Annotated in this window: 91 protein-coding genes and 1 pseudogene (1 of these 92 running past the window's edge); 58 read left to right on the top strand and 34 right to left on the bottom strand. The window is 60.1% G+C overall.

Features of this window, described 5'->3' with window-relative positions; translation table 11 throughout:
• A protein-coding gene (locus QRN50_RS04780) for an RHS repeat-associated core domain-containing protein (RefSeq protein ID WP_096127389.1) crosses the window boundary here: on the bottom strand, positions 1-1,928 show its beginning. 3,121 nt of this gene lie to the left of the window's left edge; 1,928 of the gene's 5,049 nt are visible here — the first part of the coding sequence; the start codon lies at positions 1,926-1,928; its stop codon lies beyond the left edge, outside the window.
• 282 nt (positions 1,929-2,210) lie between these two features.
• Here QRN50_RS04780 and QRN50_RS04775 point away from each other — a divergent pair, with 282 nt between their 5' ends.
• The 4 genes from QRN50_RS04775 (at position 2,211) to QRN50_RS04760 (ending at position 17,146) form a co-directional block, all read left to right on the top strand.
• Positions 2,211-6,503: a hypothetical protein gene (locus tag QRN50_RS04775; protein WP_080266991.1), complete on the top strand. Its 4,293-nt coding sequence runs from the start codon at positions 2,211-2,213 to the stop codon at positions 6,501-6,503.
• A 50-nt stretch (positions 6,504-6,553) separates the two neighbouring features.
• Positions 6,554-11,743, top strand: coding sequence for an imidazole glycerol phosphate synthase (locus tag QRN50_RS04770; protein ID WP_096127388.1), 5,190 nt, complete (start codon positions 6,554-6,556; stop codon positions 11,741-11,743).
• A 36-nt stretch (positions 11,744-11,779) separates the two neighbouring features.
• On the top strand, positions 11,780-12,265 hold the full coding sequence (locus QRN50_RS04765; RefSeq protein WP_024651635.1) for a hypothetical protein: 486 nt from the start codon (positions 11,780-11,782) through the stop codon (positions 12,263-12,265).
• A gap of 93 nt (positions 12,266-12,358) precedes the next feature.
• Positions 12,359-17,146: an RHS repeat domain-containing protein gene (locus QRN50_RS04760; protein ID WP_096127387.1), complete on the top strand. Its 4,788-nt coding sequence runs from the start codon at positions 12,359-12,361 to the stop codon at positions 17,144-17,146.
• A gap of 80 nt (positions 17,147-17,226) precedes the next feature.
• On the opposite strand, the gene QRN50_RS04755 is transcribed toward QRN50_RS04760, so the two are convergent.
• Positions 17,227-17,490 carry a LuxR family transcriptional regulator gene (locus QRN50_RS04755; RefSeq protein WP_003406091.1) on the bottom strand — a complete coding sequence of 88 codons (264 nt, stop codon included), beginning with the start codon at positions 17,488-17,490 and terminating at the stop codon, positions 17,227-17,229.
• Between the two features lie 242 nt (positions 17,491-17,732).
• Between QRN50_RS04755 and kdpF the strand changes: the two genes are divergently transcribed.
• From kdpF to QRN50_RS04695, 12 genes are all read left to right on the top strand, one after another.
• On the top strand, positions 17,733-17,828 hold the full coding sequence (gene kdpF / locus QRN50_RS04750) for a K(+)-transporting ATPase subunit F (protein ID WP_003406089.1): 96 nt from the start codon (positions 17,733-17,735) through the stop codon (positions 17,826-17,828).
• 2 nt (positions 17,829-17,830) lie between these two features.
• A complete protein-coding gene (kdpA, locus tag QRN50_RS04745; RefSeq protein WP_057457112.1) occupies positions 17,831-19,525 on the top strand; it encodes a potassium-transporting ATPase subunit KdpA in 1,695 nt (564 codons plus the stop codon).
• A gap of 10 nt (positions 19,526-19,535) precedes the next feature.
• Positions 19,536-21,614 (top strand): potassium-transporting ATPase subunit KdpB, encoded by a 2,079-nt coding sequence (gene kdpB / locus QRN50_RS04740; protein ID WP_060406141.1) that lies wholly within the window; start codon positions 19,536-19,538, stop codon positions 21,612-21,614.
• 54 nt (positions 21,615-21,668) lie between these two features.
• Positions 21,669-22,241: a potassium-transporting ATPase subunit KdpC gene (gene kdpC / locus QRN50_RS04735; RefSeq protein ID WP_024651632.1), complete on the top strand. Its 573-nt coding sequence runs from the start codon at positions 21,669-21,671 to the stop codon at positions 22,239-22,241.
• Positions 22,242-22,308: 67 nt separating this feature from the next.
• A complete protein-coding gene (locus tag QRN50_RS04730) occupies positions 22,309-24,972 on the top strand; it encodes a DUF4118 domain-containing protein (protein ID WP_024660644.1) in 2,664 nt (887 codons plus the stop codon).
• Entirely contained in the window at positions 24,969-25,661 is a 693-nt protein-coding gene (locus tag QRN50_RS04725) for a response regulator (protein WP_024642333.1), read from the top strand. Before QRN50_RS04730 ends, QRN50_RS04725 begins: the two co-directional genes overlap by 4 nt.
• A gap of 96 nt (positions 25,662-25,757) precedes the next feature.
• Entirely contained in the window at positions 25,758-26,036 is a 279-nt protein-coding gene (locus tag QRN50_RS04720) for a lipoprotein (protein ID WP_003316607.1), read from the top strand.
• A 1,374-nt stretch (positions 26,037-27,410) separates the two neighbouring features.
• The gene (locus QRN50_RS04715) at positions 27,411-28,328 is read left to right on the top strand and encodes an AAA family ATPase (RefSeq protein ID WP_011267404.1); all 918 of its coding nucleotides are present in this window, start codon (positions 27,411-27,413) and stop codon (positions 28,326-28,328) included.
• Complete coding sequence (locus tag QRN50_RS04710; RefSeq protein ID WP_096126576.1) at positions 28,298-29,281, top strand: DUF58 domain-containing protein; 984 nt, start codon at positions 28,298-28,300, stop codon at positions 29,279-29,281. Before QRN50_RS04715 ends, QRN50_RS04710 begins: the two co-directional genes overlap by 31 nt.
• On the top strand, positions 29,278-31,287 hold the full coding sequence (locus QRN50_RS04705) for a transglutaminase TgpA family protein (protein ID WP_060406142.1): 2,010 nt from the start codon (positions 29,278-29,280) through the stop codon (positions 31,285-31,287). Before QRN50_RS04710 ends, QRN50_RS04705 begins: the two co-directional genes overlap by 4 nt.
• A gap of 24 nt (positions 31,288-31,311) precedes the next feature.
• A complete protein-coding gene (locus tag QRN50_RS04700; RefSeq protein WP_011267407.1) occupies positions 31,312-32,073 on the top strand; it encodes a CHAD domain-containing protein in 762 nt (253 codons plus the stop codon).
• A gap of 119 nt (positions 32,074-32,192) precedes the next feature.
• Entirely contained in the window at positions 32,193-32,990 is a 798-nt protein-coding gene (locus QRN50_RS04695; protein ID WP_024652795.1) for an acyl-CoA thioesterase, read from the top strand.
• 12 nt (positions 32,991-33,002) lie between these two features.
• Here the strand turns inward: QRN50_RS04695 and QRN50_RS04690 are convergent, their stop codons facing one another.
• From QRN50_RS04690 to QRN50_RS04680, 3 genes are all read right to left on the bottom strand, one after another.
• On the bottom strand, positions 33,003-33,245 hold the full coding sequence (locus tag QRN50_RS04690) for a hypothetical protein (protein ID WP_011267409.1): 243 nt from the start codon (positions 33,243-33,245) through the stop codon (positions 33,003-33,005).
• 107 nt (positions 33,246-33,352) lie between these two features.
• Positions 33,353-34,828 (bottom strand): methyl-accepting chemotaxis protein, encoded by a 1,476-nt coding sequence (locus tag QRN50_RS04685; protein WP_096126575.1) that lies wholly within the window; start codon positions 34,826-34,828, stop codon positions 33,353-33,355.
• 84 nt (positions 34,829-34,912) lie between these two features.
• A complete protein-coding gene (locus QRN50_RS04680) occupies positions 34,913-35,752 on the bottom strand; it encodes a TatD family hydrolase (protein WP_024661141.1) in 840 nt (279 codons plus the stop codon).
• 180 nt (positions 35,753-35,932) lie between these two features.
• On the opposite strand from QRN50_RS04680, the gene QRN50_RS04675 reads away from it, so the two are divergent.
• The 5 genes from QRN50_RS04675 to greB all read left to right on the top strand — a co-directional run bounded on the left by QRN50_RS04675 (position 35,933) and on the right by greB (position 39,409).
• Complete coding sequence (locus tag QRN50_RS04675; protein WP_058399429.1) at positions 35,933-37,354, top strand: MltF family protein; 1,422 nt, start codon at positions 35,933-35,935, stop codon at positions 37,352-37,354.
• Between the two features lie 112 nt (positions 37,355-37,466).
• Complete coding sequence (locus QRN50_RS04670) at positions 37,467-37,901, top strand: DoxX family protein (RefSeq protein WP_003406787.1); 435 nt, start codon at positions 37,467-37,469, stop codon at positions 37,899-37,901.
• A gap of 244 nt (positions 37,902-38,145) precedes the next feature.
• Complete coding sequence (locus QRN50_RS04665; RefSeq protein ID WP_003406785.1) at positions 38,146-38,454, top strand: hypothetical protein; 309 nt, start codon at positions 38,146-38,148, stop codon at positions 38,452-38,454.
• Positions 38,455-38,558: 104 nt separating this feature from the next.
• Positions 38,559-38,888, top strand: coding sequence for a hypothetical protein (locus QRN50_RS04660; RefSeq protein ID WP_003316621.1), 330 nt, complete (start codon positions 38,559-38,561; stop codon positions 38,886-38,888).
• 47 nt (positions 38,889-38,935) lie between these two features.
• On the top strand, positions 38,936-39,409 hold the full coding sequence (greB, locus tag QRN50_RS04655; protein WP_057457677.1) for a transcription elongation factor GreB: 474 nt from the start codon (positions 38,936-38,938) through the stop codon (positions 39,407-39,409).
• Positions 39,410-39,501: 92 nt separating this feature from the next.
• Here the strand turns inward: greB and QRN50_RS04650 are convergent, their stop codons facing one another.
• Positions 39,502-42,018 carry an ABC transporter permease gene (locus tag QRN50_RS04650; protein ID WP_096126574.1) on the bottom strand — a complete coding sequence of 839 codons (2,517 nt, stop codon included), beginning with the start codon at positions 42,016-42,018 and terminating at the stop codon, positions 39,502-39,504.
• On the bottom strand, positions 42,018-42,701 hold the full coding sequence (locus QRN50_RS04645; protein ID WP_003406778.1) for an ABC transporter ATP-binding protein: 684 nt from the start codon (positions 42,699-42,701) through the stop codon (positions 42,018-42,020). The genes QRN50_RS04650 and QRN50_RS04645 overlap by 1 nt, the downstream gene beginning before the upstream one ends.
• Positions 42,702-42,711: 10 nt before the next feature.
• Between QRN50_RS04645 and QRN50_RS04640 the strand changes: the two genes are divergently transcribed.
• The 3 genes from QRN50_RS04640 (at position 42,712) to QRN50_RS04630 (ending at position 44,733) form a co-directional block, all read left to right on the top strand.
• Complete coding sequence (locus tag QRN50_RS04640) at positions 42,712-43,317, top strand: arylesterase (RefSeq protein WP_003406776.1); 606 nt, start codon at positions 42,712-42,714, stop codon at positions 43,315-43,317.
• 56 nt (positions 43,318-43,373) lie between these two features.
• Positions 43,374-43,655: a hypothetical protein gene (locus QRN50_RS04635; RefSeq protein ID WP_003315714.1), complete on the top strand. Its 282-nt coding sequence runs from the start codon at positions 43,374-43,376 to the stop codon at positions 43,653-43,655.
• A gap of 112 nt (positions 43,656-43,767) precedes the next feature.
• Positions 43,768-44,733 carry a L,D-transpeptidase family protein gene (locus tag QRN50_RS04630; protein ID WP_003423665.1) on the top strand — a complete coding sequence of 322 codons (966 nt, stop codon included), beginning with the start codon at positions 43,768-43,770 and terminating at the stop codon, positions 44,731-44,733.
• A gap of 543 nt (positions 44,734-45,276) precedes the next feature.
• On the opposite strand, the gene QRN50_RS04625 is transcribed toward QRN50_RS04630, so the two are convergent.
• Entirely contained in the window at positions 45,277-45,528 is a 252-nt protein-coding gene (locus QRN50_RS04625; protein WP_003347084.1) for an Lpp/OprI family alanine-zipper lipoprotein, read from the bottom strand.
• 461 nt (positions 45,529-45,989) lie between these two features.
• Here QRN50_RS04625 and QRN50_RS04620 point away from each other — a divergent pair, with 461 nt between their 5' ends.
• Positions 45,990-46,277, top strand: a complete 288-nt coding sequence (locus QRN50_RS04620; protein ID WP_003315710.1) for a GNAT family N-acetyltransferase — start codon at positions 45,990-45,992, stop codon at positions 46,275-46,277.
• Between the two features lie 85 nt (positions 46,278-46,362).
• On the opposite strand, the gene QRN50_RS04615 is transcribed toward QRN50_RS04620, so the two are convergent.
• Positions 46,363-47,439, bottom strand: a complete 1,077-nt coding sequence (locus QRN50_RS04615; protein WP_003406774.1) for a 3-deoxy-7-phosphoheptulonate synthase — start codon at positions 47,437-47,439, stop codon at positions 46,363-46,365.
• A 233-nt stretch (positions 47,440-47,672) separates the two neighbouring features.
• Here QRN50_RS04615 and QRN50_RS04610 point away from each other — a divergent pair, with 233 nt between their 5' ends.
• The 4 genes from QRN50_RS04610 to cysB all read left to right on the top strand — a co-directional run bounded on the left by QRN50_RS04610 (position 47,673) and on the right by cysB (position 51,263).
• Positions 47,673-48,644: a putative 2-dehydropantoate 2-reductase gene (locus QRN50_RS04610; RefSeq protein ID WP_024641857.1), complete on the top strand. Its 972-nt coding sequence runs from the start codon at positions 47,673-47,675 to the stop codon at positions 48,642-48,644.
• A gap of 3 nt (positions 48,645-48,647) precedes the next feature.
• On the top strand, positions 48,648-49,568 hold the full coding sequence (locus tag QRN50_RS04605; protein ID WP_003406772.1) for a 5'-nucleotidase: 921 nt from the start codon (positions 48,648-48,650) through the stop codon (positions 49,566-49,568).
• 76 nt (positions 49,569-49,644) lie between these two features.
• Entirely contained in the window at positions 49,645-50,139 is a 495-nt protein-coding gene (locus QRN50_RS04600; RefSeq protein WP_003406771.1) for a universal stress protein, read from the top strand.
• A gap of 149 nt (positions 50,140-50,288) precedes the next feature.
• Positions 50,289-51,263, top strand: coding sequence for an HTH-type transcriptional regulator CysB (gene cysB / locus QRN50_RS04595; RefSeq protein WP_003406770.1), 975 nt, complete (start codon positions 50,289-50,291; stop codon positions 51,261-51,263).
• Between the two features lie 120 nt (positions 51,264-51,383).
• Here cysB and QRN50_RS04590 read toward each other — a convergent pair whose 3' ends face one another.
• Positions 51,384-52,118: a phosphoadenylyl-sulfate reductase gene (locus QRN50_RS04590; protein ID WP_024641859.1), complete on the bottom strand. Its 735-nt coding sequence runs from the start codon at positions 52,116-52,118 to the stop codon at positions 51,384-51,386.
• Positions 52,119-52,257: 139 nt separating this feature from the next.
• Here QRN50_RS04590 and thrH point away from each other — a divergent pair, with 139 nt between their 5' ends.
• A complete protein-coding gene (gene thrH / locus QRN50_RS04585; RefSeq protein ID WP_024641860.1) occupies positions 52,258-52,875 on the top strand; it encodes a bifunctional phosphoserine phosphatase/homoserine phosphotransferase ThrH in 618 nt (205 codons plus the stop codon).
• A gap of 134 nt (positions 52,876-53,009) precedes the next feature.
• Here thrH and pabB read toward each other — a convergent pair whose 3' ends face one another.
• The 4 genes from pabB to rloA all read right to left on the bottom strand — a co-directional run bounded on the left by pabB (position 53,010) and on the right by rloA (position 57,482).
• The gene (pabB, locus tag QRN50_RS04580) at positions 53,010-54,353 is read right to left on the bottom strand and encodes an aminodeoxychorismate synthase component I (RefSeq protein WP_060400732.1); all 1,344 of its coding nucleotides are present in this window, start codon (positions 54,351-54,353) and stop codon (positions 53,010-53,012) included.
• 75 nt (positions 54,354-54,428) lie between these two features.
• Positions 54,429-55,406, bottom strand: coding sequence for an alpha-L-glutamate ligase-like protein (locus tag QRN50_RS04575; RefSeq protein ID WP_161633389.1), 978 nt, complete (start codon positions 55,404-55,406; stop codon positions 54,429-54,431).
• Positions 55,406-56,941 (bottom strand): osmotic stress tolerance membrane protein RloB, encoded by a 1,536-nt coding sequence (gene rloB, locus QRN50_RS04570; protein WP_011267423.1) that lies wholly within the window; start codon positions 56,939-56,941, stop codon positions 55,406-55,408. Before rloB ends, QRN50_RS04575 begins: the two co-directional genes overlap by 1 nt.
• 4 nt (positions 56,942-56,945) lie before the next feature.
• The gene (gene rloA / locus QRN50_RS04565) at positions 56,946-57,482 is read right to left on the bottom strand and encodes a retropepsin-like aspartic peptidase RloA (protein ID WP_003315699.1); all 537 of its coding nucleotides are present in this window, start codon (positions 57,480-57,482) and stop codon (positions 56,946-56,948) included.
• Between the two features lie 297 nt (positions 57,483-57,779).
• On the opposite strand from rloA, the gene QRN50_RS04560 reads away from it, so the two are divergent.
• The 5 genes from QRN50_RS04560 to prpF all read left to right on the top strand — a co-directional run bounded on the left by QRN50_RS04560 (position 57,780) and on the right by prpF (position 64,661).
• On the top strand, positions 57,780-58,499 hold the full coding sequence (locus QRN50_RS04560; protein ID WP_003392922.1) for a GntR family transcriptional regulator: 720 nt from the start codon (positions 57,780-57,782) through the stop codon (positions 58,497-58,499).
• A complete protein-coding gene (prpB, locus tag QRN50_RS04555; protein WP_024640701.1) occupies positions 58,496-59,389 on the top strand; it encodes a methylisocitrate lyase in 894 nt (297 codons plus the stop codon). Before QRN50_RS04560 ends, prpB begins: the two co-directional genes overlap by 4 nt.
• A gap of 161 nt (positions 59,390-59,550) precedes the next feature.
• Entirely contained in the window at positions 59,551-60,678 is a 1,128-nt protein-coding gene (gene prpC / locus QRN50_RS04550; RefSeq protein WP_003406752.1) for a bifunctional 2-methylcitrate synthase/citrate synthase, read from the top strand.
• Positions 60,679-60,746: 68 nt separating this feature from the next.
• Entirely contained in the window at positions 60,747-63,335 is a 2,589-nt protein-coding gene (gene acnD, locus QRN50_RS04545) for a Fe/S-dependent 2-methylisocitrate dehydratase AcnD (protein WP_024641274.1), read from the top strand.
• 135 nt (positions 63,336-63,470) lie between these two features.
• Positions 63,471-64,661, top strand: a complete 1,191-nt coding sequence (gene prpF, locus QRN50_RS04540; protein WP_024641275.1) for a 2-methylaconitate cis-trans isomerase PrpF — start codon at positions 63,471-63,473, stop codon at positions 64,659-64,661.
• A gap of 30 nt (positions 64,662-64,691) precedes the next feature.
• Here the strand turns inward: prpF and ppsR are convergent, their stop codons facing one another.
• On the bottom strand, positions 64,692-65,510 hold the full coding sequence (ppsR, locus tag QRN50_RS04535) for a posphoenolpyruvate synthetase regulatory kinase/phosphorylase PpsR (RefSeq protein ID WP_003347114.1): 819 nt from the start codon (positions 65,508-65,510) through the stop codon (positions 64,692-64,694).
• Between the two features lie 75 nt (positions 65,511-65,585).
• The gene (locus QRN50_RS25800) at positions 65,586-65,786 is read right to left on the bottom strand and encodes a hypothetical protein (RefSeq protein ID WP_370661139.1); all 201 of its coding nucleotides are present in this window, start codon (positions 65,784-65,786) and stop codon (positions 65,586-65,588) included.
• On the opposite strand from QRN50_RS25800, the gene ppsA reads away from it, so the two are divergent.
• The 8 genes from ppsA to QRN50_RS04495 all read left to right on the top strand — a co-directional run bounded on the left by ppsA (position 65,733) and on the right by QRN50_RS04495 (position 73,859).
• On the top strand, positions 65,733-68,108 hold the full coding sequence (gene ppsA / locus QRN50_RS04530) for a phosphoenolpyruvate synthase (RefSeq protein ID WP_096126577.1): 2,376 nt from the start codon (positions 65,733-65,735) through the stop codon (positions 68,106-68,108). The two genes, QRN50_RS25800 and ppsA, sit on opposite strands and share 54 nt — an antisense overlap.
• A gap of 192 nt (positions 68,109-68,300) precedes the next feature.
• Positions 68,301-69,290 (top strand): alpha/beta fold hydrolase, encoded by a 990-nt coding sequence (locus QRN50_RS04525; RefSeq protein ID WP_058822252.1) that lies wholly within the window; start codon positions 68,301-68,303, stop codon positions 69,288-69,290.
• Between the two features lie 99 nt (positions 69,291-69,389).
• Positions 69,390-69,878 carry a ribonuclease E activity regulator RraA gene (gene rraA, locus QRN50_RS04520; RefSeq protein ID WP_003366849.1) on the top strand — a complete coding sequence of 163 codons (489 nt, stop codon included), beginning with the start codon at positions 69,390-69,392 and terminating at the stop codon, positions 69,876-69,878.
• An 11-nt stretch (positions 69,879-69,889) separates the two neighbouring features.
• Positions 69,890-70,885, top strand: a complete 996-nt coding sequence (cmaX, locus tag QRN50_RS04515) for a divalent cation transporter CmaX (protein WP_003406746.1) — start codon at positions 69,890-69,892, stop codon at positions 70,883-70,885.
• An 85-nt stretch (positions 70,886-70,970) separates the two neighbouring features.
• Positions 70,971-71,219 carry a crfX protein gene (locus QRN50_RS04510; protein ID WP_003406745.1) on the top strand — a complete coding sequence of 83 codons (249 nt, stop codon included), beginning with the start codon at positions 70,971-70,973 and terminating at the stop codon, positions 71,217-71,219.
• Between the two features lie 2 nt (positions 71,220-71,221).
• On the top strand, positions 71,222-72,046 hold the full coding sequence (locus QRN50_RS04505) for a mechanosensitive ion channel family protein (RefSeq protein WP_096126578.1): 825 nt from the start codon (positions 71,222-71,224) through the stop codon (positions 72,044-72,046).
• A gap of 82 nt (positions 72,047-72,128) precedes the next feature.
• Complete coding sequence (gene sigX / locus QRN50_RS04500; RefSeq protein ID WP_003406744.1) at positions 72,129-72,719, top strand: RNA polymerase sigma factor SigX; 591 nt, start codon at positions 72,129-72,131, stop codon at positions 72,717-72,719.
• A gap of 105 nt (positions 72,720-72,824) precedes the next feature.
• Positions 72,825-73,859 carry an OmpA family protein gene (locus tag QRN50_RS04495; protein ID WP_003406743.1) on the top strand — a complete coding sequence of 345 codons (1,035 nt, stop codon included), beginning with the start codon at positions 72,825-72,827 and terminating at the stop codon, positions 73,857-73,859.
• An 87-nt stretch (positions 73,860-73,946) separates the two neighbouring features.
• Here the strand turns inward: QRN50_RS04495 and cobA are convergent, their stop codons facing one another.
• From cobA to QRN50_RS04465, 6 genes and pseudogenes are all read right to left on the bottom strand, one after another.
• Positions 73,947-74,708 carry a uroporphyrinogen-III C-methyltransferase gene (gene cobA, locus QRN50_RS04490; protein ID WP_024650848.1) on the bottom strand — a complete coding sequence of 254 codons (762 nt, stop codon included), beginning with the start codon at positions 74,706-74,708 and terminating at the stop codon, positions 73,947-73,949.
• Between the two features lie 10 nt (positions 74,709-74,718).
• A complete protein-coding gene (locus QRN50_RS04485; RefSeq protein WP_096126579.1) occupies positions 74,719-77,439 on the bottom strand; it encodes a nitrate reductase in 2,721 nt (906 codons plus the stop codon).
• A 19-nt stretch (positions 77,440-77,458) separates the two neighbouring features.
• Positions 77,459-78,665: pseudogene (locus QRN50_RS04480) on the bottom strand (NAD(P)/FAD-dependent oxidoreductase); the annotation flags it as partial.
• Positions 78,666-78,941: 276 nt separating this feature from the next.
• Positions 78,942-80,603, bottom strand: coding sequence for a bifunctional protein-serine/threonine kinase/phosphatase (locus QRN50_RS04475; RefSeq protein WP_096126581.1), 1,662 nt, complete (start codon positions 80,601-80,603; stop codon positions 78,942-78,944).
• 7 nt (positions 80,604-80,610) lie between these two features.
• On the bottom strand, positions 80,611-81,822 hold the full coding sequence (locus QRN50_RS04470; protein WP_011267436.1) for a nitrate/nitrite transporter: 1,212 nt from the start codon (positions 81,820-81,822) through the stop codon (positions 80,611-80,613).
• Between the two features lie 223 nt (positions 81,823-82,045).
• On the bottom strand, positions 82,046-82,213 hold the full coding sequence (locus QRN50_RS04465) for a hypothetical protein (protein WP_003406736.1): 168 nt from the start codon (positions 82,211-82,213) through the stop codon (positions 82,046-82,048).
• 516 nt (positions 82,214-82,729) lie between these two features.
• Here QRN50_RS04465 and QRN50_RS04460 point away from each other — a divergent pair.
• Positions 82,730-83,977 carry a glycoside hydrolase family 68 protein gene (locus QRN50_RS04460; RefSeq protein ID WP_096126582.1) on the top strand — a complete coding sequence of 416 codons (1,248 nt, stop codon included), beginning with the start codon at positions 82,730-82,732 and terminating at the stop codon, positions 83,975-83,977.
• A 59-nt stretch (positions 83,978-84,036) separates the two neighbouring features.
• Here QRN50_RS04460 and QRN50_RS04455 read toward each other — a convergent pair whose 3' ends face one another.
• Together QRN50_RS04455 and QRN50_RS04450 are read right to left on the bottom strand one after the other, a co-directional pair.
• Complete coding sequence (locus QRN50_RS04455) at positions 84,037-84,612, bottom strand: ANTAR domain-containing response regulator (protein WP_003406734.1); 576 nt, start codon at positions 84,610-84,612, stop codon at positions 84,037-84,039.
• Between the two features lie 14 nt (positions 84,613-84,626).
• Entirely contained in the window at positions 84,627-85,838 is a 1,212-nt protein-coding gene (locus tag QRN50_RS04450) for a CmpA/NrtA family ABC transporter substrate-binding protein (RefSeq protein ID WP_096126583.1), read from the bottom strand.
• Between the two features lie 463 nt (positions 85,839-86,301).
• Between QRN50_RS04450 and QRN50_RS04445 the strand changes: the two genes are divergently transcribed.
• Positions 86,302-87,333 (top strand): quinone-dependent dihydroorotate dehydrogenase, encoded by a 1,032-nt coding sequence (locus QRN50_RS04445; RefSeq protein ID WP_003406732.1) that lies wholly within the window; start codon positions 86,302-86,304, stop codon positions 87,331-87,333.
• Positions 87,334-87,474: 141 nt separating this feature from the next.
• On the opposite strand, the gene rmf is transcribed toward QRN50_RS04445, so the two are convergent.
• Positions 87,475-87,690: a ribosome modulation factor gene (rmf, locus tag QRN50_RS04440; RefSeq protein WP_002553055.1), complete on the bottom strand. Its 216-nt coding sequence runs from the start codon at positions 87,688-87,690 to the stop codon at positions 87,475-87,477.
• A gap of 588 nt (positions 87,691-88,278) precedes the next feature.
• Between rmf and rlmKL the strand changes: the two genes are divergently transcribed.
• The 3 genes from rlmKL to QRN50_RS04425 all read left to right on the top strand — a co-directional run bounded on the left by rlmKL (position 88,279) and on the right by QRN50_RS04425 (position 95,221).
• Positions 88,279-90,531, top strand: a complete 2,253-nt coding sequence (gene rlmKL, locus QRN50_RS04435; RefSeq protein ID WP_058822249.1) for a bifunctional 23S rRNA (guanine(2069)-N(7))-methyltransferase RlmK/23S rRNA (guanine(2445)-N(2))-methyltransferase RlmL — start codon at positions 88,279-88,281, stop codon at positions 90,529-90,531.
• A gap of 514 nt (positions 90,532-91,045) precedes the next feature.
• Positions 91,046-92,665, top strand: coding sequence for a methyl-accepting chemotaxis protein (locus QRN50_RS04430; RefSeq protein ID WP_096126584.1), 1,620 nt, complete (start codon positions 91,046-91,048; stop codon positions 92,663-92,665).
• Between the two features lie 165 nt (positions 92,666-92,830).
• Positions 92,831-95,221: a sensor domain-containing diguanylate cyclase gene (locus tag QRN50_RS04425; protein ID WP_096104400.1), complete on the top strand. Its 2,391-nt coding sequence runs from the start codon at positions 92,831-92,833 to the stop codon at positions 95,219-95,221.
• A gap of 52 nt (positions 95,222-95,273) precedes the next feature.
• Here QRN50_RS04425 and dacB read toward each other — a convergent pair whose 3' ends face one another.
• Positions 95,274-96,740: a D-alanyl-D-alanine carboxypeptidase/D-alanyl-D-alanine endopeptidase gene (gene dacB, locus QRN50_RS04420; protein WP_004408519.1), complete on the bottom strand. Its 1,467-nt coding sequence runs from the start codon at positions 96,738-96,740 to the stop codon at positions 95,274-95,276.
• Between the two features lie 338 nt (positions 96,741-97,078).
• Between dacB and QRN50_RS04415 the strand changes: the two genes are divergently transcribed.
• Positions 97,079-97,423, top strand: coding sequence for a YggL family protein (locus QRN50_RS04415; protein WP_003346101.1), 345 nt, complete (start codon positions 97,079-97,081; stop codon positions 97,421-97,423).
• An 87-nt stretch (positions 97,424-97,510) separates the two neighbouring features.
• Here QRN50_RS04415 and QRN50_RS04410 read toward each other — a convergent pair whose 3' ends face one another.
• From QRN50_RS04410 to QRN50_RS04380, 7 genes are all read right to left on the bottom strand, one after another.
• A complete protein-coding gene (locus QRN50_RS04410; RefSeq protein ID WP_011267442.1) occupies positions 97,511-101,131 on the bottom strand; it encodes a transporter substrate-binding domain-containing protein in 3,621 nt (1,206 codons plus the stop codon).
• Positions 101,132-101,139: 8 nt separating this feature from the next.
• Complete coding sequence (locus tag QRN50_RS04405) at positions 101,140-101,766, bottom strand: response regulator transcription factor (RefSeq protein ID WP_004408514.1); 627 nt, start codon at positions 101,764-101,766, stop codon at positions 101,140-101,142.
• A 357-nt stretch (positions 101,767-102,123) separates the two neighbouring features.
• The gene (locus QRN50_RS04400) at positions 102,124-102,516 is read right to left on the bottom strand and encodes a response regulator (RefSeq protein ID WP_004408512.1); all 393 of its coding nucleotides are present in this window, start codon (positions 102,514-102,516) and stop codon (positions 102,124-102,126) included.
• A gap of 249 nt (positions 102,517-102,765) precedes the next feature.
• The gene (locus QRN50_RS04395) at positions 102,766-104,097 is read right to left on the bottom strand and encodes a deoxyguanosinetriphosphate triphosphohydrolase (protein WP_004408510.1); all 1,332 of its coding nucleotides are present in this window, start codon (positions 104,095-104,097) and stop codon (positions 102,766-102,768) included.
• A gap of 179 nt (positions 104,098-104,276) precedes the next feature.
• Positions 104,277-104,633, bottom strand: a complete 357-nt coding sequence (locus QRN50_RS04390) for a hypothetical protein (protein WP_004408508.1) — start codon at positions 104,631-104,633, stop codon at positions 104,277-104,279.
• Positions 104,630-105,022 (bottom strand): phage holin family protein, encoded by a 393-nt coding sequence (locus QRN50_RS04385; protein WP_002553117.1) that lies wholly within the window; start codon positions 105,020-105,022, stop codon positions 104,630-104,632. Before QRN50_RS04385 ends, QRN50_RS04390 begins: the two co-directional genes overlap by 4 nt.
• A 4-nt stretch (positions 105,023-105,026) precedes the next feature.
• On the bottom strand, positions 105,027-105,341 hold the full coding sequence (locus QRN50_RS04380) for an ElaB/YgaM/YqjD family protein (RefSeq protein WP_003315618.1): 315 nt from the start codon (positions 105,339-105,341) through the stop codon (positions 105,027-105,029).
• Between the two features lie 247 nt (positions 105,342-105,588).
• Here QRN50_RS04380 and QRN50_RS04375 point away from each other — a divergent pair, with 247 nt between their 5' ends.
• From QRN50_RS04375 to pcaC, 8 genes are all read left to right on the top strand, one after another.
• Positions 105,589-106,659 carry an acyltransferase family protein gene (locus QRN50_RS04375; protein WP_096126585.1) on the top strand — a complete coding sequence of 357 codons (1,071 nt, stop codon included), beginning with the start codon at positions 105,589-105,591 and terminating at the stop codon, positions 106,657-106,659.
• A 57-nt stretch (positions 106,660-106,716) separates the two neighbouring features.
• Entirely contained in the window at positions 106,717-106,959 is a 243-nt protein-coding gene (locus QRN50_RS04370; protein ID WP_003315616.1) for a glutaredoxin family protein, read from the top strand.
• A gap of 52 nt (positions 106,960-107,011) precedes the next feature.
• Positions 107,012-107,932 carry a pca operon transcription factor PcaQ gene (gene pcaQ / locus QRN50_RS04365; RefSeq protein ID WP_032653928.1) on the top strand — a complete coding sequence of 307 codons (921 nt, stop codon included), beginning with the start codon at positions 107,012-107,014 and terminating at the stop codon, positions 107,930-107,932.
• 140 nt (positions 107,933-108,072) lie between these two features.
• On the top strand, positions 108,073-108,792 hold the full coding sequence (pcaH, locus tag QRN50_RS04360) for a protocatechuate 3,4-dioxygenase subunit beta (protein WP_003366939.1): 720 nt from the start codon (positions 108,073-108,075) through the stop codon (positions 108,790-108,792).
• Positions 108,793-108,803: 11 nt separating this feature from the next.
• Entirely contained in the window at positions 108,804-109,406 is a 603-nt protein-coding gene (pcaG, locus tag QRN50_RS04355; protein WP_011267445.1) for a protocatechuate 3,4-dioxygenase subunit alpha, read from the top strand.
• 87 nt (positions 109,407-109,493) lie between these two features.
• The gene (gene pcaK / locus QRN50_RS04350; protein WP_011267446.1) at positions 109,494-110,843 is read left to right on the top strand and encodes a 4-hydroxybenzoate transporter PcaK; all 1,350 of its coding nucleotides are present in this window, start codon (positions 109,494-109,496) and stop codon (positions 110,841-110,843) included.
• Positions 110,844-110,867: 24 nt separating this feature from the next.
• Entirely contained in the window at positions 110,868-112,229 is a 1,362-nt protein-coding gene (locus QRN50_RS04345) for a 3-carboxy-cis,cis-muconate cycloisomerase (RefSeq protein WP_024642884.1), read from the top strand.
• Positions 112,226-112,624, top strand: a complete 399-nt coding sequence (gene pcaC, locus QRN50_RS04340) for a 4-carboxymuconolactone decarboxylase (protein WP_096126586.1) — start codon at positions 112,226-112,228, stop codon at positions 112,622-112,624. Before QRN50_RS04345 ends, pcaC begins: the two co-directional genes overlap by 4 nt.
• Before the next feature lie 58 nt (positions 112,625-112,682).
• Here the strand turns inward: pcaC and QRN50_RS04335 are convergent, their stop codons facing one another.
• Positions 112,683-113,939: an OprD family porin gene (locus tag QRN50_RS04335; RefSeq protein ID WP_096126587.1), complete on the bottom strand. Its 1,257-nt coding sequence runs from the start codon at positions 113,937-113,939 to the stop codon at positions 112,683-112,685.
• A 236-nt stretch (positions 113,940-114,175) separates the two neighbouring features.
• On the opposite strand from QRN50_RS04335, the gene QRN50_RS04330 reads away from it, so the two are divergent.
• Complete coding sequence (locus QRN50_RS04330; RefSeq protein ID WP_011267449.1) at positions 114,176-115,063, top strand: DMT family transporter; 888 nt, start codon at positions 114,176-114,178, stop codon at positions 115,061-115,063.
• The last annotated feature ends 280 nt before the right edge of the window (positions 115,064-115,343 follow it).

Below are 115,343 nucleotides of genomic sequence, written 5' to 3'. Positions count from 1 at the left end.
AGGGTGTACAGATACTCGCGACTGGCTTCATCACTTGAGTCCGGTGCGATCGTTTCTTTGGTCAGCCGGTTCAGCACGTCATAGACATAGCGGATCTCCACGCCTTCTTCCAGGGTCAGCAGCACCTGACCGGTCAACAACGACTGTTGTTGCTGCTTGCTTATGCGGGCGTTGTCGAAGCCGATCGTGGTGATGTCTATGAGTTGTACCGGGACCTCCAGTTGCCTGCTCTTGCTCTTGCTGTACTCGTAGACGGTAACGGTGTCGTTTCCATTCAGGGACTCGATATTTTTCCCGGTTCGACCATGCAGGAATGGCGCATCCGGCTGGTTGATGTACTCCAGCAGGACCTTCTGCAACTCTACACAGGTTCCATCGCTTTCAAGCTGCAGCAGCGTTTCGCTTTCCGGCACGATCCAGTCGGGTAACTCGCTGTCGGCCAGTGCAGGCAATGTCTGGTAGCGATAACGTGTGGCCAGGGTCGGGGCCCCGAGCTGCGACGATGGAGCGGGCTTGACCACTTTTTCTTTCAGTCGGGAGACAAACCCTTCCGCATCGGCCGGGCAACCGTCGCCACCGGCGGCCGGGTACCAGCTGCTGACTTCTTCGATCCCGTCGGCGCGGGTATGCACCAGCAGGTTGCCGTAACTGTCATAGGTATCGGTGACGGTCTCTGTGCGGGTCCGCTCAGGCGCGTCCAGCCGTTGCCAGCGGGTGGTGATTTCGCTGGGTAGCTGACAATCGTTGGGCTGTCTGGAGTAATGCTCGCCCTGCAGGATGTTGTAGGCGGTCGTGACCGTCAGCTGGTTTTTGTTCTGGGTGGTGACTTCAAGGGTCTGCAAGTGGAAGCGGTTGAAGGTCCGCTCTATGCTGCGCACGGCCTTGTTGTCGACCCACAGGCTTTCGGTACAGACATAGTTGTAGTCCTGCAAATATTTATAGAGATTGTCCAGGCCGTTGTCCTCCCAGGCGATGGGCAACCCTGCACCGAGAAAGTTTCGTGAGCGTTGCTGGCCGTCCTTGTAGGTATATCGCACATCGATCTTTGCCTGATTCAGGCCGGGATCGATGACGTGTTTTGTCACCCTGGGCACGGGCATGCGACCGGCGCTGGATGGAAACGCATGGCCCTCGTCCTGGTAGTAAACGTTTTCGCTGCTTCCAGCAGGTGTCTCCACATGCCTGACGCATAATTGATTGCCGTTCTCCAGGCCATATTCGAAGCGCCACGACGCTTTGTTTTCGGTGGGCAGGGTGATGCGCGATACGCGTTTGTCGCTGCCTGCGAGGGTCATTAGAAAGCGCGCCAGCGGAGTATCGCCGGTGCCTTCGTCCGGATGCAGATCCAGCTCGACGGAGGTGGTGCTGCGGGCAATTTTCAGCAGCGTCTGACCCAGGTCATCAGTGATTGAAGCAAGCCTGTAGGTGCTGCTGTTGAACACCGTGTGCTTGAGCGCAATGCTGTGCCCCGACGGCGCGATGATTTTCACCGGCCAGGCCATTCTCTTATTGCCGCTGCTGTGCAGCTCGAGGATTTCCACCAGACCTGATTTGTGCGCCACCCGGTAAGACTCATCGTCCAGTTTGTAGAAGTGGAAGGTGTCGAGCTTCTTTTCCGTCATCGTCAGTTGGCCGTTGCTGCTGGTGCCGTCGACCCGGAAGGTCTCGCCTGTGCTGAGGGACAGGATCTGAGTGGCAGGGTCGTACTGCGACAACTGCATGTTCCAGCCCAGGCCATAGCCGCTGTCCAGCGTATTGAGCTGGCTGTAGGACAGGTCGAGTCGGAACCCTGGCCCGCGCAGGTCATTGCTTTGCAGATCGGGCAAGCTGATCGATATGTTGTATAGCCCGGTGCGTGGGTCAACGCCGCTTTTCAGACAACTCATGAAATTGAGCGCGTTGGAGTGCACGGAAGTAGAAGCAGCCATGGAGCGGACCTCGCTGATTGATGCGTGACAAGCGCAGCGGTGCCTGACGATTGTGCAGTCCTTGCGCTCTGGTCATTGACGACCCCCAAGCCTGAACGCCCGAAGACGTTCGTGTGGCTGGAGGTCTTGCCTAACCCTAACAGTCCGTACCCGGGCAACAACCTAGCAGTAGTGCTAGTGGGCAACTGATGTGCATCGGCGTAAAAAAATCCTATCCGCATTCTCAGGGGCAACCCTTGCGATATACCCATTTCAGGCGGAAACGAGAAAGGAGTCTCACTCATGGCGCTGGATCTTCCCGCCCCCAAGGTGCCCGACCTGCAGCAGCCCGGGAACTACCTCGATCTTGATCAGTTGGGCGGTGCCGACCTGACCACCTGGATCGACTATCCAGGTATCAAGAACGGCGATCGGTTCATGCCCAACTGGCGAGGTTGCGGTGCCCTGGGCGCAGTGGAGGACTATGTCGGCGATGTTATCGAGGTCGTCGGGTTGCAGCCCGAAGGCATGCCCCTGTTGATCAATAATCCGTTGCTGATGAGGCTTGATAAGGGGTGGGTGTTTTACTCGTACATCGTCGAAGGTCGCCCTGATGAATCCCTGCGCCTGTTCTTCTATGTCGGTAAGCCACCGTCAACGGCCGCCGGGCTGGGGGTGCTGCAATGCAAGGAGTCTCACGATCTGAAGCTTGATCCTGACCTGCTGTGGCAAATCAGTGAAGTGTTGTTCGTGGCGCCGCCGTATCAGGCGATGCGCGTGGGCGACAGGGTGACCCTCACACTGGATCTTTATTTCGATGAAAGCACTTTCTGGTACTCGTTGGTCCGGTCCCGGGAATTGACGGTGAAAGAGGTGGGCCAGCCTCTGCGGTGGCCGATAGGGTCCAACGAACTTGCGCCAATCAGAGATGGCTTCGCTCTGATGAGCTACCGCATCGAGTATGCCGATTCCACATTGACAACGGTTTCGGCCACTCAGTCGCTGGCTTTCGTCGCACCGTCAACGGCGTTATTGCCCGCCTTGACCATCAAGGATTTCAACGGTGGCTCACTGGATCCGGAAGCCTTTCCTGACGGCGTCACCCTGCTGGTCGATCCTTTCGGCATGCAGATCGATGACGATGTCGTGGTTTATGTCTCCAGCGGCAATCGGCTGGTGCAGACCCTGCGGGCCGACCTCTCCAATCTCGACAGTGGCGTACTGCAGTTCTCGCTGGCTCAGGCCTGGCTTTCTGCCAATAACGGCAAGGAAATCGAGCTGGTGTATCAGTACGCGCGACCGGGCAACGCAGCCAGCTCGTTACCGCGCAAGGTCATTCTGAGTCGACCGCTCGATCTACCTGCGCCCGTTATCGGAGACGCCATCATTGACGGCTCCGGTGAAGGGACCGTCACGGGCTATATCTTTGCCTCGCAGCTGCAGAGCGGGGTGACGATTCGCATACCGAAAGAAGCGTTTATCGGCGACGATTACACGGTACAGATGCATTGGGAGGGGTACACAAGCACGGGCAGCTTTATCGCTGATCCGTCGCCAGGCGATCCGCGCCTGTTCGTCATCCCGCCCACAGCGGTCCCGGCCAATATGGGCAAGTGGGTCGCCGTGTACTACAAGGTCGTCTCAGCGTCGCAATCAGGCACTTCGCAAGTATTCAATCTGGAAGTCAGAGCCCTGGGCTCCGTCTGGCCGTACATCCAGATCATGCGACCACGCGTTACCGATGCCCTGCTTGACCTCGCCAGGGTCCCGCCAGAAGGTGCAGGTCTGGACCTGGAATCCTGGGCCTACATGGCTCCCAGGCAACGGGTACGCATCAAGGCCACTGGCTTGCTGCCGTCGGGCCTGGAGCAAACGGTCGGGCTACGTACCGGCGCTGCAGAACCGGTCAGCGAGGCGGAACACCAGGCCAGGCAGCTGTCGGTAATCATCCCGAGGGGGTTTCTGGAAAGTCTGCAAAGAAACAGACCGACCAACACCGTGACGGTTGAAGTCAGCTTTGATGAAGGGGCGAATTACACACAGTTTCCGTCTATCGATTTCACGGTGCTGGACGATGTTTTTTCACGGGCCGGCGGGCTGGCGCAGGACGCAACGGTCACCGGCATGACCCCACACTTACACGGACGTAATCCTATGGCTACTAACACGCTGAACAACCTGACCGAGTGGATGAAAGACCCCGCCAATAATGTGATGTGGGGCTGGGATTCCATCGCGGCAATGGCCCGAGGCAAGGTGAATAACCTGTTGCTTCAGGAGTACATCGCGCGTTTTTCGTCGAACGCCTATCTGCAGCCTGTGAGCGGAGAGGTGGCACTGAGCGACGGGTTTAAAGAAAATATTCACAATTTCATTCTGGATGCGCCCAGGCTGGCGTTCACGAACGATAACCTCGGTCAGTCGCATGCGACATTGACCTGTTCGGTTCTGGGCGGAACCCAATTGACGATGAAGAATAACGTCGACAATTGGGAAGCCTACAGAATTATCCATATCGATGCGCTGCAAGGTCCGAAACTGACACTGGATCTCGCGCTGGAAAGGGTCCCGGGTGATGTCCAGAGCGATGGCCGGGTGCGGCTCGACCTCAAGGACAGTGATAATTTCATTCTGACCTTCGCGGTTGACAGGGCTGACCGGGCACTTGGCGGGGATTTCTTCAAAGCCCTGTTCAGTGCGTTGCCGGACGAACAGCGCGTATGGACGCTGGGCGTGATCAAGCATGGCAGCAATAATCTGATGCACCCCCAGTCGTTCAAACTGCGCACCCAGACCAATCCTGCCGCGCCTCTCGACCCGCAGGCCGCCAACTACGGCGACGGGGCCGTGCTGGTGTTCATTCGCCTGGCGGGCAGTCAGGAAGGTGGCGACATCCCGGTAGAGTACCAATACCTGATACCGGATGATGCCGGGAAAGATTATTCGGCCACGGTGTTGTTCAGTGCGGAGCGTACGTTCAAGGCGGCACTGTTCATTGGCGAAGTGACCAAGACCATTGCTTCGATTATTGAAAACGGGGTGTTCAACAGTGTTCATGACGGCTCCGGCCGCTTGATCAAGGCGACGGCCACGTCGGGCAGGCTGACGACGTCCGAAGCGAGCAGCCAGGACGTCAAGGTTGACATCAATGGCGTGGCGGTCTTCGCAAATGTCTACAAAGCCGGGACCTGGCTTGATGTGTCAGGGAGCACGCCTTTGTCTGTGGAGCTCATTGGCGATGGCACGGTGGCACTGACCTGGAAGTCCAAAGCCACCCCCAGCGTTGTGCTTACGTTGCCAGGCCATGGGACGCTACTGGTCATGAGCAAGGTCGTCACGGTCGATGTACGGTGCATTTATACCTTTGCCGAAGAAAACAACGACCTCGTTCTGATCCCCGGTCTCACGATAAACACCACCATCGATGACCTGACTTCCGTGGAGAACCCTCCACCCGCAAACAGCTTTTCATTACTGTTGTTAATAACGTCGGTAAAAAGCAATTTCGAGAAGCTGAACAAGGATCCGTTCGAGTCCGACATCAAAGCCGTACTGGCACGCAAACTCGCTACTCGTGTGCCGATCAGCGCGTTCATCCGGGACAGTATCGATCTCAATTTCAACGAAGCCATTGTGCCTGACGTACTTCGTGCACCCAGAGATATAGCCGCCTTCGGCCGCATCAACAGTTCCGGGGCAGACTTTGTCGTCAGCCCGGCGGAGCACCTGATGGTCGTCGACAGTTCCACCACCTTCTCCATTCAACCGCCGGGTGCGAATGTGACGTGGAGTGTCGAACGTCTGCAAGGTGATGCGCAGAACTTCGGTGCCGTCAACGGCACCGGCCGGTATTACGCGCCGGAATCCTCTTTGACCGAGCTTGCGTTCACGCGTGTTCGGGTAACAGCCACTGACCTGAAATCGAACGATCGAAGTTCGGCCCTGGTCACGATCGTCACCAACCCGATCACCCTCAATCCATTGATTCAGGTGTGTGACGCCGGGCAGACCGTGGAACTGCAGGCAGGTTCGCTAGGCACCGAAGAAATGGACTGGTCGCTCAAGGATCCGGTGGCTGGCGAAAGCGGTGTTCTGGAGCCCAGCGCACTGGCCGATGGTGATCATCGTTACGTCGCGGCGCCAAAGGTGACCGGTAAAACCTATGTTCTGGATCAGATCGTCGTGACCAGCCAGCAGGCGAGTGTTTCGTCGTGGGTACTGGTAAAGCACCAAGTCCCACTGTTAACCGTAAAAGTCGTAAAAACCGTGGAGGTTTCTGAAGTTCTGGACGTTGAGAAAGTCGGGGAGCACGTGGACGTTGTGAACATTCGTGCCGATCAGGTTCAACTGCAAGCGTTTGCCAATGGCCTTACGCCGCCCGGCGTCAAATGGAGAGTGGGCGCCGGGCGCGGGCGCATCGACGACGGCCTGTACACCCCCGACGTAGCGTCAACTGACCGGTTTGTGCTGATTTTTGCCGAGGCCCCGAATGCAATCCTTGGCGTCATAGAAGGGCATATCGTCTTGCCACTACCACTGGACCGGTTTGCTACGGATCTGGAATTGATGAAAGGCAAAAAAGCACAGGCGTTCTAAGCGGACGTGCGCGACGTCTTATCTATATCAACATCACAGGAGGTGATGTCATGGCTGGTTATTCAGCGGAAAGTCTGCTGGCATGGATGAAAAATACCACGCGTCTCAGAGGCTGGGACGCGATCATTGCTCTGGATGGCGACAAGGTCAACGAGCTGCTTGAACATATTTACCAGCAGGGTGTGGCGCAGGGGCTGTCGCGTCCGGTGCCGGACGGAAGTATCACGATTCCCGATACGCATGATGCTCATTTTTTCTCGGGTTGTGTGCTCGGGGCGCCGACCTTGTCGTTCAAGGACAGTGTTCTGGGACATTCCCTGCTGGCCTGGCGCATGCCAGTTATCGCCGGCATGCATACCGTGGTAGAGAGCGCTCAGGGACAGCACAATGTTCACAGAATCGCTGCCTACGATCCGCTGAACGCGCCGGACCTGGATTTCGATCTGGAACTGAATAGTCAAAGCGCGGATCTGGTGGTAGAGCTTGGCCTGGCTAAAAACCTTTCGCTGGATTTTCCGGGCGGTTCTACTGAACGCAGCAAGATCGGCGAGTTTTTTCAAGGTTGGTTGAGCAACCCTGAAAATCAGGAGCAGAGGTTAAGGCTGGGTATTTTCAATGAGCAGAGCAACGAATTGCTCAACGTGCGCAGAATTGATGTGCGGTCACAGCTGGAAAGCCCCGATGCTGTATCGGTCCATAAAAAAGGCGCCTTGTTGCTGTTCACGACCCTGGAGTACGGGGTGACGGGCGGGATTCCGGATGGCGATTCTGACTTTCGTTACCTGATTCCCAACGATGCTCAGCATTCGTACTCGGCGACCGCCGTGTTTTCCTCCCACGCGCTGCATCGCGCTGCCTTTGGCGGTGCGGTGATACAAATGCTGCAAGCGCCCGACTTCAGCTTCATCGTTCCGGAGGATAAACCGCTGCAGCGAATGGTCGCTCAGGCCGGTACTTTTGCAGTACCGGCCGGAGACTACCGGAGCGCAGAATTTGTCTTCGAATCCGAACCTTTCAGTGTCCAGGCCTTCAACGCCCAGCATCCCCTGACCATTGATTTCGAGTACGCCCAGACTACGCAGACCTGGGAATTCCCCTGCACGCTGGGTTTTCGCTACAGGGCGCTGGACAGCGATCAATGGCAATCGCACAACGCCACCTTCAACATCAGCCTCAAGCACGAGTTTCATCTGATTGAAAGTGAGTCAGATGATCAGGCAGTGGAAGGGCATCTTTATGCACCTTACCTCTTCGACCATGAAGTCAGCGCCGCTCCAGGAACGCTGGACAACCTGAGTGCCAGAGAACTTGAGCAGATCAACGGCTTCGTGGCCTATACCGTCAAACACGCCTTGCTTCAAGGGTTGAGCAAAACCCTGGATGCCACCGGCGCCGAGCGCTTTCTGGCCGGCTGGTCATTGCCTGACGAGCAAGTGCTGCAACCCGTACTCAAACGTCTGCCTTATGACCTCGCGTTGTTCGGTCGTATCGATCCCGCTGCGTCCACGTTCAGTATCGTCGAGCAACAGGCACTGATCAGTACAGGCGAAACGCTGCAATTGACCACCCGGCCTGCGCGCCCGGGCATCGTCTGGTCGCTGGCAAATCCATTGGATGGCGGTACTGACGGTCTGGGGGAAATTGATGCGCAGGGTCGGTATGTGGCTCCCGCAGCACTGCCCGTGAGGCAGGGTTTTCAGCGTGTACTGATCAAGGCGATGGACCCCGTGTCGGGGCATGGCAGTACCGCAGTGTTGACGGTGCTCACCAGCAGCGTCAGCGTCAGCCCGTTGATTCAGGTGTGTAATTACGGTCAACGGATAGCGCTTTCAGCACGCAGTTCGCGCGTAGGCAACCTGAAATGGACGGTGGTCGATCCGGTGCCCGGACAAAGCGGGACGCTTGAGGATGGCGTCGATGCGCCGCATGAAAAATTTTACGTCGCCGGTGCAGGGGGGGCAGGGAATACCTATGTCCTTGACACAATAACGGTCAGCGATGACCAGCACACCGAATCAATCCAGGTACTGGTTCTTCGCCACTCACCGATGCTGCCCATCACGCTTGCCAGCGTCAATGACCAGCGTGCCGAGCTGACAGTCGTCGTCAATGGCCACAAGCTTCCAGTCACCTGGCGTCTGAGCGGGCCGGGCTCCATAGACGCCGCGGGTGTGTACAGCAGCGATTCCAACGCACCCGAACGCTTCGTTGTCGTGTTCGCAGAAATTATGGACGAGTACCTTGGCACGATGGCCGGACACCTGATTCTGCCGCTGCCATTGAGTGGCTCCTCCGGTGTATTGCAGGCACTGACCGGCCCCGCGCTGGGCACGGCGGGTAATACAATGCCCCGTTCACTGAGCGCTATTGTGCAGCAAGCCGGTGCAGGTACCTTGACCCAGGGCTGGGGAGCCGTCGCGGCGGTCAGTCGCAGCGATCTCAACCGGCATATCGAGCAGCAATACATCGAGCGCTATCGGGAGCTGGCCTTCTTGCCGTTGTTCACCGGTGAAATTGTGGTGGATGAGCGACAAGGCGACACTGTTCGTCTGAAGCAGGTCGTACTGGGTGTGCCGGTTCTGTCGTTTGTGGCTGACTCGGCGGGCTCCAGCAGTGTTCTTGTCACGATGAACATCGTGTCGGGCCGTTACAGCGGCTTGCATCAGCCGCAGGGCAGCGCAACCACCGTGTCCGGCAGCTTCATCATCAGCGAGCCCATGGGCTTCAGGCTGGCGATGACGGTCGATCTCTTCGTGGGAGAGGAGGGGCATGTGCTGCTCGATCTGGCTGACGGGGCTGGCGTTGCCTGTAATCTGGGCGGCGTCGATGATGCGATCAATCAGGCACTGGCAGATTTCTTTGCCCGGGAGTTCAAGCAGATTGCGCTTCATTGCCGGGTTTTCTCAGTCCTGCAGGCACAGCTCAATCGTTATCATGTTCAGACGCCAACCCGCTTGCGGCTCCTTACCCGCGCCGCGCCGCGTTCAAGCGACGCGCGCATGGACAACGCGGGTGATGGCGCGCTTATGCTGTTCATGCAAGCGCAGGATAGCGAAGCTGAAGGCTTGTTTCCGTCGGCAGATAATTTCGTTTATCCGATACCTGATGATCGCGGGGCAGACAGTCAGCCAGCATACGGCACGGTGTTGATGCTCTCGCAAGAGACTCAGTCGATGATCGAGCGTGAACGCTTGCAGGTGCTGGACAGCCTGAAGTTCAGCGGTGGACGAGTATTTGAACCGCTTGAGCGACACTGCCCGCACGACCTGTTGTTGTTTGGCAGCCTTCGTTCAACACAGGCCAGCATTACACCGCTGTTCTCGACTGTAACGGCCGGGCAGACCCAGCGCTTTGTCCTGCACAACCCGCAAGGCGAAGAAATACCGGCCACCAGCTGGAGTGCATTAAGCATTCAAAGCCACGTGGCTGCCGGAAGCGGCAGCATCTCTTCCAGCGGCGTTTACACGGCGGCGGGCCTTGAGGCTATCGGCCATGACGCGCTGCGCGTCGTGATCACTGCCGTCTATCAAGAGTCAGGCGCTGTCGTCAAGGTCTCGGCGCTGGTGAGTGTGGTATCGCGGAGCCTGGAGTTGGCGCCACGTGTAACGGTGGTGCCAGGGGGGACTGCGCTGCAACCGGTCTCGCTGGCGGCTTCGACGCATGACGGCAGCCCGGTGAGCTGGGCGCTGCTGGGGGCGGAGCTTGGCAGGTTGAGTGAGGTCGGCAAGGGCGCGCTCTTCAGTCCGGATGCCAGGTCCGGTAAAAGAGCGCTGGCCGTGCAACAGATAGAGGCGTCGGGCAATGACCTTGGCATCGCTACGGTGCTTGTCGCCAACGGGCAGCAAATGCTGCACATCGAGCCGGCTTTTGTACCCAGAGCACGACCAAAGGTAGCGGTGCAGTTACAGGATGACCGCTCACTGCTGCCCGGGCTTGAGCGACGCTGGAAGGTGGTGGGTGGGGCCGGCACTGTTGATCGGCAGGGGCTTTTCATGCCGCCCGACCAGGCGCTTGTCGCCAGTAGCGTGGTGAGCTGTGAAGTGGTGAACAACGGGGTGGTTCTGGCGTGTGGCTATAGCGTCATCGAATTGTCCGAAGTCATCGATGAAGGTACTTGGACCGAACTGTCGATGTTTACCATCACGGTCCCCGGCTCGCCATCGACTGAAAATAATACGGGTATTCTGTACCCCAATGGCTATCAGCAACTCAGGCTGCAGATCAAGACCCAGGTGATGCCGGTCGACGGTGTCGATTACGAGCTGAGCCCCGCCGAAAGGCTCACCATGCGCCTGGTAGACGATGGCACCCAGCAAGAAATCGAGACAGTAGCCCTCCATCTCGATGGCATGTCTGAAGATGATGAGCAGACGTGGCGCGTGCGTAGTCAACATAACCGCTTCGAGTTGTCCGGGGCCGGCGTTTTCGCTGCTGAGCCGGGCCTGGATGCGTCACGGCCAGTCGTGCAGGACTTCTATCTGCACAGTCGACAGGAATCGGGTTCAGTCAGCGTCTTCTACGCGAGATTTCAGGATGCCAACGACAATTGGTGGAACTCTGTGCGGTATGAAGAAGTGAACAGCACGGTCGAAATCACCCCGCGACGCTTGCCCTCGTTCGATAACCAGAATTACAACTTCATTCCGCAGCGTGCCGAGGGGTTAGGCGGAAATCCTCCGGCCGAGCCGCCTGCGGAAGGGGCTCAGGATGACCCTTTCGACTTCAATCTCAACACCATCGATTACTGGAAGCTGAGTGTCGTCAACCCCGATACCCAGCAATGGGTAGGTTTCGAGAGGCTGAAGTTTATGCCCTCCAAGCCTGGCAGTGACGTGATCAATACCTCGATCATTCTCTGGGAGAGCGAACAGGTAGAAGAAAAAATGTTCAGTTGGACGGGTTTTATCTTCGACGACCCGGAAGTTATCGGCGATGTGAGCAAGGTGCACTTTGACGAAGCGCTGAAAGACGTGATGGGGGCCGATCACTCGTTGGACATCGACGTCAATATGGATCTATTCGAGACCGGCAAACTGATCATCAGCCTGCACCGCCTCCGGGGTCTTAAATTCATCCCGAAAGGTCATCCTGCACGCGACAAGTTGACGGGAACATTAGCCGTCCTGTTGATCGATAAGCAGGGCAATGCCCATAAACGGCGAATCAGTTTTCTGGCCGAGGGCCCCGGCAGGCGCAACCGTCTCATGCATACCTTCTATTCGGCAACTCGGTCCGAATGAGGCATTGATGCAACAAACTGACAGGGAGTCATTATCATGAATGCGCTAAGTAAAACCTTTGCCTGCATGGCGCTTGCAGGTTTGACAGGCTGTACGTTCGCCCCGTTCCAAAGGGCGGAGGCTGCGCCCCCGGCACAGGCGATCCGACTCATCATGCTCGCACAAAATGACGATGGCGGAGGCAAGAACTGCACCTTTACCGCCCAGGACGACGTGGTTTATCTCAACAGGGGCGATCATGCGTGCACGAACGATCAGATGAGTTATTTCAAGCTGGATAACGTGCGCTCCGCAGTAAAAATCCGCCTGGAGTCCAGAGATTGTGATGAAGAGGGAGGCTGGGTATTTGAACTCGAGACCTACATTGACCCCATTACAACACCCTGGATCTCCATCGACCAGCTCAGAGGCAAACCGATCGACACCATCATCAGTCGCGGCATTATTGTGACCCAGGCATATAGCGGTGATGAAAACATAAAAGGCAAGTTGTCCTGCGTCCGTGTCGATGTATCGGATTAGTCCTCGGTAACACTGGACCTGTCAAGCCTGCTTGACCGTCACCCGCACGGGGTGACGGTTATCCCACTCTATAAAGTTCGAGGTTCATGGATCATGACAGCATCGACTTCCGTACACTCCAACGCGTTCAACTTCCTGAGTTATGTACAGAGCGGCGTTGACCCCCGTACCGGGCAATACACGGTGGCGATCACCCTGCCCGATGTCAAGACCAACGGATTGCGTGGCCCGGGCATGCCACTGGCACTTAACTACAACCCTCTCAACCGCCAGGACAGCGGCTTTGGTCTGGGCTGGAACCTGCAGTTGTCGCAGTACGATCCGGGTAACCAGATCGTGTCGCTGAGCAGCGGCGAGACATTCAAGGTCGATGGCACCAGCGACGACCAGATGCTGATGTCGGAAAAGAAAATCGACAGTTTTCACTTGTACAAGGAGGACGAGACCCATTTCAGGGTGATGCACAAGTCCGGTCTGGTGGAGCTGCTCGAACTGCGTGGCAGCGGGGCCAACAGGGTCGCACTGCCGGTGCGCGTATTCGCCCCGGAAGGTCACAGTGTCACGCTGGATTACGCCTCTTTCGGCGGGTATCAGATGCTCAGCGAAGTAACGGATGACTCGGGTCAGCTTCTGCTCGGCATCAGCCGCGAAGACACGGCGGTGACGCTGCGCATGACCACTGGCGAAGGCCCGGATGCGACATTCAAGATGGTGCTGGGCGGATCGGATCACCGTGTCAACCGTATCGAGCTGCCGACCGACAATGCTGCCTCGTGGCGTTTTGTATACAGCCTGATCCGTGAGCATCTATGCATGACGTCGGTAGAAACACCCGTTGGCGGTCGGGAAGAGATCTTTTATACCGACGGCGGCCATCAGTTTCCTGCCAGGGCGGCACGTCCCCCTCTGCCCAGAGTCACGCGCCATCGCACGACGCCGGGCTTGGGGCAGGCGCAAATGGACGTTTTTTACAGTTACCAGGACAGCGCCGGGCGCGAGCGCAACTTCCTGGGCGCGGGGCTGGATATCGCCTGGGAAGACAATGGTCTGGACAATCTGTATCGCTATCTCGGGGCGGAGCTGTACGAATATTCGTCGACCGAGACATTGCGTGTCCAGGTCGCGGGCAAGCCTGATGCCGAGCGCAGTATCGAACGGACCTTCAACCAGTTTCACCTGCTCACTCGGGAAACCACGCGCAAGAACCTTACCGTCATGCAGGTGGACACTCGGTACTACATCGTGCCGGGACAACCCTTTTTTACTCAGCCTGCCTACTGTCAATTACCCAAGGAGGTCCAGACCACCTGGCGGCTGTCGTCAGACGGCAGTGTGCCGCGCAGTGAAATGGTCAGCAGCACCTATGACAAAGACGGCAATCTGCTCACTCAGACTCAGGCCAACGGTATGGTCGAGGTCAGTGAGTGGTATCCGGCCGCCGGCGAGGATGGCTGCCCGCCAGACCCTGAAGGCTTCGTCCGCTGGATGAAAAGCAGCAAGATCATCCCGGCGGCGTCCGACTACGGTAATGCCCCGGTCCTGATCACCCGCTATCGCTACACGGCGTTGCCTGCTGTGGATGGCGGTCAGCTGCAGCAATGGCTTGCACCGCAAAGCGAAACGTTACTGATGCAGGCCCCTGAAGATGAGTACGAGCAGCGCCTCACGACCTATGAATATTTCGATGAGCCGAACAACGCACTTCTGCACGGTCGGCTCAAACTGCAACGGGTGATCATGGGCGAGAATGCAACCAGCACAGAGTATGCCTACAGCACCCCTGACAGCGAGATTTATGGCAAGACTGTGCTGCAAACCGTACAGACCGTGACCGGCTTCGATGGCGCGAAGAAGGTCATTACCCTGGAGGATTCTCTGCTCAACGGCGAACCCTTGCTCAATCGCGACGACAACAACGTGGAAATCCGTTATGTCTACGACAGCCTGCGGCGTGTACTGAGTGAAACGGTGGCGCCCAATGATGATATCTACCAGGCGACCAGAAGTTATGAGTATCAGCTCTGTGCCAAGGCCACCGATCAGGCCACGCAGACGCTCATCGACGTCAAGGGGGTCAAAACCTGCAGTCACTTTGATGGCCTCAACCGAGTCATCCATGAGGAGCGGGATGACGCAGATAAACCTGCGCGCGTCGACAAACCTCGACAGACCTACGCTGCCGTTTACGACGCATGGGGGCTCATGGTCAACGAGACCGAGTTTGACTGGCTTGGTCAGCAGGATCTGGCGCTGAAGAGCGTCTACGAATATGACGATTGGGGCGAACAGCGCTGCGTCACCGGCCCGGATAATATCAAGACGTTCGAAGAGACCGACCCCATTGGTACGGCGCAATCGCAAGGCCCTGTTCAGCGTAGCTGGATCGAAGGCACCGATGGCAAAGGGAAAAGCGAGTTCACCGAGACCTGGATGAACCTGTTCGAACAGCCGACCCGTAGCGAGCGACAGGATAAGGCCGGCACCTCGGTCAGTCTGAGCCAGTACCATTACGATGGCCTTGGCCGCCGTGTCGAGGAAATTGTCGGGGTGGTAAACAGAAGGCGGCGCACTACCTATGTCTACGACGTCTTTGATCGGGTGATCGAGTCCACATTGCCAAGCGAGGCCATCGTGCGTCGCAGCTATGCAAGCCACAGCAGCGAAGACTTGCCCATCAGTATCGGCATCGAGCACAACGGCAAAAGCATTGTGTTGGGAGAGCAGTCGTTCGACGGGCTGGATCGTCTGGTCAGTTCTGTCACCGGCGGGCGTAAACGTACGCTTGTTTACGACGTCGGTCTGCTGCAACCCAGAACGGTAACCCTGCCCAGCAAGCGGAAAATCGATTACGAATACAAGCCCCAGGTAGGCGACGAGCCGTGGCGCCGGGTGCAGTCCGAAGCTGAGCCCGAACCTGACACCACCCGCGAAGTTGATCCGCTGAAAGAATCCGGGCCTGGGGCAGCGCCTGCCCGGACCGCGGAGCCGGGTGTGGCTGCCGATTACACGTACGATAAGCAGAATGCTCGTCTGATTCATTCCGAGGAGCAGGGTGAGATACTGGATCGCGAGTATTACAGTACCGGCTCGCTGAAAAGCGAGAAGCGCACCTCAGCAGGCAAAACCTACGACATGTTCTACAGCTACAGCCGACAGGGCCTGCTGCTGTCTTACACCGATGTACTGGGACAGGAACAGGTCAATCGCTATGACACCTGCGGTCGTCTCGAGGAAACCCGGCTGGGTGAGGTTTATTCAACGTTTGCCTATGACGTTGTGTTTGGTCGTCTCGCGAAAATCACCACCACCGACCAAACCGACAGCAGCCGCGAAAGAACCGTCGCGATCAGCCTTGAATATGATGATCTGGGGCGAGAAGTAAAGCGTACGTTTGACCTCGATGGTGTCGAGCAGCAGATGGTTCAGGTCTATGACGATGTGGATGACATGGTCCAGCGCACCCTTAGCGAAGGCACGGAAATACTCCGTGACGAACACTACAACTACGATACGTCCGGTCGCCTGACTCAATACCAGTGCACAGGGACTCAACGGCCGGTGGACCCTTATGGCAGGACCCTCCTCGGGCAGAACTTCATTTTCGATGGCGCTAACAACCTGACGTTCGTCACCACCCGCTTCGATGGCGGCAGCAACAATGCCAGGTATTTTTACGAGGGTGACGATCCCGTGCAGTTGAGCCGGGTAACGAACACCAACCACGCGTACTACCCGCCTGAAATCAACCTCCGCTATGACCCGGACGGCAATCTGGACATCGACGAGGCCGGGCGCACGCTCAAATACGATCCCCTCGGCCGCCTGATCGAAGTAGGCACGCCCTCAGCCGGCATTCATTACCAGTACGACCCCCAGGACCAACTGACCGGGGAGACCCGTGGCGGCGACAGGGACCTGCGCTTCTATCGCGACGGAGAGCTGGCCAATCAACTCGGCAGCCAGGGCCAGAGCACCTTCATGCGTGGCGACGACTACCTGCTGGCCGAGCAGCAGGGTGACCGGACGCTGCTGCTTGCCACCAGCGCCAGCGATAGCGTGCTGGGCGAGGTGGCTGCCGACGGGGTCAACCGGAGGTGGTATACGGCCTACGGCCACGCCAGCGGTGAAGATCCACCGCACGGCAGACTGGGGTTCAACGGCGAACTGAGCGAGGCGGATACCGGCTGGCAAATGCTGGGCAATGGCTATCGGGCCTACAGCCCGGTGTTGATGCGCTTCAACAGTCCTGATAGCTGGAGTCCGTTTGGCGAGGGCGGGGTGAATGGGTATGCGTATGTCGAGGGGGATCCGGTGAATATGCGGGATCCAACGGGGCATAGTCCTTGGGGGGCATTGATCAGATTTCTTAGCGCTCCTCTCAATATAGCAGCAGACGCATCCATCCCGAAGACGCTGCTTATTAACAGCAAGAGGACACCTGTTCGCTTGAGGAAGATGAAGCCCTCTACCGTAAACAACTTCGAGAAAAGAGTCATCCGCAATGAGAGATACTTCAAGAGCGCAGAGTTTGAGCTAAAAGCACAAGAACAACAACTTTCGTTCTATACGGTCAATGGTAAACGTCCGCCGTCGAAGCTTGTGGCTGCCCATAGCTCTGCTGAAGAGAACTTTGGTATGTACGACTTCATGTACAAAGAGGCACAAAAGGATTACAACTATGCGAAGGAACATGCCGGAAAGCGGATTATTACCAAGGAAGCCAGGTCCAAATTAAAAAGCGTAACAAAAGAAGATGATATTAATCAGGCTATCAATGCTCAACAACAAAGGATAGAGCTGGGTAACAAACGGGCGAAGCCCAGTGACATAAGACTCCCCAAGGGTGAAAGACATTACTTGGGTTCGAATCCTGATTACTAACCTGGTGCTTTAGCATAACCGGTCAACGACCTACCTCCCGTTGCCCGGTTTAAACCAGACGCTTGAAGTACGTTTGTATATCACTCCACCAAAATAACCCCCTGCCTGATCGCCATCACCAGCGCCGCCTTCAATGACGTCACCCCGAACTTGCGGCGGATATTGCTGGTATGAAAGTGCACGGTCGCTTCCGAGCACCCTTGTATTCGGGATATCTCCCAGGCGGATTTGCCGAGCGCCACCCATTCCAGGACTTGTCGTTCCTTGGCAGTCAGCTGGACAGTGGCGGGTGTGGTCTGGGAGGGCGGCGTGGTGCCGGGCGGTTTTCCATTGTCGCGAAGCATGGTGAAGTCCTTTCCCTGAAGATCGCCGCACCACGATACCCCTGCATCCCCTAACGCGAACCTGACATAAATGACAGCGCGGCAGGACCGTGAAGGCCTTGCGCCGTCAAGGCTGTAGCGCTTTTTTACAGCTTCTTTACGCCCCGGCCAGCCTGTCGATCTCGCGCCTTTACACCCTGCCTGCGGACAATCACCCCACGCGGCCTTCGCCGTACCGGTGTTGCCTGATGGGGGAAATTTCAATGAGCGTTATGGATGGTATCTCTCTGTTGATGGGAGTCGGGCTGTTCATCTATCTGCTGGTGGCGCTGTTGCGCGCCGACCAGAGCCAGGAGTGATCATGCACAGTTACGATTATCTGTTGATCCTGGCCTTTCTGGTCCTGCTGCTGGCGCCCGCGCCGTGGCTGGGACGTTTCTATTACCGGGTCATGGAAGGCGAGCGCACCTGGCTGAGCCCGGTGCTGGGGCCGGTCGAGCGCGCCTGCTACCGGATCTCCGGCGTCGACCCGAAAACCGAGCAATCCTGGCAGCAATACGCCTGGGCCTTGCTGGCGTTCAACCTGGCGGGCTTTGTCGTGCTGTTCGCCATCCTCATGCTGCAAGGCATGCTGCCGCTCAACCCGCAGCAACTGCCGGGCATGGAATGGTCGCTGGCCTTCAACACCACCATGAGCTTTGTCGCCAACACCAACTGGCAGGCCTACAGCGGCGAAGCGTCGCTCAGCTACCTGAGCCAGATGGTCGGCCTGACCGTGCAGAACTTCGTCAGCGCCGCGACCGGCCTGGCAGTACTGGTGGCACTGTGTCGCGGCATCAGTCGTCGCTCATCGCAGAGCCTGGGTAACTTCTGGGCCGACATGACCCGCGCCACGCTCTACGGCCTGTTGCCGATCAGTATCGTGCTGGCGGTGTTTCTGGTCTGGCAGGGCGTGCCACAGAACTTCGGCCACTACATCGACGCGCTGACCCTGCAGGGTGCTGATCAAAGCCTGCCCATGGGCCCTGCGGCCAGTCAGATATCGATCAAGCAACTGGGCACCAACGGTGGCGGCTTCTTCGGCGTCAACTCGGCGCATCCATTCGAGAACCCGACCGCCTGGAGCAACCTGTTCGAACTGGTGTCGATCCTGCTGATCCCGGCTGCACTGGTGTTCACCTTCGGCCATTACGTCAAGGACATGCGCCAGAGCCGCGCGATCCTCGGCTGCATGCTGGCATTGCTGCTGATCGGCGGTGCGGTCTCGCTGTGGGCCGAGTACCAGCCTAACCCGGCGCTGAACATCGCCGGTGTCGAGCAGACCGCACCGCTGGAAGGCAAGGAAACCCGCTTCGGCACCACCGGCACGGTGCTCTGGTCAGTCGCTACCACGGCCGCCTCGAACGGCTCGGTCAACGGCATGCATGACAGCCTCAACCCGCTGACCGGCATGGTCGCGCTGGTCAACATGATGGTCGGCGAAGTGATCTTCGGCGGCGTCGGTGTCGGCCTCAACGGCATGCTGCTCAACGTGCTTATCGCTGTGTTCCTCGCGGGTCTGATGATTGGCCGCACCCCGGAATACCTGGGCAAGAAGCTGCAGGCGCAGGAAGTCCGGCTGCTGGTCGCGACCTTGCTGGTGATGCCGGTCGGCGTGCTGGTGCTGGGCGCGATTGCCGCGAGCCTGCCCGGCCCGGCCGGTGCCGTCAGCAACCCCGGCCCGCATGGCTTCAGTCAGTTGCTGTACGCCTACACCTCGGCCACGGCCAACAACGGTTCGGCGTTCGGCGGTTTCAGTGCCAACACCGTGTTCCACAACCTGATGCTCAGCCTGGCGATTTTCATCGGCCGCTTCGGCTACATCCTGCCGGTGCTGGCCCTGGCCGGTAGCCTGGCCGTGAAGAAGGCTGCGCCGCAGGGCCAGAACAGCTTCCCGACCCATGGCCTGCTGTTCGTCACCCTGCTGACCGTCACGATTCTGCTGGTGGGTGGCTTGACCTTCCTGCCGACCCTGGCACTGGGGCCGATTGCCGAACACCTGAGCCTGGGTTTCTGAGGAACCGATCATGAACTTACCTATTAATCCTGCAAAAAATGCTGCTGCGAAATCTACTGAATCGCAGGCCACCGAGTCGGCAAAAACCGGCATCGCCGCCCTGTGGCGTCCGGCGCTGGTGCAGGCGTTCGTCAAGCTCGACCCGCGTCAGCTCAAGCGTTCGCCGGTCATGCTGGTGGTGGAACTGACCGCCATTCTGACCACCGTGTTGTGCGTGATCCCCAACCCGCAGGTGCCGACTTCGGTTTGCGTGCAGATCGCCCTGTGGCTGTGGTTCACCGTGCTGTTCGCCAACTTCGCCGAAGCGCTGGCCGAGGGCCGTGGCAAGGCCCGCGCCGACAGCCTCAAGGCGGGCAGCGAAGGGCTCAAGGCACGTATCAGGGACGACAACGGCAACCTGCGCATCATCAATGCCAGCGAGTTGCGCAAGGGTGATGTGGTGCGCGTCGAGATCGGCGAAATGATTCCCGGTGATGGCGAAGTCATCGAGGGCATCGCGGCGGTCAACGAGGCTGCGATTACCGGCGAATCCGCGCCAGTGATCCGCGAATCCGGTGGTGACCGCTCGGCCGTGACCGGTAACACCCGGCTGGTCTCCGACTGGCTGCTGATCCGCATCAGCGCCAACCCCGGCGAGTCGACACTGGACCGCATGATCGCGCTGGTCGAAGGCGCCAAGCGGCAAAAGACCCCCAATGAGGTCGCGCTGGATATTCTGCTGATCGGCCTGACCCTGATCTTTCTGCTGGTGGTCATCACCTTGCAGCCGTTCGCCCACTTTGCCGGTGGCAGCCTGCCGCTGGTGTTTCTGGTGGCGTTGCTGGTCACGCTGATCCCGACCACCATTGGCGGTCTGCTGTCGGCCATCGGCATTGCCGGCATGGACCGCCTGGTGCGCCTCAATGTGATTGCCAAGTCCGGTCGCGCCGTGGAAGCCGCGGGCGATGTGCATGTGCTGCTGCTGGACAAGACCGGCACCATCACCTTCGGCAACCGTCGCTGCGCCGCGGTCTACGCTGCACCGGGCGTGACCGCCAAGGAACTGGGTGAGGGTGCCTTGCTGGCCTCGCTGGCCGACGACACGGCAGAAGGCAAATCCATCGTCGAGTTCCTGCGCAACCTGCACCCGATGAACGAGCCGACCCTGAGCTCGGTGACGGCTGTGCCGTTCAGCGCTGATACGCGTCTGTCCGGCGTTGATTATCAGGGCCACGTGTACCGCAAGGGTGCAGTGGATTCGCTGTTGGCCTTCATCGACATGCAGCGCAGCGAGCTGCCGCCTGTACTGGCCCGTGAAGTCGACAAGATTGCCAAGACCGGCGGCACGCCGCTGCTGGTCTGCGCCAACGGTCGGTTGCTGGGCGCGATCCATCTCAAGGACGTGGTCAAGCCGGGTATTCGCGAACGCTTCGAAGAGCTGCGCAAACTGGGTATCCGTACCGTGATGGTCACCGGCGATAACCCGTTGACTGCCGCAGCGATTGCCGCCGAGGCCGGTGTCGACGACGTTCTGGCTGAAGCCACACCGGAGAAAAAACTGGAGCGGATTCGCCAGGAGCAGGGAGAAGGGCGGCTGGTGGCGATGTGCGGCGACGGTGCCAACGATGCGCCCGCACTGGCCCAGGCCGATGTCGGCATGGCGATGAACGACGGCACTCAGGCGGCACGCGAAGCGGCGAACATGGTTGACCTCGACAGCGACCCGACCAAGTTGCTGGACGTGGTGCAGATCGGCAAGGAGTTGCTGGTCACCCGCGGTGCGCTGACCACCTTTTCGATTGCCAACGATGTGGCCAAGTACTTCGCGGTACTGCCTGCGCTGTTTGCCTCGATCTACCCGCAACTGGGTGTGCTCAACGTCATGAAGCTGGCCAGCCCGCAGAGCGCGATTGTCTCGGCGATCGTCTTCAACGCGCTGATCATCGTCGTGCTGATCCCGCTGGCCCTGCGCGGCGTGCGTGTACAGGCGGCCAGCGCGGCTCACTTGTTGCGTCGCAACCTGCTGATCTACGGCCTGGGCGGCATCGTTGTGCCGTTTATCGGCATCAAGCTGATCGACATGCTGCTGGTCGCACTCGGCCGTGTTTGAAGCCTGTGCTGCATGCCGGTCGGCGTGCAGCCTCACCTGATTGAGGATGTGCAGATGTCCAATGTATTGCGTCCGGCCTTGAGCCTGATCGTGTTGATGAGCCTGATTACCGGTGTGGCGTATCCGCTGGTGGTCACCGGAGTGGCACAAGTGGCGTTTCCGGCCCAGGCCAATGGCAGCCTGGTGTATGACACGTCGGGCAAGGTGCGCGGCTCGGCGCTGATCGCCCAGTCATTCACCGGCGATGAGTGGTTTCAGTCGCGTCCTTCGGCTGGCGCATTCGCGACCGTGGCCAGTGGCGCAAGCAACTTCGCACCGAGCAACCCGGCGCTGGCGACACGCGTGAAAGAGGATGCCGCGAAACTGGCCAACGCCTCGCAGGAACCGATACCAATGGCCTTGCTGACCACCTCCGGCAGCGGCCTTGACCCGCACCTCTCGCCTGAAGCGGTGGCCTGGCAGGCCGGTCGCGTTGCCGCGGCCCGGCAGTTGCCGCTGGACAAAGTGCAGGCGCTGATCGACGCCAATACCCAGCGTCCGCTGATCGGCCCACCCGTGGTTAACGTATTGGCCTTGAATATGAGCCTGAATCAGTTACCGTCTGCACCGCGCAATGCGCAGCTGTAACAAAGTGCGCCGTGTACGCAGCAGATTCACTAAGCTGTAGCTGATCAGAAAGAGGGTGGTAACCAACGTGAGTGATTCCGGTCGAGCTGACGCACTGCTGGCCCAGCTGCCCCGAGAGGGGCGCGGGCGGCTGAAGGTTTTTCTCGGGGCTGCGCCAGGCGTTGGCAAGACCTATGCCATGCTCCAGGCGGCTCACGCGCAGCTGCGCCAAGGCGTGAAGGTGCTGGCGGGCGTGGTCGAAACCCATGGCCGCGCAGAAACCGAGGCGCTGCTCAGCGGCCTGCCGCAACAGCCCTTGCTGCGCACTGATTATCGCGGCATGACCCTCGAAGAAATGGACCTCGACGCGCTGCTCAAGGCTGCGCCAAGCCTGGTGCTGGTCGACGAACTGGCGCACACCAACGCGCCCGGCAGTCGCCACACCAAGCGCTGGCAGGACATTCAGGAACTGCTCGCCGCCGGTATCGACGTCTACACCACGGTCAACGTCCAGCATCTTGAAAGCCTTAATGACCATGTCCGCGGCATCACCGGCGTGCAGGTGCGTGAAACCCTGCCGGACTGGGTGCTGCAGGAAGCCTTTGAACTGGTGCTGATCGACCTGCCGCCCCGCGAACTGCTGGAGCGCCTGCGCGACGGCAAGGTCTACGTGCCGGAGCAGGCGCGCGCGGCCATCGATGCCTTTTTTACCCAGACCAACCTCACCGCGTTGCGCGAAATGGCCATGCAGACAGCGGCGGCGCAGGTCGATAACGATCTGGCGCAGGGCTACCGGCAATTGGGCCAGTCGGCCCCGGCGGTTCGCGGGCGGATGCTGGTGGGCATCGATGGCGATATCCATGCCGAGCGCCTGGTGCGTCATGCCAGTCGGGTTGCCCAGCGTCGCCATCTGCCATGGAGCGCCGTGCATGTGGACGATGGGCAAACCCTCGACGAGCAGTCCCGCGCGCGCCTGCAAAGCGCTCAACAACTGGCCGAGCGGCTCGGCGGTGAAGCGGTTTCACTGCGCGCCGGTGAGGTTGCCAGAACGCTGGTTCAGCATGCCATCGAACGACGTGCCAGCGTGGTGCTGGTCGGCCAGTCGCGTCGGCATTGGCGTCGCCGCGTGTTTGGTGGCGGCGTCGCGGCGCGCTTGTTGCGTGAAGGGCATGGGCTGGAAATCTCGGTGCTCGACGACAGCGAGGAACTGCCCGATCAGCCGCCGCGTGCGCGCCCGGCCCGCGAAGTCGTGTGGTTCGATTACGGTCTGGCGTTCGTCGCCACGTTGATCGCCAGTCTGGTCGCCTGGGGCGTTGCAGGCGTGCTGGCGCTGCCGAACATTTCCCTGATCTTTCTCGCTGCGGTATTGCTGGTCGCCGTGCGCAGCAGCATGGGCCCGGCGCTGGCCTGTGCCGGGTTATCGTTCCTGGCCTATGATTTTCTGTTCATTCCGCCGAGCTTTTCCCTGAACATCCAGCGCGAAGAAGACGTGCTGACGCTGTTGTTCTTCCTGCTGATGTCGGCCCTGACCGGCAAGCTCGCAGCACGCCAGCGCAGGCAGTTGCAGGCATTGCGCGATACCCAGGAACAGACCAGCGAACTGCTCGACCTGTCGCGCAAGATGACCGCCGCCACCGACCGCAAGGCGGTATTCAGCGCCGCCGAGCAGCATTTTTCCGGCTGGAAGGAACTGCACTTGTGCCTGGTCGGCCGCGACGGAGAGGGCGGCAGGGTGGTCGAAACCGGTGGGCCGCTGACCTTCTCGGAAGCCGAGCGTGCTGCCGCCGACTGGGCCTGGAAGCACGATCAACCTGCGGGCAGTGGCACTGGCACCTTGCCGTCCGGACGCTGGTGGTGGTGGCCGATCACCGCAGAAGAAGGGCCGCTGGCTCTACTTGGGGTCTGCGCGCGGGAAGGCCAGTCGTTCACCGCGCAGCATCGACGTCTGCTGGCGGCACTGACCCAGCCACTGGCGCAGGCGCTGGCCCGTGCGCAACTGGCGCAAGAGCTTGAGGCGGCGCGCCTGCACGGTGAAACCGAGCAACTGCGCAGTGCCTTGCTGGCCTCGGTGTCCCACGACCTGCGTACCCCGCTGACCTCGATGCGCGGCAGCATCGACAGCCTGCTGGCCCTGGGTGAAGCCATTCCACTGGAGGATCGCCGCGAGCTGCTGGAAGGCACCCGCGATGAAGCCGAGCGCCTGGACCGCTATATCCAGAACCTGCTGGACATGACGCGTCTGGGGCACGGTGCGCTGAAGCTGGCCCGCGACTGGGTGTCGCCCGCCGATATCGTCGGTAGCGCGCTCAACCGGCTGCGTGCCGTACTGGCGCCATTGCAGGTCAGCACCCAGGTGACTGGCGAGCTGCCGCTGCTGTACGTGCACGCAGCGCTGATCGAGCAGGCGCTGGTCAATGTGCTTGAGAACGCTGCGCGCTTTTCACCCGTCGATGGACGCCTGCAGGTGGCGGCCGGTGTGGTCGACAGTGAACTGTTTTTCTCGGTCAGTGACGAAGGCCCCGGCATTCCCGAAGACGAACGAGCGAAGATTTTCGACATGTTCTACACCGCCGCCCGCGGCGATCGTGGCGGGCAGGGCACCGGGCTGGGGCTGGCGATCTGTCAGGGCATGATCGGCGCGCATGGCGGACGGCTTTCGGTCGAGGAGGGTATTGATGGGCTGGGTACGCGCATCACGCTGTTTCTGCCGCTGCAGGCGCAGCCGGATGTGGAACTGGAGGAGTCCGCTTGAGCCAGGCGACCACCATTCTGGTCATCGACGACGAGCCGCAGATTCGCAAGTTTCTGCGCATCAGTCTGGTCTCGCAGGGCTACAAGGTGCTGGAAGCCGCCACGGGCGCCGAGGGTCTGGCTCAGGCTGCCTTGAACAAACCCGATTTGCTGGTGCTTGACCTTGGGCTGCCGGACATGGACGGTCAGCAGGTGTTGAGCGAGTTTCGCGAGTGGTCGGCGGTGCCGGTGCTGGTGCTTTCGGTACGCGCCAGTGAGGCACAGAAAGTCCAGGCGCTGGACGCCGGCGCCAACGACTACGTGACCAAGCCGTTTGGCATTCAGGAGTTTCTGGCCCGGGTCAGGGCGCTGCTCAGGCAGGCGTCGGGCAGCGATAAGCCCGAATCTGCGCTTGAGTTCGGACCGCTCACCGTCGACCTGGCCTATCGGCGCGTGCTGCTCGACGGTCTCGAAGTGGCGCTGACCCGCAAGGAATACGCGGTGCTGGCGCAGTTGGCGCGGCATCCTGGGCGGGTCATTACCCAGCAGCAATTGCTCAAGGATATCTGGGGGCCTACGCACACCGAAGACAGTCACTATCTGCGTATCGTGGTGGGGCATTTGCGGCAGAAGCTGGCGGACGATCCGACCGCTCCGCGGTTCATCCTCACCGAGCCTGGAATAGGGTATCGTCTGCTCGCTGATCACTAGATGAAAAAAGCGAGCAGAGCCCCGTGCTGCGGCACTTTTACTGCCGCGCACCGTCAAAGCCGCACACTCCCTGTTCTCTCTTGAGGTAACACCCGCATGAAAGCCCTTATCTGTCTGCCATTGCTTGTTTTGGTTCTTGCAGGTTGTGCTGGCAAGACCGGATATCGCGACAGCTGCGCCACTCAGCTCGACGCGGCCTGGCATGAGCTGGATCTGGCCAAGGCTGAAGGCTTCGCCGGAACGGTCAGTTACTCGAAGGCCTTGTCGCTGTTGACGGGTGCCAAGACTCAGCAGCAGTTCGAGGCGTTTGAAGGCTGCACCGAGAAGTCCGAAAAGGCCCGCTTCTACATCCGTGAGTCCCGCGCTGGCCGTTGATAGCTGACGATACACAGGTCTGCTCCTGATTCTGGCCGAAGGCCGTGGCAGCGAGCTTGCTCGCGAAGAGGCCAGTAAAGCCCCTGAAAATGGGGCGTCTGGACAATGACTATCGTGCTAATGCGTTGGCATGCAGTTCGTGACGCTCTGCGTCACACGGCTGTTCTGCGATGTCAGCTGGATTGACGTTCGGCTCAGTTCACCTTTTCGCCCCTCGGCGACCTACTTTGATGGGGCCAAAGTAGGCAAACCCCCTTGCTCCTGTTTCCGGCCCGACTTCGTCGGGTTCCTTCGTCCTGACACTGATCCGGGCCTCAGCCGTCACTTACGTCGCACTCTGCGTCGTCAGTACCATCGTGTTCGAAAAGCACTTTAGAGTAGTCGGGCTAGAGGCACGGCCCGGAACCTGATGACTATCGTTCCTCACGCTCCGCGTGGGAATGCAGTTCGTGACGCTCTGCGTCACACAGCTGTTCTGTGATGCCAGGTAGATTGAGGTTCGACTCAGGTCACCTTTTCGCCCCTCGGCGAGTCACTTTGAAGGGGCCAAAGTGACCAAAGCCCCTGGCTCCGTTTCCGGCCCGACTTCGTCGGGTTCCTTCGCCCTGACACTGATCCAGGGGTCGCCGCAACGGACCATCCATGGTCCGGTGCGGCTAGCCTGGCGTCCTGCCAGGCTACCCCCGGATCAGCGCCAGGCCTCAGCCGTCACTTACGTCGCACTCTGCGTCGTCAGTGCCATCGCGGTTGAAAAGCGCTTCAGAGCAATTTGGCTAAAGGCACGGCCCGGAAACTGATGACTATCGTTCCTCACGCTCCAGCGTGGGAATGCAGTTCGTGACGCTCTGCGTCACACGGCGGTTCTGCGATATCAGTGATGTTTGTTTCTGGCTCAAGTCACCTTTTCGCCCCTCGGCGACCTACTTTGATGGGGCCAAAGTAGGCAAACCCCCTCGCTCCGGTTTCCGGCCCGACTTCGTCGGGTTCCTTCGCCCTGTCACTGATCCGGGGGTCGCCGCAACGGACCATCCATGGTCCGGTGCGGCTAGCCTGGCGTCCTGCCAGGCTACCCCCGGATCAGCGCCAGGCCTCAGCCGTCACTTACGTCGCACTCTGCGTCGTCAGTACCATCGTGGTTGAAAAGAACTTTTGCGGCAGTGGCTGCGGGTAAGGCATGAGATTGTTTTGGCTATCGTGCCGACGCTCCGCGTCGGCATGCCGTTCGTGACGCTCTGCGTCACAAATCTTTCAGTCTGGCGAGACGGTAGGCCTAACCAACTCTGGCGAAACGGCCTACGCTCACTTTAAAGTGTTCGGACATTAGCATCGCTTGCAGTCCCACAGTCATGAAGCAGTTGCCGGAAGGGGCTTTCGATGGGTAGAAAACTCGATGCGTGCCTGAGCGCGATCAATGAGGTGGTGCTGGGCAAGGAGGCGCAGGTACGCCTGGCGATGACGTGTCTGGTCGGCGGCGGGCATTTGCTGATCGAGGACTTGCCGGGGATGGGCAAGACTACCCTCAGTCATGCGCTGGCGAAAATTCTTGGTCTGAGTTATCAGCGCATTCAGTTCACCTCTGACTTGCTGCCAGGTGACATCCTGGGGACCTCGGTATTTGATCGGGACAGTGGGCAGTTCACCTTTCATCCGGGCCCGATTTTCGCTGAGCTGGTGCTCGCCGACGAGATCAACCGCGCCACGCCCAAGAGCCAGAGCGCGTTGCTGGAAGCGATGGAAGAAGGGCAGGTGTCGATCGAAGGCGCAACGCGTCTGTTGCCCGATCCATTCTTTGTGATCGCGACTCAAAACCCGTTCAGTTCCGGCGGTACTTTTGCCTTGCCCGAGTCGCAACTGGACAGGTTCATGATGCGCATTTCCATGGGCTACCCGGCTAGAGCAGCAGAGAAAGCCCTGCTGCTGGGCGAGTCGCGCCGCGAGCTGTTGCCGCGTCTGCAACCGATTCTGGATCACGCCCTGCTTGGCCAGCTTCAGGCGCAGGCGCGGCAGGTGCGTGCCAGTGACGCGCTGGTTGATTATGTCCTGCGACTGGTCGAGGCGACGCGCAGTCAGCCGCAGTTCGCCTACGGACTTTCACCCAGGGCGAGCCTGGCGGTTCTGGCCGCTGCACGGGCCTGGGCGATGTTGCTGGGGCGTGAGTATGTGATTCCCGAGGACGTGCAGGCGGTGCTGCCATCGGTGATCGGCCACCGGCTGCGTGAACGCAGCGATCCGACCGGACACGGCGGCGGTGCGCTGGTGCAGTGGCTGTTGCGCGAGGTGCCCGTGCTTTGATCGAACCGCTCAAACCGCTCTGGCAACGCTGGCTGTCGAGGCGAATTCCTCCAGCGTCACGCATCACCCTCGACCACCGGCGCATTTTCATCATGCCGACACGCACCGGCATGATTTACGCGTTAGTGCTGGTGCTCATGCTGCTGGTGGCGATCAATTACCAGAACAGTCTGGCCTACGGGTTGACCTTTCTATTGCTGTCGATAGGCGTGCTGGCCATCCTGCACACCTACCGCAACATCAGCGGTCTGGTTCTGAGTGCGGGCGTGGCGCGTTCGGTATTCGTCGGCGAACCGGTGCAATTGCGCCTGCGCCTGGAAAGTGCCGGTCAGGCTCACCATGCACTGGGGTTCGGCTGGAGCGCGACAGCGTTGCAGTCAGGCGACGTGCTGCCCCGTGGGCTGACCGACCTGGAGCTGACGCTACCCGCCGAAAAGCGTGGCTGGCTGCATGCACCAAGGCTGCGCATCGAGAGCGTGTTTCCGCTGGGCATCTTTCGTGCCTGGAGCTGGCTCGACCTGGAGCAGAGCGCCTTGATCTATCCTCGACCCTTGTCCGGGACCCTGCCGTTGCTCAAGGGCGTGCAGCCGCATGCCGAGGACGATGGCCATGCTACCCAGGGTGCCGGTGTCGATGATTATCAGGGCCTGCGCAGCTACCAGCCGGGTGACAATCGCAGTCGCCTGCACTGGAAGGCGTATTCACGCGGGCAGGGGCTGTTGATCAAGGACTTCACCGACCTCAGTGGCCATGACCTGTGCCTGGACTTCATGGCACTGGGCGGGGATATCGAGGAGCGCCTGTCGCGCCTGTGTTATTGGGTGCTGGAGCTGTCGCAGCGGCACCAGCCGTTTGCCCTGCGGTTACCGGGCTTTCTGTCAGCGGTGGACAGCGGTGATGCACACCGCGAAGTCTGCCTGCGCGCCCTTGCGCTGTACGGCCATCGCTCATGAACGACAAGGTCAAGGCAGTTCCCGCCGCGCCCATTCCGCGTGTCAGCCTGACCTGGCTGCTGGTGGCGCAGGCACTGGTGGTGCTGCCGTTCGCGCTGCATGTCCCGGTGTCGATCATGATCCTCTGGCTGGGCTGCACGGTGTGGCGCGTTCAAGCGTTCCGCATGCGCGTGCGATTGCCTGGCACCTGGGTCAAGTCGGGGCTGCTGGTGGGCACCGCCGGTGGCGTTTATCTGGCGCGCGGCAGCCTGGTCGGGCTGGATGCCGGGGCTGCGTTACTGGTGGCGGCATTCGTTCTGAAAATGCTGGAAATGAACAATCGCCGTGACGCGCGGGTGCTGATTTTCCTTGGCTTCTTTTGCGTGGCGGTCGGCTATCTGTTCGAAGACAACCTGCTGTGGGCGCTCTTCAGTCTGCTGCCGGTCAGCGCGCTGCTGGCTGCGTTGATCGGCCTGCAACACACGGACCTGGCCGGCAGGTCGGCCGACACGCTCAAGCTGGCATTCAAACTGATGGCGCAGGCACTGCCGTTGATGCTCCTGCTGTTTCTGTTCTTCCCGCGTCTGGACCCGCTCTGGTCGCTGCCGCAGCCGAGCAACAAAGGCGTCACCGGTCTGTCGGACAACATGGCACCCGGCGACATGGCGGAGCTGAGCAAATCGCCCGCGCTGGTGTTCCGCGCCAGTTTCGAAGGGCCGATCCCGGCGCGCAATCAGCTGTATTGGCGCGGTCTGACCCTTGAGCAGTTCGATGGGCGTCGCTGGTCGCAGTCGGCCCGCGCCCAGACCGTACAGATTGCGCAGTGGGAGAAACGCGGTGAGCCGCTGGCCTACAGCGTTGTCATGGAAGCCAGCGGCCGGCCCTGGCTGCCCAGCCTCGATGTGGCAGAAACCACGTTGCCGGACGTGCGGCAGATGAGCGACTTCCGCCTGCAGCGCAGACGCTCCGTCGAGCAGTCGCTGCTCTACGCCGTCAACTCATGGCCACAGAGCGTCCGTGATCCGCTGTCCAGCGAGCAGATCCAGCGTCAGGACCTGCAGTTGCCTGCCAAGGGCAATGATCAGGCGCGGCAATGGGCCGATGAACTGCGCCGCCGCTACACCACACCGGACGCCATGGTCGCGGCGCTGCTCGGTTACTTCAGCGATCAGCCGTTTCACTACACCCTCAAGCCGGTGCCATTGGGCAATGACAGCATCGATGAATTCCTGTTTGCCAGTCGTCAGGGGTTTTGCGCCCACTATGCCGGTGCCATGACCTTTGTCCTGCGCGCGGCAGGCATTCCGGCGCGCGTGGTGGCCGGGTATCAGGGCGGCGAACTGAACCCCGACGGGCAGTACCTGACTGTTCGCCAGTTCGACGCGCATGCCTGGGTGGAATACTGGCAGCCGGGCGTGGGCTGGCGCAGCGTCGACCCGACTGCAGCCGTGGCACCGCAACGTATCGAGCAAGGTCTGGAGCAGGCGCTGGCGGCGGACGAAGCGTTTCTGCAGGACTCGCCCTATTCAGCGTTACGCTACCGCAACGTGCCTTGGGTCAACGCCCTGCGCCTCAGTTGGGATAACCTCAATTACGGCTGGCAGCGCTGGGTGCTGGGCTATCAGGGACAACAGCAGTTACAAATTCTCGGTCGCTGGTTTTCAGGCTTCCAGGCGCCGGTTTTTGTCCTGGGAAGCCTGTTTTCACTGGGCCTGGTCGCGTTATGGCTGTTCAAACCCTGGCAACGCGAAAGCGACTCGCAACTGCGCGTGTTCAACGCATTTGAACGCTTGCTCGCCCGCCATGGTCTGCGTCGTATGCCGGGTGAAGGCGCTGACGCATTCTGCCGCAGGGCGGTGCTCTACTTTCCGCAGCATGCCGAGGCCATTGAAGGTTTCATCCGCGAATTTCAAGCGCAGCGCTACGCTGGGCGGCTGGCTTCGGCAAGCCGCTTGAGGCAGGCACTGAGCACGCTGCGCCGTGGTTTGCCATGGAGGCTGTCAGCCGTCAGGGACAGGCATTCATGAATCAGTTTGTCGAAGGGGAATTGCATGTCTTCAATGGTGGATCATCTGGTCGCCGAAGTGCTGGCGCTGGATGTCAAATTGCTCGCGTGTCAGGCACGTCTCGCCGTTTCGACTGACAGCGAAGCGCTGCACGATTTACGTACCACGGTGCGCCGTCTGCGCAGCGTACTGCGGCCCCTGCGGGAAAACCCGAGTGCGGCAGAGCTGGAAGAGGCGGCCAGGGCGGTCGGCCAACTGACCACGCCGTTGCGTGACATGCAGGTGCTCGCCGGGTTTCTTGAAGAGCAGGGTTTGAACGAGGCTGCATTCACACGCAACCGTTACCTGGAAAGCGCCTGCCCAAAGGTCGCCAGCTCGCCCGAGTTGACCCGCCTGCTCAAGCTGATTGACCGGTTCCCGGAAATGCTGCGCCTGCAACAGCGCCAGGGCATGTTGCGTGGCTTGCGCAAGACCATCGAAAAGCGCATGGACAAGCAATGGCACAAGTTGCGTGTGGCCATCGCCGAGCCCGGTCATGACCGTCATGACCTGCGCCTGCTGATCAAGCGCGTACGTTACGCTGCCGAAGCCTATCCGCAACTCAGCCACCAGCCGAAAAACATGCAGGCGCGGCTCAAGTCCGCACAAGGCGAACTGGGCGACTGGCACGATCATCTGCAATGGCTGGCGCAGGCGGCAGAGCAACCGGATCTGGCTCCCTGCGTGCCGGGCTGGCAGATCGGCATAGTAGGCGCCGAGCGCAAGGCCGAAGCATCGCTCAAACGCTTGGCCAAAGCCTGTTTCTGATCCTGTGATTTGTCGAGAGGCAGGTCATTCAGGCCGCAAAAATGGCTATTATGCGGCCTGTCGTTAACTAAGAGGATGGTTATCATCCATTCACTTGTGTGTTGACGTGTGGAGTGAGCATGACCTTTTCTGAACTGATCGATGCGCTGCGTCGCGATCCGCGCTCTGTCACGATCCCTGCCGAATGGTCTCAAGGGCGTGCCTGCTTCGGCGGGCTGATGGCTGCGCTGACCTACGAAGCGATGCGTGCAGAGGTGCCGGAAGGGCGGCCGGTTCGTTCGTTGGCGATCACCTTTGTCGGGCCGGCCGCGCCCGGTGTGCCGATTGCTTTCGAGGTCGACACCCTGCGCCATGGCAAGGCAGTCAGTCAGGTGCTGGGACGCGCCATGCAGAACGGTCAGGTCATGACCCTGATACAAGGCAGCTTCGGTGCCCCTCGGGAATCGATGATCACCGTTGCCGCAGAGGCCGCGCCGGTCCTTAAACCGGTTGATCAATGTCCGGAGCTGCCGTTCGCCAGCGGCGTGATGCCTGATTACCTGCGCTTCATGGACATTCGCTGGGCGTTGGGCGGCATGCCATTCAGTAATACCCGATCACCGGCGATTGGCGGCTACGTGCGCTTTCGCGATACGCCGCACGCCACGCCCATGAGCGAAGCGCACATTCTGGCGCTGGTGGACACCTGGCCGCCTGCGGTACTGCCGCACCTGGACAAACCGGCCCCCGGCAGCTCACTGACCTGGACCATTGAGTTCGTCCAGCCCCAGCCGTCGCTCGATACCCTGCAGTGGTGCAGCTACCGCGCAGTCATCGAGCATGCCCGCGATGGCTATGGCCATACCGCCGCGGCATTGTGGAGCCCCGACGGCGAGCTGATCGCAATCAGCCGCCAGACGGTTACCGTATTTGGCTGACCGGCAACCGGATCAAGGTTTGCGAGCGGCCCGGGCGGCGTCCTGGCGCTGAAACCCCAGCGCCGCCACCAGGCCGATCACGCCGATGGCAACCGATGAAAGGCTTTCGGAAAACAGGCCGTTGAGGATCAGCAGGGCCGCCAGAATGAACAGCGGCACGGCGATCAGGTACAGAGCCAGACTGGCCGAGTGCTCCTGACTGTCGTTGCTGTCACGCCATTGATTCAACTGCAGATCGGAAAGTGGCTTGTTCATGATGCGGTCCTCTTCAGGTAACGCGTAAAGCGTCGTTCAATGCCTGAAGGATAGGCCCGCGCGCCGATCGCTGACGAGTCAAGCCTGTCTATCGCGGCGATAGCCTGTTACAGCTTGAGCTGGCCAATGGCGGCATTCAGTTCGCCTGCCAGCGTGGCCAGTTCGTCACTGGTGCTGGCCGAGTCAACCGTCTGGCTCACCGTGCGTTCGGTGACATCGCGGATACTCACCACCGCACGGTTCATCTCCTCGGCGACCTGACTTTGCTGCTGGGCGGCGACGGCGATCTGCGTGTTGCTTTCGCGCATCTGTGCCACGGCACCGGCAATTGCCGCCAGCGCATCACCCGCTTCCCGGGCCTGCTGCACGCATTCGTCAGCCTTGGACGAGCTTTCCTGCATGAAGTCCACGGCATCGCGGGTGCCGCTTTGCAGGGTCGAGACCATCGTGGTGATTTCATCGGTGGAGGTCTGCACCCGTTTCGCCAGATTACGTACCTCGTCGGCGACCACGGCAAACCCCCGACCCATTTCCCCGGCGCGTGCGGCCTCGATGGCTGCGTTGAGGGCGAGCAGGTTGGTCTGTTCGGCAATGCTGTGGATCACGTTGACCACACCGTTGATCTTCTGGCTGTCTTCGGCCAGACGCTGGATCATTTCCGCCGTTTGCTGCACGCCGCTGGAAAGCCCGGCGATGGACACTTGCACGCGGTCGACCACCACCTTGCCACTGCCCGCCAGTGCGTCGGCGGTCTGCGACTGATCACGGGTGGCCGTGGCGTGCTGGGCAATGTGATGGACCGTGGCAGTCATCTCGTTGATGGCCGTGGCCACTTGGTCGGTTTCGCTTTGCTGGCCGAGCATGCCCTGGCGCACCTCCTTCATGCCTGCCGCCAGATGCGCGGCGCCCTGATCGAGGCGCCCGGCAGTTTGCGAAACGGTGTTGACCACCCGCTGGTAACCGGCCTGCATGGCATTGAAGGCCTTGGCCATCTGTCCGACCTCATCGTCACTGCGGTTGGGAACACGGGCCGCCAGGTCGCCGCTTTTTTCGACGTGCAGCATCACATCCTTGAGCGCGTTGAGCTGGCTGAGCAGAAAGCGGATCAGCAGCTGCGAGGCACAGAGCATCAACAGCATCAGCACGAAAACCGCGACCGCGTAATGCGTGAAGCGATCCAGCAGGATGTGCATGAAGGTCGGGGTGAATGCCAGTAGCGCAATCCGTTGCTCGGCGCCGCGGGTGATGATCTGCGCACCGCTCAGCCATCGATCGCCGACGGGTTTGTCCAGCGCCACCCAGTCGCGGGCGTCAGCCAGTTCCGGCAGCGCCAAGCCATCGACAACCGGTGTCTGACCCTGGCGGTAAGTCAGTATTGTATCGCTGGAGGGCAGTGCTGCGTCGACGGGCCAGGCGGCCAGCAGGCGCGCCTGCGCTTGTGCTGCCTGACGCGACACATCGGTCCGCGCTTGTTGCTCTGTCTGCATGGCGTACAGCACCAGCAACAGGGTGGTGACGAAAGCGACCGCGTTGACGGCCCAGAACTTGTATTTCAGTGACAGGTTGCCAAGCCATGAGGCCATGAGGGGTCTTCTTCGGTGATCGGTTGAGATAGCAGCAAGATGCCATCACTGTGCCTCAGCCAACGAAGAGAGCCTTGATGCGGGTCAACAAAGCTGCAGATTTTCATCCTCTGAGGTGTTCTTCAGCACTGGCAAGGCAAAAAACTGCCGTGCGCAATCTGTGCTGTGGCGTGCGAGGTCTTCCTGCGTTTCGCCCCGGTGCAAGGCTACTTCGCGCAAGACTTCCGGCAGGTAAGCCGGCTCGTTGCGACCGTTTTTCGGCTTGGGACGCAGGCTGCGTGGCAGCAGGTAGGGCGCATCGCTTTCCAGCATCAGCCGGCCGCGAGGGATGTTGCCCACCAGTGCGTGCAGGTGGGTGCCGCGTCGCTCGTCGCAGATCCAGCCGGTGATGCCGATATGCAGATCAAGGTCCAGGTAACTGAACAGCGCGGCGCGCTCACCGGTGAAACAGTGCACGACTGCCGCGGGCAGGCGGTCGCGGTAATCGCGCAGAATTTCCAGCAGCCGCTGGTTGGCATCGCGCTCGTGGAGGAACACCGGTAATTGCAGTTCCACGGCCATGGCCAGGTGCGCCTCCAGGACCTTTTCCTGTTGGGGGCGAGGCGAGAAATCGCGATTGTAATCCAGGCCGCATTCACCCACGGCGCGAACGCGATTTTCCTTGAGCAGGGCATGCAACTGTTTCTCGGTGTCACCGGTCCAATCGCTCGCCGAATGCGGATGGATACCTGCCGTGCAGAACAGGCGTTGCGCGCTTTCATCCAGCTCGTGACACAGCTGCAGGGCGTGTTCGCTGCCCTCGACACTGGTGCCGGTCACCACCAGTTGTTCGACGCCTGCGGCATAGGCGCGGTCGAGTACCGCCTGTCGCTGCGAGGCGAAGCTTGCGTTGGTCAGATTGACGCCGATGTCGATGAGTTGCATGGTGCTACCTCCAGCTGAAGGCTGCCGAGCATACCAGAGCTCTGGCCACAACAAGAAAACGCTGGGTATTCAAGCGATTGAACCTCAAGGTTCAACGATTTCCTTCGCTGTTCGATGCTGCTGCGTGACCTCAAGATTTCCTTTTTCCTGTTTCTTTCCGGCATTGCCCTGGGGAAGTGAATGATCCGATCCGCGCTTGTGTCTTTGATCTGCCTGTTACCGCTGCTGCCCTTGCAGGTTTCTGCTCGGCAGACCGGTCCCGAGGTCGTGCAGCACACGGTGCAGGTGCGCGATTTGCCGGCGATTCGCAGCAGCAAGGTGCTGCGCGTGCTGGTCAATCAGAGCCGTAACAGCTCCGGCGACGTCAAGGGGCAGGAAATCGGCGTCGAATACCATCGTCTGCAAGCTTTCGAGCAGTACCTCAACAGCCATTCCCGTGCCGGGCAGAAGGTCACGATCAAGGTCATCCCCAAGGCCAAGAACCAGCTGCTGACGGCCTTGCAGCGCGGAGAAGGCGACATGATCGCGCCCGGCGAGCTGCTCGATGTCAGCGACGCCAAGGGCATTCAGGCCAGCGCACCGATCGTGCACGACGTGCCTCTGGTGCTGGTCGGCGTTCGTGGTCAGCGCAGTGTGCGCCGTGTGGATCAATTGTCCGGAAAGACCCTGAGCCTGCCCACCGGCAGTGCCGCCGATGAAGCCCTGCATCAGGTCAATCGACAACTGGAGCTGCGCAAGCTGCCCTTGGCGAAAATCGAATGGGTCGACCCCAGTCTGGCCGTCGAGGATGTGCTGGAAATGGTTCAGGCCGGGATTTACCCGATGACGCTGGTCGAGCAGCCGATTGCCGAGCGCTGGGCGAGGATCATGCCCAAACTGCGCATCGAACGCGGCCTGACCTTGCAGACCCACGGGGATATCAGCTGGTTCGTTCGTGACAATGCCACCCAGCTGCGGGCCAGTGTCGACGATTTCCTTAAAGACTATAAGCCGTCGGCCCAGCAGGATCAGGTGTTCGCCAACGCGTACAAGAACACCTACAAGGTCAACAACCCGTTGGTGCGCAACAACCTGCAGCGTCTGGAACAACTGCGTCCGATGTTGCAACGCCATGCCGATGCACAGGGCATGGACTGGCTTGATCTGGCAGCCCTCGCGTTCAAGGAATCCAAGCTAGACCCGTCTGCCAAGGGCAGTGGCGGCGCGACAGGGCTGTTGCAGATCACGCCGTCGGCAGCAAAAAGCGTTGGCGTGCCGAGCATCCAGAGCGCTGACGACAACATCCGTGCCGGGTCGCGCTACATGGCGCTGATCCAGCGCAAGTATTTCTCCAGTAACCGGGTCAACGAACGCGAGCGCATGGCATTCGTGATGGCCGCCTATAACCTGGGGCCTGAGCGCGTGCAGGGCATGCGCGAGGAAGCGCGGCGTCGCGGGCTGAACCCGAACCAGTGGTTCTTCCAGACCGAGCGTGTGGCGATGGAACAGGGCGGTGCCAATGTCGTGGCGTTCGTGAACAGCGTCAACAAGTACTACCTGGCCTTCGACCGCGAGCGTGACTCGCTGGAAAAGAGCGGGCCCAAACCTGCGGTAAAACGCTAAAGATCGATTTATTCGATTTGTATGCGCCGTTATTTGCGGTTTTTACATGAGTGAATTTGATTATCATGGCGCCACTCGCTGTTAATCACCCATCACTCACGGAAAGTCTCGCATGAACACATTGATCAAGTCGGTCCTCACCACTCGCGCCGGTTACGGCCTGACTGTCCTGCGCGTCATCGTCGGTATCGCGTTCATCGCGCACGGCAGCCAGAAACTGTTCGGCGCCTTCGGTGGTTATGGCCTCGAAGGCACTGCGCAGTACATGGAAAGCCTGGGCCTGACGCCGGGTTACCTGATGGCGCTGATGTCGGGCAGCGCCGAATTCTTTGGCGGCCTGGGCCTGCTGCTGGGGCTGCTGGCTCGTCCCGCTGCGGTCGTGGTGATCCTGTTGTTGCTGGTGGCGATCTTCACCGTGCATATCCACAACGGCTTCTTCATGGCCAACAACGGCTACGAGTACGCGCTGGCACTGCTCGGCGGTGCCGTGGCAGTACTCATCGAAGGTGCAGGCAAGTTGTCGCTGGACCGTATCATCGGCCGATAACCGGCTACGCTTGCTGTGCAAGGCCCGCTCTTGTAGCGGGCCTTGTGCGTTTGCAGGCTCCTGCCATGAATGGCAATTGACAACGAATGGGACGTTTCTCTAGGATGCGTGCTCAAGCGCCGATTTAACAACTACTTGCGGGGCGCCTGGCAAGGCTGAAGTCTTGTCGAAATACCGCTAAAACGTTGGTTCGGTGTTGCCTCTCACCGCTGCCCAGCGGATCTTGCGAGGCAGAGAAACCACCATGAACAACCTGCGCCCCCTCATTCGTCTTTCCCCGATCAGCACGGTCTTGTCACGCAAGAATCCGAAAATCCTCCTCAGTGGCTCCCATCAGCCCACGCTGTTGCGCTATCTCGATGGCTGGCCACGTCGGCGTGGCGGTTCCTGTGCGTTTCTGATTCAGTTTGCCGAGACCCACCAGTCGCTGAGCCATTTTGCTGACGATCAATTCGACCTCGCCGTGGTGCAATCGCCGCAGGCAGACGATGTCGGGCAGGTGATTCGAGACCTGACCCGCATCGCCCGGCAGGGCCTGATCACGCTGGGTTGAATCGCCTGATTCAGCCAATTGGCAGAGAAGGCATATTGCTGGCCCCCGGCGCGTGAGCGGACAGGCAAAATCGCCGCCTTATCAAAGGATTAGGTGGTTTTCGCATGCGTTTGGTCTATTGTGCTCTGGCGTGCCTGACGCTTTCCGGGCTGGCTTTTTCCGTTCAGGCCAGAAACGCCACGGAAAACGAGCGTTACCTGTGTCGTTGGGGCTCGGCCATTGCTGGCGGTGCGCAGGCCTCCAAGCTGTCAGGCGTGACTCGCTATGGCGCGCGGCAGAAGCTGCAGGCGCGCAAGTTTGCCAAACAATGGATGCGGCCCATGGCATTGCGTATCACGGAGCAGACTTACGACAGCGAGTCGCGGCTCAAGCCTGATGCGGTGACCAAGGTCTATTACGACGGCTGCATCCAGCATGAGGTGGCGCGACGTTGAGTCTTTATTGCCTGTCGAACTGATTTTTTCAGGGCCGGAGAAACCTCTTGAGTACAAAGATCATCACCCGTGACGGGCATGAAGCCCTGAAGAAAGAGCTCGACTACCTGTGGCGAGAGCACCGGCCGGACATTACGCAAAAGGTCGCCTGGGCGGCATCGCTCGGGGATCGCAGCGAGAACGCCGATTACCAGTACAACAAGAAGCTGCTGCGCGAGATCGACCGACGCGTGCGCTACCTGCGCAAGCGCCTCGAAGACATGCGTGTCGTGCAGTATTCGCCGGAGCAGGAAGGGCGGGTGTTCTTCGGTGCCTGGGTCGAGATCGAGAACGAAGCGGGCGATCTCAAGAGGTTTCGCATTGTCGGCTATGACGAAATCTATGGGCGCAACGACTACATCTCCATCGACTCGCCCATGGCTCGCGCCTTGCTGAAGAAGGAAGTCGGCGACGAGGTGCTGGTCAATACGCCTGAAGGCGAGAAACTCTGGTTCGTGAATTCGATTGATTACGAGAAGTGAGGCCGGACGCAGAGCGTCCGGAATTGCATTCTCACGCGGAGCGCTGATCGCTATACACAACTAGCTCGCTCCCACTGGATTTGTGAGTAGCCTCAACCCTCGCGCAGCACGGTCAGCGGGCTGACGTTCAGTGCGCGGCGGGTGCCGAATACACCGGCACCACCGACCAGCAGGGCGCCGATCACCGGGAGCAGCAGTAGCCACGGATGCGGTTGCCATTCCAGCGAAAAGGCGTAGCGGTACAGCACGAAGCTCACCAGCTCACAACCCAGTGCCGCCAGCACACCGCTCGCGGCCCCCAGCAAACCGAATTCGATACGTCGCGACTTGATCAGCAGCGCTCGCTCTGCGCCCAGTGCGCGCAGCAGTGCGCCTTGCCGTATGCGTTCGTCCAGCGTGGCCTGCAATCCGGAAAACAGCACGGCGATACCTGCGGCCAGCACGAACAGCAGGACGAACTGCACAGCCAGGGTGACCTGATCAAGAATGCTGCGTACCTGCGCCAGCAGAGCCTCTACCCCCAGAATGCTGATGGAAGGGTAGGCGCGCGACAGCTCGACGATCTGCTTGTCCTGGCCGGGTGGCAGGTAAAAGCTGGTCAGGTAAGTGGTCGGCAAGTCGGCGAGGGTGCCGGGTTGGAAAATCATGAAGAAGTTGGGCTGGAAGGTATCCCAGTTCACGTCCCTGAGGCTGGTGACCACGGCTTCGCGGGTCAGTCCGCCGACGATGAAGCTCAGGCGGTCGCCCAGTCTGATTTTCAGGCTGTCGGCCAGTTTGGCCTCGATCGAGACACCGGGCGTCGCGTCGCTCTGCGCGGACGCAGGCAACGCTTTCCACCAACTGCCTGCAGTCAGGGTATTGCCCTCGGGAAGCTCGGCGGCCCAGGTCAGGCTCAGGTCGCGACGCGTGGCATTTTCACCGCGCGAATCCTTGGTCACGAAGTTGCTGACCGGTTCACCGTTGATGCTGGTCAGGCGTCCAGGCACCACCGGGTAAAGGGGCGCCGCGTGAGTGGACAGCTTGCTCAGGGTCTGGGCGAAGTTTTCTTTATCGGCTGGCAGTACGTTGAGCACGAAATAGTTCGGTGCATCCTTGGGCAACTGATTTTGCCAGGTGTCGAGCAGCTCACCGCGCAGCAGCGCGATCAAGCCCATCGACAGCAGAATCAGGCCGAAAGCCAGTGATTGGCCGGCAGCTGCCAGCGGGTAACGCAGCAGTTGTCCCAAACCCAGTCGCCAGGGCAGCGAGGCGCCGGACAGCAGGCGGCGCAGGCTGTTGAGCGCCAGCAGCAACAGGCTGCCGAGCAGCAGCGCGGCTACGATGCCGCCACCCAGCAGGGCGAAGGTCAGGACCAGGTCCAGGCTCAGGCGCCACATGATCAGGCCCAGCGCGAGCAGCGCTGCGCCATACACAAGCCAGGAACTGGCGGGGATCGGCAGCATGTCGCGACGCAACACGCGCAACGGCGGCACGCGACCCAGTGCAGCCAGCGGCGGCAGGGCAAAACCGGCCAGCGCTACCAACCCGGTGCCCATGCCGGCCAGCGCAGGCAGTACGCCGCCTGGCGGAACGGTCGCCGGGAGCAGATTTTGCAGCAGCGCGAACAGCCCGAGTTGTGCAAGCCAGCCCAGCAAGGCACCACTCAGGCTGGCCAGCAAGCCGATGATCGCCAGTTGCAGGCTGAACAGGGTCATCGTCTCCCCGCGCGACAGCCCCAGGCAGCGCAGCAGGGCGCTGGCATCGAAGCGCCGTGCGGCGAATCGGGATGCCGACAGCGCGACAGCAACGCCCGCCAGCAAGACGGCGACCAGACTGGCCATATTCAGATAACGTTCGGCCTTGCCCAGTGCGCCGCCGATCTGCTGGCTACCATCGCGGGCGTCCTTGATTTCCTGATGCGGCTCAAGACCCGGTTCGATGGCTTTGCGATAGGCCGCCAGTGCTTCCGGCGGGCCGCTCCACATCTCTCGATAGCTGACCCGGCTGCCCGGCTGCACCACGCCGGTGGCAGCGAGGTCCTGCAGGTTGATCATCACGCGCGGGGTCAGGCTGTAGAAGTTGCCTGCCCGGTCTGGCTCGTAAGTCAGTATGCGGGTCAGTTTCAAGGTTTTGGAGCCGACGTCGAGGTCGTCTCCCACCTTCAGGGCGACGGCGGGAAGCAGGCGTGCCTCGACCCAGGCTTCACCCGGTTGCGGACCGCTGCCGGCCTGTTCCGGCTGGTACAGGTCTGCGGCGCTTTTCAGTTCGCCGCGCAATGGGTAAGCGTCGTCCACCGCCTTGATGCTCGACAGCTGGATACCTGCGTCGGTCGCGATCACGCTGGAAAACACCACGATCTGCGCATGCTTGAGTTGCAGACGTTTGCCTTCTTCGACCTGCTCGGCACGCGCCGGGCTCGAGCCTTCGAGGATCAGATCGGCACCCAGGAACTCGGTCGCCCGCAGCAGCATCGCGCCGTTCAGACGGGCGCCGAAATAACCGATGGCGGTGCTCGCCGCCACGGCGACCAGAAGGGCAAAGAACAGTACTCGCAACTCTCCTGCGCGGGCATCACGCATCAGTTGGCGGACAGCGAGGCTCAGCAGGCGGGCAAAAGGCAAACGTGCCATCAAGGCTCCAGCGGGGCGACCAGTCGGCCCCCTTCAAGGCGGATCAGGCGACGGCAGCGATGCGCCAGACGCTCATCGTGAGTGACCAGCACCAGCGTGGTGTTGCGCTCCTTGTTCAGTTCGAAGAGCAGGTCGCTGATGCGTTCGCCGGTGTGGCTGTCAAGGTTGCCGGTGGGTTCGTCGGCAAACAGCACGTCGGGGTCGGCAGCGAAGGCGCGGGCAATGGCGACCCGTTGCTGTTCGCCACCGGACAACTGACGCGGCGTGTGGGTCAGGCGCTGGCCAAGGCCCACCCGTTCCAGCAGGTCACGGGCTTTTTCGCGGGCGTCCTTGCGGCCTTCGAGCTCCATCGGCAGCATGACGTTTTCCAGCGCGTTGAGGCTGTCGAGTAACTGGAACGACTGAAACACGAACCCGACGTGCTCGGCACGCACTCTGGCGCGCTGGTCTTCATCCAGTTCGCTGAGGTTGCGGCCCGAAAGGATGACTGAACCGGCGCTGGGCAGGTCCAGCCCGGCCAGCAAGCCGAGCAGGGTGGATTTGCCCGAACCGGAGGCGCCGACGATGGCCAGCGTGTCGCCCTTGTTTAGTTCCAGGGAGAGTTCGTGCAGGATGGTCAGGTCACCTTCGGTGCTGGGGACTACTTTGCTGAGGCTTTGGGCACTGAGAATACTTTCACTCATGGAGAATCCGATGCGTGCGTTGTTTTTAAGTGCTGGCCTGGGGTTACTGCTGCTGTCACAGGGCGCGTTGGCGGGCACGGTGTTGATCGTTGGAGATAGTATCAGTGCGGCTTTCGGGCTGGATACCCGCGTGGGGTGGGTCAGTTTGCTGGAACAGCGTCTGAGCAAGGAGGGATTCGACGACAAGGTGGTCAATGCGTCGATCAGTGGCGACACCAGTGCAGGCGGCCAGGCGCGTTTGCCTGCGCTGCTTGCAGAGCATAAGCCGGAGCTGGTTATTCTGGAATTGGGCGGCAACGACGGCCTGCGCGGCCAGCAGCCTGCTCAATTGCAACAAAACCTTTCATCGATGATCGACCGCTCGCAGGCGGCAGGTGCCAAAGTGCTGTTACTGGGCATGCGTATCCCGCCCAACTACGGGCCACGCTACACCAAGGCCTTTGAAGAGGTTTACAGCAACCTGGCCCAGGAAAAAAAGGTCCCCTTCGTGCCATTCTTTCTGGAAGGTGTAGGCGGGGTGCCCGAGCTGATGCAGGCCGATGGTCTGCATCCGGCGGCGGCCGCTCAGGGCAAGTTGCTGGAAAATGTCTGGCCGAGCCTGAAACCGCTGCTTTGAGGCTTTCCCGGGCGGGGGCTTTCGGCTAATGTGGCGCCCCCGATCTGGAGCCCCCCATGCCGCGTCCCGCCTGGTCCCTGTATGCCTATCAAATGCTTGAACCCGATGAGCAGCTGGATCTGTTCGCCTGTCAGGAAGTGCGCGTCCATCTGATCGCTCGCCAATTGGAGCTGGGCGGCTCGATCGACCGTACATTGTGCGGCACGTTATTGCCGGCCCAGCCGCAAATGCGTGCCGTCGAACTGCAGGCCATGCGTGATGAGCGTCTGTGCCCCTTGTGCAAGGCCATCATGGACGCGCAGCGCAGGGGGATGAATCCGATCTGGCCTGAACTCTAGCTGTCATGACTGCCGGAAGGTCGGCCGCAGATATCCCCGATCCGGCAAGGGCCGGTGTACACTTCAGTTCTTGTTTCCATCTCTTTAGTCGTTACCCGAAGGATCTTCCCGGATGTTGTCGCGCATTCCAGCCGTTACCCGCTGTCTGTCGCTTGCTGCTCTGTGCGCGGCGAGCTCTGTCCATGCACTGGAGTTTCCGTTGCCGCCGCCCGGCGAAGACATCGTGGGGCAGGTGCAGGTCATCAAGGCCAAATACGAAGACACCTTCGCCGATCTGGGCACCCAATACGATCTGGGCTATCTGGAAATGATCGCTGCCAACCCTGGCGTCGATCCCTGGTTGCCGGGGGCGGGCAAGGACATCGTGCTGCCGACCCGCTTCATTCTGCCGCCGGGTCCGCGCGAAGGGATCGTCATCAACCTTGCCGAGTACCGCATGTATTACTACCCCAAGGGGCAGAATGTCGTGCACACCTATCCACTGGGTGTCGGTCGTGAAGGCTGGGGGTCGCCGATCGGCGTGACCAAGGTGACGGCCAAGACGCCGAACCCGACCTGGACACCGCCGGCCTCGATCAAGGCCGAGCATGCGGCCGATGGCGATCCGCTGCCTGACGTGGTGCCGGCCGGTCCGGACAACCCGCTGGGGCCGTTCAAATTCGGCCTGGGGCTTTCCGGATACCTGATCCACGGCTCGAACAAGAAGTTCGGCATTGGCATGCGCACCAGCCACGGCTGTTTCCGCATGTACAACAATAACGTGCTGGAACTGGCCGACATGGCCCCGGTCGGTACGACCGTGCGCATCATCAGCGAGCCTTACAAGTTCGGCATCAGTGGCGGCAAGGTTTACCTCGAAGCGCACACGCCGGTTGATGACCTGGGCAACCCGTCGGTGGTCGACAAGCACACGGCGGTGATCAACGCGCTGCTCAAGCGTGACGACCTGGCCAACAATCTGCGCATGAACTGGGACGTGGTACGTGATGTGGTCGCGGCCGAAGACGGCATGCCGGTGGAGATCGCAGAACCGGGCAAAGCGCCTGCGAATGCCGAAGAGCCGGTGATTTTTCAGTAAATCGTCGCCAGCAATTGCTATCGTGCCAACGCGGAGCGTTGGCATGCGGTTCGTGACGCTCCGCGTCACAAGTCTTCAGCTCAACACACCGTCATGCCGCGCCCGCAGGAGGCCGCCATACGCGCTTTTCGATCACGATGGCACAGACGACGCAGAGTGCGACGTAAGTGACGGCTGAGTCCTGGCGCTGATCCGGGGGTAGCCTGGCAGGACGCCAGGCTAGCCGCACCGGACCATGGATGGTCCGTTGCGGCGACCCCCGGATCAGTGACAGGGCGAAGGAACCCGACGAAGTCGGGCCGGAAACGGAGCCAGGGGCTTTGGTCACTTTGGCCCCTTCAAAGTGACTCGCCGAGGGGCGAAAAGGTGACCTGAGCCGAACCTCAATCCACCTGACAACGAAAAACCGTCAAAAGAGAGTCATAGGGTCTTGGCCCTGTTCCTGGAGTCATTCAGGCTATTGCACGCAATCACCGAGCCAGAGAACAGGCAAAAAAAAGCCGACCCGTTGCCGGGTCGGCTTTCAATAATCCCGGGGGATTATTACTTGCGGCTGGCTTTGTCCAACATGCGCAGAGCGCGCTCGTTGGCTTCGTCAGCAGTTTGCTGAGCTTTTTGAGCAGCAGCCATAGCTTCGTCAGCCTTGCGGTAGGCTTCGTCGGCACGTGCTTGCGAACGAGCTGCTGCGTCTTCGGTAGCGGTCAGACGAGCTTCGGTTTCTTTGGATACGCTGCTGCAACCGGTAGCCAGAACTGCGGCCAGAGCCAGAGCAGAGAATTTCAGAACGTTGTTCATCGTGTTCACCTTCAAGGAATTTTTTTTCAAATTAGTCATCTCTCGAAAATGAGAAAACGACCGGCGTACATAGTACCCATTGTTTGTAGTAAGTAAACGGACCCGGCGCAAGAAGCTGCTAAAATTCCTCGCTTTGAAAGCGTTCCGCGTTACTTCTCAAGCGTTCTGTACAAAAACTATCCACTTTAACGGGACCCCTGCCGTGCTGAAGCGTTCCGGACAGTTCATGCAAGACCATTCCTGATTGACTGTCGGTCGGCACATGAGCGTTTCCGGGTATTTTTACATCGAGCGCGCTTGAGCATAGTCGCTAATGGCGCCTACTATCTCAATGTGATGTCCGTCGAGATCGGCAGTGCCCTACCGGTGTCGAAAACAGGCACTGGGTGGCGTAGATGTTCCTTCGCCTGAAAAAGACCGGTAAGGTAGGGGTCAAATTCCAAGACCCGCGAGGAGTAGCGATGAGCGAGGCGTTGTCCATCCACCATGACGAAGTCGGCCACCATTTCGAAATCATTATCGACGGCCACCGTGCCTATCTGACCTATATGGATCTAGGCAAACAGACCCTGGACTTCTATCGGACCTTTGTACCGGACGCCTTGCGGGGTCGCGGAATTGCTGCGGCGCTGACCAAGGAGGCGCTCGATTATGCCGACAGCATGGGCTATTCGGTCATACCGTCCTGCTCTTATGTCGAGCGCTACATGGAGCTCCATGATCTGCAGTCGCAGGCCGCCAAGCTCTGACGACTTCCAGCTACAGACCGTCAGTATGAAAAACGCCGAGCATTTGCTCGGCGTTTTCGTTCTTGCGGTGCTGTCGGTCAGGCAATTACTTGCGCTTGCGAGCTGGCAGCACATCCTTGAGTTTCGCGTGCATGCTGCGCAGGGTCTTTTCAGTGCTTTGCCAATCGATGCAGGCATCGGTAATCGACACGCCGTACTGCAATTCCGACAGGTCCTTGGGAATCGCCTGGCAGCCCCAGTTCAAATGGCTCTCGACCATCAGGCCGATGATCGATTCGTTGCCTTCCAGGATCTGGTTGGCGACGTTTTCCATCACCAGCGGTTGCAGCGCCGGGTCCTTGTTGGAGTTGGCGTGGCTGCAGTCGACCATGATGTTCGGGCGAATGCCGGACTTGTTCAGCGCCTGCTCGCAGAGCGCGACGCTGACCGAGTCATAGTTGGGCTTGCCGTTGCCGCCGCGCAGCACCACATGACCGTAGGCGTTGCCTTTGGTGGTCACGATCGACACGCCGCCTTCCTGGTTGATACCCAGGAAACGATGCGGGCTCGACACCGATTGCAAGGCGTTGATGGCAACCGTCAGGCCGCCATCGGTGCCGTTCTTGAAACCGACTGCCGAGGACAGGCCCGAAGCCATCTCGCGGTGAGTCTGGGATTCTGTGGTGCGCGCGCCGATTGCCGACCAGCTGATCAGGTCCTGCAGATACTGCGGGGAGATCGGGTCCAGGGCTTCGGTGGCGGTGGGCAGACCCATCTCGGCCAGATCCAGCAACAACTGGCGACCGATGTGCAGGCCATCCTGGATCTTGAACGAGTCATCCAGGTACGGGTCGTTGATCAGGCCTTTCCAGCCTACCGTGGTGCGTGGCTTCTCGAAGTAGACGCGCATCACCAGATACAGCGTGTCAGACACTTCCGCCGCCAGCGCCTTGAGACGCTCTGCGTACTCCTTGGCTGCCTTGAGGTCGTGGATCGAGCACGGGCCGATCACGATGAACAGGCGGTGGTCATGGCCATCGAGAATGTTGCGAATCACTTCGCGGCCCTGGCTGACGGTCTGCAGGGCAGCATCGGTCAGGGGGATGTCGCGCTTGAGCTGATCCGGAGTGATCAGAGTCTCGTTGGAGGCAACGTTGAGGTCGTCAATCGGTAAATCAGCCATCGTGTTACTCATCAGGTCGCGGGTACTGGCCGCCAACGGTCCCCCGTGCGGCGGTGTCCAGCTGGTTTGAGCGCAGCGGGGAGCCGAACCTTAGCGCGTTATCGCGCTGTTCGACAATAAGTAAACGAGGTATTGGCCAGGTCGTTGCCCGGGATGCGCTGCCTTATTGCAAGACAATCCGCTGCGACGGATAGTGTACGGCCGCAAATAGCGAGACAGTCAAGGGAGAGGTCATGAGTGTTGATTCCCGTGGTCCGCGCGTCGGCATCATTGGTACGGGTGCCATCGGTGGCTTTTACGGACTGATGCTGGCGCGTGCCGGATACGATGTGCATTTTCTGCTGCGCAGCGAGTTTGACACGGTGGCGCGCGAAGGTTTGCAGGTCAAAAGCGCCGTGCACGGCGAGCTGTCCCTCAAGCCCGTTCAGGCGTATCGCTCGGCGGCTGAAATGCCGCCTTGTGACTGGCTGCTGGTCGGCACCAAGAGCACCGGCAATGCCGCGCTCGGTCCGATCATCCGTCAGGTGGCTGCGCCGAATGCCAGCGTGTTGCTGTTGCAAAACGGCCTGGCTGTCGAAGACCAACTGCGTAACGTCCTGCCCGACAGCCTGCACATACTCGGCGGGCTGTGTTTCGTCTGCGTCAACCGGGTTGCGCCCGGCGTCGTCGCCCATGAAGCCTTCGGTGCGGTCAGTGTCGGCTATCACAGCGGCCCGGCGGACGATGAGGCGAGCCGCATGGCGGTGGTCGAAGCCTGCGCGGCCCTGTTCAAGACGGCCGGCATCGACGCGCCGGTCATGGCCAATCTGCAGCAGGCCCGCTGGCAGAAGCTGGTCTGGAATGTGCCCTATAACGGGCTGTCGGCCTTGTTGCAGACCAGTACCGGTCGATTGATGGCCGATCCTGACAGTCAGGCCTTGATCCGAGCGCTGATGGACGAGGTCGTGCAGGGGGCCGAGGCCTGCGGGCACACCTTGCCGCCGGGTTTCGCGCAGCATCTGTTTACAGTGACCGAAAACATGCCGGATTACAGGCCCAGCATGTACCACGACCTGGCCGAAAGACGCCCGCTGGAGCTGGACGCCATTTATGCCCGGCCCCTTGCGGCGGCGCTTGCCGCCGGGTTTGACATGCCTCGCGTGCGGGTGCTTTATCAGGCACTGGCGTTCATCGATCGGGGCAACCGCCCGGCAAGCAAGGAGTGATTCATGACAGAAGCTGAAGACCATAAGCTGGTACTGGCGATTTCATCGCGCGCACTGTTCGATCTGCGCGACAGTCATGAGGTGTACATGGCCGATGGCGTCGAGGCCTACCGCAAGTATCAGATCGAGCATGAGGACGAAATTCTCGCGCAGGGCGATGCGTTCCCGCTGGTGGAAAAACTGCTGAGCCTCAATGCCAGCCTGGAGAAGGCGCGCGTCGAAGTGGTGCTGGTATCGCGCAACAGTGCCGATACCGGCCTGCGGGTCTTCAACTCGATTCAGCATTACGGCCTCGACATCAGTCGCGCCGCCTTTGCCGGCGGGCGCAGTCCTTACCCGTATCTCGCAGCGTTTGGCTGCCACCTGTTTCTCTCCACCCATGCCGAGGATGTACGCAGCGCCCTGGATGCCGGGTTCGCGGCCGCGACCATCCTTTCGGGTGGCGCACGGCGTGCAGCCAGTGCCGAGTTGCGGATTGCCTTCGATGGCGACGCGGTATTGTTTTCCGACGAATCGGAGCGGGTGTACCAGAGCGGCGGGCTGGCGGCCTTTCAGGCCAGCGAGCGTGAGTGGGCTCGCGAGCCGTTGCGCGGCGGGCCTTTCAAGCCGTTTCTCGCCGCACTCAATCAACTGCAGCGCGAGTTTCCCGACGCGAGCTGCCCGATTCGCACCGCGCTGGTCACGGCTCGCTCGGCACCTGCCCATGAGCGCGTGATCCGCACCTTGCGCGAATGGGACATTCGTCTGGACGAGTCGCTGTTTCTCGGTGGTTTGCAGAAATCGGCCTTCCTTGAAGCGTTCGCCGCCGATGTGTTCTTCGACGATCAGCCCGGCCACTGCGAGAAGGCGCGTGATGTAGTGGCGACGGGGCACGTTCCACACGGCATCAGCAACGAAATAGTGCCGCTTGCCGACGGGGGCTGAGAAGTCCGCCGTCGCTGCCGATGATGCGCTGCTACGCTGAGTCAATCTCCGCCATTCGGGTTGTTCGGGAGGTTGTATGGTTCGTTCGATGCTGTATGCCGCAGACCTCGGTCTGTACGCGCCTTATGTAACGCAGCACGCGCTGGCGCTGGCTCGAACGTTCAACGCCGAGCTGTACGTCATCCATGTCGTCGAGCCTCTGGGCCTGTTCGCCGAGTCGGTGCTGCAGAGTTACCTGGGCGAGGAAGCGTTGAAAGAGCTTCGCGGCAAAGGTGTGAATGCATTTTTGAGTGGAATAGAGCAACGAATGCTCGACGGGTTTCGTGAAGAGTTGGGCGAAGGGCACTCGGACCTTTCCCTGATTCGTACGGTGCGCGTCGTGCAGGGCGAGCCTGCCAGCGTGATTCTCGAACAGGCGCACAAGCTGGATGTGGATTTGCTTGTGGTCGGCAGTCACAGCCGCAGCATGGAAGAGGGCTCCTCCATAGGCCGGACGGCTGCCAGGGTCCTGCAGTTTTCCGCTGTGCCGGTCTACATGGTTCCGATGATGTTGAAAAAGGTGCGGGGGTAGGGGAAGGTCCAATTGGTGGTTTTAATGAAATCGAGCGTGCGATCACCTTACAAAGGTGATAAAAAGTTCTAGAATTATTCGTCTCACCATTAATCCAGTTATATACCGTCGCCGATACCCATAGGGTTTATCTGCTTTGAGGGATACATATGAAGCTCCAACAACTGCGCTACATTTGGGAAGTGGCGCACCACGACCTCAACGTTTCCGCGACGGCCCAGAGCCTTTACACCTCCCAGCCCGGCATCAGCAAGCAGATCCGTCTGCTTGAAGATGAACTGGGCGTCGAGGTTTTCGCCCGCAGCGGCAAGCACCTGACGCGTGTGACACCTGCAGGCGAGCGCATCATCACGACAGCGGGCGAGATCCTGCGCAAGGTCGAGAGCATCAAGCAGATTGCCCAGGAGTTCTCCAACGAGAAGAAGGGCACGCTGTCGATCGCCACCACCCACACCCAGGCGCGCTATGCCTTGCCGTCGGTGATCAGCAACTTCATCAAGCAATACCCTGATGTTGCGCTGCACATGCACCAGGGCTCACCGATGCAGATCGCCGAAATGGCCGCTGACGGGACGGTCGATTTCGCTATCGCCACCGAGGCGCTCGAGCAGTTCAGCGATCTGGTGATGATGCCGTGCTATCGCTGGAACCGTTGCGTTGTCGTGCCACAGGGCCACCCGTTGACCAAGGCACCCAAGCTGACCCTGGAACTGCTGGCCGAATACCCGATCGTGACTTACGTCTTCGGTTTCACCGGTCGTTCCAAGCTGGATGAGGCGTTCAGCCATCGCGGGCTGGTGCCCAAGGTGGTGTTTACGGCGGCGGACGCCGACGTGATCAAGACCTACGTCAGGCTGAATCTGGGTGTGGGTATCGTGGCGAGAATGGCGGTAGACGAGGAAGTGGACAGCGACCTGGTGGTGCTCGATGCCAGTGATCTGTTCGAGTCCAGCGTTACAAAAATCGCTTTCCGTCGCGGCACTTTCCTGCGGGGCTTCATGTGCGATTTCATCGAGAAATTCGCGCCGCACCTGACCCGCGAAGTCATGGCCAAGGCGATTCAGTGCCATAACAAGCAGGAAATGGAAGAGCTGTTTGCCAATGTCGAGCTGCCGGTGCATTAGAAGCAGTTTTGAGCTACAAGCTGCAAGCTGCAAGCTGCAAGCTACAAGCTACAAGCTACAAGCCAGAGCCCTACGCGCTTTGACTTGAAGCTTGAAGCTTGAAGCTTGCCGCTCGCGACATTAGTCGCGCACTATCAGATTGCCCGCATGCAGCCCGCATTCCTTCTGCGTGGCTTCTTCCCACCACCAGCGACCTTCGCGCTCGTGCTGGTTCGGCAATACCGGGCGGGTGCAGGGTTCGCAGCCGATGCTGATGAAGCCGCGCTCGTGCAGGCTGTTGTAGGGCAGCTCCAGCATGCGGATGTAGCTCCAGATTTCCTCGCTGCTCATTTGTGCCAACGGGTTGAATTTGTACAGCGTGCGCTCGGCTGTCGAAAAAGCGCTGTCGATTTCCACTGCAGCAACGGCGCTGCGGGTGCCGGGGCTCTGATCACGGCGCTGGCCGGTTGCCCAGGCGCTGACGCCAGACAGTTTGCGACGCAGCGGCTCGATCTTGCGGATGCCGCAGCATTCGCCATGACCGTCCCGGTAAAAGCTGAACAGGCCCTTTTCCTTGACGAAAGGTTCAAGCTTGCTGTGATCGGGCGAAACGATCTCTATCTCGATCTTGTAGTGCTCGCGGACCTGTTCGATGAAGCGATAGGTTTCCGCATGCAGGCGTCCCGTGTCCAGGCTGAAGACCTTGACGTTCTTGTTCAGCTTCCAGGCCATGTCGACCAGAACCACGTCCTCGGCACCGCTGAAAGAGATCCACAGGTCGTCGCCGAAGTGCTCGAAGGCCAGTTTCAGAATGTCTTGTGCAGATTTGTTCGCATAGGTCGTCGCCAGTTCAGCGACGTCGAAAGGTTGGCTCATCAGGCGGCTTCCTAAAATGCAAGAGTGGCGCTTAAGCGCTCGTGATGGCGGCAATGGTAACAAAATCCGCTGTTCAGTGGCCGTTGCCAGCGGCTAGAGTGGCACTTGCGTCGAGAGTGAATGGTTTGAGGAGTGTGCTGTGGAAATTGCCTGCCTGGACCTGGAGGGTGTTCTGGTCCCGGAAATCTGGATCGCTTTTGCCGAGAAAACCGGCATCGAATTGCTGCGTGCCACCACGCGGGACATTCCCGATTACGACGTGCTGATGAAGCAACGCCTGCGGATTCTTGATGAACACGGTCTGAAACTGGCGGATATTCAGGAAGTGATCGGTACTCTCAAGCCGCTGGAGGGCGCCGTGGAGTTCGTCAACTGGCTGCGCGAGCGGTTTCAGGTAGTGATTCTCTCGGACACGTTCTACGAGTTCTCTCAGCCACTGATGCGACAATTGGGTTTTCCGACCCTGCTGTGTCATCGCTTGATCACTGACGAGACCGACCGGGTGATCGGTTACCAGTTGCGTCAGAAAGATCCCAAGCGTCAGTCGGTGCTGGCCTTCAAGAGCCTGTATTACCGGATCATCGCTGCAGGCGATTCGTACAACGACACGACCATGCTGGGCGAGGCCGACGCCGGTATCCTGTTCCACGCCCCCGACAACGTGACCCGCGAATTCCCGCAGTTTCCGGCGGTGCATACTTTCGATGACCTGAAAAAGGAATTCATCAAGGCCTCGAATCGGGATTTGATGCTTTGAGGGCGAAGCCTCGGTTGCGCGCGACTGGAGACAGGTGACGCAGAGCGTCACGAAATGATCTGGCTATCGTGCCGACGCTCTGCGTCGGTATGCCGTTCTGGACGCTCTGCGTCCTCTTTGCAACGCAGAGCGGTTCACAGTGCTTCAAGCGTCTCCAGCAGTACACGGACTTTGGTGAAGGTTTCCTGATATTCCGCCTCGCAGTCCGAGTCGGCGACGATGCCGCCACCGCCCCAGCAGGAAATCTGTCCGTCCTTGACCAGCAGGCTGCGGATGGCGATCGAGCTGTCCATTTCGCCACGCACGTCCAGGTACATCAACGAACCGCAATACAGGCTGCGGCGGGTCGGCTCCAGCTCGTCGATGATCTGCATGGCGCGGATCTTCGGCGCGCCCGTGATGGATCCGCCAGGAAAGCTGCCGCCGATCAGGTCCAGTGCATCGTTGCCGGCGGCCAGCTCCCCGGTCACGCTGCTCACCAGATGGTGCACGTTGGGGTAGCTTTCCAGGCTGAACAGCTCTGGGACTTTCACCGAGCCGATGCGGCAGCTGCGGCCCAGGTCGTTGCGCAGCAGGTCGACGATCATCAGGTTTTCTGCGCGGTCCTTCTCGCTGGCCAGCAGTTCGGCGGCCAAGGCGTTATCCTGCGCCGGGTCCGCGCTACGCGGCCGTGTGCCTTTGATCGGGCGGGTTTCGACCTGCCGGGTGCTGACCCGCACAAAGCGCTCGGGAGAAAGACTCAGCATTGCATCGGCCCCCGGCAGGCTCAGGTAGCCGGCGAATGGCGTCGGACAAGCCGCTCGCAGCGCACGATAGGCGGCCCACGGGTCACCGACGCACTGCGCCTGAAAGCGTTGTGCAAAGTTGACCTGGTAGCAGTCACCGGCCTGGATGTAGGCCTGAATGCGTTCGAACGCCTGGCGATAGTTATCCGCGCTGATACTGGCCTGAAACGGCTGGCTGAGACGGAACTCCGTGTGCGGCTCAGGGATATCGACAGAGAACAGCTCAATCAGCCGTTCGCGTTCGCTTGCGGCCAGGGACGGGTGAAAAATCAGCTGGCTGGTCTGCTCCTGATGATCACTGATCAGCGCCCAGGCGTAGAGCCCCAGACGGGCCTCGGGCAGTTGCAGGTCGTCAATGGCCTGATCCGGCAACGGCTCCAGGCGTCGACCAAACTCATAACTCAGATAACCGATCAGGCCGCCAGCGAAGGGCAGCTCGCATCCGTCAGGCAGCTGCGCTGGGCCGAGGGCCTTGAGACTGTCGCGCAAGCGCTGGAGATAGGTCGCTCCGTTCTCACCATCGGCGACGGTCAGTTCCTGCAACGGCCATGCACTGAGCAGGTCATGTCGGCCCCGCACGGCTGCCGGCCTGCCGCTGTCGAGCAGCACCGCACCCGGCGCTTCGCGGATTCGCGCGAAGAACGCGATCGGGTCGGCGCTGTAGGGCAGGGGGTGTATCGAGCAGATCGGCATCGTCGAATATCGGCCTTGGAAACGCGGCTGGCGATTGTAGCCTTGCCGATGCGGCAGTCCTAGCGGTATGTCGGTTCAGACGCCGGGCACATGACCGAACAGGTCCTGGACAAAGTCGACCCGCTCCTGCGCCGATTCCTGGCGTCCTTCGAGAGCCAGTTGTTCCAGACGCGCCTCGACGGCCTGAGTGCGATGGGTCAGGCCACTGTCGTTGGCGATCTGAATGTTCAGGCCGGGACGGGCGTTGAGCTCCAGAATCAGCGGGCCTTTGTCCTGGTCCAGCACCATGTCGACGCCGATATAGCCCAGGCCGCACAACTCGTAGCACTCGGCGGCAAGCTTCATGAAGCCGTCCCAGTTAGGCAGCTGCACGCCATCCACCGAGTGGGTGGTGTCCGGGTGCTTGCTGATGATGTTGTTCAGCCAGGTGCCTTGCAGGGTAACGCCGGTGGCCAGGTCCACACCCACGCCGATGGCGCCCTGGTGCAGGTTGGCCTTGCCGCCTGATTGGCGGGTAGGCAAGCGCAGCATGGCCATCACCGGATAACCCATCAGCACGATGATGCGGATGTCCGGTACGCCTTCGTAGCTGATGCTTTTGAAGATCGGGTCAGGCACGACCCGGTACTCGATCAGCGCGCGGTCGCGGTGGCCACCCAGTGAATAAAGGCCGGTGAGGATGCTGGACACCTGATGCTCGATTTCCGAGTGGCTGATGATGCGTCCCGAGACGGTGCGGAAGCGCTCCTCGAAACGGTCGGCAATCACCAGAATGCCATCGCCGCCTGCGCCCTGTGCGGGTTTGATCACGAAGTCGCTGTGCCCACCGATGATCTCGTCGAGCCTGTCGATTTCCTTTTCCGTGGAAATCACGCCGTACATCTCCGGCACATGAATGCCTGCGGCGATGGCCCGCTCCTTGGTGATGATCTTGTCATCGACGATCGGATAGAGGCTGCGCTTGTTGTACTTGAGCACGTAGTCGGCGTTACGTCGATTGATGCCCATGATGCCGCGGGCTTCGAGCGCCTTCCAGGTTTTCCACCAGCCGATCACTTGGCCTTTTCCTCTTTCAGGAATGCCTTGAAGCGCACCAGTTCGGTCAGCCGGTAGCCACGGTATCTGCCCATCGCCAGCATAAAGCCGACCAGTACCAGCAGCACTGCCGGGAAGGTGAAGACGAAATAGGTCAGTTCCGGCACGCTCATGATCAGGTGCGCCAGCGACGCGGCGAACAGCGTACCGATGGCGACCTTCATGGCATGGCTGCCGCCACGCTCTTCCCAGGTGATCGACAGGCGTTCGATGGTCATGGTCAGAATCACCATCGGGAATAGCGCAACCGACAGGCCGCGTTCCAGCCCGAGCTTGTGGCTGAACAGGCTGATGGCTGCGATCAGCACCACGACGAAGGTCAGTACCACCGACAGGCGCGGCAGCATTTGCAGTTTCAGGTGCTCCAGATACGAGCGCAGTGACAGGCCCAGCGCGGTGATCACGGTAAACAGGGCGATGCCGAAGCCCAATTGTGTTTCACGGAATGCCAGCGCAATCAGCACCGGGGTGAAGGTGCCCAGGGTCTGCAGGCCGATCAGGTTGCGCAGGATCAGGATGACCAGCACGCCAATCGGGATCATGACCATGATCATGAAGGTCTGCTGGGTTTGCAGTGGCAAGCCGTACAGCGAATAGGCCAGGAAGTCCGAATCGGTGCTGGCGTCGGTCAGTTTGGCGAGACGCATGGCGTTCATTTCACTGTTGTTGAGGCTGAACGTGACTTGCACCTTCTTGCCGCCTTCGACGCTGACCAGGCCTTCCTCGCCGGTCCACCAGAGCAGGCGATCGTCCGGCAGGCCGGCTTCGCCGGTGTCGGGATTGAAGTACAGCCATTCCTTGCCGTTGAAGCTGCGCAGCCAGAGTTCCGGTGTCTGCTGCTCGGCATCCAGGCGAATGGTGTGGGCTTTTTCCAGCGGTACGTGGGCGATCGACAGCAGCAGCTCGGTGACCCGGGCCTTGTTGGACGCCGAGTTATCACCGGCCAGCAGCAGTTTGACGTTATCGTCATTCAGGTTGTTGACGCGCTTGATGGCCTCGGTGATGAAGGTCTCCACGTCCGCCGAATGCTGGCGAATGGGCGCCAACAGCGCTTCGGCTGCGACCTTTTCCGGGCCTTCGACGGTCATGCTGTCGCGAAAGATAGGCCCTTTGACCTTGGGCTTTTCACCGCTGTAACGCTTGGTCAACACCAGTCGGTAGTAGAGGGTCTGGTTGCCGGTGGCGCGACGGGCCGACCAGGTGACCTTGCGGTTGCCGTCAGCGCGGTTGACGCTGACGCCGTAATTGTTCGAGATGAAGCTTTCATTGAGGCTGATGTAGTCGTGGGCCAGCGGCGGCACGAACATCTGCACCTTCACCGAATCCTTGGGGTTGGCGACGAATTCGACTTTGGCGTCGATATTCCACAGATCATCGGTTTCGTCTTCGCTGACGGGTATGCCGAGCGCCAGTATCTGATAGGCCGTGATCGCGATGCCGAGGGTCACCAGGGCAGTGATCAGGATCTTCAGATGGAGTGTAAGAGAGCGCATGGATTTACTCTGCGTTTTGAGCGACGGAAGCGCAGCCGGGCTTCCCTGCCGCATATTTAAGACTTGGATCGACCAGCGCATCAAAGCGTTTCAAGGCTTCGGAGCCGATCAAAAGCGGGTATTGGAAAGCACTTCGGTCAGTCAAGTTCACTTCTATGGTGCGTAAAGATTCACCCATGCAGATATCGAGGCTGATTACCGGACGTGACGAATACCGATTGTCGTCATCCGGGTCGAGATCGTCGGCACGCCGCTTGATCTTGCTGACCCGCGCCAGAGGGCGCTCGATGGGGTGTACATGCTTGCTGTCGCTGGCCAGATAGAAGCGCACCCAGCTTTCACCATCGCGCTTGAAATGTTTGATGTCGCGGGCGCTCAGCGAGGCAGTCTTGGCGCCGGTGTCGAGCTTGGCGGCAATCTCGATATCGATTTCGCTCAGCCTGGCGTATTCATTGAGGCCATAGACCGTCTTGTTAGCGGCCAGGGTCAGGCCGGGCAAAAACAGAAGGCCGAGCAGTGTGGGGAGGGTAGTCAGTCTCATAAATCCTGGCGCGATGAGCGAACAACTTCAGGGTCAGGGCGCAAATGGAATTGACCTGATGATGGTAGGGCAGGCGGTTCGCAGGCGCTGGCTCCGCTGCGGAGCGCGCTGTACGGACGCGACGCATTCTAGCATGAAGCCCTGCGGCTGCCAGTGATCAACCTGCCTGGCTGTTCAGGTTGGTCTGTCGTGCAAGGGGTGCGCGTTTTGGCTGATTGTCGACAATGCAGGGTTTTGTTTTGACTGAGTGGCGAAATATGACTAGATTTAAGCGCATATGGTCATGAGGTGTCGACAATGCTGAAGGTGGTCGAAAAAACTATGACGGTTGCGGACGACTCGGAAACGCTCTCCGAGAACGTTTTTCGACGTATTCAATCGGCCATCGTGAAAGGCGAGATTGCTCCCGGCAGCAAGATTTCCGAGCCGGAACTGGCTCGCACCTATGGCATCAGTCGCGGGCCGCTGCGCGAAGCGATTCACCGGCTCGAAGGGCAGCGACTGGTGGTTCGCGTGCCGCATGTGGGCGCCCGGGTGGTCTCGCTCAGTCATGCCGAACTGATCGAACTCTATGAAATTCGCGAGTCACTGGAGGGGATGGCCTGTCGTCTGGCCGCCGAGCGCATGACCCAGGCCGAAATCGACGAGCTGCGCGGCGTTCTGGATACCCACGAGCGCGATGCCGCCTTTCAGGCTGGGATCGGCTATTACCAGCAGGAGGGTGATTTCGACTTTCACTACCGCATCATTCAGGGCAGCGGCAATCGCACCCTCAGCCAGATGCTCTGCGGCGAGCTCTACCAGTTGGTGCGCATGTACCGCATTCAGTATTCCACCACGCCCAACCGGCCTCGTCAGGCCTTTGCCGAACACCACCGCATTCTCGACGCCATCGCCGACCGCGACGGTGAGCTGGCCGAATTGTTGATGCGCCGCCATATCGGCGCGTCCAGACGCAACATCGAACGCCACTATCAGGCGGCTTCCCAGACGACTTCCGACCGAGGTAAACAATGAGTCATGACAACAGCACTCCCGGCCAGCGTTTCCGCGATGCAGTCGCCAGCGAGCAGCCGCTGCAAGTGGTCGGCGCGATCAATGCCAACCACGCACTGCTCGCCAGGCGTGCCGGGTTCAAGGCTATTTATCTGTCGGGTGGCGGAGTCGCTGCAGGATCATTGGGCATTCCGGACCTGGGGATCACTGGCCTTGAAGACGTACTGATCGATGTGCGGCGTATAACGGATGTCTGCGATCTGCCGTTGCTGGTGGACGTCGACACCGGTTTCGGCTCTTCGGCTTTCAACGTGGCGCGGACCGTGCGCTCGATGATCAAGGCCGGGGCGGCGGCGATTCACATCGAGGATCAGGTGGGCGCCAAGCGTTGTGGGCACCGTCCCAACAAGGAAATCGTTTCTCAGCAGGAAATGGTCGACCGGATCAAGGCTGCCGTGGATGCCCGGACTGACGACAGCTTCGTGATCATGGCGCGTACCGATGCGCTGGCCGTTGAAGGGCTGGAGTCGGCGCTGGAGCGTGCCGCTGCCTGTATCGAGGCCGGCGCGGACATGGTGTTTCCCGAGGCCATCACCGAACTGGCGATGTACAAGCAATTCGCCAACCGCGCAGGCGTGCCGATCCTCGCCAACATCACCGAGTTCGGCGCCACGCCTTTGTTTACGGTCGATGAGCTGCGCGAGGCGGACGTCTCTCTGGTGCTGTATCCGCTTTCCGCATTCCGCGCGATGAACAAGGCTGCAGAAAATGTCTACGGCGCAATCCGCCGTGACGGCAGCCAGAAAAACGTGATTGACAGCATGCAGACGCGCATGGAGCTGTATGACGCGATCGATTACCACACATTCGAACAGAAGCTGGATGCGCTGTTTGCGCAGAAGAAGGGGTGATGCCTGTGAAATACCGGGCTTCTGGCCGCAGGCCGTAGGAGCGAACTTGTTCGCGAAAGGGTTGTTATATTCTCTGATAATGCAACGTTGGAATCACTATCTTCGCTAACAAGAGAAGCCTCGCTCCGTCCCATCACACAAGAACAAAATTGGAGAACACCATGGCTGAAGCAAAAGTATTGAGTGGTGCCGGGCTGCGCGGGCAGGTTGCCGGGCAGACGGCGTTGTCCACGGTGGGCATGGCCGGTGCCGGGCTGACCTATCGCGGCTATGACGTGCGCGATCTGGCTGCCGAGGCGCGTTTTGAAGAAGTGGCCTACCTGCTGCTGTACGGCGAACTGCCCAATCAGGCCGAATTGTCTGCCTATATGGACAAACTCAAGCGCCTGCGCGATCTGCCGCAGGCCCTGAAGGAAGTGCTGGAGCGCATACCCGCCGACACTCATCCGATGGATGTCATGCGCACCGGTGCTTCCATGCTCGGCACCCTGGAGCCGGAGCGCAGTTTCGATCAGCAGCGCGACTCGACCGACCGTTTGCTCGCAGCGTTCCCGGCGATCATGTGCTACTGGTATCGCTTCAGTCACGACGGCAAGCGTATCGACTGCACCTCGGCCGAAGACTCCATCGGCGGGCATTTTCTGCACCTGCTGCTCGACAAGGCGCCCAGCGAACTGCACCGCAAGGTCATGGACGTATCGCTGATTCTGTACGCCGAGCACGAATTCAATGCCTCGACCTTCACCGCCCGCGTCTGCGCGTCGACCCTGTCGGACCTGTATTCCTGCGTCACGGCAGCCATCGGCACCTTGCGCGGCCCGCTGCACGGTGGTGCCAACGAGGCTGCAATGGAAATGATTCAGCGTTTCGCCTCGGCTGAAGAGGCAACCAAAGGCACGCTGGGCATGCTGGAGCGCAAGGAAAAGATCATGGGCTTTGGCCATGCGATCTACAAGGAGTCCGACCCGCGCAACGAGGTGATCAAGGGCTGGTCGAAGAAACTCGCCGACGAAGTGGGCGATACGGTGCTGTTCCCGGTCTCCGAGGCCATCGACAAGGTCATGTGGGAGCAGAAGAAACTGTTCCCCAACGCCGACTTCTACCATGCGTCGGCGTATCACTTCATGGGCATCCCGACCAAGCTGTTTACGCCGATCTTCGTCTGCTCACGCCTGACCGGCTGGGCCGCGCACGTTTTCGAGCAGCGCGCCAACAACCGCATCATTCGCCCGAGCGCCGAATACATCGGCGTCGAACAGCGCGCGTTCGTACCCCTGGAACAGCGCTAAAAGGGGGCAGGGGAGCCGCCGACGAGCTCCCCACCCGTATTCCGAACACTCCGTGATCGAGTCCTGCAATGAACAGTGAATTTCGCAAACCGCTCCCTGGCACCCGACTGGATTACTTCGACGCTCGGGCAGCCGTCGAGGCGCTCAAGCCCGGTGCCTATGCCACGCTGCCCTACACCTCGCGGGTGCTGGCCGAGAACCTGGTGCGTCGTTGTGATCCGGCGACCTTGAATGCCTCGTTGATGCAGCTCATCGAGCGCAAGCGTGATCTGGATTTTCCCTGGTTCCCGGCACGCGTGGTCTGCCACGACATTCTGGGTCAGACCGCGCTGGTCGACCTTGCCGGGCTGCGTGACGCGATCGCTGCGCAGGGCGGCGATCCTGCGCTGGTCAACCCGGTGGTTCCGGTGCAACTGATCGTCGACCACTCGCTGGCAGTGGAGTCCGACGGTAATGACCCGCAGGCGTTCGCAAAGAACCGCGCCATTGAAGACCGTCGCAACGAAGACCGTTTTCACTTCATTGACTGGACCAAGCAGGCGTTCAAGAACGTCGAAGTCATCCCGCCGGGCAATGGCATCATGCACCAGATCAATCTGGAGAAAATGTCACCGGTGGTGCAGGTGCTCGATGGCGTGGCCTTTCCCGACACACTGGTGGGCACGGACAGCCACACGCCGCATGTCGATGCCCTGGGCGTGATTGCCATTGGCGTCGGTGGGCTCGAGGCCGAGAACGTCATGCTCGGGCGCGCCTCGTGGATGCGCCTGCCGGACATCATCGGCGTCGAACTGACCGGGCGCCATCAGCCATGCATCACCGCCACCGACCTGGTGCTCGCGCTGACCGAGTACCTGCGTCAGCAGAAAGTGGTCGGTGCCTATCTGGAGTTTTTCGGCGCAGGTGCGTCGAGTCTGACCCTGGGCGACCGGGCGACGATCTCCAACATGGCGCCTGAATATGGTGCGACGGCAGCGATGTTTTCGATTGATTCGCAAACCATCGACTACCTGCGTTTGACAGGGCGTGAGGACGAGCAGGTCAAGCTGGTCGAGCTGTACGCCCGGCACACCGGTCTCTGGTCGGACAGCCTGAGCGAGGTGCGCTACGAGCGGGTGCTGAGTTTCGATCTGTCCAGTGTAGTGCGCAACATGGCCGGGCCCTCCAACCCCCATGCGCGGGTCGCCACCGCTGATCTGGCGGCCAGAGGGATTGCCGGGCAATGGGATGAGGTGCCGGGGCAGATGCCCGATGGCGCGGTGATCATCGCCGCGATCACCAGCTGCACCAACACCAGCAACCCGCGCAACGTCATTGCCGCCGGTCTGCTGGCCCGCAACGCCAACCGTCTGGGGCTGATGCGCAAACCCTGGGTCAAGTCATCGCTGGCCCCCGGCTCGAAAACCGTGGCGCTGTACCTAGATGCAGCAGGGCTGACCTCGGAGCTGGAGCAACTGGGTTTTGGCGTCGTGGCTTTTGCCTGCACCACCTGCAACGGCATGTCCGGCGCGCTCGATCCGCTGATCCAGCAGGAAATCATCGACCGCGACCTGTACGCCACGGCGGTCTTGTCCGGTAACCGCAACTTCGACGGGCGTATTCATCCCTATGCCAAGCAGGCCTTTCTGGCCTCGCCGCCCCTGGTGGTGGCGTATGCCATTGCCGGGACCATCCGCTTCGATATTGAAAACGATGTGCTGGGCGTCGCCGAGGGCCGGGAAATCCGTCTCAAGGATATCTGGCCGAGCGATGAAGAGATTGATGCCGTTGTGCAGGCATCGGTCAAGCCGGAGCAGTTCCGCCAGGTCTATATCCCGATGTTTGCCATCGAAGAACACACCGGGCCGAAGGTCGAACCGCTCTACGACTGGCGTCCGATGAGCACCTACATCCGTCGCCCGCCTTATTGGGAAGGCGCGCTGGCCGGAGAACGCACGCTCAAGGGCATGCGGGCGCTGGCCGTACTGCCGGACAACATCACCACTGATCACCTGTCGCCGTCCAACGCGATCATGCTCGACAGTGCGGCGGGCGAGTACCTGGCGAAAATGGGCCTGCCGGAGGAAGACTTCAACTCCTACGCGACCCATCGCGGCGACCACCTGACTGCCCAGCGCGCGACCTTTGCCAACCCGCAACTGGTCAACGAGATGGCAGTGGTCGATGGCAAGGTCATAAAGGGCTCGCTGACCCGCATCGAACCCGAAGGCGTGGTCACGCGCATGTGGGAAGCCATCGAAACCTACATGGCGCGCAAGCAGCCGTTGATCATCATTGCCGGTGCCGACTATGGGCAGGGCTCGTCCCGTGACTGGGCGGCCAAAGGCGTCAGGCTGGCGGGCGTCGAAGCGATTGCTGCAGAAGGGTTCGAGCGTATTCACCGCACCAACCTGGTCGGCATGGGTGTGCTGCCGCTGGAGTTCAAGCCCGGCACCAGCCGTCTGACCCTGGGCATCGACGGCAGCGAAACCTTCGATGTGATCGGCCAGCGCACGCCGCGCGCGACATTGACGCTGGTGATTCAGCGCCGTAACGGCGAGCGCGTCGAGGTGCCGGTGACCTGTCGTCTGGACACCGCCGAAGAGCTCTCTATTTATGAGGCGGGTGGCGTGTTGCAGCGTTTTGCTCAGGATTTTCTGGAGGCCGCTGCATCGTAGTTACGCTGGAGCGTGAGGAACGCCAAGCGTGCGCAAGAGCACTATCGTGCCCATGCTCCGCGTGGGCATGCAGTTCTGACGCTCTGCGTCCGATTTTGAGCGCGCAGCGCGCTCTTTGAACAGGACAACGAATTCATGGCTCACCCACCACAGATCCGCATCCCCGCCACTTACATGCGCGGCGGCACCAGCAAGGGGGTGTTTTTCAGGCTGACTGATCTGCCCGAAGCTGCACAGGTTCCGGGCGCGGCGCGGGATGCGCTGCTGTTGCGGGTCATCGGCAGCCCTGACCCCTATGAAAAGCAGATCGACGGCATGGGCGGGGCGACGTCGAGTACCAGCAAGAGCGTGATTGTGTCGCGCAGCAGCAGGCCCGACCACGATGTCGATTACCTGTTCGGCCAGGTGTCCATCGACAAACCATTTGTCGACTGGAGCGGCAATTGCGGCAACCTGTCAGCGGCCGTGGGGCCATTCGCGATCACCAATGGTCTGGTCGACCCTGAGCGCGTTCCGCAGGACGGCGTGGCGGTGGTGCGCATCTGGCAGGCCAACATCGGCAAGACCATCATCGCTCACGTGCCGATCAGCAACGGCGCGGTGCAGGAAACCGGCGACTTCGAGCTGGATGGCGTGACCTTCCCGGCAGCGGAAGTGCCACTGGAGTTTCTTGATCCGGCGGCGGACGAAGAGGGCGCGGGTGGCTCGATGTTTCCCACCGGCAATCTGGTGGATGATCTGCAGGTGCCCGGCATCGGCACTTTGAAGGCGACCATGATCAATGCCGGCATCCCGACGATTTTCGTCAACGCCGCCGACATCGGCTATACCGGCACCGAACTGCAGGGCGATATCAACGCTGATCCGCAGGCGCTGGCCCGTCTGGAGGCCATTCGCGCCTATGGTGCGCTGCACATGGGCCTGATTGGCAGCATTGATGAAGCTGCCGCACGCCAGCACACGCCCAAGGTGGCTTTTGTCGCTGCGCCTGCCGACTACCTGGCGTCGAGCGGCAAGCCTGTCGCGGCGCAGGATATCGAGCTGCTGGTACGCGCCGTGTCGATGGGCAAGCTGCACCACGCGATGATGGGCACGGCTGCGGTGGCCATCGGCACGGCCGCAGCCATCCCGGGCACGCTGGTCAATCTGGCCGCTGGTGGTCAGGCGCGCAGCGCAGTCAGCTTTGGCCATCCCTCCGGCACACTGCGGGTCGGCGCCCAGGCCGTTCAGGAGGGCGGTGACTGGAAAGTCACCAAAGCCCTCATGAGCCGCAGCGCCCGCGTGCTGATGGAAGGCTGGGTGCGGGTGCCGCAGCCAGGCGCCTGAAGTCGTCAGTTTTGAAGGGGCTCGCAGCGCCTATTTGAAACGTCGTTCCACGCCTTTTTCTACCAGCACCTTGGCGGAGATTTCTTCCACCGAAAAATGCGTGGAGTTGATGTGTGCAATGTTCTCGCGGCGGAACAGGCTTTCCACCTCGCGCACCTCGAATTCGCACTGCGCGTAGCTGGAGTAGCGGCTGTTGGGTTTGCGCTCGTGGCGGATCGCGGTGAGGCGGTCCGGGTCGATGGTCAGGCCGAACAGTTTTTCGCGATGCTGCTTGAGCGCTGCAGGCAGTTGCAGCCTTTCCATGTCATCTTCGGTCAGCGGATAGTTGGCGGCGCGGATACCGAACTGCATGGCCATGTACAGACAGGTCGGGGTTTTGCCGCAGCGCGAGACGCCGACGAGGATGATATCGGCCTTGTCGTAATAATGCGTCCGCGCGCCGTCATCGTTGTCCAGCGCGAAGTTGACCGCCTCGATGCGCTCCATGTAATTGGAGTTATGCCCGATGGAATGCGATTTACCCACGGAGTAGGACGAGTGTGAACTAAGCTCCTGCTCCAGCGGGGCCAGGAAGGTCGAAAAGATATCGATCATGAAGCCATTGGACGTTGCCAGAATCTCGCGAATGTCCTGATTGACGATGGTATCGAAGATGATCGGCCGCACATCGTCCTTGTCGGCGGCATTATTGATTTGTTGTACCATCGCCCGCGCCTTCTCGACGCTGTCGATATAGGGCCTGGTGAACTTGTTGAAGGTAATGTTTTCAAATTGTGCCAACAGGCTCTGGCCCAGGGTTTCGGCGGTGATACCCGTGCCGTCCGAGATGAAGAAAGCGGATCGTTTCATTTTTGCCCCAGGCCTTAAGCAGTTGAAGAATTCTGGCTATCATAGGCGTGCTGGCCGGTCCTGAGAGCCCGCAGTTCAGCTTTTTTGCACGCATGCTTTTCGAACACTCGGTTTTGCACGCCCGATCTGTACGTCCGGGCAGACACGCCTGAAGCCACACCGCATGTGGCACAGGTGAATGAGCTTTTCCCAACAACAAACACAGTTAGTGGAGAGATCACCTTGGTAGAGTACGTAGTTTCCCTCGATAAGCTCGGCGTCCATGATGTAGAGCACGTGGGGGGCAAAAACTCGTCCCTCGGCGAGATGATCAGCAACCTCGCAGGTGCTGGTGTTTCGGTGCCCGGCGGCTTCGCGACTACCGCCCAGGCTTACCGTGACTTTCTCGAGCTCAGCGGCCTGAACGAGCAGATCCATGCGGCGCTGGACGCCCTTGACGTCGATGATGTCAACGCGTTGGCCCGCACCGGTGCGCAGATTCGTCAGTGGATCATGGAAGCCGAGTTCCCCGAGCAGCTCAACGCCCAGATCCGTACTGCGTTTGCCGAGCTCTCTGCCGGTAATCCGAACCTGGCCGTGGCCGTGCGTTCCTCCGCAACGGCCGAAGACTTGCCGGATGCGTCATTCGCCGGCCAGCAGGAGACCTTCCTGAACATCCGCGGCGTCGAGAACGTGATCCGCGCGGCCAAGGAAGTCTTCGCTTCACTGTTCAATGATCGTGCGATTTCCTACCGCGTGCACCAGGGCTTCGACCACAAGCTGGTCGCGCTGTCTGCGGGCGTGCAGCGCATGGTGCGCTCCGAAACCGGTACGGCCGGTGTCATGTTCACCCTCGACACCGAGTCCGGTTTCCGCGATGTGGTGTTCATCACCGGTGCCTACGGTCTGGGCGAGACGGTCGTGCAGGGCGCCGTCAACCCCGACGAATTCTACGTGCACAAGGACACGCTGGCGGCTGGTCGCCCGGCGATCCTGCGTCGCAATCTGGGCAGCAAGGCGATCAAGATGATTTACGGCGAAGAAGCCAAGGCCGGTCGTTCGGTCAAGGTGATCGACGTCGAGCCTGCCGATCGTGCACGTTTCTGTCTGAGCGATGCCGAAGTGTCCGAACTGGCCAAACAGGCGATGATCATCGAGAAGCACTACAAGTGCCCGATGGACATCGAGTGGGCCAAGGACGGTGACGACGGCAAGCTGTACATCGTCCAGGCACGTCCGGAAACGGTAAAGAGCCGTACGTCGGCCAACGTCATGGAACGCTATCTGCTCAAGGAGACCGGCAAGGTGCTGGTCGAAGGCCGTGCCATCGGTCAGCGCATCGGCGCGGGCAAGGTGCGTATCATCAAGGACGTGTCCGAGATGGACAAGGTCCAGCCCGGTGACGTGCTGGTGTCGGACATGACCGACCCGGACTGGGAACCGGTGATGAAGCGTGCCAGCGCAATCGTCACCAACCGTGGCGGTCGTACCTGCCACGCCGCGATCATCGCCCGTGAGCTGGGCATCCCGGCAGTGGTCGGCTGCGGCAACGCCACGCATACCCTTCAGGATGGCCAGGGTGTCACGGTTTCCTGTGCAGAGGGCGACACCGGTTATATCTTCGAAGGCGAGCTGGGCTTCGACATCAAGACCAACTCGGTCGATGCCATGCCTGATCTGCCGTTCAAGATCATGATGAACGTCGGCAACCCGGACCGTGCCTTTGATTTCGCCCAGTTGCCCAATGCCGGTGTCGGCCTGGCGCGTCTGGAGTTCATCATCAACCGCATGATCGGCGTGCACCCCAAGGCGCTGCTCAACTATTCGGTGCTGCCACCGGAAATCAAGGAAAGCGTCGACAAGCGCATCGCCGGTTACGACGATCCGGTCGGTTTCTATGTCGACAAGCTGGTCGAGGGCATCAGCACTCTGGCCGCCGCGTTCACGCCGAAAAAAGTCATCGTGCGCCTCTCGGACTTCAAGTCCAACGAGTACGCGAACCTGATCGGCGGCAAGCTCTACGAGCCCGAAGAAGAAAACCCGATGCTGGGCTTCCGCGGTGCGTCGCGCTATATCAGCGAGAACTTCCGTGACTGCTTCGAGCTGGAGTGCCGCGCTCTCAAGCGTGTGCGCGAGGAGATGGGCCTGACCAACGTCGAGATCATGGTGCCGTTCGTCCGCACCCTGGGCGAGGCGAGCCAGGTCATCGATCTGCTGGCCGCCAACGGCCTGAAGCGTGGCGAAAACGGCCTGCGCATCATCATGATGTGCGAGCTGCCGTCCAATGCGATTCTGGCGGAAGAGTTCCTCGAGTACTTCGACGGCTTCTCCATCGGCTCCAACGACCTGACCCAGCTGACGCTCGGCCTCGACCGTGACTCCGGTGTGATCGCTCACCTGTTCGACGAGCGTAACCCGGCGGTCAAGAAGCTGCTGTCCAACGCCATTCAGGCGTGCAACAAGGCCGGCAAGTACATCGGCATCTGCGGGCAGGGGCCTTCCGATCACCCGGATCTGGCGCGCTGGCTGATGGATCAGGGCATCGAGAGTGTCTCGCTCAACCCCGATTCGGTACTGGAGACCTGGTTCTTCCTCGCCGAGGCACAGGCGCCTGTCTGACAGGCGGCGGCTCGCCTGAGGCGCATTCCTCGCAACACCGGGCTGCCGTGTGACGCGAACGCGGCCTGAGCCGTCATGTGGTTCAGGTGTTTGAATGAGGCGGTTTCTTCGGAAGCCGCCTTTTTTATGGCGCACCGCGAGACCCCGGAGCGCGTGGTTTCATCCCGTCTGTCAAACCAGATAAAGAGTGATATGCAGAGCAGCAGCCAGCTTTTTCCCGTGGCCTTGATCAGCGCCGAGCGTCGTGGCGATCTGGTCGAGGACGTCTACCGTCTCAAACCGGCCAATAGCCCCGACGCCAGTGTCGAACTGGCGGTGACCCGGCTGGGGTGCGTCGATCAGCCCGACGTGCGTGGCACTCCGGTGATACTGCTGCATGGCAGTTTTTCCAACCGGCGTTTCTGGTATTCGCCCAAGGGCATCGGTCTGGGCGCGTATCTGGCGCGTGCCGGCTATGACGTGTGGATTCCTGAAATGCGCGGCCATGGCCTGTCGGCTCGCAACCTGAGTTACCGCAGCAATTGCGTGGCGGACTACGCGCGTTTCGATTTGCCAGCCATTGCCGCGTTCGTCATCGAACAAAGTGGCCAGATACCGCACTGGATCGGCCATTCGCTGGGCGGCACGAGCCTGGCGGCAGCCTTGGGCGGTCAGTACCTGGGGGCTGATACTGCGGCGTCCGTGGCGCTGTTCGGCAGCCAGGTCAGCCGTACCTACTGGCCGCTAAAGGTCCCGCCACTGCAATGGTCTGCGAAGTGGCTGTTGAGGTCTTTCGAGCATATCTCCGGACCGCGTTTCAAGCGCGGGCCGGAAGACGAGCCGATCGGTCTGGTTCTGGAAAGCATGCGTTGGCACGGGTTGTTCGGGCGTTTCGGTGAGCGTGACAACAACTGGTGGGCAGGGTTGAGCGCGGTTCAGGTGCCGCTTCTGGCTGTCGCTGCGGCGGGCGACCATCAGGATCCGGTGTGGGCTTGCCGTGAGCTGTTCGAGCAGATCGGCAGCGCACACAGGCAGTTTCTCTGCCTGAGCCGTGAACACGGCTTCAGCGAGGATTTCGGCCATGTGCAGATGCTGGTCAGCAAGGCCGCGCAGCAGCAGGTCTGGCCGCGGGTGATCGAGTGGCTGGGTGAGTGTTCCGTTCCTGAACAGGTTGCAGAGTTTCAGGTCGCGGTGGGCAGTTAGCCGTTAAAGTCGCTATGGTTAGGCTCATCCGGTCGTGTCTGTTTCAATAAACCGTCTGTATCAAGCGCGACCTCATAGCCGATGACAGGAGTTGCCCCCATGCATTACCTCACCCCCGATCTGTGTGACGCCTATCCGGACCTGATTCAGGTCGTGGAGCCGATGTTCAGCAATTTTGGCGGCCGCGATTCGTTTGGTGGCCAGATCGTCACGCTGAAATGTTTCGAGGACAACTCCAAGGTCAGGGAGCAAGTCGAGCTCGACGGCAAGGGCAAGGTGCTGGTCGTCGACGGCGGCGGTTCGCTGCGTTGCGCGCTGTTGGGTGACATGCTGGCAGACAAGGCTGCAAAGAACGGCTGGGAAGGCATGTTGATCTACGGCTGCATCCGCGACGTGGATGTCATCGCCCAGACCGACCTGGGTGTCCAGGCGCTCGCCAGTCATCCGAAGAAAACCGAGAAGCGCGGCATAGGCGAGCTGAATGTGCCGGTGACCTTTGGCGGCGTGACGTTCCGCCCGGGTGAGTACCTGTATGCCGACAACAATGGCGTTATCATTTCCCCATCACCTCTGACCATGCCGGAATAAGCGAAGTATCCATGTTCGATGAAGCAAACGCGCAGTGGGGGCTGGTTCATGCCCTCGTTTTGGACGGTAAGGGTGGGGCGCGTTTCATCGCTCGAACCGAATTGCAGGACCTTGCGTTGCAGCCAGAGGAAAGCCTCTGGCTGCATTGGGACCGCAGCCACCCGCAGACACATGCCTGGCTGCGTACCGGCAGTGGTCTGAGCGAGTTTGCCTGCGACCTGTTGCTGGAAGAGAACACCCGGCCGCGCTTGCTGCCGTTGCCGGAGCAGGAGCTGCTGCTGTTTCTGCGCGGTGTGAATCTGAATCCCGGTGCCGAGCCGGAAGACATGGTCTCGGTGCGTATCTTCGCCGCCGCGCAGCGGGTGATCTCGCTGCGCCTGCGTCCGCTGCGTGCCACCGAGGAACTGATTGAGCTACTGGGGCAGGGCAAAGGCCCGAAGGGCGCCTCGGAGCTGATCCTGCACCTGGCGCAGCACCTCACTGACAAGGTTCAGGATCTGGTGGGTGAACTGACCGAAATGGTCGATGAAGAGGAAGAAAAGAACGACGCCGACGAACGGTACAGTCCCGAGCACGGCAAGCTGCTGCATATTCGTCGACGTGCCGCTGGCCTGCGCCGGTTTCTCGGGCCGCAGCGGGATATTTATGGCCAGCTTTCACGCATCAAGCTGTCCTGGTTTGCCCATGACGATGCTGATTACTGGAATGAGCTGAACAACAGCCTGACCCGTTATCTGGAAGAGCTCGAGCTGACCCGCGAGCGGGTAGGGCTGCTGCTGGAGTCCGAGGACAGGCGCCTGCGCGAGCACATGAACCGCACCATGTACCGCTTCGGGATCATTACCTGTATCTTTCTGCCGATGAGTTTTCTCACCGGTCTGCTGGGTATCAACGTTGGCGGCATTCCGGGTTCGGCCAGTTCGTACGGCTTTCTGGTGGCCTGTCTGCTGATCGTCGCACTGGGCGCAGGGCAGTGGTGGCTGTTCCGCCGTTTGCGTTGGGTATAGGGCGAGCCTGGATGGTTATTTGGCGAGCCTGTGTGACTTGTTGTTTTCGCGTCGCGTCTTTGAATGACATTACGTGAGGTGCCTGATGCACGATCCGTTTGAAGAATCTTTACGCGACATGCTCAATTCTTCATCCTCCAGCCGGGATGATGATGCATGTCTGGGACGCGTCCTGAAGACCGCCAATCGCCAGGTCGGCGCTGGTGTGTTGTTCGGGCTGCTGGGCCGCTGGTCAGAGGCGCTTATGATTGCCGTGAACAATGGCTCGGCCCACGTCTCTCCCGTTTCTCGTCGTACCACGAGTGGTGCGCGTTCTATCGATAAGGCTGATTGAGCATGGAATTGAATCTCTGGACCCAGAGCCTTCTTGCTGCAATGACTGCATTGTGGACCAAAGTCGCAAACTTCATCCCCAACCTGTTCGGCGCCCTGGTTGTGGTGCTGCTCGGTTTTGTCGTCGCCAAGCTGCTCGACTCACTGCTCTCCAAATTGCTGGCCAAGCTGGGCCTTGATCGTCTGGTCGGCGGTACCGGCCTGACCAAGATTATCGGCCGCGCTGGCGTCAAGGTGCCGGTCTCCACGCTGATCGGCAAGGTCGTCTACTGGTTCGTTCTGCTTATATTTCTCGTATCGGCCGCTGAATCATTGGGCCTGCAGAGGGTCTCAGCCACGCTGGACATGCTGGCGCTGTATTTGCCCAAGGTATTTGGTGCCGCGCTGGTTCTACTGGTCGGAGTGCTGCTGGCGCAACTGGTCAATGGCCTGGTGCGCGGCGCTGCTGAAGGCGTAGGGATCGATTACTCTGCCGGCCTGGGGCGAATTGCCCAGGGGCTGGTCATCATCATCAGTATTTCGGTTGCCATCAGCCAGCTCGAGGTCAAAACCGACCTGCTGAACCACGTTATCGTGATTGCGCTGATTACCGTTGGTCTGACAGTGGCGCTTGCCCTGGGCCTCGGCAGTCGCGAAATTGCCGGGCAGATCATTGCCGGAATCTACGTCCGTGAACTGTTTCAGGTCGGGCAGCAGGTCCAGATAGGGGATACAGAAGGGCAGATCGAGGAAATCGGTACGGTCAAGACAACGCTACTGACAGACGAGGGGGAGCTGGTGTCGTTTTCCAATCGCATCCTGCTCGAGCAGAGAGTAAGCAGCCGTTAAGCGGTTAACCTGCTAATGTATGCCGCCAGGTTGCCGATACAGGCCATGGCGGACATTGACCTGACTGTCGGCAAGATTTGTTTTGAATAAACCTCAACCGTTTTCGACGCGCTATGATCCACACGAGCTCTCAGACGAGGAGCTGGTTGCGCGCGCCCACGTTGAGCTGTTCAATGTGACGCGGGCCTACGAAGAATTGATGCGCCGTTACCAGCGAACACTTTTTAACGTCTGTGCACGTTATCTGGGGAACGATCGCGACGCTGACGATGTCTGTCAGGAGGTGATGCTTAAAGTGTTGTATGGGTTGAAAAATTTTGAAGGTAAATCTAAATTTAAAACCTGGCTGTACAGCATCACCTACAATGAATGCATCACGCAGTACAGGAAGGAACGGCGTAAGCGTCGCTTGATGGACGCGCTGAGTCTGGATCCACTTGAGGAAGCGTCGGAAGAAAAGGCGCCCAAACCTGAAGAACGGGGCGGACTTGATCGCTGGCTTGTGTATGTGAACCCGATCGATCGGGAGATTCTGGTCCTGCGGTTTGTTGCAGAACTTGAATTCCAGGAAATCGCTGACATCATGCACATGGGCTTGAGCGCAACGAAAATGCGTTACAAGCGGGCTTTAGATAAATTACGAGAGAAATTTGCGGGAATCGCCGAAACTTAATACGGTGCAAATATCTCTAACAAACTGGCAAGGTCTGGTAGACTTGCCGCTGAGTTGTCCCCCTGTGTGGGACTGCTTAATAATCATCAGATGGGGATTTAACGGATGAAACTGAAAAACACCTTGGGCTTGGCCATTGGTACTATTGTTGCCGCAACTTCGTTCGGCGCGCTGGCTCAAGGCCAAGGCGCGGTCGAAATCGAAGGCTTCGCCAAGAAAGAGTACTACGACAGCGATCGTAACTTCAAAAACGACGGCAACCTGTTCGGCGGCTCCGTTGGCTACTTCCTGACTGACGATGTTGAGCTGCGTCTGGGCTACGACGAAGTCCACAACGTTCGTAGCGACAGCGGCAAGAACATCAAGGGCGCAGACACTGCTCTGGACGCTCTGTACCACTTCAACAACCCAGGCGACATGCTGCGTCCATACGTATCTGCCGGCTTCTCTGACCAGAGCATCGGTCAAGACGCTCGCCGTGGCCGTGACGGCTCCACCTTCGCCAACATCGGCGGCGGCGCCAAGCTGTACTTCACTGACAACTTCTATGCCCGTGCAGGCGTTGAAGCTCAGTACAACATCGACCAAGGCAACACCGAGTGGGCGCCTAGCGTCGGTATCGGTGTAAACTTCGGCGGCGGCAGCAAGAAAGTTGAAGCGGCTCCAGCTCCAGTAGCTGAAGTGTGCTCCGACAGCGACAACGACGGCGTGTGCGACAACGTCGACAAGTGCCCGGACACCCCAGCCAACGTTACCGTTGACGCTGATGGCTGCCCAGCAGTTGCCGAAGTGGTTCGTGTTGAGCTGGACGTGAAGTTCGATTTCGACAAATCCGTAGTCAAGCCTAGCAGCTACGGCGACATCAAGAACCTCGCTGACTTCATGCAGCAGTACCCACAGACCACCACCACTGTTGAAGGTCACACTGACTCCGTCGGTCCTGACGCTTACAACCAGAAACTGTCCGAGCGTCGTGCAAACGCCGTTAAACAGGTTCTGGTTAACCAGTACGGTGTTGGCGCTAGCCGCGTAAACTCGGTTGGTTACGGCGAAACCAAGCCAGTTGCTGACAACGCAACTGAAGCAGGTCGCGCAGTTAACCGTCGCGTAGAAGCAGAAGTAGAAGCTCAAGCTAAGTAATTAGCCGCTTGTACTGAAAAGCCCGGCTCAGGCCGGGCTTTTCTTTGCCTGCGATTTGGCAGGGTGCTTGCTCAGACGGGCCTGGTGTCAGCCGGCATTCAGCTGCGCGTGGTCCATCAGGGTTTGATTCAGCAGCTCATTGCTGTAAGCCGCAACCGCGCCGATCACCAGAATGGCGGGGCTCTTCAGCTGGAAAGCGGCTGCGTCCTGTTGCATGGCATTCAGGGTGCTACGGCATTCGCGCTGCCATGGCAGCGAAGCGTTCTCGATCATCGCCACCGGCATCTCGCCACTCATTCCGCCTGCCAGCAGGCTCTCGCGAATTTCCGCCAGTTTCGCCACGCCCATGTAAACCACCAGGGTGGTTCCGCCTTGCGCGAGCGCTTGCCAGTTGAGCGTGCTGTCATCCTGAGTGTGGGCGGTGACCAGTGTCACGCCACGGCTTATACCGCGCAGGGTCAGCGAAATGCCGCACTGTGTTGCACCAGCAAGACCCGCTGTAATGCCGTTGACCAGCTCCACGGCCACACCGTGTTCCTGCAGCCATTGAGCCTCTTCACCACCACGTCCGAAGATGCACGGATCGCCGCCTTTGAGGCGGACCACACATTTGCCCTGACGGACGTAGCGCAGCATCAGGCGATGGATAAACGCTTGCGGCGTCGAGCGGCAACCGCCGCGCTTGCCGACCGCGATCACCCGCGCCCCCGGACAATGCTCCAGCACTGCGGGGTTGACCAGATCGTCGATCAGCACCACGTCGGCTTCATGCAAGGCGCGTACTGCCTTGAGGGTCAGCAATTCCGGGTCGCCGGGGCCCGCGCCTACCAGCCATACTTTTGCGCTCATGCCGCATTCCTCATTCTGTAACCGCCACGGTATGGATCAGTCTTCTTATTTCCGGCACGCAGGAGCCGCACTGGGTGCCGCAGCCCAACTGTGTCTTGAGTTGATTCAGGTCCAGCCCACGCTCGATAGCGCTCATGACTGCGTTCTGGCTGACATTCATGCAGTTGCACAAGGTCTTGTCGCGAGTCTGTGTCGAGTCTTTGCCCGGTTCGCTGCTCAACGGTGCCAACAGCCAGCGTCGCAACGAAGCCTCAACGCGTTCTTCCAGCCACAACGTCTGCAACCAATGCCGGGCAAGTGTTTCGCCGGCCAGGCGAATCGCGGTAATACGATCATCGTCAATCCGTACCCGCTTGCCGATCGAGCGTTTGGGGTCGTCATACGCCATGACCGGTCCCTCATCCAGGCCCAGTACACGATCAATCTGCTGCAGCAGCGCTGAATCGGGTGCTTCTGCGCTGGCGGCGCGTATTACCAGAGCCGGTCGCCCGCGTCCGGCAAGGCCCATGCTCAGGTAAGTGAAGGTGTCACACAAGGCGCGCAGCGTTTCCATCCGTTGCTGCACGTTGCCCTCGACCAGCGCAAAGAACTGCCAAGGCAGGTGGGCTTTTTCGATCCTGACGCCGGCGTGCTTGAGTTCCGGTTGTTTCGAGATCGGATCGAAGGCCGGCTGGGTGAGAACGTTGACACCCCCCTTGAGGAACCTGTCGCCCCAATGCATCGGCACAAAGGCCTGGCCGACTGCAACGCTGTCCTCACTGCTGACCGGCAACAGCAGCTCGCCGCGCCGGCTGATCAGTTTGACCAGATCGCCGGGCTGCAGGTCATGGCTGAGCATGTCCTGCGGATTGATGCTCAACACAGCTTCGCTGACATGCCCGAACAAGCGCGCAGCGGTGCCGGTGCGGCTCATGCCGTGCCATTGATCACGCAGCCTGCCGGTATTGAGCGTCAGTGGGTAGTCGGCATCGCGCAATTCCCTGGCGGCGATGTAAGGCTCGGACAGAAACTGCGCGCGGCCTGAATCGGTGGGAAAGATACCCTCGCTGTACAGGCGCTGTGTGCCGCTGCTGGCGCCACGCGGGAAGGGCCATTGCTGCGGGCCCTGCTGGTCGATGAGCTCGCGGTCGATCCCGGACATGTCCAGATCGCGCCCGACTGTCAGGCCCTTGAACTCATCGAACAAGGCTTTGGGTGTCGCGAAATCGAACAGCGCGGGGGCGTCGGGTTGCAGGCGTTGTTGCAGGCGCTGGGCGAAATCCACCGTGATTGCCCAGTCGGAGCGCGCTTCGCCGGGCGCCTGGATGGCCTTGCGCACGTTGGAGATGCGCCGTTCGGAGTTGGTCACCGTGCCTTCTTTCTCGCCCCAGCTGGCAGCAGGCAGCAACAGATCGGCGTAACGCGCAGTTTCGGTGGTTTTGAACGCTTCCTGGAGTACCACGAACGGGCAGGTTTCCAGCGCTTGCCTGATGCGGTTCTGGTCGGGCAGTGACTGTGCCGGGTTGGTGCAGGCAATCCACAGGGCTTTGATTGTCCCGTTTTGCAATTGCTCGAACAGTTCGATGGCGGAAAGGCCGGGGCTGGCGGGCAGACTGTCGACGCCCCAGTAATCTGCAACCTCCTGACGATGCTGAGGATTTGCCGCGTCGCGATGGCCAGGCAACAGGTTGGACAGGCTGCCGGTTTCGCGTCCGCCCATGGCGTTGGGCTGGCCGGTGAGTGAGAAGGGACCTGCGCCAGGTTTGCCAATCTGGCCGGTCGCCAGGTGCAGGTTGATCAGCGCGCTGTTTTTCGCACTGCCGGCCGTAGACTGATTCAGCCCCATGCACCACAGCGACAGAAAAGCCGGCGCTTCGCCCACCCAACGGGCGCAGGTGTGCAGCTGTTCCAGAGTAATGCCGCAGAGGGCGGCCACGTGCTCAGGCGGGTAATCATGGACCAGCGTGGCCAGTTCCTCATAGCCCTGCGTGTGCGCGGCAATGAACGCCGGGTCGATCAGCCGTTCGCTCATCAATATATGCAGGATGCCGTGAAACAGCGCGACGTCTGTGCCGGGCTGAATCGCCAGGTGCAGGTCGGCCAGTTCGCAGGTGTCGGTGCGCCGTGGGTCGATGACGATGAGTTTCATCTGCGGACGATGGTTTTTTGCTTCTTCCAGACGACGAAACAGAATCGGGTGCGCGTACGCCATGTTACTGCCGACGATCATCACGCAGTCGCTCAGTTCGATATCTTCGTAGCTGCAGGGCGGTGCATCGGCACCCAGGCTGCGCTTGTAGCCAGCCACGGCCGAGGACATGCACAGCCGTGAGTTGCTGTCGATATTGTTGGTGCCGATCAGGGCGCGCGCCAGCTTGTTGAACGCGTAATAGTCTTCGGTCAGCAACTGGCCGGAAATGTAGAAGGCAACGCTGTCGGGGCCATGTTCGCGAATGGTCTGGGCAAACACATTGGCCGCGTGTTCCAGTGCGGTATCCCAATGGGTCACGCTGCGCGCCAGGCCCTTGCTCAGGCGCAGTTCCGGGTACAGCGCGCGGGCTTCGATGTCGCCGGTCAGGTGCAGGCTCGAACCTTTGCTGCACAGCTTGCCGAAGTTGGCCGGGTGCTTCGGGTCGCCGCTGACGCCGAGAATATGCTCGCCGTCATGTTCGATCAGTACGCCGCAGCCAACGCCGCAATAGCAGCAGGTCGATGCCGTGATCCGAGGGGTGTGAAGGGCAAGGCTGTTCATGCGCAGGCCGCCTGCGCAGCAGCGGGTTTGCCGAACATCAGATGATCGCGTATGGCGTCGATTCCCTGGCCATCACGGATCTGCTGCAAGTACCAGTTGCCGTCGGCGGTGTCGCCGTACAGGCAGGCGCCGACCAGTACGTCGTTCTTGATCACCAGCTTCTTGTAGACGCCGCCAATGGGATCGGAAAGGGTGATGCTTTCAGTGCCTTCACCGCCGAGGAAATCCCCGGCGGAAAACAGGTCGATGCCGGTGACTTTAAGCTTGGTCGAGGTGACCGAACCCGGATAACGCGCGAAGCCCAGTTGCGCAAGGTGATTGGCGCAGACCCGCGCCTGCTCGAACAGCGGCGCCACCAGCCCATAGGCAATGCCGCGGTGGCTGACGCATTCGCCAATCGCGTAGATGCGTGGGTCGTAGGTCTGCAAGGTGTCATTGACCAGAATGCCGCGGTTACAGGGCAGGCCGGCTTGCTCGGCCAATTCGGTATTGGGCCGTATGCCTGCGGCCATGACCACCAGATCGGCATCGATCCTGTCGCCGTTGTTGAATTGCACCGCGGTTACGCGGCCCTGATCATCGCCGAGCAGGGCGTTGGTCTGTTCGTCGAGGCGAAAGCTCAGGCCGCGCTTTTCCAGTGCCGCTTGCAGCATCCGTCCGCTGGTCTTGTCCAGTTGGCGCTCCAGCAGCGTCTGGCCATTATGAATAACCGTGACTTGCATGCCGCGCAGGCTCAAGCCGTTGGCCGCTTCCAGGCCGAGCAGGCCGCCGCCGATGACGACTGCGCGTTTGTGCGTGACGGCGGTGTCGATCATCTGCCGCGTGTGGCTGATGTCGCGATAGCCGATGACGCCGTTCAGCGTGTTGCCGGGGATCGGCAGTATGAACGGCCGCGAACCGGTGGCAATCAGCAGCCGATCATAATGGGCCTGGGTGCCGTCATCGGCGGTCACCAGGCGTCTGACGCGGTCGATCTTCACCACGCGGCGGTTGAGCAACAACTCGATACCGTTGCGTTGGTACCAGTCGAGATCGTTGAGCACGATGTCTTCGAAATTCTGTTCGCCGGCCAGCACCGGCGACAGCAGGATGCGATTGTAATTGGGGTGTGGCTCGGCGCCGAAGACCGTGATGTGGTAAAGGTCTTCGCTCAGTTTCAGCAACTCTTCGAGTGTGCGCACGCCGGCCATGCCGTTGCCGATCATCACCAGTTTGAGTTTGGTCATCTTGCCTCCGAGTCACTGCAGCGCGTGCTCGACACGTTTCGCGCAAACAAAAAAAGGCGTCCCGTCAGTGGCCTGACGAGGACGCCTTTGTCCGGTCCCGTTCTCTCGGGAGACGCAGCCTTCATCGTTGAGGGCTGCGTGTTATGAATTATCTGCAAGAGACCATGCAGTGCTTGTGCCAACTCGCATCTGCCGGCCTGCGCGGTGTGCAGTCGATAACACAGGCCTTTTCTGCACTGCGCTGAGGCGCGTTGCACAGAAGCGGGGCGCAAGGGCTCAGTGGCGGCCCAGCAGCACGATCACCAGCACCAGATTGAACAGCAGGGAGAGCAGCGCCAGTGTTCGCCAGACTTTCAGTGGTTCGCGTTCCAGCAGCGGACGCGGTTTTGTCACCAACGGACGATGCTCGGCTTGCTCCAGTTCCAGCAACCACTGTTCAGCGGTTTCGTAACGCTGGTTCGGGTCGGCGTGCAGTGCTTTGTCCAGGCTGTGGCTCAGCCACTGCGGCAGATCCGGCCGATAACGGCTGGCAGGTATCGGTGCGCCGAAGCGACGGTGCTGAAAGGCTTCGATCTCGCCGTAAGGGTATTGCCCTGTCAGCAGGTAATACAAGGTGACGCCTGCCGCGTAGAGGTCCTGCTGCGGATGCGGTTCGGCACTGTTGAAGGCCTCCGGCGCTATATAGCTCGGTGTGCCGGGCAGGTCTTCGGTGTTGGCCGCAGAAAGGCCCGGGCAGAACGCCAGGCCAAAATCCAGCAGGCGCAACTCGCCGTCGTCGGCCAGCAACAGGTTTTCCGGTTTGATATCGCGATGGATGATGTTGCGTCGATGCAGCAGGCCCGTGGCCCGTAGCAGCCGGGTGGCGAGGTCCTGCCACTGGGCCAGCGGCAACGGCCCGTTGCCAGTGAAGAGCTCGGCCAGCGTGTGCCCGCGATACTCGCGCATCACGTAATACAGATGCTGGCGGTCTGTCAGCGGGTGTATCTCGGGAAAGAAGCGCCCGGCGACCCGGCGCAGAAACCACTCCTCCAGCAGCAAACCCTGACCGGCGCCGGTTTCGTCATGGCGACTGGCCGGCAGGGTTTTCAACAGCCAGGGTTGCTCATGGATATCGGTGACCCGATATACGATGGACTGGCGCGATTGCGCCACGACGTTGCCGACTTTCCAGCCCTCGAATGCCTGATCGGCCTTGAGCGCGGGTGGCAGCGGCCATTGTTGCAACTGCAGCAACGCGTCCCCCAGATCATCCTCGCCGAGCGTGTCGACCTGAATCAGCAGGGCGCTGGCATTGTCCTGACTGCCGGCCAGGTGCGCCGCGCTGACCAGGGTTTTCACCGCCGCGTCGAGGTCGTGCTGTTCGCCCAGAATCGAGCGAATGCTCGCATCGCCCAGCGTCGCCCAGATGCCGTCGCTGACCAGCAGCAGGCGCTCGCCTTCACACAGTTCGCCGTCCAGGTAATCCATGACCACGTACTGATCCAGGCCCAGGGCACGCTTGAGCACATGCTGCATGTCGGCCTGTTCCCAGACGTGATCTTCACTGATGCGTTTGAGCGTCCCGGTTTGCCAGCGATAAACCCGGCAGTCGCCGACATGGGCGAGGGTGAAGCGCCGACCGCGCAGTACCAGAGCGCTGAGGGTGGTCAACAGGCCGTTGGCCAGCAGCCAGCAATTCTGCGCCAGCAGCAGGCGATCAAGGGACTGCGCCACGCCCCAGGTTTCCGGCGTGGCGTAATAGTCGAGGGCCAGCGCCTGCAGCGTGGACTGCGCGGCCAGTGCGCCGTCGGCACACTGGCTGACGCCGTCGGCAAGGGCGAACAGATAGCCTTTGCTGGCCGCCAGCGCCGGGACTGGCGTGACCAGGCGCACGGCGTCCTGATTCTCCGCTCGCGGTCCGCTGGCGCTGAATTGCGCGAACTGCAGTTGCAGGGTCATCGGCGCTTCAGACCCGAGCCGCCGTGACTGCGGCCGAACCCCAGGTGGTTCTCCAGCGACGCTTGACGTTCAGCAGGCCGAACCAGGCCAGTACCGCCAGGCCGGCGAACAGCCACAGGCCCAACTGGTAATCGCCGGTGTTCTGTTTGATGGTGCCCAGGCCGGCGGCCAGCAGGAAACCACCGATGCCACCCGCCATGCCGATCAGGCCGGTCATGACCCCGATTTCCTTGCGGAAGCGCTGCGGTACCAGCTGGAATACCGCGCCGTTGCCGGCCCCCAGGCCCAGCATGGCGGCCACGAACAGCGCCAGTGCTGCCCACGAACTTGGCAGGTTGAAGCCCACGGCGGCGATGCCGATGGCGGCAACCGCATACATCACGGTCAGCGTGCGAATCCCGCCGAAACGGTCGGCCAGCGCGCCACCCAGCGGACGCATCAGGCTGCCGCCGAACACGCAGGCAGCGGTGTAGTAACCGGCAGTGATCGGGCTCAAACCGTATTGGTCGTTGAAATAGCCGGGCAGGGCGCTGGCCAGGCCAATGAAACCACCGAACGTCACGCTGTAGAAAAACATGAACCACCAGCTGTCACGATCACCCAGCGCCTTGAGGTAGTCCGCCATGGATTTGGGTTTGCTGCGTTGCGGGGCGTTGCGTGCCATCAGGGTGAAGGCGATCAGGGTCAGGACCAGCGGGATCAGTGCCAGACCGAAGACGTTGCTCCAACCGAAACTGGCGGCCAGCACCGGCGCGATCAGCGCGGCCAGTACAGTGCCGGAATTGCCCGCACCGGCGATGCCCATGGCCTTGCCCTGATGCTGCGCTGGATACCATTGCGACGCCAGGGGCAGCGCGACGGCGAACGAAGCACCGGCCATACCGAGGAACACACCCAGCACCAGCACCTGGCCGTAGGTGTGAATGCCCAGTTGCCAGGCAGCCAGCAGCGCGCCGATGACGATCACTTGGCCGATGATTCCGGCGGTCTTGGGCGACAGCTGGTCGGCCAGCAGGCCCATGAAGAAGCGCAGCACCGCACCCGCCAGAATCGGTGTGGCGACCATCAGGCCACGTTGCTGAGTGGTCAGCTGCAGGTCAGTGGCAATCTGCACCGCCAGCGGACCAAGCAGGTACCAGACCATGAAACTCAGGTCGAAATAGAGAAAGGCCGCGAACAGGGTCGGTTTGTGGCCTGCCTTCCAGAAGCTTGTATCCATGTGCACACCTCATCATCTGCTAGTTAGTCAGTCGGGCCATGACCACGACACGGGTTATTCAGACGCTGTGGTGGAGTGTTCCGAATGACGGCGACTCCACCGGCCCCTGCGCCGGGGCCAAAACGCAAAAAACGTCGCCTCTCTGTCCACTGGCGTGGAAAGGGATGAGCGACGTCTTTGTCGTAAAAGGTGATAGCCGCCGTTGGCTACCGGTGCGATTGCTTTAGCAATAGACGGGCCAAGGGCCGTGCAAGCGCGCCGGCCGCACGTTGCAGGCAGGTTGTAGGGTCTTCAGCGGTTGGGTGGTGAGTTGATGTATGACCTTGAACCGGGCGTCGGCCAGCAGACGCGCTGCAAAAAAGGGCATGGCGGCGAAAAGCCAGATAAACATTTGCGCAGTCCGTATCAAGCAACAGGCACGGGCATGTTAATAAAGTCAGGATTGGTTCATTAACATTGGAGTTATTTAATATTATTTAATGTGCCATCAGTTTTAGGCGTAAGTACTGTCATTGTGATGCTGTTTCAATGCGTCTCTATGACGGCCTTAATATATATGAATTAATACGCGGCCCGTCGCGGTTGTCCGATAACAGCGCCTTAAATATTTAATTTACTTTGTGGAGTATCTCTGAGAGCATCGCTTCTGTCGCAACGTGTGACGCTTGATCAACAGAAAGTGTTTTCACTTTTCAATCCGGTAATCTGTAGTTGCAGTTTGCCAGTCAATTTCGATAAAGGCTTACTGTGTAAGAAGTTATCGGCTACTCGCTCTTTTCTCGGTTTCCGGTTGTCCCCGATACCTGAATGCCCGACACACTCTGCACCTCGGCATTGCACCCGTGCCTGCCGTGTTGTCTTCCTATACGCGCTGCTTGTACAGGCGCCTGCAAAGGACATCATCATCATGAGTAACATCAATTACGCCCCTACCGTCTGGTCCCGTGCCGATGCGTTGAAGGTCAATGAAAATGACCCGACCACCACGCAGCCGCTGGTAAAACCGGACTTTCCGGTCATGAGTGATAAGGTCTTCATCTGGGACACCATGCCGTTGCGCGAGCTTGACGGCACGGTGGTCTCAGTCAACGGCTGGTCGGTCATCGTCACGCTGACAGCTGATCGCCACCCCGACGACCCGCAGTATCTCGGCGCCAACGGCCGCTACGACATCAAGCGCGACTGGGAAGATCGTCACGGGCGGGCGCGCATGTGCTACTGGTATTCGCGTACCGGCAAGAACTGGATCTTCGGTGGCCGGGTCATGGCCGAAGGCGTGTCGCCCACCACCCGCGAGTGGGCGGGCACACCGGTACTGTTGAATGACAAGGGTGATATCGATCTGTACTACACCTGCGTGACACCGGGGGCGACGATTGCCAAAGTACGCGGCCGTATCGTGACCTCCGATCAGGGCGTGGAGTTGAAAGACTTTACCCAGGTCAAGAAACTGTTCGAGGCCGATGGCACTTATTATCAAACCGAAGCGCAGAACTCGACATGGAACTTCCGCGACCCGAGTCCGTTTATTGATCCCAATGATGGCAAGTTGTATATGGTCTTTGAAGGTAATGTTGCCGGCGAACGCGGTACGCATACCGTTGGTGCTGCAGAACTTGGCCCGGTGCCAACCGGCCATGAAGAAGTTGGGGGTGCGCGTTTTCAAGTGGGCTGTATCGGTCTGGCGGTTGCTAAAGATCTCAGCGGTGAAGAATGGGAAATATTACCGCCACTGGTGACTGCGGTGGGTGTCAATGATCAGACCGAACGTCCGCATTATGTCTTTCAGGACGGTAAGTATTATTTGTTCACCATTAGTCACAAGTTTACGTATGCCGACGGTGTGACCGGGCCGGATGGCGTTTACGGTTTTGTGGGCGAGCATTTGTTCGGGCCTTACCGGCCGATGAACGCATCCGGACTGGTGCTGGGCAATCCGCCTGCACAGCCTTTCCAGACGTACTCCCACTGCGTGATGCCGAACGGTCTGGTGACATCGTTCATCGACAGCGTGCCCACCACCGGCGATGACTACCGTATCGGCGGCACCGAGGCGCCGACGGTCAGGATCCTGTTGAAAGGCGACCGCTCGTTCGTGCAGGAAGAGTATGACTACGGCTACGTGCCGGCGATGAAGGATGTGCAACTGAGCTGACAGGCTGCGCCCCTGTAACCTGTGAAGAACGCCTGTACGGACAGGCGTTCTTCGTGGCTTCAGCCCAGCAGTTCGCTCATCGCGATAATCTGCTCGGCCACCTGAATCAGCTTCTGCTGACGACTCATCGCCTGACGCCGCATCAGCGTGTAAGCGTCCTCTTCGTTGCAATCCTTCATTTTCATCAGCAGCCCCTTGGCCAGTTCGATGCGTTTGCGCTCGGCCAGTTGCTGATCGCGTGCATGCAGTTGCGCGCGCAGCGCCTGATCGCTTTCAAAGCGCGCCATCGCCACATCCAGAATCGGTTGCAGCCGTTGCGCCTGGATACCCTCGACGATATAAGCGCTGACTCCGGACTTGATCGCCTGGCGCATCACGCCCGGATCGTGCTCGTCGGTGAACATCACGATGGGCCGTGGCTGGTCGCGGCTGACCAGCACCACTTGCTCCATCACGTCGCGACCAGGTGATTCAGTGTCGATGAGGATGACGTCCGGGCGCACGGCTTCAACGCGCGCGGGCAGGTCGATGATCAGTCCGGATTCGTCGATCACGTCGAAACCGGCCTCTATCAAGGCTGACCTGAGGCGGCCGACCTTTTTGGCGGTGTCATTGATAAGCAGGATACGCAGCATGGTTACGCTCTCCGTCAACGACTGGCCACAGCGGGCACGTCGTCGGCCAGCGAGTGGAGCTTGAAGCTACGCGCGTAGCCCGCCGGATCGCTGCCGTCCCAGACCCTGCCATCGATCAGCTGGCTGCTGCGCAAGGTTGCGGCGGGTACGTCGATGCCCAGTGCACTGGCTGCCTGACGGTACAGGTCGAGTTGCTGAACGCGGCTGGCCACCGCCAGGTAATCCGGGTCTTCGCGCAACAGGCCCCAGCGTCGGAACTGGGTCATGAACCACATGCCGTCGGACAGCCAGGGGTAGTTGACCTGTCCCTGGGTATGGAAGCTGACCGCGTGAGGGTCTTGCCAGTGATTGCCGAGACCGTCGCTGTACTGGCCGAGCAAACGCGGCTCGATGCAGTCCACTGAGGTGTCCAGGTAATCGGCACCGCTTAGGAGTTGTGCGGTGCTGCGCCGGTTATGATCGTTTTCCTCGATGAAGCGGCTCGCTTCCAGTACGGCCATGATCAGCGCTCTGGCGGTGTTGGGGTTCTGCTCGACAAACTCTCGGGTACAGCCGAGCACCTTGCCCGGGTGATCCGGCCAGATCGACTGGCTGGTCGCCATGGTGAAGCCCAGTTGCTGCTGTACGGCGCTGGCGCCCCAGGGTTCGCCGACGCAGAAACCGTCGATGCGCCCGGCCTGCAGGTGTTGCGCCATTTGCGTGGGCGGCACCACGACACTGGTCACATCATCGAGCGGATGAATGCCCTGACTGGCCAGCCAGTAGTAGAGCCACATGGCATGGTTGCCGGTGGGAAAGGTCTGCGCGAAGGTCAGCTTTGAGCCGCTTTGGTGCGCGTGCTTGTCCAGTGCTTCAGGAGTGATCACGCCGGCCTGCTGCAACTCGCGGGACAGGTTGATGCACTGGCCGTTCTGGTTGAGTCCCATGAGGATGGCCATGTCGGTCGCCGGGCCACCGCTGATGCCCAGTTCCACCGCGTAGATCAGGCCGTACAGGCTGTGTGCCGCCTGCAACCGCCCGCTGACCAGTCTGTCGCGCAGCCCGGCCCAGGAAGTCTGACGCTCGAGGTTCAGGCTCAGGCCGTAAGGCTGGGCGAAACCCTGCGTGGCCGCGACCACCAGCGGGGCACAGTCGGTCAATGCCATGAAGCCCACGTCCAGGCTGTTCATTTCCGGGGCGTCGCTACCGGCCACCCAGTCCAGCGCATTACCGGTTCGTTCGTTCATCGCGCGTGCTTCATCAAAGGTCCGTCCAGAAAAAAGGCGTCGTCCGACCCGATGCCGAGTCGCTCTTCGTTATATACAAGTCTGTTTTTGATTCTGGCCGGAGGCGGTAGGAGCGAACTTGTTCGCGAAAGGGCCGGTACAATCGCTGAAAATCTATCGTCTGAAACACGGTCTTCGCGAACAAGTTCGCTCCTACGCCCTTCTGGCAGAAGCGTGAAAAACCCTGTAATTCGGGCTTTCCAGGGCTGTATATAACGCTGAGTGCCAGTGCAAGGGGCTGAAGCGACGCCGTTGTCCATGCACCGCTCCGCCGTTGGAGTGAGTGCCGATAGCGGTTTCAAGCAAGGCATATGCCATCGCCGGGGGAGGGCGAGCAACAAGTTTGTCGCGCGCCTCGCCTGACAGGCCCGCACACGTCTATAATCGCCAGCCTGAATTCAGCTGCTCACGAGCCCATCCCGCCATGTATAACCTGGCCCGCCAGTTACTGTTCAAACTTTCCCCGGAAACCTCTCATGACCTGTCGCTGGACCTGATCGGTGCAGGCGGACGGCTGGGCCTCAACGGCCTGCTGAGCAAGTCCCCGGCGAAGTTGCCGGTCAGTGTGATGGGCCTTGAGTTTCCCAACCCCGTGGGGCTGGCAGCCGGCCTGGACAAGAATGGTGCGGCCATTGATGGCTTCGCGCAACTGGGCTTCGGTTTCGTCGAGATCGGCACGGTGACGCCACGTGCGCAGCCGGGCAATCCCAAGCCGCGTATTTTCCGCCTGCCCAACGCCGAGGCGATCATCAATCGCATGGGCTTCAACAATCTGGGTGTCGACAACCTGGTGTCCCGTGTCGAAGCGGCAAAGTATCGCGGCGTTCTGGGCATCAATATCGGCAAGAACTTCGACACGCCGGTCGAGCGCGCGGTCGACGATTACCTGATCTGCCTGGACAAGGTCTATGCCCATGCCAGCTACGTCACGGTCAACGTCAGTTCGCCCAACACGCCGGGGCTGCGCAGCCTGCAGTTCGGCGATTCGCTCAAGCAACTGCTCCAGGCCCTGAGCCTGCGCCAGCAGGAACTGACGCAACGGCATGGCAGGCGTGTGCCGCTGGCGATCAAGATTGCCCCGGACATGACCGACGAAGAGACCGTGCTGGTGGCCGCAGCCCTGATCGAGTCCGGGATGGACGCAGTCATTGCTACCAACACCACGCTGAGCCGCCAAGGCGTCGAAGGCCTTCCGCATGCTGATCAGGCGGGCGGTTTATCGGGCGCGCCGGTTCGGGAAAAAAGCACGCACATCGTCAAGGTTCTGGCCGGTGAGCTCGCGGGTCGTCTGCCGATCATCGCCGCCGGGGGGATCACCGAAGGCCGGCATGCCGCTGAGAAGATCGCTGCGGGTGCCAGTCTGGTGCAGATCTATTCGGGGTTCATCTACAAGGGCCCTGCGCTGATTCGCGAGTCAGTGGATGCCATTGCGGCAATGCCTCGCGCTGCACGCTGAGCCCGGGGTAAAAAAAGGGGCTCTGCAAGAGAGCCCCTGGGCGTTGGCCCGCCGCCCGGGTCGGGCGTGCATGGTGCAGGTGTGAATCAGTCAGTCATGTATGGCCCGACAGAGGCCTGAAAGTCTTTGATGTGAATCGCCTCATCCGACCGCGTGAAGTTCGTTGAGTCTGTGGATGCCCGCAGTGCCGGTCATACCGTCCCAGTTGTCGCCGCGTCCTTCGCGCCAGCCATTGATCCATGCCTGGCGTACTGACGGTAGAGTAAAAGGGCAAAGCTCACGGGATTTACCATGAACGCCGTATTGATAACCGCGTAAAAATGCTCTTTCCAACGGATCACGCTTAAGTCTTCTCATAGGGTAATGCCCTCGTCTGTTGACTGTAATATCCCTGAGACCCCGTGATGAGGTCGGGCAGAATCTTCTGCCGTTGGGGCCCGCTGCCGGCGTCGCGGGCCTTGATGCCATCACCATTGCAGCGATGACCTGAGACGATTTCTAACCAAAGCGCAGGGCGGTGTGAATGATCGTTTTGTCATAAGCACGTCACATTCAGGTCTGTCGAGCAATAAGCGCAGACCTGTTTCAACCCTGATTTTTTCTGCAGCCCCGTGAACATGGGGTGTTGCGAGCCCATTGAGATCGCTTATCAGGCTCATATACTGGCTCAATGCCTTGGCTGCTTAAGCGACGAAGGGTCATAAAGAGGCTGCAAAAATGTGACTTTTCAAAACACGACTTTTGATTGCGTGCTTTTATTGCCGACGTTGCCCTGCCTGATATCTGTTCTAATACGCGCCAAAACTGCCGCAATGACATGACAGGATCATGCGGTGGACCGGCACACATCACGTGCCACGCAGGCGTTCTCCATGAAAGACGCCTGTTCAAATCTGGCAGGGCAATGCGTTGCCCGCCGCAGACGGCTCAGGCCCTGGAATACACATGTCGGATCTCTACGAACTTTTCCTCACTTGCCCCAAAGGCCTTGAAGGCCTGCTTGCCGAGGAAGCCACTGCGCTGGGGCTGCAAGAGACCCGTGAACACACCTCAGCCATTCGCGGCTCGGCGGACACGGAGACCGCTTACCGGCTGTGTCTCTGGTCGCGCCTGGCCAACCGCGTGTTGCTGGTGCTCAAGCGCTTCCCGATGAAGGATGCCGAAGACCTGTACCACGGCGTACTGGATGTCGAGTGGCAGGATCATCTCGAATCCGACGGCACCATTGCGGTGGAATTCAGTGGTCATGGTTCGGGCATAGACAACACCCATTTCGGTGCACTGAAGGTCAAGGATGCGATCGTCGACAAGCTGCGCACCCCGGATGGCGAGCGTCCGTCGGTCGACAAGATCAACCCCGATCTGCGCGTGCACCTGCGTCTGGATCGCGGCGAGGCCATTCTGTCCCTCGACCTTTCCGGGCACAGCCTGCACCAGCGCGGTTACCGTCTGCAGCAGGGCGCTGCGCCGCTGAAGGAAAACCTCGCCGCCGCCATCCTGATCCGCGCTGGCTGGCCGCGTATTGCTGCCGAGGGCGGCGCGCTGGCTGACCCGATGTGCGGTGTCGGTACCTTCCTGGTCGAGGCCGGGATGATCGCCGCCGACATCGCGCCGAACATCAAGCGTGAACGCTGGGGCTTCTCGGCCTGGCTGGGCCATGTCCCGGCGCTGTGGCGCAAGCTGCACGACGAAGCGCTGGCCCGCGCCGAGGCCGGGTTGGCCAAAACACCTTCGTGGATTCGCGGTTACGAAGCCGATCCACGGCTGATCCAGCCGGGACGCAACAACATCGAACGTGCCGGCCTGAGCGACTGGATCAAGGTCTATCAGGGCGAAGTCGCGACCTTCGAGCCCCGTCCCGACCAGAACCAGAAAGGCCTGGTGATCTGCAACCCTCCGTACGGCGAGCGTCTGGGAGATGAAGCCAGTCTGCTGTATCTCTACCAGAACCTTGGCGAGCGCCTGCGTCAGGCGTGCCTTAACTGGGAAGCTGCGGTGTTCACCGGCGCGCCGGACCTGGGCAAGCGCATGGGCATTCGCAGCCACAAACAGTATTCGTTCTGGAACGGCGCCTTGCCGTGCAAACTGCTGCTGATCAAGGTCACGCCTGATCAGTTCGTGACCGGCGAGCGACGCACCCCCGAGCAGCGTCAGATCGAACGCGAAAACCCTGTCGAGGTTGAAGTCGTTGAGCGCAAACTCAACAAGAACGGCAACCCGATCAAGCCGGAACCGGTGGTGGTCGAACAGGCGCGCCTGAGCGAAGGCGGGCAGATGTTTGCCAATCGCCTGCAAAAGAACCTCAAGCTGATGGGCAAGTGGGTGCGTCGCGAAGGGATCGATTGCTACCGCGTGTATGACGCCGACATGCCTGAATACTCGCTGGCGATCGATCTGTATCACGACTGGGTGCATGTTCAGGAATACGCAGCACCCAAGTCCATTGATCCGGAAAAGGCGTCAGCGCGGCTGTTCGATGCGCTGGCGGCCATTCCGCAAGCACTGAACATCGACAAGAGCCGCGTGGTGATCAAGCGTCGCGAGCGTCAGAGCGGCACCAAACAGTACGAGCGCCAGAGTGCTCAGGGCCAGTTTCTGGAAGTCAGCGAAGGCGGCGTCAAGCTGCTGGTCAATCTGACCGACTACCTGGACACCGGGCTGTTTCTCGATCACCGGCCGATGCGCATGCGTATTCAGCGCGAGGCGTCCGGCAAGCGCTTCCTGAACCTGTTTGCCTATACGGCGACGGCCAGTGTGCATGCTGCCAAGGGCGGTGCGCGCAGCACCACCAGCGTCGACCTGTCGCGGACCTATCTGGACTGGGCGCGTCGTAACCTGTCGCTGAACGGTTTCTCCGACAAGAATCGTCTGGAGCAGGGCGACGTGATGGCCTGGCTGCAGGCCAACCGCGACGAGTACGACCTGATCTTCATCGACCCGCCGACGTTCTCCAACTCCAAGCGCATGGAAGGCATTTTTGATGTCCAGCGTGATCAGGTCGAGCTGATCGATCTGGCCATGGCGCGTCTGGCGCCGGGTGGCGTGTTGTACTTCTCCAACAACTTCCGCAAGTTTGTGCTCGATGAAAACCTGAGTCAGCGTTATGCGGTCGAGGACATTACCGCGCACACCATCGACCAGGACTTTGCCCGTAACGGCAAGATCCACCGCGCCTGGAAGATCATGGCGCGTAGCTGATCCGGTGCGCGATGAACCGATCGGTAACGGTCCGGTCATCGCGCCTCGCGACACTTCCTGCACTCGTTTGCATGCCCGTGTGCTCAAACGCGTTTGAGCCCTGGGCAAATGCCCGATTTGTGGTTGCGTATAAACGGCATATTAATCAATAAGTTGATGTGAAAAGCCTGAGCGTATGGACTTTGATGAAAATTATTTCACAAAGGCTGAAGCTTTTGCATTGCACGGAGTTGCGCGGTGTTATACTCGTGATATCAGATGGCTATACACTTTTAGTTGTTAGTATTTAGATCGTAATCCTACGGTTATGCAATTGCTGTCTTATTGCATCTCTTGTCTGTTTTCGTTTCCTCGGATTGTGCACTTTTATTCCCGATATGATTTCCTCGGGAAAGCGGTATATCGAATTTCAATTGTCGACCTCTTGAGTGACGTCCCTGTTCAATCGGGCGACTGAAGGTATCGACTGTGTTCCGAGATTGTCCACGCCGTACCCACCTCCGAAGGTAACAAGATGAGAAACGTCAAGGTCGCTGTTCGTGCCGGGATGAGCTTTATGCTGATCACCTGCCTGCTCATCGCGCTGGGAGGGATCGCGCTATGGAAAATGGGCGAGTTACGGGCCAGCATGGAATCGCTGGAAAAGGACGCGATGGCCAGCATCATACAGGCTAACAAAATAAGCAGCGCCACGCTGCGTTTGCGACTGGATGCCCGGCGATTGATTGCACAGACTGACCCGCAGGCTCAGACAATTACCGTGACTCGGTTGAAAGCTGCGCGAGAAGACATGCTCAAACAATCTGCTGCATATGCGCCGCTGGCAAGCGCTGCCGATGAGGCAAGTCTCTATCAAACCGTCACTGCGTCCGCCCAGAAGTTTGCGTCACTTCTGGATACGGTGCTCGAATTGATTCAGAAAGGTGCCAACGCTGATGCGGTGACGTTTACCGACACCAATATAGTGCCCGTCACCGGTGAGTTGCAGACCGCCATCGATGCGTTGGTGCAGATGAATATTGATCAGGCCGATCAACTGAGTGTGCGTGCAGAAGCCGCCTATGAAAGTGGTTTTATGTTCATAGTGGTTATTATTATAGTGTCATTGATTATTACCATATTTCTCGCGATTCTGTTGACGCGCAGTATTGTCACGCCTTTGAAATCATTGTTGTCGGTCAATGAGCGTATTGCCAGCGGTGATCTTCGTGGTGATATTCCGGTCACCGGTGACGATGAGTTTTCCGAACTGCAACGCGCGACACTGGCCATGCAGAAGAACCTGCGACAAACCATTGGCCTGATCGGCAACTCGTCACAGCAACTGGCTTCCGCTGCCGAAGAAATGAACTCCATCACCGTGCAGTCCAGCACCGGGTTGGGGCGTCAGAATCAGGAGATCGAGCAGGCCGCCACGGCGGTCAACGAAATGACCGCAGCGGTCGATGAGGTCGCACGCAACGCAGCAGCTGCGTCTGACGCAGCGAAAGAATCCAACGCCTCCACCGTGCGCGGGGCTGAGCGAGTGGCCAGTACCGTCACCGCGATCGAAAAACTGAGCGCCACGGTGCTTGCCACCAGTGCTGACGTGCAGCGTCTGGCCGGACAATCCAACGACATCAGCAAAGTCCTCGCGGTGATTCGTACCATCGCCGAGCAAACCAACCTGCTTGCTCTCAACGCCGCTATTGAAGCCGCTCGTGCCGGCGAGCAGGGGCGCGGTTTTGCGGTGGTGGCGGATGAGGTCCGGGCACTGGCGCATCGCACCCAGCAGTCCACCCAGGAAATCGAGCAAATGATCGGCGCCGTTCTAGAGGGCTCCGAACAAGCCACCCGGTCGATGCAGGAAAGTTGCATGGGCGCGCAGGATACTCTGGGGGTTGCACATGAGGCCGGTGCAGCGCTTGACGATATTGCCCGGCGTATCGAAGAAATCAATGACATGAACACGCTGATCGCCACAGCTTCCGAAGAGCAGGCGCAGGTGGCTCGTTCCATCGACCACAATCTGATCAGTATTCGCGACCTGTCCGTGCAGAGTACCGAGGGCGCCAATCAGACTTCCCTTGCCAGTGGCGAACTGTCGAGACTGGCCATTGAAATGAATGGCGTCGTTACACGATTCAAGATGTAACTTGATTGGCTGTCCGCAAGGCGAGGCCATGTCTTCAAGCTTGCGGACAGACCAACGGATCGTCCTGAAACAGGCATAAGCCTATGAAAATTATTGGCGAATAGCTATAACAGAAGTCATAGCCAGCCTGACGCTTCCGTATGTTGGCGTCATGAGTTTGTGTGTATGACAGTGAAACGGTTCAAGCTCAGAGTTCTGAGTTTCATCAATGGCCAGCTTTCAGCGTGGCTTATCGCTGTCGTGGCATTGCTGGTCGGTGTGGCACTTACGATCATGCTGGCGCTGGCCGACAACGAGTTGTATCAGCGCCAGTTGCGTCAGCGTTTCGATACTGTTGCCGCGGAGCGCTTCAGTCGCCTGCAGGAGCGTCTGGACCGGCAGGCTACCCGGCTCGACACCCTGGCTCGCTTCTTTATCTACTCCCATCAGGTTGAACTGTCCGAATTCAACGGCTTTGTCGCGCCGTTACTGATTGGTACCCAGGCGTATGCCTGGAACCCTAGAGTGTCGCAGGCCGAACGGACGGCTTTTGAAAGACAGTTGCGTGAGGAAGGCTCAGCCGCGTATGCCATAAGCGAAATGGATGAAAACGGCGCCTTGAAAACCGCCGCCGTGCGAAATGAGTATTTCCCGGTTCGATTCATCCAGACGCTCAGCAACATTCCGACGCCAGCAGGGTTCGATATCGCCTCGGAGCCGGTGCGCCGTGCCGCGCTGGAGCGTGCGCGGTTGCTGAAACGAACCGTCGCAACGCCTCGTATCCGCCTGCTTTCCCTGGAGCCGTCGGACACGTATGGCATTCTGCTGGTCGCGCCGGTGTTCTCGACTGGCCAGCCGGTTCCACAGTTGCGGGGCTATGTCACCGCCGTGATCAGCCTGACGCAATTGATGAATGTGCGCACGGCAGAGCAGGACAATCTTGCCGTGACCATGCTCGACCTCAGTTCGCCGGAAAAGCCCGAGCAGGTTTATCAGTCGCCGCTCCCTGCGATACACAATCAGTTGTATGCCAGCAGCCTGCTGAACCTGGGTGACAGGGATTATCTGGTCGAGGTTCGCCCTACGCAGATTTTCAGCCTGAACAACCAGATCATGATGCCCGGCCGGGTGTTGTGGCTTGGAGGGCTTTTGAGCCTGATGCTCAGCGCCTTGCTCTACAGTCTGATCAGCCAGCGTCAGCGCGCCTTGCAACGGGTGGCGCAGCGCACCCGCGAGCTGCGCCAGCGCGAGCACCAATTGAGGGCCGCGCATGGGCAGTTGCGCAGTGTGCTGGACGCGGCGACCGAAGTGGCGATCATCGCCACCGATCTGGACGGGCTGATCAAGACGTTCAACGTCGGAGCACAGAAAATGCTCGGCTATGCGCAAGAGGATGTGCTGGGCAGGTTCCGGCTGATGGACTTTTATCAGTCTGCCGATCTGGAGGCCCGCGCGAGCCGCATGAGCAAGAGCCGCGGGCAACCCATCAGCGCCTCGCAGCTGATGTTTCTCGATGCTGTGCAGGATGGTAATCACCCTTCGCAGGAGTGGACCCTGCAGCGCAGCGATGGCAGCACGCTGGTGGTGAACATGCTGGTCACTGCGGTGCGTGACGATCAGGGGCTGTGGACCGGGTATCTGGCGGTATGCATCGACGTCACCGAGCACAAGCGCGTCAACCAGGCCCTTGCCGAGCAGGGACAGTTGTTGAAAAAGCTCGGCTCGCAAGTGCCTGGCGGCATTTACCAGTACCACCTGGCCGTCGATGGCAGCGCATGTTTCAGGTACGCCAGCGCCGGCATGTGCGAGCTGTTCGAGGTGGACGAAGAGCAGTTGCTGGGCGATTCCGAAACTATCCTGCAACGCATACAGCCGCTGGACCTGGCACGGGTCAGAAGCTCCATTCTGATCAGCGCCACACACCTGACACCGTGGAGCCAGGAGTACCGCGTCAATCTGCCACGCAAGGGGCAGCGCTGGTTACGCTCGGCCTCAACGCCTGAGCGCCTGGCCGATGGCAGCGTGCTGTGGCATGGCTTTGTGTCCGATATCACCGACCTCAAACGCGTCGAGCAGGAGTTGCGTGCGCTGTCGGTCACCGACGTGCTGACCGGCGCCTATAATCGTCGCTACTTTCAGGACCGGATGCAGGCCGAGCTGAAAAGAATCGACCGGCACGGCGGTAACCTGTCGATCATCATGCTCGATATCGATCACTTCAAGCGGATCAATGACCGCTTCGGGCATGCCGCAGGCGATCAGGTGCTCAAGGCCATCTCGGAAAAGATCAGCCAGCGGCTGCGCAGCGACGATGTGTTCTGCCGTCTGGGTGGCGAAGAGTTTATGGTGATCTGTCCGGGAACGCGGGGTGCCCAGGCCTATCAACTGGCACTGAGCCTGCGCGAGGAACTGCGCAATCAGGCTATCGAAGGCGTCGACCAAGTGGTCACAGGCAGCTTCGGGATCGCCAGCTGGCGAGAGGGTGAGGGGATCGACGAGATGTTGCTGCGTGCCGACTCGGGCGTCTACGCCGCCAAACAGGCCGGTCGCGACCGGGTCGAGCCCGAGCAGGGTTGATGCAGACAGACCCGCTGCGATAGCGGGTCTGCCGATGGCCGGTATCGGCTGGTTATTGCTGGATCGAGACGGTGGTGTTGGTCAGCTTGGGCTGCCGGTACAGATCGACCAGTACTTCGTCGAGTATCGAGGATGCGCCGAACGGACGCGGGTCGTTGAGGATCGCCACGACGGCCCAGGTGTTGCCGTTGCTGTCGCGGCTGAAGCCGGCAATCGCGCGCACGGTATTCAGGGTGCCGGTCTTGATGTGCGCCTCGCCGAGCAGCGGAGTGCGCTTGAGTCGCTTGCGCATGGTTCCGTCGAGACCGGCCAGCGGCATCGAGCTCATGAATTCCGCAGCATAGGGGCTGCGCCAGGCCGCTTGCAGGATCACCGCCATCTCGCGCGCGCTGACACGCTCGGCCCGCGACAGCCCGGAGCCATTCTCCATGACCAGATGCGGCGCGGTGATGCCTTTCTTCGCCAGCCACTGACGGATGACACGCTGGGCGGCCTTGCCGTCGTCACCGTCAGCTTCGTTGCGGAACTCTTCGCCCAGGCTCAGGAACAGTTGCTGAGCCATGGTGTTGTTGCTGAATTTGTTGATGTCACGAATGACTTCCACCAGGTCCGGAGAAAAGGCCTTGGCCAACAGCTTGGCATTGCCGGGCAGCACGCCAACGCGATCTTTGCCTTGAATGGTACCGCCCAGTTCCTGCCAGATGGCTCGCACTGCGCCGGCCGCATAGGTAGGGTGGTCCAGCAGTGACAGGTAGGTCTGTGAGTTGCAGCCATTGCCCAGCTGGCCGGTGACCGTCACGTTGACGCTGCCATCCGCCTGGGTGACCGGGTTGTAGCGCACATCCCCGGTGCATTGTTTCGAGGCGCTTGCCTTGACCTGATTATCAATGCGAATGCTGGCAATCGGCGGCTCGACCGAGACCAGAATCCTGCCGTCATCATTGCGGGTCACGAAGCGTAGCGCCTTGAGGTTGACCATCAGCGCGTCGGGCTTGACCAGAAACGGCTTGTTGTCGTCATTGCCGTCATCGTTGAACACCGGCAATTGCGGTTGCACAAAATGACTGCGGTCGAGAACCAGATCGCCGGTCACCTGCTGTACACCATTGGCGCGCAGGTCACGCATCAGCAGCCAGAGCTTTTCCATATTCAGCTTGGGATCGCCGCCGCCCTTGAGGTACAGGTTGCCGCGCAGCACGCCGTTGCTCAGGGTGCCGTCGGTGAAGAATTCGGTTTTCCACTGGTGGGTCGGGCCGAGCATTTCAAGGGCCGCGTAGGTGGTAATCAGCTTCATGGTAGACGCCGGATTGACCGATACGTCGGCGTTGAACACGGTCGGTGTACCTGGGCCGTTGAGCGGCAGCATCACCAGCGAGAGTGCGTCATCGCCGAGTTTGCTGGCTTTCAGGGCCTGTTGAACCTTGGGGGGCAGCGTGGTGTTGATGACGGCAGCGTAGGAGGGTAGGGCCAGGGGCAAAAGGAGTGACGCGAGCAACAATGGACGTAGCGACTTGATCATTGACTAAAACCCTACTGCAAAGAGGGAAACGAAAAAGAGGGCATGGATGAATTCCCTCGGTAACTATTGCAAATGTAGATTCGATTTCGATAACTATAGTAGTGAATGCGCGGCGGGCTTTTTTTGTAACACAGAATGCCACGCATGATACGAGCCGCATTATGCCCCAAGCGGGGCAGGCTTGTGACCGGGGGGCAAGCCGGTAAATGCTATTTTTTATCGATTCGGTATCCATGGCCGTCGCAAGGCCGGATATCCACTCCACGCCGCAATTGTCGGGCTTTTAAATCGCCAAGCTGGTAAAGTGCCGCCCGATATTTATTGATGAGGATTGTCCCATGGCCACTAACCGCTCCCGCCGTCTGCGCAAAAAACTGTGTGTGGACGAGTTCCAGGAATTGGGTTTTGAACTGAACCTGGACTTCAAGCAAGAGCTGGACGACAAGGCAATCGATGCTTTCCTTGACGCTTTCCTGAAAGAAGCAATGGAAGCCAACGGTCTTGGCTATGTGGGCGGCGACGACTTCGGTCTGGTTTGCCTGAGCAAGCGTGGCTCGGTCAGCGAAGAGCAGCGTGCTGCTGTCGAAGCCTGGCTCAAGGGCCGCAGCGAACTGACAGAAGTCACTGTCAGCCCGCTGATCGACGTCTGGTACCCGGAAAAGGAAATCAATCCGGCCGCCTGATGTAACGGGAAGCAGGCCAGCGCCTGCTTCCCTTGCCTGTTCCCGCACGTCCCCTCGTACACCCCCTCGCTATACCGTCTTTAACGCTCAGTCAGGCTTGGCCTGCTGCAGCATCAGCGCGTCCTCAAGCTCGATCATGGCCAGTTCGACGGTCTGCTGGCAGGTGTAGAACTGCTCATCCGGTGTGTCCGGTTCGCAGGCCAGTTCAAGCGCATCACAGGCATCAACCACCCTTGAAGCTGTGATGATCCGTGCCGCGCCCTTGATCCTGTGCGCCAGATCGCGGGTTTTCTGGCGATTGTTCTCCGGCATCAGTCTGGCCAGTAATAGCCGGTCTTCGTGGTTGCTGTGCAGCAGTTGCGCGAGCAGGCGTTCAACCATTTCAGGACGGTCACCGGTCAGGTTGCTGACGCTGTCGAGGCTGAAGGGCAGGGCACGTGCGGGCGCCAGCGGGGCAATGGCTGTCAGCCGTTCGCTGAGCATCGAGAGGCTGATGGGTTTGAACAGGCAATCGTCCATGCCCGCCGCCCGGCAGCGCTCGATTTCGTCAGGCTGCGCGTTGGCCGTGAAGCCCCAGACAGGGCAGCGTTGGCGCTCGCAGGCGCGCTCCTGTTCGCGGATAGCAGCGGTCATGTCGTAGCCGTTCATGATCGGCATGTTGCAATCGGCGACGACCAGATCGAAGGCATCGTTTTTCCAGCGATCGAGCCCTTGCGCGCCGTTTTCGGCCATTTCGCAGTGATGGCCGAGAAACCTCAGTTGCTGGCAAAGCAGCAGTCGATTGGCAGGATGATCGTCGACGATCAGGATTCTGAGGGTCTGATGAACGACGGCTGCCGGTTGCGCAACGACGGGCTGCCCGGTCAGCGGTTCAAGTGTGGTCAGCACCAGGTTCATGCTGATCCGGGTGCCGTGCCCTGGCGTGCTGTCGAGCGAAAGGTTGCCGCCCATCATCATGCACAGGCTGCGGCAGATCACCAGCCCGAGTCCGGCGCCGGTACGCGCCATTTGTCCGGTGTTATCGGCCTGGGCGAACGGCTCGAACAAACGTTGCTGGTCTTCGACACTGATGCCGATGCCGCTGTCCTGAACGGTGATGTGCAGATGCAGCAGTTGCGGGTCCGGACTTTCGGCTGCCAGCAGTACGACCTTGATCCGCCCCATCGGGGTGAACTTGATGGCGTTGCTGACCAGATTGGACAGTATCTGTTTGAAGCGCAACGGGTCGATCAGTACGTCGGCGTTGATCCTGCTGTCCAGTTCGAGCACCAGCTCGAGGTCCTTCTGCCGCGCCAGCCCGTCGAATACCCGGAGCACCGCCTCCACCAGCCGACGCAGATTCGCACGCTCGGGGTTGAGTGACAGCCGCCCGGATTCGATGCGGGCGATGTCGAGGATGTCGCCGATCAGGTCTAGCAGGTCATTGGCCGAACTGTAGGCGACTTCGATGGCGGAGCGATCCAGTTCGCCATGATCGGCACGTTTGAGCGCCAGTTCCAGCATGCCGATCACCGCATTCATGGGCGTGCGGATTTCATGGCTCATGGTGGCCAGGAAGGTACTCTTGGCCCGGCTGGCGGCGTCGGCCTGTTCCTTGGCAGCCTGCAAGTCTTCGATGAGCTGGCGACGCTCGCTGATGTCGATCCAGCCGCCGATGATGCCCTGTACTTCGCCCAGAGAATCGCGAAATGGCAGGATCCAGTGGTAGATGGTCAACTGTCGATCGCCAATGCGCAGAGGGCGGTCGAGGATCAGCGCGGTATTGCTGGCCATGACCCGCTGATAGTCGGCAGCGTATTCCCGGGCTTCGAAGGCATTGCCCAGTACCCCTTCGGTAGCGCTCTTGCCGATGATGTCTTCCCGTTGCGCGGAGAACACCCTGAGGTAGCTGTCATTGCACATGCGCAGCATACCTTCGCGATCCCGTACGTAGATGGGATGCGGCGTGCCCTCGACCAGGGCGCGCATGAATTCGAACTGATCGCCCAGCGCCCGCTCCGCAGCTTCGCGCTGACGTATCTGCCGCCGCATCCACGCATTCCAGGCCAGCAGGCCCAGCAGCAACAGGCCTGCACCCACCACAATCTGATAGATCAGCCGTTCATAGTCATGCCAGTTGGCGCGTGAAGGGGTATAGACGCGCCAGCGGTTGTTGATCGCTGCCAGATCCTGCGGCGCGATGCTCGCCAGCGCCTTGTCGAGAATCGAGCTCAGCTCGATGGCGTTGCGTGAGGTCGCCATGGAAATCAGCGCCGGATCCTCGCCGACGGTGGCGGTCATCTGCAAACGCTCCTCGAAGATCCCGGACGACAGGAAATAGTCTGCGCTGAGCAGCGAGATGACCGCACCTTCCGCTCTGCCCAGTGACAACATGTCCAGCGCCTGGAACGGGTTGTCGATTTCCAGCGGCACCACCCTGGGGTATTTGCGGCTTAGCCAGTCGAGCACCGGGCTGCCCTGGGTAATTGCCAGACGCTTGCCGTCCATCTGCTCCAGATAGCTGGGGGCGCCCGGTTCCTTGCGGGTGACCAGCACGAACGAATTGTCGATGTAGGGACGGGTGAAGCTCAATCGGTCCTCGCGTGCATCACTGGACACCAGCGCACCGATCATGTCTGCCTGGCCTTCGCTGACCTGATTCAACATGTCGGTCAGGCTGGGCGAGCGTTTGACGTCGAACCTGAGCCCGGTACGCAGACGTACCAGTTCGAGCAAGTCTGCGGTGATGCCGCGAAAGTTGCCCTTGGCATCGAAGAATGTCAGCGGTGCATACGCTTCGTTGACGACTACGCGCACGGTAGGGTGCTGAGCGATCCAGCGCTCCTCGCGTTGCGTCAGTTGCAGCTTCTGGTCGGTGAGCATCAAGTCGCTGCCCGTGCTCCAGCGTCTGGAGATATTGACGCGTTCATCAACCGGGATCGCCTTAAGCGTCTGATTGATGATGCCCAGCAGTTGCGGGTTTTCACTGCTGACCGCGAAGCTGAAGCCGTTGGGCTCGTGCTTGCCGAAATTCGACATCTGCACGTTGTTCAGATACCCCTTATTGATGATGTATTGGGTGGAAATCGTATCGCCCAGGAACACATCCGCCTGATTGAAGGCGACTGCATTGATGGCGTTCTGAAAAGAGGGATAGGTCTTCAGTGTCGCGCCGGGATAGGACGCTTCGACCTCGGCAGGCGGCAGGTAGTGATAGACCATGCTCAGCCGCATGCCTTTCAGGCCTTCGTTCAGGGGGCGGTTGTCTCCGACCCGGGTGACCAGGACGGGCTGGTCCACCGAGTAGGGCTGTGAAAGCCTGATGGTGCGATCGACTGCTTCAAAACCGTTTGCGGTGCCCAGCAGATCGATCTGGCCTGCGCCGAGGGCCTTGATTGCAGCATCACGGGTTTCGAAACGCTGAACCCTGATCGGCAGGTCCAGCGCATCCGAGATGATCCCTGCGTAATCGGCAGTGATGCCTTCGTAATCGTTACCCGACATCGTGATATCGAAGGGTGGGTAATCAGGGTTGGAGGTGCCGAGAATCAGTTCGCGTTGCCCGCGCACCCACTGCCACTGGTTATTGTCCAGTTTCACGTCCATGTGCGCCGGACTCGAGCGACCGAGCAGGGTATAGTGATCGGCCGCATGAACACCGGCCTCAGCACCCCAGCCTATGCACAGGCTTGTGGCCAGTATTAATAATTGTCTGAAGCGCTTGGACATCCGTTTTCTCACACTAGCGCGTTGCGTTTTGCCATCTCGATAAGTTCTACCAAGGTTCTGGTTTTCAGTTTTTGCATAAGCCGCGTTTTGTAAGTACTGACGGTTTTGTTACTGAGAAACATGCCCTTGGCTATTTCCTTGTTGGAACGGCCCTGGGCAAATAACTGCAATACCATCAGTTCACGGTCATTGACCAACTTGAACAGCTCCAGCTCGTCGGTCTGGCCATCTTCACGAACTGCGCACGTCAACGCCTGACTGGGAAAGTAATTGTAGCCGGATAATACCGCTTTCACCGAACTGAGCAGTTCACTGAGGTCTTCCTGTTTGCACACATAACCCGAGGCGCCCGATTGCATGCAGCGAATGGCAAACAGGTTGGGGGTCTGCGACGTCAGCACCAGAATCTTGGAGGGCAGCCCCATCGTATTGAAGCGGGCCAGCACCTCGAGGCCGTCGAGCTTGGGAATGCTGATGTCGAGGATGATCAGGTCGGGCATGCACTCACGCACCATTTGCATGGCGTCGACACCGTTATCGGTCTCGCCGACCACCTCATAATTTTCGTTCTCCAGAAGCATTCTTACCGCCATCCGGATGACCGGATGGTCGTCGATGATAAAAACTGAGTTCATATTCCATTCCATAACAAGCAGTGAAGAAAGCGCGCACCTTAGCTCAGATGTTCGGGCAGGCACATAAAGAGACTTGCTCGGCAGGCATATATAGGAAAAGTCCTACAAAAATTAGCGTATCGGAGTACGTAAAAGCCTACGTAGAACATAAGTGTGTTTAAACGTTAACGCTTATTTCAATGTGTGTTTGGCGAGTGCTGCCCCGAATGTTTATTACTTTCTGGAATCATCATTCATGTTGACTGATGATTTCCTACGGGTCTGAACGTCGAATTAATCAATCCTGTTTGCCGGCGTCTGGCATGTACCTGTTTTTGCCCGGCATATTTGAAGCCGAATAAAGCCGGCTGGCCGACGTCAGTCAACGAGGTTCCCCAGCAGGCGGCTGAGGTCGGGCCCGTGCAGGGGTTTGCTCAGGCAACCGAGCAGGGGGAGATCGCGCTGCAGGGCGAGTTGCTGCAGGTTTTCAAGCTGTGTATCAGGCAAGCCGCTGAGCAGAATGGCCTGGCGCAGCCAGCCGTGTCGGGCGGCCTCGTCGATCAGGTCGAGGCCTGACATGTCCGGCAGGCACTGATCGCACAGCACAAGCCCGTAGGGTTCCGCGCTGCGTTGCATGGCGGCCATGGCCTCGGCCGCCGTCAGCACGGGAGTCAGCAGGAAGTAGCCATGGTTGTTGAGCAGCACCTGAGTGGCGATCAGTTGAAACGGGTGATCTTCCACCAGAAGGATGCGCAGGCTATGTGTGGACATGAGCGTTCCGGAAAGGCCCTGGCGAAGCGTTCAGGCATCGGCAGGCGGCGTGCGGACCCGTGAGTATCGCAGGCGGATGGATGATGTGCCGGATGGCAGTTGAAGTGGCTGGAATTATTGAGGGATGCAAGAAAAGCTGCGATAGGACCCGTCTGACATGCATGTAGGGCCTGTCTGAGTTTTGCGAGGCAATCAGTCTGACCAGCCTTTTGCCTGTATCCATTCAGGCAGCGGGCTGGTCGATGGAAGCTATATCTGTCCGGAGCGGCCGGTCATTTCCCGGGCCATTTCGCTGGCGTAGCTGTCGGTCATCCCGGCGATGAAATCGATCATGCGCAGGAACGAGGTATGCAGCGGTGCCTTGGGATCGGGCGCGCTGTTACCCAGCAAATCGAGGATGCGTCGATGCTTGAACGAGGGTGTCCTGCCGCCAAACTGTTCGACGGCCGCGCCGCAGAACGCGTTGAGGAGGATTTCCAGCGTGGTGTAGGCACCGATTTCATGCAGTGTCTTGCGCTTGTCCTGAAAGATTTTCTTGCGCGCCATGTCCTTGGCGTTGAGCACACAGCGTTTGGCCGGACCGTGCATGTGCTCGACCAGGTCGCCAGGCAGGGTGCCGGCCAGCAAGGCGTCCTGCTGCTCGACGAAGGCTCTGGCGGCCGCGTTGGTCAAGTGCTCGATAGCCTTGCCACGCAGAATTGCCAGTTTGCGCCGTCGTGAGTCGCCCGGGCCCAACTGTCGGTAGGTTTCCGGCAGATCATCGCCGACCAGCCCGAGCAAAAGCGATTCCACTTCCGCGTAATTGAGCAGGTCCATCTCCAGACCGTCTTCCAGATCGATCAGGGCGTAACAGATGTCGTCGGCGGCTTCCATCAGATAAACCAGCGGATGACGCGCCCAGCGCTGATCTTCGAGCTGCGGCAAACCCAGCTTGCCGGCGATCTGCTCAAGGATCGGCAGTTCGCTCTGATAGCAGCCGAACTTGTGCTTCTTGTAGCCCAGCGAGTCCGCGTGGCGGGCGGTCCACGGGTATTTGAGGTAAGTACCCAGCGTCGCGTAGGTCAGGCGGGTGCCGCCGTCGAACTGGTGGTATTCCAGCTGCGTCAGCACCCGGAACCCTTGGGCATTGCCTTCGAAATTGAGGAAGTCATTGCGCTCGGTCTCGCTCATCGCGTCGAGCCAGCCACGCCCGGCCGCCTGATTGAACCAGTTGCGAATCGCATCTTCGCCCGAGTGACCGAACGGCGGATTGCCGATGTCGTGCGCCAGACAGGCCGACTGCACGACCATGCCCAGGTCGCTCGGATCGCACCAGTCGGGCAGGGCAGAGCGCAGCGTTTCGCCGACGCGCATCCCCAGCGAGCGGCCGACACAACTGACTTCCAGCGAATGGGTCAGGCGCGTATGGATATGATCGTTGCTGGACACCGGATGCACCTGGGTCTTGCGTCCCAGGCGGCGGAAGGCCCCGGAAAAGATGATCCGGTCATGGTCCTTGTGAAACGGACTGCGCCCCAGTTCCTCGGGGCTGTGCAGGGTCTTGCCCAGTCGTTCGCGGTTAAGCAGTGTTTGCCAATCCAATGCGTTCACTCCGTCAATAATAGGGGCGTAGCTTCCCGGTTCGACACGCCTGCCGCAAGGGCCGCATTGATGAAATCAGGCCCCGTAGAAAAACAAATGCCTGCTCCGGAATACCGGAGCAGGCATTTACATTCAGGCCGGGAGATTCGAGCCTGGGTCACGCGAGACGCAGGGTGCAATCAGACTTTGCGATTGCGATTCTGCAGGGTGCGTGCTTGCATGGCGACCTTGACCAGGGGCGTCAAGGTGATGCCCAGCTTCAACAGGCGTCCCAGCAGGCTGGTACGTCCGGTTTTGGCACGTTTACCGCTCAGGAAGCCCAGCAGGGCCACCGAGCCCACGCCCCAGAGCGGCGCGTGGCGAAAGCCCAGCGCGCTTTTCCAGTCATGGCGGATGCCGCGAAAGCGTTGCAACGGCTGCATCAGTTGCGTCGATTCGTGGCGAATTTCCTGGCGGTGCATTTCCATGCGCAAGCGAATCAATGCCTTGCGCAGTTCTCGACGGGTATTGCTCTGGTGCGACTTGGGTTCACTCATGGCATCAATCGCTCACGGTCATTGGCCAGTTCTTCGAGGGTCGCATGGAAAGGCGAGGACTCGTCGAAGATCGCTGCCTTGAGGCGCAATCCACAGAAGATCGCGGCCAGCAGGTAAAACGTACACAGGCCGACGATGCCCGCCAGACGATAGCTGTCCCACAGAACGATCAGCAGCAAGGCCGAGAGCCCGGTGAGCAGCAGCAGGCCGAAAACCAGGGCCAGACCGGCGAACAGCAGCAGGCTGACGGTTCGCGCTTTCTGTTCCTGCAGTTCGATGCCGAACAGCTCGACGTGAGTGTGCAACAGGCCAAGGAATGCAGCGCCCAGGCGCCGCGGTGAAGAGCCCGGAGTTCCCTCGGGCGGTGCTGATTCCGTTCCCAGAGTCATGATGTTAGCGCCTTGTAGCCAGCAGACCGATCAGAAAGCCGACACCTGCGGCGATACCGACGGACTGCCAGGGGTTGTTCTGAACGTAATCTTCGGTGGCGACCACTGCGGCTTCGCCGCGCTCGCGCAGCGAGTCTTCGGTGGTCTTCAGGGTTTCCTTGGCACGCAGCAGACTTTCACGGATCTGGGCGCGCAGTTCATCGGCCTGATCACCCGCCAGAGAGGCGGTATGCGCCAGCAATTTCTCAGTGTCGGCAACCAGTACCTGGAAGTCGGCTCTCAGGATTTCCTGAGCATTCTGTGCAGTTTCGCGGGCCATGATGTTCTCCGTTTGGTGGGCGTATGAATGTTTCGAGTACAGGTGATTCCTGAAGGTTCACTTCGATTGCCGTATCGTGTTCGATCAGGCTTTACGCTGCCGCTGCACCTTACTCCAAAACTATCTGCCAGGAAAAACCGCAAGCACTGGAAGATTGGGGTTCCGTATTTCTGGCCATTGGCTATGCTCCACACGCGTGACCACGGGATGGCCTGGCGCGCGCGACATCCGTTGAATGGAGAGAGGCATGGAGCGGCTGTATTCCCTGCAGGGGCTCAGGGGCGTAGCGGTCCTTGGCGTTGTGTTGTTTCACATGATGTCGGTAGAGAGCAAGTTTTCCGGTGGCGATATCCTTCTGCCGCCCTGGCTCGATTTTTTTCAGCTGGGCGTCGATCTGTTTTTCGTCATCAGCGGATTCGTCATGGTGATTGTCAGCCGTGGACGTTTTCAGAGCGCAATCGAAGCCCAGCGCTTTCTGTTCAATCGGGTATCGCGGATCTATCCCACCTACTGGTTGTACTTTTTCATCACCCTGGCGGTTTATCTGGTACAGCCGGGCATGGTCAACAGCGGGCATGGCTCGTCCAACCTGATCATGTCGTTTCTGCTGTTGCCCAACGACAAGGTGCTGCTGGTGATGGTCGCCTGGTCGCTGCTGTTCGAACTGTGGTTCTACGTGGTGTTCTCCGGCTTCCTGCTGTTTCGCGAGCGCAGTCTGCCGTTTCTGCTCGGCGGCTGGTGTCTGATCATCGTGGTGTTCAATACGCTGGCAGACTGGCAGGACTATTCCTCGGCAGTGAAGATCATCCTGCATCCCTATGCCCTCGAGTTCATGCTGGGCGCCGCGCTGGCCCTGTTCTTTTACGGTCGCCACAGTGCCCGGGTACCGACGGCTGCGGTCTGGTTACTGCTCGGTGTCGCGCTGTTGGCGGCGGTGCCCCTGATCGGCTATTACCGGTTGTATGAAAGTCAGGGCCTGCTGCGCATGCTCATGGTCGGGGGCTCGTTCGGCGTGCTGGTCCTGACGCTGGCCTTGCTCGAACGACGCCGACACCTGCTGGTGCCCGGGTTTCTGGTTGCCGTGGGCGATATGTCCTACACGATCTATCTGTCTCATCTGCTGGTGCTGGGGGTGATCGGCAGGGTCTGGAGCCTGGTGGGGGCCTGGCCCGAAAGCTATCTGGACAACCTGTTTTTCGCGCTGCTGATGCTGGCTGCGGCGGTGTGCTATGGCTGGGTAGGTTATCGTTACTTCGAGAAACCGGTACTGGACCGCGCCAACGCATTCAGCAAGGCGCATTTCCGGGTGTCGACGTGATCCCGGTGCGCGCCTAGAATAATTTCCGCTCACCGAGGATTCGCCGAGGATTGACTCATGCCCCCCGAATGCCAGCTGTTCAGCACCCTGGGATGTCCGCTGTGCGAGGTTGCCGAAGCGGTTTTACTGCCGTTTGCCATTGAGCACGGCCTGCTGGTTGAGCTGGTCGACATCTGCGAGGATGAGCAACTGCTTGAACGCTACGAGTTGCGCGTTCCTGTGTTGCGTCGAGTCGACACCGGTGACGAGCTGGACTGGCCATTTGACGCGCCTCAAGTGGCGTCGTTTCTGAGTCGCTGAGCTGTCTTGTCGTTGAGTTGCATTCCCTTTCATTTACCGGACACGACGCGCAGTGAATATCGATACACGCATCAAATTTCGTCATCTGGTCTGCTTTCTCGAAGTGGCCCGGCAGGGCAGCCTGGCGCGTGCCTCCGACGTTCTGGCGATCAGTCAGCCTGCGTTGTCGAAAAGTCTCAAAGAGCTGGAAACCCTGCTCGACACCACGTTGTTCGTGCGCAGCAAGAGCGGTGCGGCACTTACCGAAGCGGGTGTGGCGTTCATGCGCTTTGCCGGGCCGAGCGTTCAGGCCCTGCGCGAGGGTGTCAGCAGCCTGAGATCCGGTGAACATGACACCGTTACTGCACGGCTGGGCGTACTGTCGACGGCCGAAAGCCTGCTGGTGCCTGAGGTCGTTCATCGCCTGCACCAGCGGCACCCGGCGCTGATCGTCAGCGTGATGACCGGGCCCAGTGCCTATCTGCTGTCGCAATTGAGGGTAGGGGAGCTGGATCTGGTGGTCGGGCGCATGACTGACAGCCCGCAGATTCAGGGCCTGACGTTCGAGCACCTGTACAACGAGTCGATGACACTGGTGGTGCGCAGCGATCACCCGCTGCTGGCTGCGCCGCTCAAGCCCGAAAGCCTGGAGCAATTCCCGCTGGTGTTGCCGCTGGCAGGCACGACCATCCGCAAGTTTGCCGACAGCCTGTTCGTACAGTGCGGCATCCGCATGCCGCGGCAACGCCTGGAAACCCTCTCGCTTACCCTCAGTCGGCGCTATGTGCAATGCAGCGATGCGGTGTGGATCGCGCCACTGGATGCCGTGTCGCTGGAGTTGAAAGGTGGCACGCTGGTTGAACTGGACATGGGTATTCGTGAGCCGGGCGGCTCGGTCGGTTTGTGCAGCAACCCGGCCTTGCCACTCACACGCGCAGCACAGTGGTGCGTGGACGAGCTGCGCAGTCTTGGAGAGGCCTGTCGCAACGGCTAGCATCCATAACCAAATGGTTATGGATCATGGGGTTTATTTCAGTTCTCCATAAGCATGGATCGCGCGACACTTCGCCGCAGCCTGTAGCGCATGTGATCGACGCCTGCGCGCCCCATAAAAAAGAAAAAGAGGAGAACGCCATGTCTGCCGCGGACAACAGCCGCTTCGTCATTCGTGACCGAAACTGGCATCCAAAAGCGCTCACACCTGATTACAAGACCTCGATCCTGCGCTCGCCGCGCCAGGCGCTGGTCAGTATCCCGCAGTCCATTTCCGAAACCACCGGCCCGGATTTCTCGCATTTGAAATTCGGCCAGCACGATAACGACCTGCTGCTCAATTTCAACAACGGTGGGCTGCCCATCGGCGAGCGTATTCTGCTGGCCGGGCGGGTCTGCGATCAGTATGGAAAGCCGATCCCGCATACCCTGGTGGAGATCTGGCAGGCCAACGCCGGCGGGCGTTATCGCCACAAGCGCGATGCCTATCTGGCGCCCATCGATCCCAATTTCGGCGGCGTCGGACGTGCGTTGACCGACAGCGAAGGCAATTACAGCTTCCGTACCGTCAAGCCAGGGCCTTACCCATGGCGCAACGGTCCCAACGACTGGCGCCCGGCACACATTCATGTGTCGATCAGCGGGCCGTCGATTGCCACACGGCTGATCACCCAGTTGTATTTCGAAGGCGATCCGCTGATTCCGATCTGCCCGATCGTCAAGGCCATCGCCAACCCGGACGCCGTGCAGAGCCTGATTGCCAGGCTCGACCTGGGCATGGGCAATCCAATGGATTGCCTGGCGTATCGCTTTGATATCGTGTTGCGCGGCCAGCGCAAGACTCACTTCGAAAACTGCTGAGGAGGCCCGACATGCCCGTTCAATTGCTGCAGGAAACCCCTTCGCAAACCGCTGGCCCCTACGTCCACATCGGTCTTGCACCGCAGGTGGCCGGCAACCCGACCCGCGAGCTGGAAATCTGGAACGAGATGGCCAGGCCCGAGGCGCCCGGCGAGCACATCGTGTTGCTGGGCAACGTCTTCGACGGCAACGGCCATCTGATCCGCGATGCCTACCTGGAATTCTGGCAGGCGGATCATCAGGGCGCGTATCACAGCGAATTCCACCCGGACAGACCGTTCAACGGCTTTGGTCGCACGGCAACCGCGGACGATGGCCAGTGGATCCTGAAGACCATCAAGCCAGGCTCTGCGCGCAATGCGGCGGGTGTGCCGATGGCGGCGCACATCAATGTTTCGCTGTTTGCGCGTGGCATCAATATTCATCTGCAGACGCGGTTGTATTTCGACGACGAAGCCCAGGCGAATGCGCAGGACCCGGTGCTCAATCTGATCGAGCAGCCCCCGCGTCGCGAAACCCTGGTGGCGCGCCGCTGCACGTACGAGGGGCAGACGGCCTATCGTTTTGATATCCGTGTGCAGGGTGAAGGCGAGACAGTGTTTTTCGATTTCTGAATCGCTTGTCGATTTTGAAATCAATGTGCGTGCGATTCAAGGCGCCTGCATCGGCAGGCGACCCTATAAAAATAAAAGGACACCTCCATGACGCTTTCCGCCGGCAGCCCCGCGCCGAGTACGCTCGACGTTCAGGCCTTCATCAATGCGCAACCGCTATCCGGGTACCAGTGGCGAGTGGTTGCGCTGTGTTTTCTGATCGTGTTTCTCGACGGCCTCGATACTGCTGCAATGGGCTTCATTGCCCCCGCGCTCAGCCAGGATTGGGGGATTGATCGGGCCAGTCTGGGGCCGGTGATGAGCGCTGCGCTGATCGGCATGGTGTTCGGCGCGCTGGGTTCCGGCCCGCTGGCGGACCGCTTCGGACGCAAGGTGGTGCTGGTGGTCGCGGTGCTGCTGTTCGGTCTATTCAGCCTGGCATCAGCCTATAGCAGCAACATCGATCAATTGCTGGTCCTGCGCCTGTTGACCGGGCTCGGGCTTGGCGCAGCGATGCCCAACGCCACCACGTTGCTGTCGGAATACACCCCCGAACGGCTCAAGTCGTTGCTGGTGACGAGCATGTTCTGCGGTTTCAATCTGGGCATGGCCTGCGGCGGTTTTGTGTCGGCCAAGCTGATCCCCAGCATGGGCTGGCACAGCCTGCTGATGCTGGGCGGTATCCTGCCCCTCCTGCTGGGGTTGGTGCTGATGGTCTGGCTGCCGGAGTCGGCGCGGTTCCTGGTGGTACGCAATCGCGGTGCGGAGCGGATCCGCAAGGTACTGGCACCGATCGCGCCGAAGGCACTGGCCGGCATCACTGACTTCAGCGTTCCCGAACAGAAAACGGTCAGCAGCCGCAACGTGCTGAAAGTGATTTTTTCCGGCACCTACAGCGCCGGCACGCTGTTGCTGTGGCTGACGTATTTCATGGGCCTGGTCATCGTCTACCTGCTGACCAGCTGGCTGCCGACGCTGATGCGCGACAGCGGCGCGAGCATGGAACAGTCGGCTTTCATCGGCGCGCTGTTTCAGTTCGGCGGCGTGTTGAGCGCTGTGGGCGTGGGCTGGGCGATGGATCGTTACAACCCGCACAAGGTCATTGGTTGTGCCTATGCGCTGGCGGGTGTGTTCGCCTGGCTGGTCGGGCAGAGTCTGGGTAACGTCGCGCTGTTGGCGACACTGGTGCTGCTGGCCGGTATGTGCATCAACGGCGCGCAGTCGGCGATGCCGTCACTGGCAGCGCGTTTTTACCCCACCCAGGGGCGTGCCACGGGGGTGTCGTGGATGCTCGGGATCGGCCGTTTCGGCGCCATTCTCGGCGCCTGGGCCGGTGCCACGCTGCTGGGCCTGGGCTGGACGTTCGAGCAGGTGCTGACCGCGCTGGTGATTCCGGCGGCGCTGGCCGCGATTGCGGTGCTGATCAAGGGCTGGGTCAGTCATTCGGACGCTACCTGAAACCTTTCAATCTGGAGTGGTGATGTGAACAGAGCGAGCAATCAACTTTTCGATGCCTACTTCATGCAACCCGAAATGCGCGAGATTTTTTCCGACGAAGGTCGGGTGCAGGGCATGCTCGATTTCGAGGCTGCGCTGGCTCGGGCGCAGGCACGGGTCGGCCTGATCCCGCCTGAAGTGGTCGCCGACATCGAGCTGAGCTGCGACGCACGGCTGTTCGATTTCGACGCGCTGGCAATCGCCATCGGCAGTGCCGGCAATTCGGCGATTCCGCTGGTCAAGGCGCTGGGCAAACAGATTGCCGCACGCAGTGCTGAAGCCGAGCGCTACGTGCACATGGGCGCGACCAGTCAGGATGTGATGGACAGCGGGCTGATCCTGCAACTGCGTCGAGCCATCGTGCTGCTTGAGCATGACCTTACCCGACTGGCCGATGCGATGGCTGAGCAGGCGCAGCATCATGCTGGCACGCCGCTGGCCGGACGCACCTGGCTGCAGCAGGCCACGCCGGTCACCCTGGGGATGAAAATCGCCGGCTGGCTGGGCGCGGTCACTCGCCATCGACAGCGTTTGAACGAGATCAAACCGCGCCTGCTGTGCCTGCAGTTCGGCGGCGCTTCCGGCAGCCTCGCGGCGCTGGGCGATCAGGCCTTTTCGGTGGCCGAAGCGCTGGCCGGTGAACTGCAGCTGGAGTTGCCCGAGCAGCCCTGGCACACCCAGCGCGACCGACTGGTGGAGTTTGCCAGCCTGCTGGGCCTGATCGCCGGCAGTCTCGGCAAACTCGGGCGCGACGTGAGCCTGCTGATGCAGACCGAAGTGGGCGAGGTCTTCGAGCCTTCGGCACCGGGCAAGGGCGGGTCTTCGACCATGCCGCACAAACGCAACCCGGTCGGCGCTGCGGTCATGATCAGCACCGCCACCCGCGCACCGGGGCTGGTGGCCACGATGCTGGCGGCCATGCCGCAGGAACATGAACGCAGTCTGGGCCTGTGGCATGCCGAGTGGGAGACCTTGCCGGAGCTGTGCTGTCTGGTCTCCGGTTCGCTGCAGCAGGCATTGCAGGTGATACCCGGTCTGCAGGTCGATGCCGAGCGCATGGCGGTCAATCTGCAATCCACCAAAGGCCTGGTTCTTGCCGAGGCAGTGAGCATTGCGCTGGCTCAGCGCATCGGGCGCGATGCAGCCCACCATCTGGTTGAACAGTGCTGCCGGCGTGCGGTGGAGCAGGGCGCGCATTTACGTCAGGTGCTCGGCGAAACCCCGCAGGTCAGCGAGCAGTTTTCTTCTGACGAGCTGGATCGTCTGCTCGATCCGGCCCATTACCTTGGCCAGGCTCGCCATTGGGTCGAGCGCGCCGTGGCCGAACACACAAGGATTTCCCGATGACCGAAGACGAACGTTACGAAGCCGGCATGCAAGTGCGCCGCGCGGTGCTGGGCGAAGCGCATGTCGATAACAGCCTGAGCAAACTGACGCCGTTCAATGAAGAGTTCCAGGAGATGATCACCCGTCACGCCTGGGGTGATATCTGGACGCGTCCGGGATTGCCGCGCCATACGCGCAGCCTGATCACCATCGCGATGCTGATCGGCATGAATCGCGAAGGCGAGTTGCGCCTGCACCTCAAGGCCGCGAAAAACAACGGCGTGACCCGTGAGGAAATCAAGGAAGTGCTGATGCAGAGCGCGATCTACTGCGGCATTCCGGCGGCCAATGCGACGTTCCACCTGGCGGAAGCAGTGTGGGATGAAATGGGCGTGGAGTCATTGCAGGACAATTGAGCGCTTTGATCGAGAACGCCGCCGCAGCGCCCTCGGCCACGGCGGCGTCCTGTCTGGGTCAGAGCAGCGACAACGGGTAGCTGACGATCAGGCGGTTTTCGTCGAACTGGTTGGTGCTGTAGTCGCGACGCATGGTGGAGTTGCGCCATTTGACCGACAGGCTTTTGAACGCGCCGTTCTGGAACACATAAGCCAGCTCGGTTTCCCGTGCCCACTCTTCGCCGTCGGTGATGGCCCCGGTATGCACGTTGTCGCCGCTGATGTAGCGGTTCATCAGGGTCAGGCCGGGAACGCCCAGGGCTGCGAAGTCATAGTCGTGGCGCAGTTGCCAGGATTTTTCCCTGGCGTTGTCGAAGCTGGAGTTGTAACTGTCGTTGGCCAGGGTTCCGCCGCTGGTGCCGTTGACGTGCATCCAGGCGCTGTCGCCGCTGACTTTCTGCAGGCCCAGGTAAAAGGTGTTGCCACCGTGCCGTGCCGAAAGCAGCGCTGACCAGGTCTTGTTGTCCAGATCGCCGGCCAGCGACTGACCGTCGTCCTTGCCCTGGAAGTAGCCAAGGTTGGCCCCCAGCGTCCAGCTGCCCAGCGGCTGGCTGTGCAGCAGGTTGAAATATTGCTGGTGGTAGATGTCTTCAAGCTCGGCGTACCACACGCCGACCTGGGTGCGATTTTGGTTGAACACGTATTCGCCGCCGCCAAAGTTGAAGCGGTCGGAAGTGAACGCGGTGCGGCCATTCAGGGACATGTCTTCCATGCTGGCGTCGTTGCGCGGGCTGTTGCCACGGAACTGGCCACCGTAGAGGGTCAGGCCGTCGATCTCCTTGGAGGTGATCTGCCCGCCCTGAAAGGTTTGCGGCAGCGAGCGGCCGTCATCCGAGCGCAGGATCGGCAGCACTGGCATCCACTCGCCGACCTTCAATTCGGTCTTCGAGAAGCGCGCCTTGCCGGCCACCGCCAGACGGCCGAAGTCGTCGGCGGGGCGTCCATCGCCATGGATGGGCAGCAATTGCGTACCGCCGGTACCCTTGCCGCCGTCGAGCTTGAGCGAGTAGAGGCCAAGCGCGTCGACACCGAAGCCGACGGTGCCTTGGGTGAAGCCGGAGCGGGCGTCGAGAATGAAGTTTTGTGTCCACTCCTCGGCGTAGTTCTGCGCGTTGGCCGGGTCGACGAAGTTGCGGTTGATGTAGAAGTTGCGTAGGTTCAGATTGACCTTGGCGTCTTCGACAAATCCGGCGCTGTGGCCGCTGATGGGCGCCAGACTTGCAGCGACGGCCGCCGACAGACCGCAAAGGAGTTTGCAGGGAGAATTCACGCGCATGGAACAGACCTTTTTTGTAGTTATTGAGTCGTTTAGCTGGCTGCGATAGTGAAATGCCGGAACGCGGCGTGCAATTGTGAAACAGTTGTTTTGGGCGATTATCGAACGTTAATGAACCGGTTCGAACATTTTCTGCGAGAAGCCGCAAACGTGTGTGCGATGCTCACGGGTAACTATGGGTAGAGAGCGTGTTCGGCCACGGTGTCGGGCTGCTGAAACTTGAACAAGGAAGCGTAATGAGCACTGCCAGCACGCCGTCGTCCGGCGTCAATCAACCTCTCAAAGGTATAGGCTTCATTCTTCTGGCGACCTTCCTGTTTGCCAGTCACGACACCCTGTCCAAGTACCTGTCCGGCTTCTATCCGATCATTCTGGTGGTTTGGGCGCGCTATCTGGTGCACACGCTGTTGATGGCCTGCATTTTCATGCCTTCAGCGGGGTTGCGAGTGTTGCGCACCAAAAGGCCCGGCCTGCAGGTCTTGCGCGCACTGGCGCTGCTGGGCACCAGTCTGCTGTTTACCAGCAGCCTGATGTTCATCCCGCAGGCAGAGGCGACCGCGGTCAACTTTCTTGCGCCGTTGCTGGTCACCGCGTTATCGGTGCCGCTGCTGCACGAGCGTGTAACGCGCGGCCAGTGGATTGCGGTGGTGGTAGGGTTTGTCGGGGTGATGATCATCATTCATCCGGGCGGCGAGCTGTTTACCCCGGCAATTCTGCTGCCGCTGTCGTCAGCCTTGTGTTTTGCGCTGTATCAACTCCTGACGCGGCTGGTCAGCCCGTTCGACAGCCCGACCACCAGCAACTTTTTCGCCGGGCTGTTCAATACCCTGTTGATGAGTGCGCTGGTGCCGTTCTTCTGGGAAGTGCCAGCGCTCAAGCACCTGCCGTTTCTGCTGGCGCTCGGCGCGTGTGGCATGTCGGCGCATTTGCTGCTGACCCAGGCCTTCCGCTTCGCCGCCCCGGCCATGCTTGCGCCGTTCAGTTATTGCCAGATCGTGTTTGCCGGACTGCTGGGCTACCTGGTCTTCGACCACACCCCGTCCCCGACCGCGCAGGCTGGCATCGCCATCATCTGCCTCAGCGGTCTGGCAGCAGCGTGGCAACAGCGACGTAAGGGTGGGTAACTACCGGGGCTGAAGATCCGATTGACGCCTATGCCGATGTTCAGTTGGCATGTTTTTCCTGACGCCCTGCGTCGCAGCAGAATGTCATGCTGTGTCTGCAGGAGGCCGCCATACGTGCTTTTCGATCACGGTGGCACTGACGACGCAGAGTGCGACGTTAGTGACGGCTGAGTACTGGCGCTGATCCGGGGGTAGCCTGGCAGGACGCCAGGCTAGCCGTACCGGGCCATGGATGGCGCGTTGCGGCGACCCCCGGATCAGTGACAGGGCGAAGGAACCC

Origin of the sequence: Pseudomonas sp. MEJ108, from assembly GCF_030208985.1 — a bacterium.
Classification (GTDB): Bacteria; Pseudomonadota; Gammaproteobacteria; order Pseudomonadales; family Pseudomonadaceae; genus Aquipseudomonas; species Aquipseudomonas fragariae.
This window is presented reverse-complemented; position numbering and strand designations above follow the sequence as displayed.

Coding starts and splice junctions, on each gene's coding strand:
- QRN50_RS04775 (WP_080266991.1), top strand. CDS start 2,211: ATGGCGCTGGATCTTCCCGCCCCCAAGGTGCCCGACCTGCAGCAGCCC.
- QRN50_RS04770 (WP_096127388.1), top strand. CDS start 6,554: ATGGCTGGTTATTCAGCGGAAAGTCTGCTGGCATGGATGAAAAATACC.
- QRN50_RS04765 (WP_024651635.1), top strand. CDS start 11,780: ATGAATGCGCTAAGTAAAACCTTTGCCTGCATGGCGCTTGCAGGTTTG.
- QRN50_RS04760 (WP_096127387.1), top strand. CDS start 12,359: ATGACAGCATCGACTTCCGTACACTCCAACGCGTTCAACTTCCTGAGT.
- QRN50_RS04755 (WP_003406091.1), bottom strand. CDS start 17,490: ATGCTTCGCGACAATGGAAAACCGCCCGGCACCACGCCGCCCTCCCAG.
- kdpF (WP_003406089.1), top strand. CDS start 17,733: ATGAGCGTTATGGATGGTATCTCTCTGTTGATGGGAGTCGGGCTGTTC.
- kdpA (WP_057457112.1), top strand. CDS start 17,831: ATGCACAGTTACGATTATCTGTTGATCCTGGCCTTTCTGGTCCTGCTG.
- kdpB (WP_060406141.1), top strand. CDS start 19,536: ATGAACTTACCTATTAATCCTGCAAAAAATGCTGCTGCGAAATCTACT.
- kdpC (WP_024651632.1), top strand. CDS start 21,669: ATGTCCAATGTATTGCGTCCGGCCTTGAGCCTGATCGTGTTGATGAGC.
- QRN50_RS04720 (WP_003316607.1), top strand. CDS start 25,758: ATGAAAGCCCTTATCTGTCTGCCATTGCTTGTTTTGGTTCTTGCAGGT.
- QRN50_RS04715 (WP_011267404.1), top strand. CDS start 27,411: ATGGGTAGAAAACTCGATGCGTGCCTGAGCGCGATCAATGAGGTGGTG.
- QRN50_RS04705 (WP_060406142.1), top strand. CDS start 29,278: ATGAACGACAAGGTCAAGGCAGTTCCCGCCGCGCCCATTCCGCGTGTC.
- QRN50_RS04700 (WP_011267407.1), top strand. CDS start 31,312: ATGTCTTCAATGGTGGATCATCTGGTCGCCGAAGTGCTGGCGCTGGAT.
- QRN50_RS04695 (WP_024652795.1), top strand. CDS start 32,193: ATGACCTTTTCTGAACTGATCGATGCGCTGCGTCGCGATCCGCGCTCT.
- QRN50_RS04690 (WP_011267409.1), bottom strand. CDS start 33,245: ATGAACAAGCCACTTTCCGATCTGCAGTTGAATCAATGGCGTGACAGC.
- QRN50_RS04685 (WP_096126575.1), bottom strand. CDS start 34,828: ATGGCCTCATGGCTTGGCAACCTGTCACTGAAATACAAGTTCTGGGCC.
- QRN50_RS04680 (WP_024661141.1), bottom strand. CDS start 35,752: ATGCAACTCATCGACATCGGCGTCAATCTGACCAACGCAAGCTTCGCC.
- QRN50_RS04675 (WP_058399429.1), top strand. CDS start 35,933: ATGATCCGATCCGCGCTTGTGTCTTTGATCTGCCTGTTACCGCTGCTG.
- QRN50_RS04670 (WP_003406787.1), top strand. CDS start 37,467: ATGAACACATTGATCAAGTCGGTCCTCACCACTCGCGCCGGTTACGGC.
- QRN50_RS04665 (WP_003406785.1), top strand. CDS start 38,146: ATGAACAACCTGCGCCCCCTCATTCGTCTTTCCCCGATCAGCACGGTC.
- QRN50_RS04660 (WP_003316621.1), top strand. CDS start 38,559: ATGCGTTTGGTCTATTGTGCTCTGGCGTGCCTGACGCTTTCCGGGCTG.
- QRN50_RS04650 (WP_096126574.1), bottom strand. CDS start 42,018: ATGGCACGTTTGCCTTTTGCCCGCCTGCTGAGCCTCGCTGTCCGCCAA.
- QRN50_RS04645 (WP_003406778.1), bottom strand. CDS start 42,701: ATGAGTGAAAGTATTCTCAGTGCCCAAAGCCTCAGCAAAGTAGTCCCC.
- QRN50_RS04640 (WP_003406776.1), top strand. CDS start 42,712: ATGCGTGCGTTGTTTTTAAGTGCTGGCCTGGGGTTACTGCTGCTGTCA.
- QRN50_RS04635 (WP_003315714.1), top strand. CDS start 43,374: ATGCCGCGTCCCGCCTGGTCCCTGTATGCCTATCAAATGCTTGAACCC.
- QRN50_RS04630 (WP_003423665.1), top strand. CDS start 43,768: ATGTTGTCGCGCATTCCAGCCGTTACCCGCTGTCTGTCGCTTGCTGCT.
- QRN50_RS04625 (WP_003347084.1), bottom strand. CDS start 45,528: ATGAACAACGTTCTGAAATTCTCTGCTCTGGCTCTGGCCGCAGTTCTG.
- QRN50_RS04620 (WP_003315710.1), top strand. CDS start 45,990: ATGAGCGAGGCGTTGTCCATCCACCATGACGAAGTCGGCCACCATTTC.
- QRN50_RS04615 (WP_003406774.1), bottom strand. CDS start 47,439: ATGGCTGATTTACCGATTGACGACCTCAACGTTGCCTCCAACGAGACT.
- QRN50_RS04610 (WP_024641857.1), top strand. CDS start 47,673: ATGAGTGTTGATTCCCGTGGTCCGCGCGTCGGCATCATTGGTACGGGT.
- QRN50_RS04605 (WP_003406772.1), top strand. CDS start 48,648: ATGACAGAAGCTGAAGACCATAAGCTGGTACTGGCGATTTCATCGCGC.
- QRN50_RS04600 (WP_003406771.1), top strand. CDS start 49,645: ATGGTTCGTTCGATGCTGTATGCCGCAGACCTCGGTCTGTACGCGCCT.
- cysB (WP_003406770.1), top strand. CDS start 50,289: ATGAAGCTCCAACAACTGCGCTACATTTGGGAAGTGGCGCACCACGAC.
- QRN50_RS04590 (WP_024641859.1), bottom strand. CDS start 52,118: ATGAGCCAACCTTTCGACGTCGCTGAACTGGCGACGACCTATGCGAAC.
- pabB (WP_060400732.1), bottom strand. CDS start 54,353: ATGCCGATCTGCTCGATACACCCCCTGCCCTACAGCGCCGACCCGATC.
- rloB (WP_011267423.1), bottom strand. CDS start 56,941: ATGCGCTCTCTTACACTCCATCTGAAGATCCTGATCACTGCCCTGGTG.
- rloA (WP_003315699.1), bottom strand. CDS start 57,482: ATGAGACTGACTACCCTCCCCACACTGCTCGGCCTTCTGTTTTTGCCC.
- QRN50_RS04560 (WP_003392922.1), top strand. CDS start 57,780: ATGCTGAAGGTGGTCGAAAAAACTATGACGGTTGCGGACGACTCGGAA.
- prpB (WP_024640701.1), top strand. CDS start 58,496: ATGAGTCATGACAACAGCACTCCCGGCCAGCGTTTCCGCGATGCAGTC.
- prpC (WP_003406752.1), top strand. CDS start 59,551: ATGGCTGAAGCAAAAGTATTGAGTGGTGCCGGGCTGCGCGGGCAGGTT.
- acnD (WP_024641274.1), top strand. CDS start 60,747: ATGAACAGTGAATTTCGCAAACCGCTCCCTGGCACCCGACTGGATTAC.
- prpF (WP_024641275.1), top strand. CDS start 63,471: ATGGCTCACCCACCACAGATCCGCATCCCCGCCACTTACATGCGCGGC.
- ppsR (WP_003347114.1), bottom strand. CDS start 65,510: ATGAAACGATCCGCTTTCTTCATCTCGGACGGCACGGGTATCACCGCC.
- QRN50_RS04525 (WP_058822252.1), top strand. CDS start 68,301: ATGCAGAGCAGCAGCCAGCTTTTTCCCGTGGCCTTGATCAGCGCCGAG.
- rraA (WP_003366849.1), top strand. CDS start 69,390: ATGCATTACCTCACCCCCGATCTGTGTGACGCCTATCCGGACCTGATT.
- cmaX (WP_003406746.1), top strand. CDS start 69,890: ATGTTCGATGAAGCAAACGCGCAGTGGGGGCTGGTTCATGCCCTCGTT.
- QRN50_RS04510 (WP_003406745.1), top strand. CDS start 70,971: ATGCACGATCCGTTTGAAGAATCTTTACGCGACATGCTCAATTCTTCA.
- QRN50_RS04505 (WP_096126578.1), top strand. CDS start 71,222: ATGGAATTGAATCTCTGGACCCAGAGCCTTCTTGCTGCAATGACTGCA.
- QRN50_RS04495 (WP_003406743.1), top strand. CDS start 72,825: ATGAAACTGAAAAACACCTTGGGCTTGGCCATTGGTACTATTGTTGCC.
- cobA (WP_024650848.1), bottom strand. CDS start 74,708: ATGAGCGCAAAAGTATGGCTGGTAGGCGCGGGCCCCGGCGACCCGGAA.
- QRN50_RS04485 (WP_096126579.1), bottom strand. CDS start 77,439: ATGAACAGCCTTGCCCTTCACACCCCTCGGATCACGGCATCGACCTGC.
- QRN50_RS04475 (WP_096126581.1), bottom strand. CDS start 80,603: ATGACCCTGCAACTGCAGTTCGCGCAATTCAGCGCCAGCGGACCGCGA.
- QRN50_RS04470 (WP_011267436.1), bottom strand. CDS start 81,822: ATGGATACAAGCTTCTGGAAGGCAGGCCACAAACCGACCCTGTTCGCG.
- QRN50_RS04465 (WP_003406736.1), bottom strand. CDS start 82,213: ATGTTTATCTGGCTTTTCGCCGCCATGCCCTTTTTTGCAGCGCGTCTG.
- QRN50_RS04460 (WP_096126582.1), top strand. CDS start 82,730: ATGAGTAACATCAATTACGCCCCTACCGTCTGGTCCCGTGCCGATGCG.
- QRN50_RS04455 (WP_003406734.1), bottom strand. CDS start 84,612: ATGCTGCGTATCCTGCTTATCAATGACACCGCCAAAAAGGTCGGCCGC.
- QRN50_RS04450 (WP_096126583.1), bottom strand. CDS start 85,838: ATGAACGAACGAACCGGTAATGCGCTGGACTGGGTGGCCGGTAGCGAC.
- QRN50_RS04445 (WP_003406732.1), top strand. CDS start 86,302: ATGTATAACCTGGCCCGCCAGTTACTGTTCAAACTTTCCCCGGAAACC.
- rmf (WP_002553055.1), bottom strand. CDS start 87,690: ATGAGAAGACTTAAGCGTGATCCGTTGGAAAGAGCATTTTTACGCGGT.
- rlmKL (WP_058822249.1), top strand. CDS start 88,279: ATGTCGGATCTCTACGAACTTTTCCTCACTTGCCCCAAAGGCCTTGAA.
- QRN50_RS04430 (WP_096126584.1), top strand. CDS start 91,046: ATGAGAAACGTCAAGGTCGCTGTTCGTGCCGGGATGAGCTTTATGCTG.
- QRN50_RS04425 (WP_096104400.1), top strand. CDS start 92,831: ATGACAGTGAAACGGTTCAAGCTCAGAGTTCTGAGTTTCATCAATGGC.
- dacB (WP_004408519.1), bottom strand. CDS start 96,740: ATGATCAAGTCGCTACGTCCATTGTTGCTCGCGTCACTCCTTTTGCCC.
- QRN50_RS04415 (WP_003346101.1), top strand. CDS start 97,079: ATGGCCACTAACCGCTCCCGCCGTCTGCGCAAAAAACTGTGTGTGGAC.
- QRN50_RS04410 (WP_011267442.1), bottom strand. CDS start 101,131: ATGTCCAAGCGCTTCAGACAATTATTAATACTGGCCACAAGCCTGTGC.
- QRN50_RS04405 (WP_004408514.1), bottom strand. CDS start 101,766: ATGAACTCAGTTTTTATCATCGACGACCATCCGGTCATCCGGATGGCG.
- QRN50_RS04400 (WP_004408512.1), bottom strand. CDS start 102,516: ATGTCCACACATAGCCTGCGCATCCTTCTGGTGGAAGATCACCCGTTT.
- QRN50_RS04390 (WP_004408508.1), bottom strand. CDS start 104,633: ATGAGTGAACCCAAGTCGCACCAGAGCAATACCCGTCGAGAACTGCGC.
- QRN50_RS04385 (WP_002553117.1), bottom strand. CDS start 105,022: ATGACTCTGGGAACGGAATCAGCACCGCCCGAGGGAACTCCGGGCTCT.
- QRN50_RS04380 (WP_003315618.1), bottom strand. CDS start 105,341: ATGGCCCGCGAAACTGCACAGAATGCTCAGGAAATCCTGAGAGCCGAC.
- QRN50_RS04375 (WP_096126585.1), top strand. CDS start 105,589: ATGGAGCGGCTGTATTCCCTGCAGGGGCTCAGGGGCGTAGCGGTCCTT.
- QRN50_RS04370 (WP_003315616.1), top strand. CDS start 106,717: ATGCCCCCCGAATGCCAGCTGTTCAGCACCCTGGGATGTCCGCTGTGC.
- pcaH (WP_003366939.1), top strand. CDS start 108,073: ATGTCTGCCGCGGACAACAGCCGCTTCGTCATTCGTGACCGAAACTGG.
- pcaG (WP_011267445.1), top strand. CDS start 108,804: ATGCCCGTTCAATTGCTGCAGGAAACCCCTTCGCAAACCGCTGGCCCC.
- pcaK (WP_011267446.1), top strand. CDS start 109,494: ATGACGCTTTCCGCCGGCAGCCCCGCGCCGAGTACGCTCGACGTTCAG.
- pcaC (WP_096126586.1), top strand. CDS start 112,226: ATGACCGAAGACGAACGTTACGAAGCCGGCATGCAAGTGCGCCGCGCG.
- QRN50_RS04335 (WP_096126587.1), bottom strand. CDS start 113,939: ATGCGCGTGAATTCTCCCTGCAAACTCCTTTGCGGTCTGTCGGCGGCC.
- QRN50_RS04330 (WP_011267449.1), top strand. CDS start 114,176: ATGAGCACTGCCAGCACGCCGTCGTCCGGCGTCAATCAACCTCTCAAA.